Raw genomic sequence first — 115,343 nt, forward strand, 5'->3', positions numbered from 1 at the left:
TCGGCGCTCCCTGGCTCGGAGGGTCGGCTGAAGACCGACCCTACGTTATTTCTTTTTGTTTAGCGCGGCGCTGAACCAGTCGCCGCCGAGGCTGGTGCCGAAGCTTTGGTTGCCGCGGTTGTTGCCGCCGCCACCCGAACGGTGGCCTCCGCCGTCGCGGCGGGGGCCGCCCGGGCCGCGGCGGTCGTTGCCGCCTCGGTTGCTGCCGCGATTGCCGCCGCCGCCGGATTTGCCGCCGAGCTCGGGGTTGCTGCGCATGCTCAGGGCGATGCGGTTGCGGGCGAGGTCGATGTCGGTCACGGTCACCGTGACCTTTTGGCCGGGTTTCACGTGCTCCGACGGGTCCTTCACAAAGGTGTCGGCGAGCTGGCTGACGTGCACGAGGCCGTCCTGATGCACGCCGACGTCCACGAAGGCGCCGAAGGCGGTGACGTTGGTCACGATGCCGGGCAGCTTCATGCCTTGTTTGAGGTCCTCGGGTTTGTTGACGCCTTCGGCAAAGGAGAAGGCTTCGAACTGCTGGCGCGGGTCGCGGCCGGGTTTGGCGAGTTCGGCGAGGATGTCCTTGAGCGTGGGCAGACCGACTTCGTCGGAGACGTAGGTCTCGAGCTTGATGCGGGCGCGGGCTTTGCCGTCGGCGATGAGATCGGCCACGGTCACGCCGAGATCGGCGGCCATGCGTTCGACGAGGGCATAGCGCTCGGGGTGCACGGCGGAGGCGTCGAGCGGGTGGGCGCTGTCGCGGATGCGCAGGAAGCCGGCGGCTTGTTCAAAGGCCTTGGGGCCGAGGCGCGGCACGTCGAGCAACTCGGCGCGGGACTTGAACGGACCGGCGGCGTCGCGGCGCGCGACGATGGCGGCGGCGGTGCTGCTGTTGAGGCCGGAGACGTAGGAGAGGAGTTGTTTGGAGGCGGTGTTGAGCTCCACGCCGACGCCGTTCACGGACGAGACCACGGTGTCGTCGAGGGAGCGTTTGAGGGCGAGTTGATCGACGTCGTGTTGGTATTGGCCGACGCCGATGGATTTGGGGTCGAGTTTCACCAGTTCGGCGAGCGGATCCATGAGGCGGCGACCGATGGAGACGGCGCCGCGCACGGTGATGTCGTGGTCGGGGAACTCCTCGCGGGCGACCTCGGAGGCCGAGTAGATGGAGGCGCCGGATTCGTTGACGAGGACCACGGGAATGGACGGCGGGAGTTTGAGGCCGCGCACGAAGGCTTCGGTCTCGCGGCCGGCGGTGCCGTTGCCGATGGCGATGGCCTGGACGTTGAAGTGTTGGACGAAGCCGCGGATCTTTTCCTCGGCCTCGATGCCGTGGCGGTCGGGGTAGATGACGTCGTGGTGGAGAAGCTTGCCCTGGGCGTCGAGGAGCACGGTTTTGCAACCGGTGCGGAAGCCCGGGTCGATGGCCATGACGGCGCGTTGGCCGAGCGGGGAGGCGAGGAGGAGCTCGCGGAGGTTTTCGGTGAAGACCTTGATGGCGTCGGCGTCGGCGCGCTTTTTGGAGCCGAGGCGCATCTCCGTTTCCATGGCGGGGAAGAGGAGGCGTTTGGCGGCGTCCTCGACGGCGAGGCGCACCTGTTGGGCGGCGGCATTGGCGGCGTCGCCGGTCACGTAGAGGCGGGAGAGTTCGGCGAAGGCGAGGTCCTCGTCGGGGAGCTGCACGCGCATCATGAGGAAGCCCTCTTTCTCGCCGCGGCGCATGGCGAGGATGCGGTGGGAGGGGGCCTTGGCGAGGGGCTCGGACCACTCGAAGTAGTCCTTAAATTTGGCGGCTTCGGCCTCCTTGCCGTAGAGGACCTTGGAGGAAACGGAGGCCTGTTCGGCGTAGAGCGTGCGCAGGGTGGCGCGGGCGTTGGCGTCGTCGGAGACGCGTTCGGCGAGGATGTCGCGGGCGCCGGCGAGCACATCGGCGACGGTCTCGAGGGTGTTGGTCTTGGTCTCGTGGGTGACAGAGGCGCCGACGAAGGGCGCGGCGGCGGCCTCGGGATCGAAGGACGGGTCCTGGGTCCAGAGTTGTTCGGCGAGGGGCTCGAGGCCGAGTTCCTTGGCGATGGTGGCGCGGGTGCGTTTCTTGGGGCGGAACGGCAGGTAGATGTCCTCGAGCTGGGTGAGCGACGTGGCGGCGTTGAGGGCCTTTTCGAGCTCGGCGGTGAGGAGGCCACGTTCCTTGAGGCCGGAGAGGATGGAGGCGCGGCGCTCGTCGATGGAGCGGAGGGCTTCGAGGCGGTCGCGGATGGTGGTGATGACGACCTCGTCGAGGGAGCCGGTGACCTCCTTGCGGTAGCGGGCGATGAAGGGGACGGTGGCGCCCTCGGCCAGGAGTTGGGCGGTGGCGGCTATCTGCGCGACCGGCAGGTTGAGCTCGTCGGAGAGCTGGAGCACGTGCTCGGCGTTGGGGGTGGGAGCGGAGGACGAGGAAGCGACCGGGGAAGAAGACATGTTGGCGAAAAAGCGTCCGAGAACAGACCCTCAGCGCAGCGCCGCAAGGGCGAAATGGGGGCCGAGGGGCAAGGCCGAGGGGCAGGACTTTTTTTTAACCACGGATGAACACGGATGGCTTACTCCTTCGCCAAGGCTTCGGCGCACAAGTCGCCTACCGGCTACTCACTGAAACCCACTCACCCTGAATTTTCTAATAACCAGACCGGGTTGGCTTGGAGGCGGAACGGTAGTGGAGCCCATTGGTGTCCATCCGTGGTTAAAAAAAACGGCGGTGCGTCAGCCCTCGGGTTTCCTGCGTTTCCTTCTGTAAAATTGGCCGTTTCGGGGCAGGGTGGGGGTATGTTTCCACAGCATGTGATTGCGCGTAAGCGGGATGGGGCGGTTTTGAGCGAGGCCGAGATTCAGGCCTTTGTGCGCGGTGCGACCGATGGGTCGTGGGCCGACTACCAGCTGACCGCCATGTTGATGGCGATCTACCTCAATGGCATGACCGCCGAGGAGACCGCGGCCTACACGCGGGCGATGATGAACTCCGGCGTCGTGGCCGACCTCTCCCAGGTGAAGGGCATCAAGGTCGACAAACACTCCACCGGTGGCGTGGGTGACAAGGTCTCCCTGCCGCTCGCCGCCATGGTCGTCGCCTGCGGTGTGCCGGTGCCGATGATCAGCGGACGCGGCCTCGGCCACAGCGGCGGCACGCTCGACAAGCTCGAGTCGATCCCGGGCTTCAATGTGAACCTCTCGCTCGAGGCCTACCGCGAACAGGTCACGCGCATCGGCTGCGCCCTCATCGGGCAGACCGCCGACCTGGCGCCCTCGGACAAAAAACTCTACGCGCTGCGCGACGTCACCGCGACGGTCGAGTGTGTGCCGCTCATCTGCGGTTCCATCATGTGCAAGAAGCTCGCCGAGGGCATCGATGGCCTCGTGCTCGATGTGAAATACGGCCGCGGCGCCTTCATGAAGGAGATCGACCGCGCCCGCGAACTGGCGCACGGCATGGTTGAAATCGGCCGCGAGATGGGCAAGGACGTGCGGGCGCTGATCACTGCCATGGACCAGCCGCTGGGTCGGGCCGTGGGCAACGCTGTCGAAGTCGCCGAGTCCATTGCCTGCCTGAAGGGCGAAGGTCCGGCCGATCTCATGGAAGTCACCTACGCGCTCGGCGTGGAGATGTTGCTCATCGGGGGCGCGGCCAAGGACGCCGACGCCGCCCAAGCCATGCTCGAAGGCGTGGTGCATAGCGGCGCGGCGCTGAACGCGTTTCGCGCGGTGATCGAAGCGCAGGGCGGCAACGCCGAAGTGTGCGACGACCCGGATGGTTTGCTGCCGCGCGCCGCCCAACGCGTGCCGCTGCAGGCGCTCGAAGCCGGCGTGGTGCAGGATGTCGACGCCATGGCGGTGGCCCTGGCTGCGCTCAAACTCGGTGCGGGCCGGGCGCGGGCGGAGGACGCCGTCGATCACGCCGTGGGCATCACCGATCTGGTGAAGATCGGCGAGACCGTGGAGAAGGGGCAACCGCTCTGCGTGGTGCACGCCAACGACGACGACACCTGGGCGGCGGCCGAAGTGATGTTGCGTGACGCGATCGTGGTGGGCGAAGGCGCGGCCAAAGCCCCGCCGCTCATCGTCGAGCGCATCGGCTGAGGCTGAGGTGGAGGAAAGGATCGACGCCAGCACCGACGCGGCGTGGTGCGGCTAGGTTTGGTGCCGACGCTCCGCTCAGGCAGCCATCAGCGGTTGTTCGACCTTGCGTTCGGTCGAGCGGACAGCCGCGTGGCTGGCGGACGGTGAGGGGCCGGCGGCGGCCTGGTCGGACACGCCGCCGAGATCCTGCAACATGCGGGCGTGGCGGGAGAGCACGACGCTCTTGGCGGAGAGTTCCTCGGCGCTGGCGGCGCCGGTTTCGGAGACGGCGGTGATCTGGTGAATGGCGTGATTGTTCTCACGGGAGCGCAGCACTTCCGTGCGCAGGGTTTCGACCTGGCGGGCGCATTCCTCGGCTTGGGAACGGGCGAGATCGGTGAGGCCGCGGGCGTGCTCGTCGATGACCTCAAACACGTCGTGGATTTTTTGGCCGATGGCGGTGCAGCGGCGGGTGGTCTCGATGGAGTGGGTGATCTTGGAGGCGGACTCGGCGGCGGCGGTGGCGCTGCGGCGGGCGAGCTGCCGCACCTCGTCGGCCACGACGGAGAACCCGGCTCCGGCCTCGCCGGCGCGGGCGGCTTCGATGGCGGCGTTGAGGGCGAGGATGTTGGTCTGGAAGGCGATCTCGTCGACGGTCGCGAGGATGCGTTGAATGTCGTCGGAGGCGGTGGACAGCTCGTTCATGCCGGAAACGAGTTCGCCGACATCGCGCTGGGCCTGTTCGGTGCGCTCGTGGGTGGAGCTGGCGGAGTCGGTGATGTCGACGGTGCGTTTCTGGTAGGTCTCGGAAATGCGGCTCACGTCGGTCAGCGCCTGGCTGTTGGCGTCGGCGGCGGCGCTGAGCTGCGTGGCGTAGGAAGCGAGCTCGGACGTGCTCTGGCTGGAGGATTCGGCGTTGTTGCGAATCTCGTCGGCCTCCTGCACGAGTTCGGCGGCGAGGTCGCGCAACGGGTGGACGACATGGCGGCGAATCAGAAAAGCGGATACAAGGCAAAGGGCGCAGCCGAGGCCGGCGGCGGACCAGAGGATCTGGGTGACGCGGGCGAGTTTGGCGTTGGCGTGGGCTTCGAAGAGACCGACGGCGGCGTTGGAGGTTTTGAGCAGCGGCACGTTGTCGGCGAGGATGGTGGTGAGGGCGGCCTCGCGTTGGGTCGTGGTGCTGTTGGGCGCCAGCAACTGGTCGACGGCGGCGCTGAAGGGCGTCCACAGGCTGCGCACCTCGTCGAGGGTGGTCACGATTGCTGGCGACGTGGCGGCGGGCAGGTGAAGCTCGGCATCGCCGTCCCGCAGGCCGAGGAGGCTGCGCTGGAACAGATCGCGGTTGGCGGCGAGGGAGGTGGCGATGGCCTGGTCGGCGTAGGCGTTGTGGGCAAATTGGAGGGCCTCTTTGCTCATGCGTTGGCTGAGCATGCGTTGGCGGCCGGCGACATTGATGACGGTGGCGTCGGCGCGGTTGGCGCGCAGGGAGTATTCCACGGTGCCGGCGCAGGCGAGGAAGCCGACGGCGAGCAGGAGCAGTTGTGGGAAGATGCGTCGTGAGACGGATTTGGTTTTCACGGCGATAGAGGGTGGACGGGAGGGAAGAGGGAGGGACGTGGAGAGCGTTGGTCGGAGGCAGGCTACGGCACGCAGTAGAAATGCTTAAGCGCGGTAGAACCCGGTTGGTTCAAATCGGGGGTTATCCCGGTGGGCCTTTGGGGGGCAGTCCTCACGCGGTTGCGTTGTTTTGGGAAAGTGGCCGCTGGGAGTGGGGGAGCGGTGGCTGGAGGGGGAGGGCGAAGAAAACGAGCTGAAAAGTGGGCTTGATTTGCGCGAATGGCTTGTTCAGCGTGCCCGACCCTCACCAGAGGCTTGCCCGTAGTGGCAGGTCGGATGGAAACGGGCGCATAGTCTCAGTTGGTTAGAGCGCTTCCTTCACACGGAAGAGGTCACAGGTTCGAGTCCTGTTGCGCCCACCATCCTTCGCTCCTGAAGGAGCTACGGCTTGGCCAAGCCACCGATAATCCGAATTATTTCGGTGCCCGCCGAAGCCCAACGGGCTGATGAAGGAGGACTTGGCACGATTCGAGGAGCGTCGAGCTAACGCGCCGTCAGCCAGTAGAGTTGAACCGCGAAGAACGCGAAGAAACGCGAAGGCTTCAACGAGAGTGAGAAATGCAGCTCACCAGCTCCGATGTCGCCGACAGGGCATCCCGACTGTTTCGCGACCGAATGCCGGAATGTAGACAGGTGACGACATGACCCCTTCCGGCTGCCGGTCGACTCGGCTCGTCAAGAGTCAAGACCTGACGTCTTCCGCCGACCTTCAGCCAGAAGAGTTGAAGCGCGAAGAAACGCGAAGGCTTCAATGGGAGTGAGAATTGCAGCTCAGCAGCTCCGATGTCGCCGTCAGGGCATCCCGACTGTATTGCGACTGAATGCCGGAATGTAGACAGGTGACGATATGACCCCTTCCGGCTGCCGACCCCTTCCGGCTGCCTGACCCCTTTAGGCTGCCTATTTGTGGAATCCGTTGAACGCCTTTCCTTGCTTAATTCCCATTCCAAATCGAAATACAAAAGGTATAATATAGGAGCTGCTTCGTGGGCGCTTTTGCAGGAAACCGATGGCCACGAGGTCATCAACAATGATATTCCATTTGGACCCTAGTAGAGACTCAAGAGAGTGTGCATTGTGCTCGGCCTTTGTGTGCTCGAACTTACTCATGTGTGGCCAGAATTCCGGGAATTCGGCTTCGAGGTAAGTTCGCCTCTTTTTGCTCGATAGTTCTCTGAGGCCCTCTTTCAAGGCTTGTGAGCCAAGCAGGCTTTCTTCATTGATTCCGTCTTTGCGTATGTGCTCGATCTGTTTGGTTATGGCGGCGGCTAATAGGTCGATAATGTCGCGAGGTGTTACGACGCCTCTTCCGTCCTCGCAGTGGTGGTAAAGCCAGTCAAGTGTTGTAGACTGGTTCTTTCCCCGGACAACCTGCTTGGGGAACAGCCGATCAAAAACGCGCTTCAAGTGGGGGGCGTCGTTCTCACTTATTAGTTGTTTGTTTCCTCCGCAGAATTGCCGGACTCGTGGGTCTTGGCAAAATCGCTTTATAATTAGTATTTTGAGGTCCTCGGCTGACCAGCGTAATGACGGCGCTCGTCGAGATTCTATGTGTGAGAGCGCTGTGAATCCTTCGCCTTTGAGGAGGACGTTTTCGAATATATCATCGCGAATAAAAAGTTTAATTCGAATGTCTTGAGAAGGGAAGTTTCTCGTGGTTCTCAAGAGGGCTCGTAGAGCCGTTCGTTCGAGTTTTGTGCGACGTGGGAAAACCTCATCTAAGCGATCGAGTAGTATCCAGAGCCTAAGGTTTGCTGCTTTTAGCAGGCGAAGTAAACTTGAGTGTATGTCGTGGAGAAAAATGGGCGAACTCGTAGATTCATTTTTGCTTTTTTCGTTCGGCTGGCAGGGCTCAATTGTAAGTGCGGAAATTGACTCTCCACTTGGCGAATTGGATATACTAAGTATATTTAGCTTTATTGTTTTCAGGGCTAGTTGCGCAATCTCCCTGAATGATCTGCTGTCTGTAAGTTCCGGGATGCATGCTCGTCGACAGCGATCTTGGAAATCTTTGGCTTCGACTCTGGCTTTCGCGAGTTGCTCAGAAAATTCGCTGTTTTTAACAAAGTGTTCGTTGATTAGTGCTACGATGTATACTCTCCAGAAATTTTCGAACTCCAATTCATTTAGGCCCTCAAAATTTTTTCTAAATGCGAGGAATACGGGGTCTCCGGAAGCTTCAACACCTGTGAGAATCGCTGTATTGCTCGTTTTTAGCATTACAGGCTTTAGAAATTCCGAAACGAGCCGGTATAGTGCTGTTTTTCCGGATCCTTTAGGGCCGGAAACCAAGTCGTAGCGGTCGCGAAATAATCCGTTGAATACGGGCGTTTCTACGCGTGCTTCATATAGCATGATGTCGTTTTCGGCAACGCCTGCGCCGAGGTCTATCTTTTCCAGTATTTTGATTATTTCAGCAGGGCTAATCATGGCATTAGGATTCTGGGTGTGCCTGATTTTGGCGTTATTTTGGCGATTTAGGGAGATCGGTTTTAACCTGGTCCAGGTGGCTGTGAGCATTGCTTCCGGACAATGCTGGAGCAGGATTGGACGCGGTCCTATTAACAAAAGGGGGTAGATGTTCGAAACGGAATTGTTCTAGAAATTGCGAGTGTAAATCTTTTCGAGGGAGGTGCAGGGCGTGCTGAAGACGCCAAGTCTCGACTAGCAGGGTGGCCGGAGGCGGTGAACCGCGATCATTTCGTCAGATGTTAATAGGCGTCGGTGGCGACCTAGTTTTCGGACGGCGGGGCGGTGATGCGGTCTGGAGTCGATGGATCGATCGGGAGCGGGCTGAAGGGCAACGGGGTGTCGGGGCGTAAAGCCCCTCCTACAGGTTTTTTGCAGGGGGGGCTTCAGCGTTGGTAGCGCGAATGGCGTCGCGCGAGGGGCGGCTTTGGCCGGGGAGTGCCTATTGGTAGGCGATGATTCGGTAGCGTGAGCTTTGGGCGCAGTGCACGACGTAGTAGATGTTGGCGGATGGGGAGATGTGGTCGAGCAGGGTGATATCGAGCAGGCGGGGTTTGTCGGGATCGGCTGTTGCGTCGCCGATGAACGCGTTGAGGACACCACCCCTCATGGAAAACCGATACTGGCCGATGTCGCCGTTGTAGCCTCCGATGTATTCCACGATCACCGGCTGGCTGCTCTTGCCGTCGAGGTCCTCGATGATGAGGCCGAAGGCGCTGTTCGCCGGAATGCGGTGGGAACGCCCCGTGAAGGTTGCGGTGTAAAGCACGTTGCGCCGGGGCGCTTTCCGCTGGGTGGCGGCCCGCTGGCGGGCTTCGTTTCGTTTGCGGATCTCTTCGTTGCGCCGGTCGATGGCGGCCAGTCGCAGCCGTTCCTTCTCGATCTTCTCGGCCAGCAGCTTCGCGCGCTCCTCGCGTCGGCGCTCGAGATCCTCGACGAGGAATGCGGAATAGAGCTGGCCGCTCTCCGTGTAGCGCACGTCGTCCTGATAGTAGAGGGTCTCCTCCTCTGCCTCGCCGGTTCGCTTGAGGAAGGGGCCCTCGCGTCTGCCGTTTTCGAAGCGCCCGCTGATGGTGATGGGCGGGGCCGTCTGCCCGACAAAGGGGCGCATGGCGCCTTTGCCGTGGAAGCGACCGTTTTTGAAACCACCTTCATAGAGGCCTTCGTAGTCGTATTGGCCGATGCTGAAGTGGTCGGCCGAGCCCATCAGGGCGATGCCTTCGCCGTTGAGGCAGTTGCCTTGGAGGCAGTCGTTGACGGCAAGCTGGAAGGCGCCTCGCTTGGCGGCCGCGACGCGGGAGACACCCGCGGGCAGGACGAGGGTCTTGGTGTAGGCGGGAATGCCGGCGTGGAGCTCGAAGGCCTTGATCTCGCCGTTGGGCAGCGACAGTTCGCCGTAGCCCTGGGCGAGGCCATCGACGAAATGGCCGGCGTAGGTCCCCAGCCCCGGAAGCTCGAGGATGCCGTCGCCGTTCTCACAATCGCCGGAAAGCGGGCGCCCGAAACGGGTCGCGAAGGGGGTCTTGATGACGAAGCCGTCGCCCTGGCCGGGAGGCTGGTGGTGGAGCCAATACTTCTCGATCTCCATCACGAGTTCGCCCGCTTCATATTCCTGGAACAGATAGGGGAGGAGCATGACCTCGTCGGCGGCAGTGAAGTAGGTGTCCTCGGTCCGGATCGAGTCGAGGGTATCCGCGCCGGAAAACTGGTAGGAGATGCCGGGGCCGTGGCGCACGCCGTCCTTGAACCAACCGATGTAGGCGGGGAGGGGATTTTCCGCCGGGTCGCTATGGCGCATGAACTGCCGCCCCCAGCCCTCGGGCCGGGCCTCGCGGAAGTGGCCTTCATACCAAAAGGGAGCCTCCGTATCGAGATAGCGAATACGGGCGTAGCCGTCGACGCAGTCCCCGGTGAGGCAATCCACGTCGACGAGCTGGGGATGGGCTTCGACCCGGGCGCGCCAGGCTTCCTTGACGACCTCGAGGACGAAATACTCCCGCCCGTTGTGCTGTCGCTTGACGAGTCGCTTCGCACGCCCCTGGGGTGGGAGCGCGGACCAGCGGCGGTTATCTTGCTGGATCGTCCATCCTTCGGCGCGCAGGAGGTTCTCGATCTCGGGCAGGGGCAGGTTGTAGGGGGCGAACCCGTATTTGGGGGCGAAGAAGATCTCCAGTTCGTAGCGCATCGGGCTGGTCGAGTGGAGGAGGAGAAAGGGTTCGGCCGCCGCGGGATTGAGGACGGAGGCGGGGAGCCGGAAACGGTCGGGATCGTCGGTCGGAATGCGCAGGTCGCGGAACTCCGAGTCGGCCGCGCGCAGGAGGTCGAGCAGGACCTGTTGGCCTTCCGCGGTGGACCACGCGGGCGTTGCCGTGGCGGGCGGAGCGGGGGCGTCGTCGGCGGTGGCCGGCGCGGTGGTGGGCAGTTGGGCGACCTCGGCCGTTCCGGGGCCGGTGTATTCGATCTGGAGGTGCACCGTGTCGGCGCCGTCGAGGTTCTCCAGCGCGAGGACGACGCGGGTCACGCCGTCGTCCTGCGATCGGGTGAAGGTGTCCGATCCATAGAAGAACGTGCTCTCGGTCTGTTTCTCCCATGCGGGGAGCAGGGCGGAAAGACGGCCGCGGAGTTGCTGGAACGTGTTGTGCAGTGGCCTGCGCCCGGACGCATCGATCACCGCGAGCTTGAACGAAGCGACGTAACGCGCCTTTCCGTTTCGGCTCTCGCCAGCGAACGGCAGGATCTCTTCGCCGTTTGCAGAGCCCGCCATCCCGTGTTTCGCGAAGGCCGAGTGGTAGCCGTTGGGCGCATCGGCGATGTAGTCGGAAATCAACTGATCGAGTCCGTCGGCGAGCAAGCGCAGGGGCAGCAGAAACAGCGCGAGGAGCGTGCAGAAGGAGGAGGGGCGCATCATGGGAGGTCCTGCTTGAGTTCGAGGTAGGCGGCGTAGGCCTCGGCGTCGGCCACGCCGGACTTGGAGGAGAAGATGACCGCGCCCTGCGCGTTGAGGACGACCGTTTCTTCCTTCTCGCTCAAGGCGGAGTTCATGCTGAGCTCCGCCCAGCCGCCACTGGGGGTTACGCGAGCCTCAAAAAATCGTCCGCCGACGAGTTCGACTCCGCTGTATTTTCGCGGCGGAATGACTTGTTTGCCCGCCTCATTGTAGACGGCCAGACCCGGAGCCCGCACCCAGAGAAAACCTCCGTCCACCGTGAAACTGTTGTATTTAAATTCCGGTGACAGAAAGACGGTGCCAGAGGCAAAGGAGAAGACGCCGAAGCTCATCTCGTCCTGGCGCGGAGTGGGACCGAGCTCCTCGAGGGGGTAGTTCAAGCGGCTGACCAAGAGGTAGCGCTCGTCGAGCGGTTCGATGCTGAAATACGTTTCCGGAATGACCTTGTTCAACTGGGTATCCAGAGCCCCCGTTTTTTCGGTGCCGAGGGAAACGGGGTAAAAAGTGCGGATGGTATCCAGCGGGTGGTCCGCGTCGAATTTTCCGGTCCAGGGGCCGATGGACTCATAGATGGCGGGAACCCGTTCGGCGCCCTCGCGATCGACCATGCCCCAGCGGCTGTTTTGTTTCACCCGGGCCAGGCCATTGGCGTCGAACGCCTCGATCTCTTCATAGGCCGGCGGCACGACGAACCGGCCGCTGCGGTCCACGACGCCCCAGTAGAAGTCCTTCGCGACGACGGCGTGGTCTGGGTGGTCCCCCGTAAAGGCGCCGGGTTTGATGGCCTCGTAGTGGACCGGCAGCACCTCGGTCCCATCGGATTGGTAGAGCCCCCAGAGCCCGCCGGCTTGCACCCGAATGGAATTCACGTTGCGGGCATCCACCTCGTCGAAGGCAAAGGGCAGGAGGATCTCGTGGCGCTTGTTGATCAGGCCGACTTTGCCATCGAGCGTCGCCACCATCGCGTCGGTGAAGAAATAGATCGGTCGTTCGTAGATCACGGGGATCACTTCCCGTCCGCTCTCATCGATGAACCCATGGCGACCGTCTTTTTCGGCCGGGGCCACCCCCTTAAAAAAGGCACCGACTCGGTCGAAGGCATCGAGGGCTGCGTTCTGGGCTGAGGCGAAGGGTAGAAAGCTGAGCAGGAAAACCGCGCTCAGGCGAATGAGTCGTGCTGGATGCATGCCGTGATGAGGAATGGGAGTGAAAGTGTTGCGTCGGGGTCCCCCGGCGGAGCCTCAAAACGTTCGCAACGTAAGAAGCGCCCGCGAGATGAAAAGTCCCCGCTGGCTACGACGTGCGACCGGAACAGGCATGAAGATGGGGCAGTCGGGCCGGCCCTAGGAGGTTAGGTCGCGGAGCCAGGTTTTCGCGGCGTGGAAGAGGGGCCAGCCGCGGGGGCCGTCGTAGCTGATCGCTTGGTAGAGCAGCACAATCGCCCAGTAGGTGAAGAGGTAGCTACCCTTGGCGGACTTGTGGCGGAAGAGGCGCTGGGCGATGAAGGCGCCGGGCCAGCCGCCGAGGAGCTCGAGGATATGCAGCACGTTTTCGGGGACACGCCAGAGGCCTTCGCGCGCGCAGCTTTTGTCGTAGTAGTAAGCCGCGAAGCAGACGAGCGACACGGTCGCGGCGACTCCCATCAGCATCCAGAAATGATCCGGCTCCAACCACCCGTGGGCGGCTTGCACGGGGAGGATCAGCAGGGCGGCGAGCACCAGCAGGCTGCCGATACCGAAGCTGCCGCCGAAGCCGTCTTGCACGACATCCACGGCGCAGGTGCGGCCGTGTTTGTCGGTGCCCATGGTGTAGTGAACCTTATCGCCAATGCGTGGGCGTCGCACGCGGTCGGCGAAGTCCCGGATGTGGACGAAGACTTTTCCCTTTGTGCCGGTGAGGTAACCGAAGCCACGTTCGTCGTTCCAGTCCGTGATCCGGCCCAACAGTCGGGGAGGACCTGGGGGCGGTTCGGGATCGGGATCGGGATCGGGTTGCGGGCCGGAGTTCATGCGCGTCGTGAGGGCGTGAGGAAAAGCGTCTGGTGGCGTGAGTGTATCGATACAGATGATACACCCGCAAGGGGGGCCTCGGTGCTGACGGAATTACCACGACGTCGTCTGGCCATGTTCTTGGATCTTAGATGGGGGGAGGCGGTCGCTGGTGGGAGCTGAGGCGTGACGACTTCGGTGAGGAAGGACGTGCACGCTTCGGCGGCAGCGGCCGGGTGAAGGAGGGGCTTCGGATCCAAGGCCAGTTTGGAGCGAAGTGGGCGCTAAGGTAGCGCGTGGGGGAGCGGAGGGAAGCTCGGAGCGAGGAGTTGGGCGCTTTTTGCGGGCGGGTTTGATGGGCCGATGGATCGGTCGGGAGAGGGGTCGAGGGCAATGGGCTTTCGGGGCGTAAAGCCCCTCCTACAGGGGTGATGCCGCCGCGGCTTCGGCGTGAAAGTTTCTGAAAGATTTTTGGGGCGTTGCATTGGGGGAGAGGTGGGGCTGAGGGTGCGGAGTTATGCGCGCTGTTGATGTATCCGCGGTAAAAACCCCGTCCCGGAACCCCGACTCAGAGAAGGCCTTGCAGTGGTGGCGAAAAGCCCGCTTCGGGCTGTTCATTCACTGGAGCCTGTCGTCCATCAAGGCCGGCGAATGGAAGGGCGAGGTGGTGCCGGGGCTCGCGGAGTGGATGATGTTTCAGAAAAAGATCCCGGTGGCGGAGTTTGCGCCGCTGGCGCAGGAGTTTAATCCGCGCAAATTCGACGCGGCGGCCTGGGCGCAACTCGCGGTCGATGCGGGCATGCGTTACGTGGTGATCACGGCGAAGCACCACGAGGGCTTTGCGATGTATCACTCCAAGGCGGATCCCTACAACGTGGTCGACGCGACGCCGTGGGGCCGCGATCCGCTGAAGGAGTTGGCCAAGGAGTGCCGCAAGCGCCGGCTTAAGCTGTGTTTTTATTATTCGCAGGACCTCGACTGGCATCACCCGGATGGCGCCTGGAACACGTGGGACTACGACGAAGCGAAGAAGAAGCCGGAGCGTTACCTGCGCGAGAAGGTGTTTCCGCAGCTGCGCGAGTTGCTCACGCAGTATGGGTCGATCGGTATGATCTGGTTCGATACGCCGCTGACCTTGTCGCGCGCGCAGAGTCGGCGGATTCGCAAGTTTGTGAAGGACCTGCAGCCGCAGTGTCTGGTGTCGGGTCGCATCGGCCACGGGTTGGGCGACTACAGTCTGCCGCGAGACAACTTCCTGCCGGGCGCGCGGCTGGAGGGAGATTGGGAAACGTGTGCGACGATGAACGACACGTGGGGCTACAAGCGCACCGATCACGCGTGGAAGCCGGTGGATAACTTGATCACGACGCTGGTCGATCTCGCCAGCAAGGGCTCCAACTACCTGCTCAACGTCGGTCCCGATGCGGACGGCGTGGTGCCGGCGCCGAGCGTGAAGCGGCTGCACCAGATGGGCGCGTGGATGGCGGTCAACGGCGAGGCGATTCGCGGCACAACCCCGAGCCCGTTTAAGCCGGAGTTTTCGTGGGGGCGCATGACGACGAAGGGACGTTCGCTGTTCCTGCATTTCTTCGGGCGGCCGGAGCGGCGGTTCCGCCTGCATGGGCTGAAGACCAAGGTGCGCTCGGCGGCTTTGTTGGCGGCGCCGGAGGTGAAGTTTGCGGTCACGCAATCGGTCGATCCCGCGACGGGCACGCCCTTGCTCGATATCGACTTCAAGGGATTTAAATCCACGCGGCCGGTGACGGTGGTGAAGCTGCAATTGGCGGCGGCGCCGGAGGTCGAGGAGCGCACGATGCAACAGCCGGATGACTCGATCACCTTGGTCGGCCCGCAGGCGCAGGTGGGCACCGACCGGAGCGAGAGCGGCGCGGCGGCCAAGCCGGCGATGCGCATGGGCGGCAACGGACTCACCGAAAACTGGGCCAACACGGAGGATTGGTTGGAGTGGGATTTTGTGGTGCTGAAGCCCGGCACGTATGACGCGATGGTGGTGACGACGCATCAGCATCTAGAGCCCTGGAGTGGCGGTCACACCGTGGTGGTGAGTTGCGCGGGCAAGCAGTTGCGCCGGCGCACGAAGCAGGCGGTGGCGTTGCCGGGGCTGCGCTCGAAATATTATCCGCAATGGGGCACGCCGTGCGGGAAGCTGCGCTTTGCTGAGGCCGGGGTTTACACGCTGCGATTGCAGATCGAACGCCTGAATGTGAAGGCGGGCGACAAGACGTTGTTCTCGGATGGCGGCATGCAGTTCAGCGAGCTGCGGCTGGCGCCGGCGTGAGGCGGGACAGGCGGCCGCGTCCACCGTTGCGCCATGCTCTGATCTCGCGGTGGGGTGATGTTGCGGGTCCGTAAATTGAACCGCCCCCACGGGCACGGGGCCGGTGGGGGCGGGTTGGGATTAGGAATCGGCCGGGTGCAGGACCCGGCCGCGGATGAAGGAAAGGATCGTGCGGATTCAGCGCCGCGTCCGTCCATCAAGACGCGCCGCGGGCGGCGTCGGAGATGGCGTCGCCCGCGTTCTCGATATCCTCGCCGGCACCTTCGATGGTCTGGCAGCCGGTGAAGGTGAGCGCGGTGGCGGAGAGGGCGAGCAAGGTGAAGACGAGTTTGCGGTAGTGTTTCATCGTGCCACCGCAGTTTGCAGGGGCGGTGCCAAGTCTAGTTGGGCATTCCTAAGGGGATGGTAATGAGGCTTTAGTGGGTTTTATGAGGCTCTGCGAGGCGGGCGAAACCTCGTGGATTCGGGCGAAATGCCCGAATGGCAGACTATCCGGTCGGGTGTTATGCACGACGGTTGGAAGGGGGGCATTTTGATGGGCTGGGCGAAATAATATGAAACTTCGGGCGCTCCTATCGGGTAGTAGGGGAGAGCCTATTTATGATGAAGATACTGTTTGTTCCGGTGCTGATGCTTGGCGCGCTGCTTTTGGCGGCGGGCTGCGGTTTGCAGCGGACTGGTGGCGCGCAGTCGCGGGAGGGGGAGATCTGTTTGGTGGGCGAAGGGGAAGTGCCGACCTTGGCGACGGCCCGGGCGCGGTTGAATGGCGCGGGGGCCGAGGAGTTGCGCGCTTGGCTGGCCCGGCAGCAATCCGGTTGGCGGCGTAGTGGACGTGCGGATACGCAACGCGGGTTGCACTTGGTCCTGCAGCGCGAGGCCGATGTGGAGACGCACGTGGAGCTGGTCGGCAACACGCTCTGGATGCAGGGGCAGCACAAAGCGCTCGATCGCGAGGAGCTGCGTGAGTTGTGGTCGATCATCGGCCCGCAGCGGCGGGTGCCGTATCTGGCCGACGAGATATGGGCGATGTGAGCGCCCGGGCTCGGTCTGCCCGGGAGGGATGGTTTTAAGCCGACGCAGCGGGCAGCTCGAACCAGAAGGAGGCGCCTTCGCCGGGAGGGCTGTCCACGCCGCAACGACCGTGGAGCTGGCTGACGATCCGCCGCACGATCGAGAGTCCGAGACCGTGGCCTTTGTGGCGATGTTGAGGGATCTTGCTGAAGGCGGTGAACATTTTGGTGAGCATGGCGGGCTCAATCCCCGCCCCGTGATCGCGCACGATGAAGCGCACGCAACGCTTGTCGGGGTGCGTTTCGGCGAGCAGGTCGATGTGCGGAGATTCACCGCCGTATTTCGCCGCGTTGCTGATGAAGTTGCTCCACAGGTGAACCACCCACGGCGCGTAACCGAGGGCAACGGGCCAGTCGTCGGCTACGTTCACGGTGGCGTCATTGCGGTGCAAGGTGGTCTCGGTGCGGGCGATCGCCTCCTGCACGATTTCGCCCATGTCGAGCGGCTCCGGTTCGACGGTCTCCTGGCGCAGGCTCGTGAGCATCAGGATCTCATCGATGATGGTGTTGAGGCGGTTGCTCGCCTCTTGGGCTCCTTCCAAGTGGGCCCGCAGGCGCGGGGGGCAGGTGTCGTCGAGCAGGCCTTCGGCAAGCTCCAAGCGGCCGAGGAGCACCGAGATGGGCGAACGCAGATCGTGGGCGACGGTGTGAGCAAAGGCAGACAACTCATCGACGAGGTCCTTGCGCTCCAAACGCACGGCGACGGATTGCAGGAGGTCGTCGGTCTCGAAGGGTTTGTAAATGTAGTCGTCGGCCCCGCGCCGCATGGCCGTGCGCATTGCGGAGTTATCGTTGCGACCGGTCAGCACGATGACCGGGACCGCTTTGAAGTCGGGCATCTCACGCAGCTGGCGCACGAAGGTGTGTCCATCGAGGCGCGGCATGACCAAATCGGTGATCACCAAATCCGGATGGACCTCCCGCGCTCGCTTCAATCCGTCGGCCCCGTCGGCCGCTGAATCGACGGCATAGCCGACTTCCCGCAGGATGCGCTCGAGGAGACCGCGAGTCGGCGAATGGTCTTCAACGACCAGGATGCGATGGCGTTCGCCCGAATTCATAAAAGGAGGTGCGGAGGAGCGGTTTGTGGCACTCGGAGCAACGCGGCCACCGTAGACAGAATCGCTCAATCGTAAACCTTAAGCTGAGGAAAACTAGGTAAATACGGACCTATTTAATATTAGGGTTAATTACCCATTAAATCGGCAGCCGATTTAGGGGAGTCTGCATTAGCTGGTTTGGGGCAGGCGGACTGCCCAACTTTGCACGGCACGGACGCGCGGTGCGCATGTCTGTTGCCCTGGTCGGCGGAACGGCCGATGACTTTCTGGGCATGCGTAAAACGGTTTCTCCTCTTCGGTTGGCGGGTTTGGTCCTGGGGCTGGTGGCAGCCGCGGCCGTGGTTGTGGTGGCGGTTTGGATGGGTCGTCGCGAGGGCGAGCCGGGCAAACCGGAGGCCACTGTCGTCGCGCAAGAGAAGGCGGCGGAGGTTGCGGCGGATTCCGCAACGTCCGGCGAAGCCGGGCTCGATCCGACCACCGTGGTGGCGGCGACGGAGGAGGAGGTGGTGGTGGAGCCACAGGTTTGGCGTTTGGCGACATTGTCGGAGGAAACCCGGTCGCACCTAAGAGTCGTGCGGACGGTCGCGCGGCAAGTGAGTTACGCGCGATTGGATACGACGGTATTGGCAGGCAAGGACTCGCCGTTTGTGCGGCCGGGGCGGGGTCGGGTGACGTGGACTTTGCCGGAAGGCGGGGCCGTCGTCGGGGCGGTGGAACGCACGACGATGCAAGGGCCGGACGCCTGGCTGAGCGAAGGCCGGGTGGAAGGCGTGGCGGGCGCGCGGTGGTTGGCCGCGATGGTGCGCGGGCGGTTGTCCGTTTCGATCGACGGCCTGCCGGGCGGCGAAGTGAAGGCGCGCACGGTGGAGACGGCGGAGGGTCCGGTGGTGCAGCTTTATCGGGTCGATCCGCAGCTGGCGGGGGATTGCGTGACCGTGCGTGTGTCGGCGGCCTTTGATGGGCAGGATTCCGAGGTGGCGGAAACGCCGATCGACCCGGTCGATCCCAGCCTCAGTGGGGGCGATGCGCAGATTGATCTGTTGATGGTCTACACGCAGGCGGTGCGGGCGGCGCTGGGTGGGGCGGCCAACGTCGAGGCGGAGGCGATGCTGGCGGTGGCGCAGGTGAACGCGGATTTTGCCGGCAGTGAGTTGCGGGCGCGCGTGCGGCTGGCTGGCATGCTGGAGGTCAATATGCCGGGGGATGACCAGACCGGCTTCGTGAACGGCTGGCAGCGCACGGCGTTGGAGAACATCGCGGGCGTGACCGACGGCATCATGGACGAAGTGCATGCGGCGCGCGAAGCGGTGGGCGCGGATCTGGTGAGTCTGGTGGTGGCGCGGCCCGACAGTGGCAGTGCGGGCATCGCCTACATCCTCGAGCGGCTGGGGCACTACAGTGAGCCGTTTTACGCGTATTCGGTGGTTAACTACGATGGGCTCAGCGACGCCACTACGCTCACGCATGAGTTGGGGCACAATCTCGGCTGCGCGCATGACCGCGACAACGCCGGCGACCTGCCGGATCGGGGGCATCACGGCGCGTTTCCGGGGGCCTACGGTTTCCGCGTGAGTGCGCCCGATGTGAACGGGCTCTCGCGGCAGGTGCGCACGATCATGGCGTATTCACCGGGCACGCGGGTGCGGTATTTCTCCAGCCCGACGCGGCAGATCCGTCGTTTCATCAGTGGCGGCAACACGGTGGAGTTCGCCCAGCCGGTCACGCTGGGCGTGGCGGTGGACGCGGTGGCAGATGCGCAACAGGCAGCTGACAACGCCAGCGTGATTCAACGCACGGCGTTTCAGGTGGCGGGTTACCGGTTGTCGCCGGAGCGGGCCTTTGTCGGTCAGTTGATCAATGTCTCCACCCGCGCGTATGTAGGAAGTGGATACCAAGCCCTGATCGGTGGGTTTGTGGTCACGGGAGCGGAGCGGGAGGTGTTGCTGCGGGCGCCAGGGCCGATTCTGGGCACGGACTTTGGGGTGCCGGGCGCGCTGGCGGATCCGGTGTTGCGCGTGAGCCGGCTCGACAACGGCACGGTCACGACCGTGGGCACGAACGACGATTGGGAGTTGCCGGCGGCGAATGGCATCGCGGTGGCCCAGGCGGGTCAGCAAGTGGGGGCGTTTGCCTTCAACAACGGCGGCCGTGATGCGGCGACGGTAGTTACGCTGGGACCGGGCAGTTACACGGCCGAAGTCACGGGCGCGGGCGGCGCGGAAGGCGTTGCGCTGATCGAGGCCTACGATGTGAGCGAACGCAGCGGCGAGGGCGGCGCGCGGTTGGTGAACCTGTCGACGCGCGCTTATGCCTCGACGGCGACGCCGATCGTGGCGGGTTTTGTGGTGGAGGCGGATCCGTTGCAGCCGAATGCGCGCAAGACGATGTTTCTGCGGGTGCGTGGCCCCTCGCTGGCCAACTACGGTCTGCCGGGTGAGGTGGTGATGCCGGATCCGGTGATCGAGATCTACGACGATCAGGCGGGGCTGGTGTTCTACAACGACGACTGGGATTCGCGGTCGGCGATTTTGGGTAGCAGTATCCCGGACTTGCAGCGTGGCGTGGTGGATCGTGTCGAAGAGGAAGAGGTGTTTGCCGCGGCGGCGCAAGTGGGCGCGACGGACATGTTGCCAACCGAACCGGCGGCCGTGATCGAACTCCCGCCGGGGCTCTACACCATGACCGTGCGGCCCTTCACGGATGAGACCGACGACGAGGACGTCGGTGAACCCGGCGTGGCGATCGTGGAAGTGTTTGAGTTGGATCGATAGGCTGCAGGGTGGGGTTATTCACACCAAGGCAGCAAAGGGAGCAAAGGGCGGGGAGGACGTAGGCCAAGAGGCATCCGCCGTCGCTCTGCGAGCTATGGCGGACAAGGGGTTAGCGCGAGTAAACTCGCGGCCTACGAAGTGGGGTGCGAGTGGGAAATGTAGGCTGCGAGTTTACTCGCGCTGCGTTGCCTCGCGGAGTGAGACGAGGGATAGCCACAAAAAGGCACGAAGAAGCACAAAAAGGAGGAACGGAGAGCTGCGTGCGGTGGGGTGGTTTTCTTCACACCAAGGTAGCAAAGGGAGCGAAGAGACGGGCGGGGAGATAGGGTAGCTGCATAATGAAGTAGGCTGGTTTTCGTGAATTTTTGTGCCTTTTCGTGGCTTTCTCTTTCCGGTCTCTCCGCGCGGCGTTCTTCTACGTATCTCGCATCTGTTGGTCGTCGATAGTTGTGCCGTTGCGGCGCGGGGTGGGGCGTGGTGGCGCGGTGGTGTCACACCTCGGGCGGGCGCTCACCTCTGACGCGCGGTTGGCTCGGGGCATGCAAGGGAGGAACGCATGGATATGAACTCACTCACTCAGATGTCGCGCCAGGCGGTCACCGACGCACAGGCGGAAGCGCGGCGTCGTAACCACCACGAGGTCGATACGTGGCATCTGCTGCACGCCTTGCTCGGGCAGGAGGATGGCATCGTGCCGGCCTTGGTGGAGAAACTCGACCTCACCACCAGCGCGATGCAACTCGCGGTGCAGCGCGAACTCGATCGCCTGTCGGCCGTGACGGGCAGCGTCGACGCGTCGAAGATTTATGTGACCCAGGCGGTCAACGAGACCCTCGTCCGCGCCGAGAAAGAGGCGAAGTCGCTCAAGGACGAATTTGTGTCCACCGAGCATCTCTTCCTCGCCGCCGTTGAGGTGGCGAAGCCCGACGCGGTGGCGAAGTTTTTCAAGTCGTTCGGGCTCGATCGCGGTCGCGTGCTTAAAGCCCTGCAGGCCCTGCGCGGCGCGCAACGCGTGACGACCGACAATCCCGAGTCGACTTACAACGCCCTCCAGAAATACGGCACCGATCTCGTGGCGCTGGCCAAGGCCGGTAAGATGGATCCGGTCATCGGCCGCGACGACGAAATTCGTCGCGCGGTGCGCATCCTCTCGCGCAAAACCAAGAACAACCCGGTGCTGATCGGCGAACCCGGCGTGGGCAAAACCGCCATCGTCGAAGGTCTCGCTCAGCGCATCGTGCGCGGCGACGTGCCGGAAGGGTTGAAGGACCGCACCCTCTTCGCGCTCGACATGGGCGCGCTGGTCGCGGGCGCCAAATACCGCGGTGAATTTGAAGAGCGCCTCAAGGCCGTGCTCAACGAGGTGAAGCAGAGCGACGGCCGCATCATCCTCTTCATCGACGAACTCCACACCATCGTGGGCGCGGGTAAAACCGAGGGCGCGATGGACGCGGGCAATCTGCTCAAGCCCATGCTGGCGCGCGGGGAGTTGCACTGTATCGGCGCGACCACGCTCGACGAGTATCGCAAGCACATCGAAAAGGACGCCGCTCTCGAGCGTCGCTTCCAGCCCGTGCTGGTGCAGCCGCCGAGCGTCGAGGACGCCATCTCCATCCTGCGCGGTCTGCGCGAGCGTTTTGAGCTGCACCACGGCGTGCGCATTCTCGACGGCGCGTTGGTGGCGGCGGCGACTTTGTCGGACCGCTACATCTCCGATCGTTTCCTGCCCGACAAGGCCATCGACCTGGTCGACGAAGCCTGCGCGATGATCCGCACCGAAATGGACTCCATGCCGCAGGAACTCGACGCGCTCTCGCGGCGCACGCTGCAGCTCGAGATCGAGGAAGCCGCGCTGAAGAAAGAAAAGGACGCGGCCTCGAAGGAGCGTCTGAAGGCCCTGCAAAGCGAACTCGCCGACACGCGTTCGCAGGCCGCCGCGTTGCGCGCCAAGTGGGACAAGGAAAAGGCCGGCGTCGACAAGGTGCGCAAGGTGCGCGAGCAGCTCGAGGAGGTGCGTCGCGAGATGGAACAGGCCGAGCGCGCCTACGACCTGAACAAGCTGGCCGAGCTGCGCCACGGCAAGTTCCCGCAACTCGAAGCCGAGCTGAAGCGCCTCGAAGCGGAGTCGGCCGAAACCGAGTTGTTCAAAGAAGAGGTCACCGACGAGGAGGTCGCCAGCATCGTCGCAAAGTGGAGCGGCATCCCGGTGACGCGTTTGGTCGAGGGGGAAAAGGAAAAGCTCCTGCGCCTCGACGAGACCTTGCACGAGCGCGTGATCGGTCAGGACGAAGCGGTCACGTTGGCGAGCGAGGCCATCCTGCGCGCGCGGGCCGGCATCAAGGATCCGCGGCGACCGGTGGGCTCGTTCCTCTTCCTCGGTCCGACGGGCGTGGGTAAAACCGAGCTGGCCAAGACGCTGGCGGAGACGCTCTTCGACAGCGAGGCCTCGATGATCCGCATCGACATGTCGGAATACATGGAGAAGCACAGCGTGGCCCGGCTTATCGGCGCGCCTCCCGGTTACGTCGGTTACGACGAGGGTGGTCAGTTGACCGAGGCCGTGCGGCGCAAGCCCTACGCGGTGGTGCTATTCGACGAAATCGAAAAGGCGCATCCGGATGTATTCAATGTGTTGTTACAGGTGCTCGACGATGGTCGCATCACCGACAGTCAGGGCCGCACGATCGATTTCAAAAACACGATCATCATCATGACGTCGAATCTCGGCAGTCGGCACCTCTTGGAGCGGGTGACCGGCAGCGAGATTCCGGAGAGTGTGCGTGAGTCGGTCATGACCGAGTTGCGTCAGGCCTTCCGGCCGGAGTTCCTGAATCGCATCGATGAGACGATCCTCTTCAAGCCGCTCACGCTGGAGGAGATCACCTCGATCGTGGACCTCTTGCTGGCCGATCTGAACCGCCGCCTGGCCGACCGTCGGGTGACGGTGGAGCTGGATGCAGCGGCCAAGACCTGGGCGGCCGAGAAGGGTTACGACCCGGTCTTCGGCGCGCGGCCCCTGAAGCGCTTCCTGCAACGCCAACTCGAGACCAAGCTGGCGCGTGCGCTGGTTGCCGGTGAAATCGGCGAAGGCGCCACAGTGAAGTTCACCGTGCGCGACGACGCGCTGGTGATGGCGTAGGCCTACAACGTGCGTCGGACGGGTTCTGTTTTCTTTTTACAGGAGGAAGCAGAGGGAAACAGAGGCTCGTCCGGCGTGGGTTTTGTTCACAGCAAGGAAGCAAAGGGAGCAAAGCCGGGGGGAGGGGCAGTGCTGGGGCCGAGAGGCATCCGCCGTCGCTCTGCGAGCTATGGCGGACAAGGGGTTGGCGCGAGCGGGCTCGCAGCTTACAAGGTAGGAGTCGTTCGGGAAATGTAGGCTGCGAGTTGCCTCGCGGAGCGGAGGGCGTATCAGTTCACCTCATACACTTCGGCCAGGGCCACGCCGGTGGTGCCGGCCTCGCCTTCGATGTGCACGGTGTAGACGCCGGGGGCGAGGGTGAGCAAGAGGGCCGAGTCTGCGGATCCTTCATCCAGCGCGAACGCTCCGAGGCGGGCCGACTCGGTGCGGATTTCATCGACGTTGGGCGCGGTGGTCCAACCGGTGTTGCTCGCGAGCACTTCGGTGTCGCGGAGCACTTTGAGCACCGGCTTTTCCAGCCGGCCGGTGACGTTGAAACGTTCCAGGGACGGTCCGATGCCGCGCACCAGAATCCGTTTGGGCGCTTCCCCGCCGACGACGAAGCCGGTGATCAGGATGTCTTCGCCGGCGCCCACCTGCGTGCGGGTCGAGATGTTCACCAGTTGGCTGGTCGTTCCTTGGATCGCGTAGATTTCAACCAGGGCCACGCCGGTTTCGCCATCCTGACCGGACACTGTGGCGGTGTAGGCTCCGGGCTGCAGGTCCCAGACCATGGCGGCATCGGCCGAACCTTCTTCGAAGGCGAAGGCTCCGGTCACGGCGGTCGCCGCGCGCACGGCGTCGGCTGTTTCGTGGGTGGACCACCCGGCGTTGTAAGAGAGGATCGTGCCGCCGGCGCTGTAGAGTTGCAGCACGGGGCGAGTCAGCGCACCGGCGACGCCGTTCTGGAGGAGGGCCGGTCCCGCCGCGCGGATGAGCATCCGTTGCGGCTCGTCGCCCTGCACGACAAAGCCCGAGATGATCAGGGAGTCGGCTGAGCCCACGCGCGAGCGCACGGAATTGTTGGTGAAGCGGGCCGTGCCCGATTCCCAAATGAGGCCGCCTTCGCCGATCGCGAGCAACTGGTCGTTCGCGTGCACCAGGTTACGCACCATGCCGCGACCGCTGAAGTCTTCCGCTTCCCACTGTTCACCGTCGGTGCTCACGACCACATGGCCGTAGGCGGTCACGCCGACGAATTGATTGCCGACGGCTTTAAAGGCCGCGACGGGTCCGTGGGCAATCAGCGGGTTTGACCCGGCAGGTTGCCAGCCCGCGCCAAAGGTGGAGACGAGGACGCCGCCCGTCTGGTTGGCTGCGACCATGCGGTCGCCGAAGCCAGCGATGGCGGTGATCGGACTGGAGGAGGTGCCCACCAACGTCCAGTCGAGGCCGTCGGCGGATCGAAGGATGACGCCGCTGTCGTCAGACGCCTTGGCCCCGACGGCGTAAAAGAGGCCCTCGATAAACTCGAATCGGCGCGCCCCGTAGGCGCCCACTCCGGAGGCGGGCGTCCATGTGTATCCGTCGGTGGAGACATACCAACCGCTCGCGCTGCCGGGGGCCGAGACGGAGGCCAGAAAGCGGCCGTTGCCGAAGACGAGTTGGTTCAAGGTGCCCTGCAGTCCGCCGGCCACGGCCCAGGATGTGCCGCCGTCCTCTGAGACCATGATTTGTCCCGCAGGTCCTCCGGCGACAAAACGACCGGCGCCGTAGGCGACTGCGCCGCCATGAAAGGCGGAGGCGTTGGTCATCACCGACCAGTCCTTGCCGTTGATGGAGGTCAGCAAACCCAACTCCGCGGCAACCATCCACCGGCCGTCGCCCCATGCGCCGGACAGCAGGCGGTGGGAGGTCGCCGAACGATTCACCTGCGCCCAGGTCTGCCCATCCGTGCTCGATGCGACGTAGCCGAAACGGCCCACGGCGACCAGGCGGTTTCCGTCCGTCGCCAGGTCATTGATGGTCAGTTGGCCGGGGCCCTGCCGGTCGACGCGCGGGTTGGTGCCGTCGACGGAGGACGAGATCAACTGGTCCTGCGAGCCGAGCAGGTAGGCGCGACCATCAAAGACCTCCAAGTCGTAGACCGGAGCGTTGCCGGCGTTGGGGGAGAACGTGCTGGAGCCGAACAGCCAGGTCGCGCCGTTGTCGTCGGAGGTCAGTAGGGTGCGGCTGAATACGGACGCCTGGCTGGCCTGGTCTTCGTAGATGTCGGTCCCGGCGGCAAGCCACCGGCCGTCCTTGTAAATCGGGCCGGCGGAGATGGTGGCCATGTTATTGAACAAACCGGCGTAGCTCCACGTCTCGCCGCCATCAGTGGAGACCACGGAGCGCACCGTCTGGTAGTTCCACGTCGTGCCGTTGGAGCTGCCGAGGCGACTGGTGGATTGGTCGATGCCCAACAGCACGCCGCCGCCTTCGCTGATCCGCGCGACGTTCATGGCCGAAGCCTGTTCGTGTTTGGTCCAGTGGACGCCGTCGGTGGAGTAGGCGGTGAAGTTGAGGCCGTTGGACATGGCCCAAAACCGACCGGCGACGAAGCGGATCTTCGTCACCTTGCCCCATTCGGCCGCGCCGGACCCGGTCACCGTTGTTTGGGTCCAGACGACGGCGTCGGGCGAGATCATGACTCCGCCTAACCTGGAACCAACCGCCACGTAGCGATCGGCGCCGTAGGCGATACCCGCGATCCATTCCTTGGTGTCGGTGAACGAGGGAGTCCAGGTGACACCATCGGTGGAAGTGGCGACGGCCCCGCCGGCTCCGACCAACACAAACTTCCCGCCGCCATGGATCACGGCTGAGATGTCGTTGCCGTGCGGCAGGGGATTGCGCCAGTTCCAATACGGAATCTCCGCGCTCACCAGTCCGGCGGTCCACGTCGCCAAACCGACTGCTACCGCCAAGGTTCTGAAGATCATCCGGTCCCAGCGGGACAGACTAAACCACTGCATAAAACTCTTTCGCGTTGAGGGGTGACGGCCAGTCGCGAAAGACGTCATGGGAAAACGCCGTAAGCGGCAACCGTCGATTCGGTTTCGCGGGCGGGGCAGGGTGGCTGGGCACGGGCTGGGCGTGGGCGGTGGTGGATTCTTTGTTCACACCAAGGAAGCAAAGGGAGCAAAGAGGCGGCGGAGGGCAGGGCTGCGGCCGGGAGGCGGAGGAGGGATAGCCACAAAAAGGCACGAAGAGGCACGAAAAGGAGGCGCGAAGGGGCAGGCGGGAGCGGCCGAGACGGCCGCTGCTACACCAGGACGGGAGATGTAGCCGCGGCCGTGTCGGCCGCGTGGCGGGGCGGTGGTTTAAGGTAGCAAAGGGAGCGAAGAGGTGGGCTGACGCACTGGAACGACGCGGTCGAGACGCCCGCGTCCACCTTCGGAGTGTGTTTGGGGTGGACCGTGGCCTCCTGATACGGTCGGCGGTGGAGAGGCTCTGTTTTCCTCTGTTCTCTCCTGTAAAACTAAACCTTACCGGCGCGTCACCACGTCACCACGTCACCAGGTGTCCACGGGGCCCTTGGGGACGGGGATGGCGTCGCGTTGGTTGACGGGGTCGTCCTCGGCGCGGAGGAAGCTGGCGATCATGGGGTTGGGGGCATACTTGGCCAGGAGCTCGCCATTCTCGTCGCAGAACTGGGCGCGCCAGGCGACGTAGTCGGTCACCGCTTTCTCGAAGTCGGCGCGGTTGGTGATGCGGATGATGTCGCGCTTGAAGGGTTTGGCCGGACCAAAACGTTTGGCATACCACGGCGCGACTTTGCGGAAGAATTTGGCGCCGCGTTCCTCGCCGTAGAACTCGAGGTAGCGATCGAAGTGGCGGCGCATGACGTGGAGGCGTTCGGCGAAGGTGGGCTCGGGCAATAGCTCACCAGTCGCGAAGAGGTGGGCGGTGCGTTTGAAGATCCACGGATCGTAGAAGGCGCCGCGACCGATGCTCACGCCGGCGCAGCCGGTTTCGTTGCGCATGTGGACCGCAGCCTCGGGCGTGGTGACGTCACCGTTGCCGATTACCGGGATGGTTTGGGCGGCCTCGACGACGGCGCGGATACCGGCGAGGTTGACGCGACCGGAGAAACCCTGGGCGCGGGTGCGGCCGTGCACGAAGACCGCCTTCACGCCGGCGTCCTCGAGCGTGCGGGTGAGGTCAGGGGCGGTGAGGTTTTCCTCGTCCCAGCCCAGGCGCATCTTGGCGGTGACGGGGATCTTGACGGCGTTGACCATGCCGCTGACGAGGGCGGCGGTTTTTTTGAGCTCGGTCATCATGGCGGAGCCGCCGCCGACGTTGACGACTTTGCGCACGGGGCAGCCCATGTTGATGTCGACCGAGTGCGCGCCGAGTTCCTGACAAATGACGGCGGCGTCGCGCATCTCCTCGGGCACGGCGCCGAAGAGCTGGATGGCGAGCGGTTCGTCGCCGGGGGCGGTGGCAACGAGTTTGTGGGCGATGCGGTTGCGCTCGATGAGGGAGCGAGCGTTGACGAGATCGGTGGTGGCCCAGCCGAGTCCGCCGAGTTCACGCACGGTGAGGCGCATGGGCAGGTTGGTGTAACCGGCCAAGGGCGACAGGAAGAGCGGCGAGGAGAGTTCGATGGGACCGATGCGCATGCGGGCGAAGAGCGGAAGGCGTGATGGACGTTGGCGGAAGCGAAAAACAGCCGGGAGGGGAGGGAAACCCTGAAACGGGGGCTGGGTGGCTGGGTGCTGGGGGCTGGGTGCTGGGGGCTGGGGGCTGGGTGCTGGGTGGCTGGTGGCTGGGTGCTGGGTTGCTGGGTTGCTGGGTGGAGGGGAGGTTGGAGCGCGAAGGACGCGAAGGGGCGCGAAGCGGAGGGGCAGGTGTGGAGCAGTCCGAAAGGTAGCCGCGCTTGAGCCGGAGGCGAAAGGGTGGTTCCGGGTGGGCTCCGTAGCAGAGCTGGGCAATTTATGCGGTGGGGTGGGCATTGCGGCGGGGGGCGGAGGTGGGCTAGCGTGGCTTAAACCCCCTCTCGCCATGATCACTCCTCTGCGTCTGTGCCTTGTTTTCCTTGTTTCCAGTCTGTCGGTTTGGGCGGACACCGCGATTTCGTCGCTGCTGTCACGGCCGACGACGAGCCTCGATGGGCTGTGGAGCATCGTGGTCGATCCCTACGACAACGGGTTCTACAACTACCGTTACACGCCGTTTGACGCGACGGGCAAACTGACCGGCGGCTACGGTCAGGATCTGCCGCACGACAACAAGAGCGGCTTGATCGAATACAACTTCGACACCGCGCCGAAGATCCAGGTGCCGGGCGACTGGAATTCGCAGGACGAGAAATTGTATCTCTACGAGGGCAGTGTGTGGTATCGGCGCACCTTTGACGCGCCGGCGGTGGCGGACGGCGAGCGAGTGTTTCTGCATTTTGGCGCGGCCAATTATCGGGCCGATGTTTACCTCAACGGCGCGAAACTCGGCATGCACATCGGTGGGTTCACGCCGTTTGATTTTGAGGTGACGGGCAAGCTGCAGCCGACCGGCAATTCACTGGTGGTGCGGGTGAACAACAACCGCCACCTCGAGGCGGTGCCGACGGTGAACACCGATTGGTGGAACTACGGCGGCATCACGCGCAGTGTGCAGTTGGTGACGGTGCCGGCGGTGTTTGTGCGCGACTATGCGCTGGCGCTGGCGCGCGGGGAGGGCGACGTGTTGCGCATGGCGGTGGACGTGGAGGCTCCCGAAGGGGGCGCGGCGTTGCCGGAAACGGTGACGGTGGCGATCCCCGAACTCGGCGTGCGCGAAAACCTCACGGTGGATGCCGACGGACACGCGAAGGGTGAGGTGACGCTGCGCCGACTCGTGCGGTGGACGCCGGAGATTCCGCGTTTGTATGAGGTGCGGATCGAGGCGGGCGACGACGTCGTGACCGAGCGCATGGGCTTCCGCACGATCGAGACGGCGGGCACGGATATTTTGCTCAACGGCGAGTCGGTGTTTTTCCGCGGCATCTGCATGCACGAGGAGAATCCGTTCCGCGGCGGGCGGGCCTGGTCGGAGGATGACGCGCGTTTGATGTTGGGTTGGGCCAAGGAGCTGGGCTGCAACTTCGTGCGGCTGGCGCACTATCCGCACAACGTGAACATGGCCCGCATCGCCGACGAAATGGGGCTGATGTTGTGGGAGGAGATTCCGGTGTATTGGACGATCCAGTGGGAGAATCCCGACACGCTGGCCAATGCGCGGGCGCAGCTCGCCGACCTGATTGTGCGCGACCGCAATCGCGCCAGCGTGATGGTGTGGTCGGTGGCGAATGAGACGCCGTTGAGCGAGCCGCGTATGCAGTTTCTGGGCACGCTGGTGAAGGACGCGCGGGCGCTCGATCCGACGCGCCTCGTGTCGGCGGCGATGGAGGTGCATCGCGATCCGGAGCATCCGGAGATGCGCATCGTGAACGATCCGTTTGGCGAGCTGACGGACCTGGTGAGTTTCAACCAATACGTCGGCTGGTATGACGGCCTGCCGGAGAACTGCGACCGGGTGAAGTGGCGCGTCGATTACCAGAAGCCGGTATTCATCAGCGAATGGGGCGGCGGCGCGAAGGCCGGTTATCACGCGGATGCGCTCACGCGTTGGAGCGAAGAGTTCCAGGCCGACATTTATCGGCGCGGCATTCCGATGCTCGAATCGATCCCGCAGCTGCGCGGTATGTCGCCGTGGATCCTGGTGGACTTCCGTTCGCCGCGGCGTCCGCTGGCGGACATCCAGGACGGCTGGAACCGCAAGGGGCTCATCAGCGATCGCGGCGAGCGCAAGCAGGCCTTTGCGATCCTGCAGGCGTATTATCAACGCAAGGCGCAGGCAGAGATCGATGCGCAGGCCGGCTCGGGCGTGAAGGCCCCTGCGACGGCGACGACGCCGCAAAAGTAAATGCGACGCGACAGTTGCGTTGCGGGCGCGGCGCGACGAAGTGATGGCGCATGAGCGAAGAACGCGACGCGCCGCAGCTTACGTCGACGTCCGCCGTGGGTGGCTGGGCGGGGCCGTTGCTGTTGTTCGACGGCGAGTGCGGCCTGTGCAACGCGGTAGTGCGTTTCCTGTTGCGGCGCGATGCGGCGGCGGTGCTGCGTTTTGCGCCGCTGCAGGGCGCGACCGGTCAGGCGACGCTGCGGCGGCTGGGGCTACCGACGACGGACTTTGATTCGATCGTGTTTTTGCCGAACGCGACGGGGACGGCGTGCCGGTTGAAATCCGACGGCGTCGCGGCGGTGCTGCAGTGCCTGCCGGGCTGGCCGCGGATCGCGGGGCGATGGCTCGAGCGGGTGCCGACGTGGTTGCGCGACGGCGGTTACACGGTGGTGGCGCGCACGCGCTACGCGTTGTTCGGCGCGTTCGTGCCGCGACCGCTGGAACGCCCGGAGTGGGCGGAGCGGTTTTTTGAATGAGGTGTCGGGTGGAGGTGGACCGTGACCTCCGGGCGCGGTCTGCGTTGGAGTGGCGACGGTGGCGGGGGGGGATCGGGCTGACGCACTGGAACGACGCGGCCGGGGACGTCCGCGTCCACCTTGCGAGGAGTGCGGTGGACCGTGACCTCCGGGCGCGGTCTGCGTTGGAGTGGCGACGGTGGAGGGCCGGGGGATCGGGCTGACGCACTGGAACGACGCGGCCGGGGACGTCCGCGTCCACCTTGTGAGGAGAGGTGGGCCGTGACCTCCGGGCGCGGTCTGCGTTGGAGTGGCGACGGTGGAGGGGGGGCGGGCTGACGCACTGGAGCGACGCGGCCCGGAGGTCCGCGTCCACCTTCTTGAGTTGCGGCCTACGTTCTACGGTGGTGCGGTTTCGGCGTGGATGACGTGAGCCAGAATCGCTTTCCGGGGCGGCTTCACCATCAGGTGCCGGGGTGGGTGACAGCGGGGGCGGTGTTCCACATCCGGGTGAGGGCGGTTGGAACTGTGCTCACGGAACCTGAGATCGCGGAGGCGATGCTGGAGTCCGTGCGGTTTTATCACGAAACGGGTCGTTGGCATGCTGTGCTGGTGCTGCTCATGCCAGATCATCTTCACGCCCTGCTCGCGTTTCCGCCTGATCGGGAAATGTCTAAGGGGATAGGCGCGTGGAAGGCGTTTCAGGCAAAAGAGCTCGGGGTGGTTTGGCAGAGCGGTTTTTTTGATCATCGCATTCGGCGCGAGGAAGAGCTGGCGACGACGTGGGACTACATTCGGCGAAATCCGGTGGTGAAGAAGCTATGCAAGACGGAGGAGGATTGGCGCTGGTGCTGGTCGTCGTCTCGGGGCTGACGGACGGGACGGGTTTGAGGTGGACCGTGACCTCCGGGCGCGGTCTGCGGTGGAGTGGGCTGACGGTGGCGGTGGAGTGGGCTGACGCACTGAAACGACGCGGCCCGGAGGTCCGCGTCCACCTTTGAGCAGCGGTTAATGTCGGCGGCTGAAGCCTCCGCTACGTTACGTGGTCAGGCGGTGGGTGAGGCGGGTTTTGACCTCGGGCCATTCCTCGGGGAGGAGGCTGTAGAAGACGGTGTCGCGTTGGTAGGTGCCGTGGACGACCATGTGGCGGCGGAGGGTGCCTTCCTTGGTCGCGCCGAGGCGCTCGATGGCGCGTTGGGAGGTGAGGTTGCGGGCGTCGGTTTTGAACTGCACGCGGCGGCAGCCGAGCGTTTCAAAACAGTGCGTAAGCAACAGCAGCTTCGTCGCTGTATTCACTTCGCTGCGACAGGCGGCCGGGGCCAGCCAGGTGTAGCCGATCTCCAGGGCGCGCTCCGGGCGACGAAAGTCGTAGAGGCAGGTGAAGCCGGCCACGGTGTCGTCGGCAAGGCGACGGATGACGTAGCAGACGCGCGTGCCGGCGAGCACTTCGTTGAGGCGGTCGGCCACCCAGCGGGCGGCGTCGACGTTGTCGGTGAAAGCCGGTCGCGGCATGTAACGCCACGTGGCTTCGTCCTGGCCGATGGCGAAGAGGTCGGGGCCGTGTTCCGGTCGCAACGGCTCAAGGCGCACCTGCGCGTTGGCCAGCTCGATGGGGCGGACACGAAAGGGCGGCAGGTCGTCGGGAGACAGGTGCATGGTGACAGCAGGTTTTACAGGAGGGAACGGAGGGAAACAGAGCTGTCAGCCTGAGTTTTCACAGAAGGTAACGAAGGCGGTGGAGTGGCTTTGTTCTCTTCGTTTCCTTCTGTAAACGACAGCGGAGGAACTGCTCTGTTAATCTCTGTTTCCTCCTGTAATAGGAATCGCGGCTGTCTCAGCCGCGGGTGGCGTGGACTCCGGTGGCGAAGCGGCGGAGGCCTTCGCGGAGGGTGACTTCGGGGCAGCCGAAGTTGAGGCGCACGTAGCTGCCGGGTTTGGCGCCGAAGAAGGCGCATTCGCTGAGGCCGACGCCGTGGGACTCGAAATGGGCAACAGGATCCGCGAGGCCGAGCTCTTCCACGTTGATCCAGGAGAGGTAGGTCGCTTCCTGCGGGCCGACGAGGCGCACGCCGGGGAGGTCGGCGATGGTTTGCTCGATGAGCTTGGCGTTGCCGCGCAGGGTGGTGAGGAGTTCCTGGCGCCACGGTTCGGAGGAGCCGTCGTAGGCGGCTTCGCAAGCGGCGTAAGCGAGGTTGTTGACCTCGGGGAGGAGGCCGAGCGCGATGTGTTGGAAGCGGCGGCGCAGGGACTCGTTGGAAATGATGGCGAGGGTGCAGCCGAGGCCGGCGATGTTGTAGGTCTTGCTCGGCGCCATGAGCGTGATGGTGCGCTCGGCGAGCTCGGGGCTGATGAGCGAGCTCGGAATGTGCGGCAGCGTGTCGTCGAGGATGAGGTCGCAGTGAATCTCGTCGGAGATGAGCAACAGGTCGTGCTCGAGGCAGAAGGCGCCAAGGCGTTCGAGTTCATCGCGGCGCCAGACGCGGCCGATGGGGTTGTGCGGGTTGCAGAGGTAGAAGAGTTTTGTCTGCGGGGTGAGGGCGGCGGTCATGGCCTCCCAATCGAGTTCCCAGCCGGTGTCGGTGAGGCGCCAGGGGGCGCGCACGGCGCGGCGGTCGAAGTTGCGACCGGCGCTGAGGAAGGGCGGATACACCGGTGTGAGGGTGAGGTAGTTGTCGCCGGGATCGGAGAAGGCGAGGGCGCAGAGGTTGAGGCCGCAGACCATGCCGGGCATCCACACAAACCAGGACGGATCGACCTCCCAGCCGTAGTGCTCGGCGTGGTGTTTGACGATGGCGTCGACCGTGGACGGCACCGGGCGGGCGTAGCCGAAGACACCGTGGTCCACGCGCTGATGGAGCGCCTCCAGGATGGGAGCGGAGGAGAGGAAATCCATGTCGGCCACCCACATCGGGATGATGTCGCGGCCGGCATATTTTTGCCATTTCTGAGAGTCGGTTTCGAGGCGTTGAGGAGGCGTGGTGAAGTCCATGCGATAAAGGGAACGGTTACTAAGGGAGGGAGTGAAAGTGGGGTTGGCCAGCGGGTGCGACGGAATTTCACTCTCAAGGTGTCACACTGGCGGACAGAATTTCCCACCGATTGCAACGGGGTTGGAATTCGGGTGCTGATTATCAATGGGTTAGGCGATCGGGGTGCTCGGCATCGCGTATGCAAGAGTCATGGCATCAACCCAATCTCAACCATCCATAGGAGGAACCAAATCATGAGAATCGTTCGTTATGCTTACCCGACCAACCGCTACGCCCCGGCTTCCGTTTTTGGCCGCAGCCCCTGGGCCGGACTCGAAACGGAAATCGATCGGCTGTTCAGCTCTGCGCTGAGCGACTTCGCTGGCACCCCCGCCGGCAACGACCGCTTTCCGGTCGACCTGTATGAGGACGAAAACAACGCCTACGTGCGGGCCGAACTCCCGGGCTTCGATCGCAAGTCGATCAACGTGGAAGTCGTCGACGGTTACCTGACCATCGATGCCACTCGCGAAGAGAAGCGCGGCGAGAAGACCTCGACCGCGAAGTTCAGCCGCTCCGTGGCGCTGCCCGATGAGGTCAAGACCGACGGCGTGAGCGCCGCCTACACCGACGGTGTGCTCACCGTGACGTTGCCGAAGAAGGAGGAAGCCAAGCCGCGCAAGATCTCCGTGCAGGTGAACTGAGCGCCGGCGACAGCAACCCACCGTCGCAAACCTCACGACACGTTAATCCCGCATTTTAATAACCAAGGAGACATCACCATGAATCTGCTCAATTCGATCATCCCCGCCTTTCATCGCAGCCCGGCCGTGCGCCAGGGCCACCGCGACGAGGACCTCGGTGCGACGATCAAGCCGCACTACGAAATCAAAGAAACCGAAGACGCCTACGGGCTTACCGTGCAGTTGCCGGGCGTGAACAAGGCCGGTCTCGAAATCACCGCCGAAGACACGACCCTGCGCCTCGTGGGCAAGCGCGCCTGGACGCGTCCGGCCGGTTGGACCGCGCTCTATCGCGAGACGACCGACGCGACCTACCTGCTCGAGCTCGATCACGACAACGCGATCGACCTCGACAAGATTCGTGCCGAGCTGAACGACGGCGTGCTGCGCGTCAGCCTGCCGAAGGCCGAAGCGATCAAGCCGCGCAAGATTGCGGTCAGCTAACCTGACATGGCTGAGACTGGGCCGGCTGCCTGCAGCCGGGCCCGACCCGCGACGGTGGTGCGACGTGTAGCGTAACCGCCGCGCGGGGAGGGCGTCTCTTTTCCCGGGCACGCCCCTGCCGACTTTCAAACCCACCAAACCAATCCTGTAACCGCGCCGGTGTCCTCAGCCAGAGGGCCCGGCGCGTTTTCGTTTATCTTGGCGGCATGCCGCTGGGTCGCCACGCTGCAGAGCCATGGACGGTTTGCCGATTCCGACGATCTTGGTGGCGCTCTGGGTGACCGTGGCGGTGGTCTTCGTGTTGTTGGCCAAACGCCATGCGCGGAAGAGCAGTGAAAACACGCGCCGGCTGGCGATTGAGCTGGGGCTTTCGATTGCGGAGCAACCGCCGGTTTTTGGTGTGTTCTCGCGGCGGCCCGAGGTGGCGGGAGAGCGGGAAGGTAAACTCACGCGGTTGGAGCGCTTCTCGACCGGCAGCGGTAAAAATCGGCAACAGTGGGTCGCACTGGCGGTGCGGCCACGTTTGCGGGGGCGGCTGGAGTTTCGACTGAGCCCGGAGAGCTTCGGCAACAAGGTGCGTGGGCTTTTCGGCTACAAGGAGATCAAGGTGGGGGATCCGCGTTTTGATCGGGACTGGTATGTGGAGACCAACCTTGAAGCGTTTTTCCGGGACGCGTTGTTGCCGGAGCTGCGGGAACGTTTGCAGCAGTTGCGGCAAGAGGGACTCAAGGGCCGCTTTGAGACTCACGACGGGGACGTGCGCTACGTGGAGCCTGGTTCACTCGGCAGTGACGGTCAGCGGCGGCGACTGGTGCTGGCGGCCGACATGGTGAGCACGCTGGCTGAGGTGGTCGAGGTCGCGGCGGGATGAGGCTGCCGAGAGGCAGGGTTTTTTAACCACCGTCGGATGGTTCAGGGTGGAGGCGCTCACTCGCCGCGTTCGGCGGCCATGTGGGCTTCGTCGTATTGGGCGAGCTTGTTGGAGCGGATCATCGAGCGGATGATGGCGACGTATTCGTAACCTTTTTCTGAATACCGGGTGAGGCCGCCGGCGAGAACGCTGCCGGAAATGGTGCGGTCCTGGCGGCGGAGGTCGCGGCGCAGGTTGCGCAGCTGGCGGTAGGTGCTGCCAGTATTCAACGTTTGAATATAGTCGGCAAGACCTTCGCGCACGGTGTCGTAGGCGGCGACTTCCCAGGTGGCGCCGGCGGCGCGGCGCTTGGGCACGATGCCGGTGCCGGGTTCGTAGGTGCGCATGCCGAAGAGGTTGTTGCCCTGGCGGGCGAAGCGCGAAGTGCCCCAGGCGGACTCGTTGGCGGCCTGCGCCATGATGAGCGAGGGCGGGATGATGTCGACGCGACGCAGCAGTTGGTCGACGAAAGCGAGGGTCGGTTTTTCCGGGATGTCCTCAAACTCGTAGCGCTCGGCGAGGTGGGTGATCCAGCGGCGATCGATCCAACCCGGCGCATCGCCTTCGGCGGCGTCGGCGCGGATGGCTTCGAGGCGACGGCGGTCTTTAAGAATGCCCTGATTCACCGCCTCGATGTGGGGGGCGAGGAAGTCGAAGAAGGCCGTCTTCTTTTCGTTTACGTCGGTGTAGTCGGCGAAGTCGGGCAGGTGTTCCGGCACGAAGGGCAGGAAGGACGGCGCGTGGCGCGAGCACTGGCTCCAGATGAGAATGGCCACGACCACGATGCCGGCGATGCCCAGTTTGCGGGCGGCGGCGCGGCGACGCGGATCGGACACGGGGTCCGAGGGGATCATTCTCGACCGGAGCGTCATGGTTGCAGGCGATGTAAGTGGAGGATGAGGCGGCCGTTCATCCAATACTCCACGTAGTTGGCGGAGGTCTCCACCCAGTCGCTCCAGCCGTTGGGCGCGTGGCCGGCGTGGGCGGGGGAGACGAGGTCGAGCGAGCCGTTGAACCACGGGCGGTAGGCGTCGCGGTAGAGGGTGGAGTTGCGCAGGGTGATGGCCTCGTCGATGTAGGTCACGTGTCGCTTGAGGTAGATGCGGCCGTTCTCGACCTTCACGTCCTGCAGCACGGCGTGGTCGAACACGAGGGCTTCGAATGGACCGAAGCGCGGAGTTTGGGCGGGCCCTTGCGGAGGCGGCGGTGGGGCGGTGTCCCCGTCGGCGAAGAGCGGGGATATCGCCGGGAGACCGGCCAGCAGCAAGCCACTGATCATGCGCCAAGTTTTCATGATGCGCGGACCCTATGCGGATTGCCAAGAATCTGCAAGTGAAGCCGTTGGTTGCGCCATGGGTTGACCTGGAGGGGGGCGCCGGAATGCTGCGGGGATGAAACTGCCCCTTCGATCCGCCCCGCTGCTGGGCGCTCTGCTGGCTCTGGTTTTCGGCAACGCGGCACTGGCCGCCGAGCCGCTCAACCCGCATTGGGAAGAGGAGGTGGCGGGGATTGAAGCGCGGGAGCAAAAGGCGCCGGTGCCGGCGGGCGGGATCCTGTTCACGGGCAGTTCCAGCATCCGCTTGTGGAAAACGCTGGCGGCGGACTATCCGGAGTTGCCGGTCATCAACCGTGGCTTCGGCGGATCGCAGATCTCGGATCTGATCGCTTACTTTGACCGGCTGGTGCTGCCGTGGAAACCGCGCCAGATCGTGGTGTATTCAGGAACCAATGACATCAGTGACGGTGAGGCGGCCGAGCAGGTGTTGGCGGACTGGGCGATGTTATGCGGCATGATCGAGCGGGAGCTGCCCGGCACCAGGATCGCCCTGATCGCGGCGGCGCCGAATCCGGCGCGTTGGGCGCAGCGGGAAACGCAGGAGCGGTTCAATACGCTCGCGGCGGCGTTTTGTGCGCGCAACGGGTATGATTTTATCGACGTCTGGACGCCGATGCTCGGGCCGGATGGTGAGCCCTCGCGCGACATTTACGTCGAGGACAAGCTGCACATGAACGCGGCCGGTTACGCGATGTGGCGCGAGATCGTGGCGCCGTATTTGCAGTAGGCGAGACGGTGGCGGCTTAGTTCCAGCTGGAGCCCCAGCGGGTGTTGATCTCGAGGACCTTGATGTCGGTGGGGGATTTGGCTTCGAGCAGGATCTCGATGCCGCGGCTGCGGCGGTGGAAGGCTCCGCCGACACTTTCGTAGTAGCTGTAGAAGCTGTCGCCTTCGACGCGGTAGCGTTGGGACCAGCCGCGGACGGGTTCGGGGGCGCGCAGATCGAGATCGACGTCGGTCACGGTGGTGTAGCCCGAGCCGAGTTTGAGTTTGTAACGCAGGTGGCGCAGGGCGGCCTCGCGGGCTTTGGTGGCAACGGCGGCGCGGAGGGCTTCCTCGCGGGCGGCGTAGTCGGGGGGCTGGGACTGGGACTGAGGCGCGGACGCGTTGGTGGGCGCGGCGGGCGACGCGGGCGGCACAGATTTGGCGGAGGGCTCGGGATGTTCGGCAGCGCGGGCGTCGATGCGATCGGTCACGAAGCCGGGAAAGAGGGCGACGGGATAGGGTTTGAGTTGGTGGTCTTCGAGGACGTAGATGAGCCCGGCTTCGCGGTTGAAGCTGCGCAGGGTGGCGTCTTTGAGGACGCGGCCGTTGGCGAGGGAGAGGCGGGGGTAGCGCAGGTTGAGCGGCACGAGGTCGGCGAGGGCGCTGCTCGCCGTGAGCAGAACGGCGGCGAGCGAGCAGACCAAGGCGCGGGGCAGGCGAGTCATGATGAAGAGGTGGGACCGGTGGCGGGCGGTGGGGTTCCGGTGGGGGCGGATCCGCGGTCGAAGAGGGCTGAGGGGCAACGTTTACGCGGCCCGGAGGTCCGCGTCCACCTTGAGAATGCGGGGCGGGTGGACCGTGACCTCTGGGCGCGGTCTGCGGTGGAGTGGGCGCGGGCTGACGCATCGACGTGACGTGGCCCGGATCGCCGCGGTCGCGGGACAGGGGTCCGCGTCCACCTTGGGAGCGCGTTTCGTTTATGGACAGGGCGGGGGGAGGTTGTCCATGTTGCGCGCGGCTGCGGCCCTTACCCCTACCTTTATGCACCCCCTCTTGATCGCTTTCCTGGCGGGCGTCGGTTTCGTCGTCGCCTATCACACCTATGGCCGCTGGCTCGGTGGCAAAATTTTCAAACTCTCGGCCAATGCGGTGTGTCCGTCGCGCCGCCTGGCCGATGGCAACGACTACGTGGAGACGCCGAAGAGCGTGGTGTTTGGGCATCACTTTGCGTCGATCGCGGGCACGGGGCCGATCGTGGGGCCGGCGGTGGCGATCATCTGGGGATGGGTGCCGGCGCTGTTGTGGGTGATCTTTGGCTCGATCTTCATCGGGGCGGTGCACGACTTCGGCGCGCTGGTGGTGTCGTTGCGCAACAACGGACAGACGGTGGGCGACATCGCGGGGCGAGTGCTGAATCGGCGAGTGCGGGTGTTGTTCCTGTGCATCCTCTTTCTCGCGCTGATGATCGTGCTGGCGATCTTCGGCCTGGTGATCGCATCGGTGTTTCGGATGTTCCCGAGCGCGATCGTGCCGTGCGTGATTCAGATTCCCATCGCGGTGGCGATCGGGGCGTGGCTCAACCGTCACGGCAAGAGCCTGTTGCTGCCGTCGTTGGTGGCGCTGGGGGTCATGTATGTGACGGTGATCTACGGTGACGTGGGTTTCCTGCACGCGCTGAACGCGGCGATGGCAGACTGGTCGCTGCTGCAGTGGGTCGTGCTCCTGCTGGGCTATTCCTACGTGGCGTCGGTGCTGCCGGTTTGGACGCTGTTGCAGCCGCGGGACTACATCAACTCGCTGCAACTCATCTCGGTGCTGGCGCTCTTGGTGTTGGGCGTGCTGGCGGCGACGTTTGTGGGCGGTGGCGCGGAAGCGGCGGCGGCCGGGGCGGGCTTCGAGATGGTGGCGCCGGCGTTTAACCTGAGTCCGGCGGGGGCGCCGGCGATGTTTCCGTTTTTGTTCATCACCATCGCGTGTGGGGCGATCAGCGGGTTTCACTGCTTGGTTTCGTCGGGCACGAGCAGCAAGCAACTCAAGCAGGAGCCCGATGCGCGGATGGTGGGTTATGGGGCGATGTTGACCGAAGGCTTTTTGGCCACGCTGGTCATCCTCGCGTGTGGCGCGGGCGTGGGGCTCGGGCTGACCGAGGCGGGGGGCGAAGTGTTCACGGGTGCGGCGGCGTGGTCGCATCATTATGCGCAGTGGAGCTCCGGGCTCGGTCCGGCGCTGGGCGCGTTTGTGGGTGGCTCGGCCAACTTCCTCGAAGCGCTCGGTATTCCGGCGGCGGTCGCGGTGGCGCTGATGGGCGTGTTTGTGGCGTCCTTTGCGGGGACGACCTTGGATACGGCCTGTCGCTTGCAGCGCTACATCGTGCAGGAGTTGGCGAATGCGGTGGTGCCGAAACCGGCGGAGGGCGCGGGCGGTGTTGATTGGCTGGGGGCGCTGCGCGGCAAACATGGCGCGACGATCTTTGCGGTGGTCACGGCGGTGGTGATGGCGGCGATTCCGCCGGCGGGGGCGGAGTGGACCTGGGCCAATGCCGGGCGGGGTGGTTTGATCCTGTGGCCGATCTTTGGCGCGACCAATCAGTTGTTGGGCGGCCTGTCGTTTCTGGTGATCGCATTCTATCTCTGGCGGCGATCGGTGCCGGTGTGGTTTTTGATTGTGCCGATGATCCTGATGCTGGTGTTGCCGGCTTGGGCGATGACGCTGAATGCCTTCGTGGGCGAGGCGAGTTGGTGGGCGCAGGGCAACTGGCTGCTGGTGGGCGTGGCGGTGATCACCATGGGGCTCGAAGCGTGGATGGTGGTCGAGGCGGTGCAGCTCTTCCCGCGCGTGAAAGGCGTGGTCGAGGCTGGCGCGTTGGACGCAGCAGGGAACGCGGTCGATCCGGCGCGTTGAGGCCTCCGGCCGGCCTGAGTCGAATCAGTTGAGCGACGCGACGAGCGTCGCACCGACGAGGGTGCGGGAGCGGTCCTGCCAGCGGTCGAGTTTGGCGACCTGTTCGTCGGTGAGCTGGGCGCGCAGGCGACGCTCAAGCAGGTTCTGGGCGTGGCGTAGTTGCACTTCGGCGAGGGCGGCCTCGCGATCGCGGCGCAGCGCAGCGCGATCGTCGTCGCGGGAGAACTGAGCGGCCATGCGGGCGGACAAAGCTTGATCGGAGAGTTCGTCGAGCTCGGGAGCGCTGGCCTCGATCATAGCGCGGCAGGCCAGTTCCTGAGCCTCGCTGAGGTCGAGCGACCACTGCAGGGCGTGCAGCGGCGGCGGAAGTTTTTCATGCTGCAGCGCGAGCAGCGGGGCTTCGCTGAGCGCCACCACCGACTCGCGGGCGGAGTGCACCCAGAACGGCAGGGCGGCAGCGGCGATGAGGGTGATGAATTTGAGACGCAGGCGGGACATCAGAGTCGTGCAATCGACCCTCGTGCGAATTCCTTGAGCCCAACGGGACAGAATGAGGGATCCACCGGATGCGCTTCCCAGGATTAGCCTCGGCTAATTGTGTCACCTAATAGGTGACAAGGGCGCATATCCGTATGATGGGTAGGGGGATGGGGAGTGGGTTTTGGGGGTGGGGGAGGGTGGGTTTGGGTGGGGGGAGAGGTGGTGGGGGATTGACCTGGGGGGGGCGGTGCGGGATGCAAGGGGGGTGCGTTTTGCGATTCGATTTATTCGGCGTAGTCGGCGGTCCCAGCGGCAGGTGTCGGTGAATATTGCGGATGAGTTGGCCAAGCAGGGGCGGTGGATTGCGTGGCTGAGTCAGGAGACCGGGCAGGGGGTGCGGCGGCGGTTGTATATCGATGCGCGGAAGTGGTTGGTCCTGTTCGGGGTGTTGGCGGTGCTGGGCTACGTGGCGGCCGGGGTGGGGCTGCAGTGGTGGCTGGATCGGCGGCCGCACAACCAGGTGGAGGTGACGGATCTGCTGTTGCCGTGGCGGTGGAGCGGAGTGCCGGAGAAGCGGGCGGAGGGGTATGCGCTGCGCGGTCAGGACGAGTTGGCGGTGGGCAACGTGCAGGCGGGGTTGTTTTTGTTGCGGCGGGCGCTGGCGGGGAAGCCGGACTTCGATGCGGCGCGGGTGACGCTGGCGAAGGTGTATTCGGAAGGTGGTTACTATGAGGGGGTGCGGCGCACGGTGGAGCCGCAGTTGGCATTCGGGGCTTCGCGGGAGTTGCTGGAGCTGTGGTGGCGGGCGGCAATGGCGGCGGACGATCCGGCGGCGGTGTTGACGGGCGTGGAAGATCAGCTGGCGCGCGCCGACCTGGATGCGGAACGGCGTTGGTGGTTGCAGCGTTGGCAGGTGCGGGCGCTGGCGGCGACGGAGGCGTGGCCGGAGGTATGGGCGGTGATGGATCAGGCGGAGATGCGGGATGATCGGGAGTTGGCGCCGTTGGCGTTGAGGGCGTTGGTGGAGATGGGGCGCGTGGAGGAGGCGCAGGGCTGGGCGGAGCGGTTTCCGACGTCGGATTTGGAGGCGGCGCCGTTGCCGCGGGTCTTGGCGGCGCGGGCGGCGATCGCGGCGGAGGATGCGGTGAAACTGCGGGAGGTCCTGGCGGCGTTGCTGGCCGAGCGAGCGACCGCGCCGGCGGCGTGGGTGACGGCATTGCGCTTGGCGACCGAGGGCGAGCAACGCGATTTGGCGGTGCAATACGGGCGTGGTTTTCTGGCGCGGTGGGGCGGCAAGCAGTCGTCGGTGCGGTTTCTGTTGAGGGAGGTGGTGGCGACGGAGGACGTGGTGTTGGCGAGGGCGTTGTTTGACGAGGCAGAGCTGTATCAGTCCTTGGGCGGCGAGGATCTGTTGGGTCTCGCGTTGGTGCAGGTGAAGGCGGCGGCGTGGACGGAGGTCGCGGCGACTTTGGCGAAGGTGGAACGTTGGCACGAAAGCTCCGGCGCGGCCTGGCCGGACTGGGTGCGGTGGCTGGCGCGGGTGGGGGACACCGCGATGGAGCCGACCCGGCGGAGTGAGTTGGAGGCGGTGGTGGCGGCCGGGCGTCTGCATCTGAATTTGTTTGAGGTGATGCTTACCGGATTCGAGCGCAGTGGTGATTGGGAGACGGTGGCGATGATCACCGCAGTGGGACAGCGGCAGCATCCGCACAGCCGGACGCTGCGGCAGTGGGCGGAGCGGGTGGCGGCGTGGCGCGAGAGCGAGCGTATTCAGAATCCGGATGCAGAGGTGGCCGTGGGGTCCGCGCCGGCGAGGACGCTGCCGAAGAATGCCGCGGCGCTGGACGCCGAGGTGGCGGCGCTGGCGGACGCGGAGCGTTACGAGGAGTTGGGACGGTTGGCGCGCCACGTGCGGCGAGCGGCGCCCGACTGGGTCGGTGAGGCGAAAGGCACTTTGGCGGCGGCGGAGATTTGGGCCGCCGCAGGGGTGGACGACTGGCTGCTGGTGCGGCGGTTGTTGGCACCGCAACTGCAGGAGGAGGCGAAGACGTGGTTACCGTGGACCTGGGGTCGCGTGGAGCGACTGACGCAGGAAGGCCGTTGGGCGGCCGCCCGGCAGTTGGTGGACCTGTTGATGGTCGTGGATCCGGAAGCGGCGGCGGCGTGGACTGCCGAACATCCGGAGGGTTGATGGTCAGTGCACGGTGGTTTCGCGCTGGAGCAGTTCCAGGGTGCGGGGGTCGGGTTCGCTGTCGAAGTAGCGGGTGAGGAGTTGGTGGAACGGGGAGTCGGGCGGGCTGACCTGGGCGAAAAGCGTGGCGCTGGAGTGGAGCTTGAGGTCGTCGGGTTCGCCCATGATTTCCCGGGCGGATTTGTTTTCGTGGGTGAGCAAGGCGGCGGCACAGGCGTGCAGGCGGGCGCCGAGGGTCTTGTGGGCGAGGTAGGCGGCGGCTTCGTCGCGGGATTGGATGGCAAAACGTTCGGCCATGGGGCTGGTGCCGAGACCGGCGAGCTGGGGGAAGATGAACCACATCCAGTGGCTGGTTTTCTTGCCGGCGCGCAGTTCGCGCAGAGCGATTTTGTAGGGGCCTTCCTGGGCGTAGAGGAAGCGTTGCAGGTCGAAGGGATCCGCGGCGGAGGAGGGTTGGTTGTCGTCGGAGGCCATGGGAGAAGGTAATCGTTTTTGAGAGAAACCAAAACCTCGGGGGCAATTGGCAGGGAATGCGGCGCAAAACCGAGCCGAGGTCCGGTAGCTTGGCGAAGCCGAACTGGCTCAGCGCACAACCCTTACCCCCCCTTACCCCGCCATGAACCGAGGACTGTTTCTGAAACTCGCCCGAGAAGGACACTGCATGCCGATTGGCACCCATCTGGTGCTGCATGAACGTCCGGATGCGGAGGACGTGATGTTGGATGGAACGGCGCTTGGCGAAGTGGTGGTGGAGTCGGCCCGGCGTTTTGGCACGCCGTTGGCGGTTCCGCTGATGGACCTCACTTTGGAAAAGGAGGCGATGTTGCGGGCCATGGGCGTCGAGGCGGAGGAGTTGGCCAAGTTTCATTTCGAGTCGTTGCCCGAACGGGAAATGGGGCGGGTGGAGCTCACGCCGCGGATGCGGGCGACCTGTGATGCGATCGCGCATGTGACGCAGTTGCCGGAGTTGCTGCCGATGGGAATGGCGATCGGGCCGTATTCGTTGCTGACGAAGCTGGTGCGGGATCCGATTACGCCGGTGTATATGACGGGCATGGGCATGACGGCAGAACAGGAGCCGGACATAGCCCTGATGGAGACGCTGCTGGAGCTCGGGGAGCGAGTGATCCTGCGCTACGTGAATGCGCAGATCGATGCAGGGGCCAAGGCGATCGTGATCTGTGAGCCGGCGGCCAACCTGGTGTATTTCTCGCCGCTGCAGATGGAGGACAATCCGGGTCCGTTTGAGCATTTTGTGATGGAGCCGATGCAGCGGCTGGCGGCGGTGTTGGAGGCGCGGGACGTGGATCTGGTGTTCCATGATTGCGGCGAATTGACCGATGACATGGTCGAGCGGTTTGGTCAGCTCGGTGCGGCGATGCTGAGTTTTGGCAGCTCGCGTGACATGGTGGAGGATGCCGATCTGGTGCCGGACGACGTGGTGCTCTATGGCAATCTGCCGTCGAAGAATTTTTATGCGACGGAGCTGACGACGGATGAAGTCGAAGCCCGCGGGCGTGAGTTGGTGGAGCGGATGGCGAAGACGAAGCATCCGTTCATTCTGGGCACGGAGTGCGACGTGTTGAGCGTGCCGGGCAAGGAAGGTGAGATCACCAGCAAGGTCACCGCGCTGATGCGCTGCGGCTGTAAGGTCGCAGTGGATACGGCACCGAACGGGCCGCGGTGTGAAGGGGTGTGAGCGGTGGGAGCAGGGGCGTGTCGGGCGTAAAGCCCGACCCACATACGCTAGTCAGCGGCGGCCGTCATACCAGAGGTGGCAGTGGTCGCGGTTGCGCATGACCTTGAATGGTTGGGTGAAGGTGCGCAGGGCGAAGGTGAGGTTCTCGCGCAGGCTGTAGAGTTCCACCTTACGCGGTGAGGTGAGCAGGGGGTGGCGGGTGAGGATGCGGATGTGTTGGGCGGGGTAGCGGTCGCGGCCGAGGTGTTGGAGGCGGCGGGAGAGCTCGAGTTCTTCGCCGACGTAGAGGTCGGTGGGAAAGCCGCCGACTTCGCGAAAGGCCTGGGTTTCCACGGCGACGAAGGAGCCAGCCATGTGGCGCAGGAGTCGGCTCCAGGTTTGCCAGGCGGCGGCGCCGAGCCGGAGCAGCGGGTGGCTGGTGGGGAAGCGCAGGGTGGAGCCGCAGGCGATGACGGTGTCGGTCGCGATGGCGGCGGCGAGATCGGTCAGGAGCGCGGCCGAGGGGCGGGAATCGGCGTCGATGAAGAGGAGCCAACGACCGCGGGCGACGGACGTGCCGGTGTTGCGGGCGCGGGCGATTTGGTTGATGGGCTCGAAGACGACGTGGGCGCCGTGGTCGGCCGCGATGGCGGCAGTGCGATCGGTGGAGTTGTTGTCGCAGACGATGAGTTCGTGGTCCCAGCCGAGTGGGGTCCACGCGGTGGTGGCCGCGGTCTGGATGGCGGCGAGGTTGGGGCCGAGAAGTTTTTCTTCGTTGAAGGCGGGGACGACGATGGAGACGAGCATGGAGGGCGACGGGCCCTTTCAGGAAGCGTCGGCGCGGGTGGTTTTCAAGCGGGTCGGGCGTTCCGGGTGGCGCGCAGCGGGTGCGAAGGAGGCGAAGAAATGGGCGAGGCCGGTGTAGTGCAGGCGCAGGTCGAGGGCGGTGTCGGTTCCGGCGGTTTCGGCGTCGGCGGCAGTGGTGTCGTCGAGCTGAGGCAGGTGGGTGGATTGGAAGAGGGTGGTTTCCATGACGGAGGAGAGTGTAGCCGAAAGTCGTCGCCGTTGGATGGGCCGGAGGTCATGGCCGATGGTCATGGTGGCCGACGGAGGAGAACGGTTGGTTAGGTGGAGACACACGGTGAGCTGGATGATGGTTACACTTTTTTGGGGAAAAGTTAGGCAAAGGACGGTTGGAGAGTGGCGACTTGAGCTGGAGTTGGAGGAGATTTGGCCGATCTTAGCCGTTCATGGGGTCCACTTTGATTCACTGCTTGCGACGTTGTCGGGTGATCCGGCGGTGGGGAGCGTGGGTGGGTGGTGCGGTTGTGCTGGCGATCGCGGGGCAGAGCGAAGGACGGGCGCAGGAGGACTTGGCGGGGGAGACCGCTCCGCTGCGTTTTGCGTTTTCGCGGGAGATGTTCTGGGGCGTGAACGTGAACGATGCGCAGGCGGCGATTCGGGTCTGGGCGAATTCCTTTCTGGAGAATCAGCAGTTCCAGCTCTCCACCGACATCTCGATTCTGGACGGAGTGCCGAAGGTGCTGGAGGCGCTGCGGGCGCGCGAAATCGATGCGATCTCGGTCACGACAAGGGAGTTTTGGGAGCTGCGCCCGCAGATCGAGATCGGACAAATCCTGCTGGGCACGACGGAGGGAATCGACCGGCAGACGTTTGCGGTCTGGGTGCGGCGTGACCGGGGAATTGAAAACTTGGCGGACCTGCGGGGAGGGCATCTGAAGGTATGGCGTTCTTCGCGCACGGGTCTGGCAGAGCCGTGGCTGGAGGTGGAGCTGGAGACGGCAGGGCTGGGCGGGGGGGCGGGTTTTTGGGGGCACCGCAGTGAAACGGCCAAACTCTCGCAGGCGGTTTTGCCGGTGTTTTTTGGTCAGGCGGAGGCGTGTTTGGTGACGCGGCGCGGGATGGAATTGATGACCGAGTTGAATCCGCAATTGGGGCGCGATCTGGTGGAGGTGGTGGTCTCAGAACCGATGGTGGCGTCGCTGATGTTCTTCCGGGCTTCGTTTGAGCGGGAAGATTTTCCGGCTATGGTCGAGGCGCTCAACCGGGTGGCGGATACGCCGGAGGGAGCGCAATTGTTTATGCTATTTCAGCAGACGGGTTTGACTGAAGGGGAGGAGTCGGATCTGGCGACGGGTCTCGATCTGTTGGATCGTTATGAGGCGTTGCGAACGAAGCGGGAAGCGGCTGCCGCGGCACCGATGATGACGGGGGAGGACAATTCGTAAGCGGTTGAGCTGGAGTTTGTAGCCATCGTGACGATGCTACTGGTCTTCGTGATTCGAAATCGGCTCCAATGCGCTTGGTTGGGTTGTGGTGAAGCGGTGGGCTGGTGCCTGACGGGACGACGTCTCCGGTTGATCGGGTTGGGCCTTTGCGTGGCGTTGGTGGGTGTGCGGGGTGAGGGCGAGGAGGCGGGAGAGGGCGAGAAAGACTTGGTGCGGTTTGGGTTTTCGCAGCGGCTGTTTCGCACGGTGAATTCCAATGATGCGCATGCGGCGGTGCGGGTGTGGTCGAATGCGATTTTGGATGGGTGGGGGTTCCAGGTTTCGACGAATATCTACCTGTTCGATACCTTGGACGACTTGGTGGGGCGGGTGCGGAACGGGCAGGTGGAAGGCATTGCGGTGACGTTGGAGGAGTTTTGGGAAGTGCGGGACCAGATCGAGGTGGGGCCGGTGTTGTTGGGCACGGACGGGGAGGTGGAGTGGCAGGAGTTTGTGGTGGTGGCGCGGCGGGACCGCGGGTGGACGGAGCTCGCGGATCTGCGCGGGCGGACGTTGCGGGGGTGGGATGCGCCGCGCACGGGCTTGGCGGTGCGCTGGTTGACCCTGGAGTTGGACGCGATGGGGGTGGAGGGAGGGCCGGAGGCGTTTTTTGAGGGGGAGCCTTCGATGCAGCCGAAGGTGTCGCAGGTGCTATTGCCGGTGTTCTTCGGGCAGGTGGACGTGGGACTGGTGACGCGGCGTTCGCTGGAGTTGATGGCGGAACTCAACCCCCAGATCGGGCGCGATTTGGTGGTGCTGGCGTCGTCGGAGCCCTACATCGCGACGCTGTGTTTTCTGCGGAAGGACTTTGATCGGCCGTATTTGCCGAAGCTCTTGGAGGCGCTGGAGTCGATCGGCGATACGGTGGCGGGGGAGCAGATCGTGACGCTTTTTCAGCAATCGGGTCTGACCGTGGTGGATGCGTCGGAGCTGGATAGCAGTCTCGCGTTGATGGACCGCTACGAGGCTTGGCGAGAGCGCGAGGCTAAGCGTCGAGCGTCTGCCGAATCGTTTTAAGCAAGCGCTGCGACGTGACGGGTTTGGGGAGCAGGAGGGACACGCCGGCGTCGATGATGACCTGAGGGGGGAGGGTGCCGATAAGCCCACTGGTGAGCACAATGGGGAGGTCGGCGCGGATGGCTTTGACCCGGCGGGTGAGTTCCAAGCCGTCGAGTTCCGGCATGGCGTAGTCCGTGAGCATGAGGTCGAAGCGGTCGGGAGCGTCTTGGAAGATGTCCAGCGCGGCACTGGGGTTGAGGCAGACGACGACGTGGTAGTGAGCCATCTCCAGCAGGTGTTGCACGGGGCGGGCGACGGAGGATTCGTCTTCGACGAGGAGGATGGTTTCGCCGCGGCCGGCGTGGGACTCGAGGGCGTCGGTGGCGGGGTCGGTGTCGGAGATGGCGAGGTCGGCGTGGCCGCCGCCGGAGGCCGTGCCCGGGGGGGAGGAGGAGGCTGGGAGGTGGAGGTGGAAAGTGGTGCCGAGGCCGGGTTCGGATTCCACGGCGATGGAGCCGCCGTGGCTGCGGATAATGGAGTGGGTGACGGCGAGGCCGAGGCCGGTGCCTTCCTGGCGCTTTTTGGTGGTGAAGAACGGTTCGAAGATGCGCGCGCGGGTGGTTTCGTCCATGCCGTGACCGGTGTCGGAGACCTGGATGTGGAGGTAGGTGCCGGCGGAGAGGACGGATTGGGCGTCGGGGGGCGGGGTCAAGTCTACGGTGTCGGCGGAGTAGGTGAGGGTGCCGGGCTCCGCGCCCATGGCGTGGATGGCGTTGGTGCCGAGGTTGAGCAGGACTTGTTGGAGTTGGGTGGGGTCGGCGAGGGTGGCGGGGAGTTCCGGGGGCAGCTGGATATCGAGGCGGATATTGTGCGGGATGGAGGCGCGGAGGAAGGCGCTGGTCTCGGTGATGATCTGGTGGAGATCGACGGGGATGCGTTGGGCGGGCGTCTCTTCGTCGGCGCGGCGGGAGAAGTCGAGGAGTTGGCGGACCAGTTGAGAGGCGCGCTTGGTGGCCTTTTTGACTTGGGTGAGGTTTTCCTCGGCTTCGGCGCGGTCGTCGAGGCAGTAGGCGGCGAGTTCGGTGTGGCCGACGATGGCGGAGAGGAGGTTGTTGAAGTCGTGGGCGATGCCGCCGGAGAGGGTGCCCATGGCTTCCATTTTCTGGGCTTGGAGGACGGACTCGCTGAGTTGGGTGCGTTCGATGAAGAAGCCAAACTGGGTGCCGAGGCCGGCGAGGAAGTTAAGCAAGTCGGTGCGGGCGGCGGGGGGCTGTTGGCTATAGAACTCGAAGACGCCGAGGGTCTTGCCGCGGAGGTTGACCGGCACGGCGAGGCGGGCGCGAAGTTTGAGCTGGGAGACGAGTTCGGGAGGGATGTCGTCGTCGGCGAGGTCTACGGTGCAATCGTCCCAGCGGCTGCGGCCCTCGTCCCAGATGCAGCCGGCGAAACCCTGGCCGCGAGTGAGCGGGGCCTGGCGGTGGTGATCGGCGAGGTCGCAATAATCGGAACTCCCGGGATACCAATGGGCGGTGTAGTGGAGGTGGGTGCCGGGGCCGTTGACGCGCCAGAATACGCCGTAGTCCCAGTCGAGGTATTCGCAGAACAGTTCGATGACGCGTTCGGCACTTTCGCCGACGTGGTGGGCGTGGGCGAGGGCTTCGGTGACGGCGACGTGGAGGGCGGAGCGGCGTTCGGCTTGGCGGCGGCGGGTGAGGTCGCGCACGATGCAGACGAGGCGGTCGTTGGTGAGGCGACGGATACCGATTTCGGAGTCCACGGCGTGGCCGTCGGCGTGTTGGAGTTGAACTTCCAGCAGGTCGGTGGCGCCGGTGTCGATGGCGAGGAGACGGCGGCGAACGCTTTCGCGGTCGGCCGGCAAAATGATGGCGTCCAGCGGGGTGTTGATGAGGTTTTCGCCGTCCTGGCCGAGCAGATCGAGCAGGTGCTGGTTGGCCTTGTTCATCCGGTGGTCCTTGGTGAGGAGGATGATACCGTCGGCGGCTTCTTCGAAGAGGAGGCGGAACTGGGCTTCGCTGGTGGCGATGCGTTGGTGGGCCAGTTTGCGTTCGGTGATGTCCTGAATCGTGCCGCGGAGGCGGACAACATCGCCGTCTTCGAGCACGGGGAAGCCGAGGGCACGCACCCATTTTTTGTTGCCGGCGGGGGTGACCATGAAGAGGTCGAGTTCGTAGGGGCGGGCGTGTTCGATGGCGTCGCGAATGGCGGCTTGGATGCGGGAGAGCCAGGGCTCGGGGTAGACGCTCAGGCCGATTCGCCGGGAGGTGTATTCATCGGGGGCAAGATCGTGAATACGGGCGACTTCGTCGCTCCAGTAGCCATCGCCGGTGGCGGGGTCGAAGGACCAAGTGCCGATATGGGCGAGTTCACTGACGGCTTTGAGGTCGGCGTCGATCTGGAGGTGGGCGAGTTCATGCTGGCGCTGTTCGGTGATGTCGGCGCAGATGCCGTCCCATTGGTAGACCCCATCGGCGAGGCGTTGGGGGCGGGCGCGGAGGATGAGTTGACGGTGGGCACCGTCGGCCCGGCGGAAGGACAATTCGATCTCGAGGGGGGAGAGGCTTTGGGCGTGGGTGTCCTCGGCTTCGAGGAGGCGTTGGCGCACATTTCCTTCGAGTTGGCTGAGGACGAGATTGGCATCGGCGAGGGCCTCGGCGCGGGGGACACCGTGCACGTTTTCGACGCCGCGAGAGAGGTAGGTGAAGCGAGGGGGGGCATCGTGGGCCCGGTGCCATTGGTAGACGTAGGCTTGGGGCAGGTTGTCGCCGATGCTGGCGAGCAGGAGTTCACTTTGGCGAAGCTCGTTGGCGTCGGCTTTGAAACGGCGCAGCAGCAAAAAGGCCCCGCCGAGGACGCTGCAGAGCATGGCGACGATGATGGAGGCGGTGGCGAGGATCCCCCGTTCCCAGCCGCGGCCGGATTCCAGCAGTTGATGATGGTGAAGGTTCTCGGCCTCGACCAGAAAGTCGGACAGCCGCCGGAAGGATTCCTCCAACTCGCGGCGGAGGGTGTTGGATAAGTCGTGACGGTCCCGCGGGAGGTCTTCGACCAGGCTGCGGAAGAGTTCGAGGTCGGCGGTGAAGGCGCGGTAATCGTCGGGGTGAAGGGATTCGCCGTCGGCGAGGAGTTCCGGCTGCAAGGAGTCCAGAAGTTCCAAGCATTGGGAAAAGTGGGTCAAACCGGCGGCGCGGTCGAAACCGGTGGCGTCTGACGCCGCGAGAGTGACATGGAGCATGCCTTGCCCGAGATGGACGTGAGCGCTGCGGATCCTGTTCAGGTGCTGCTGGTGAGTGATGACTTCCTCGCGCAGCTGGATTTCGGAATAGAGCAGGAAGGCACAGGCGATGATGAGGGTGGGCACCGCCAGCCACACCGTGCGGGACGACGTGAGGAAGGAAATGAACGACGGGGAGCGGGGAGAGAGGGAGCGCATGCCGACAAGTCACGCCGGTGGGGGCGGGAGAGGGGTCGCGGAGGGGCGGGGGGCAAAGGAGCCGGGTGTTCTCACCAGTGGGGAAACCAGAAAGACTTGGTAGTGGGGATAGACCCTGAGGTGCCTGGCCAGGCGGCGACCGCAGGAATTCCGTCCCGGAAAATGGGGCGTAGAACCAGCGTTCACGAGGGGCTTCTTTTACGTTAAATGGGGGGCAAACCTCAAGGACCGTTAGCATCCTTAATGTAAATAGTTGCCATTACCCTTTTCCCTCGGGGGTAACCCCAGGGCCTACACGGGTCCATTTGGGGGTGGGTGGCGGAGGGTGTCCCCAGTCTACGCCCTCGGTGGGGTTAGGTGCTGGTGCGACGGGCGAGCACCATGAGCCAGGGGAAGGGGTTGAGCCAGCGTTCAACGGTGAAACCTTGGGTGGCGAGCAGGCGGCCGAAGGCGGCGCCGGTCCAGTGGTTGAGGTGACCGGGGGTGTTGCCGAGGTCGCCCCAGTATTTGCCGCGCGCCATGTTGAGAACGCGCCAGATGGGTTCGTGGGGGACGGACAGCACGTAGTAGCGCGCGCCGAGGGCATGCATGCGGGCGAGGCCGATGGCGGGCTCTTCGAGGTGTTCGAGGACTTCGCAGCAGACCACCACGTCGCGGGCGTGGGCGGTGCGGCTCAGCTCGTAGGCGCTGGCTTGGGCGAAGTGGAGGCGCTCGGTGGCGAGGGGAGCGTTGCCGGCGATGAGCGCGGTGGAAAAATCGGTGGCGAGGATATCGACGGGGTGTTGCTCGGCCATGAGGGTGGCGAGGCGACCTTCGCCGCAACCGACCTCGAGGATGGAGCGGGGGGCAGCGGCGGCGAGGGCGGCGAGGAAGGCGCGGTCGAAACCTTGCACGAGGGCGCGCGAGATCGGGTTGGACAGGTTGGCCTTGTCCTCCTGGTTGCCGATGTAGATGCCGGCTTCCTGTTCCCGGACGTGATTGCGCGCTGTCGACATAGTAGGTCTGACAGGTCGGCGGCGGGCTGGGTTGAAGTCAAATCTTCAGGGGGCGCGGCAGTGGGTTAACCCGGGCGCGGGGAACATTGGGAAATTCCGGCGGACTCATCCCCTTTGGGCGTAGTGCTGGCCTGCTTTCGCCATACCCCTCCCCCTCATCGCCAACCCCTCGTTCCGTTTGTATCATGAAACGCACTACATCCCTCCTGCTGGGCAGCCTGACCCTGTGTCTGGGCGCCAGCCTGCTCACGGCTGAAACGGCCAAACTTGTCACCTATGCCAAGACGCATGGCAGTTATCAACGAACGCCGGTCGAGGCGGGTCCGGAGTATGCGGAGTCGTTTGTGATCAACATGGGCCAATACAACCTGAGCGGGACCGATGATGAGGCCCTCGAGGCGGTGAGCTTTGCCGACATCGAGGAGGAGCTCGGGGCGGTCTTGGAAAACGAAGGGTTCAAGCCGGCCGAAAACCGCGAGGCGGCGGATTTGCTGATCGTGGTGCATCGCGGACGCACGGCGCCGGAGCGCGGGCGGAACGCGGCGCCGGTGTATCTGGATCAAAACCATCGCGGTTCGGTGTCGAAGGTGAATTCGCCGGCCGGCAACCTGATCGAGGTGGCCAAGGTGTTGGGCTACTACGAGGAGCTGGCGGGGCTGATGATTGAGAACCGGGTGAGTTCGACGGATTTTAAGTTGGCCGATCTCCGGACCGAGCTGGAGCAGGAGCGGTATTATCTGGTCATCGCGGCTTATGATTATCCGACGATGCAGCGCTCGGGGCGGCGGGTATTGTTGTGGGAGACGCGGTTGAGTTTTGCGGCTGAGAACAAATCCTTCGCGGATCGGTTTGCGGCGATGCTGCAGGCGAGCGCGTCCTACTTCGGGCGCAACACGCCTTACGGTCTCCAGCGGGAGTTCGTGCGGCTCGATGCCGCGGGTGAGGGGCCGGACGCTCGGCGGCTGGCGCTGGGGCAGTATTGACGCCAGTGCTCAGTCGGTGGTCTTGAAGCCGACGAGGCGCCAGGGCGTGAGTTCGAGGATGTTCTGGCGCCAGTTGTCGATGCGCGGATCCACCAGGCGCGTGACGGCGTAGTAGGCGTAGGGGATGACCGGCATCTCTTCGGCGAGGATGGCGTCCATCTGGTGGTAGAGCGCTTCGCGGGCGGCGGGGTCGACGGTGCGGCGGGCCTCTTCGTAGAGGGCGTCGTAGTCGGCGTGGACCCAGCCGGAATTGTTGGTGCCGCTGTCGCCCTTCATGAGTTCGTAGAGCTCGATGGGTTCGGGGGTCCACGGCAGCCAGGAACCGCGGGCGAGGTCGAAGGCCTGTTGCTGGCGGGAGTCGAGGAAGACCTTCCACTCCTGGTTGTGCAGGGTGACGTCGACGCCGAGGTTTACCTTCCACATTTGCTGAATGGCTTCGCCGATCTGTCGGTTGCGCTCGTTGGTGTTGTAGAGGTATTCGACGGAGGGAAAACCGGCCCCGTCGGGGTAGCCAGCCTCGGCGAGAAGACGGCGGGCCTCGGTCACGGATTCGGTGAGCACGGTGCCCGGGGTGTGACCGGGGACGGGACCGACGAAAGCGTAGGACGGCGGGGCGCCGGTGCGGATGACGGCGTCGGCGAGTTGGCGGCGATCGAGGGCGAGGGAAAAGGCCTGACGCACGCGCACATCGTCGAAGGGTGGGCGGGTGGTGTTGAAGGAAATGTAACTGGTGGCGACACGCGGCGTGATGCGCAGGGCGGGATCGTTGGCCTCGCGATAGATGGCGATCTTGTGGCTGGGCACGCCGTTGGTGAGGTGGAGTTGGCCGGTGCGGAAGGCGCGCTCCTCGGCGTCGAGGCTGTCGATGGCGAAGAAGCGAATCGAGTCGGCTTCCACCTCGCGCGGGTAGTGCGGGTTGCGCGTGACTTCGACGTATTGGTTGGGCCGCCAATCGGTGAGTTTGTAGGGGCCGTTGGTGACGAGTTCGCCGGGGCGGGTGAAGTTGGTGCTCAGGCTGTAGGGATCGCCGGCGGCGCGCACGCTGGGAAAGTGCACGGGCAACCACGGGTAGGCGGTGAGCATGCCGAGGAATCCGGCGGTGGGTTCGCGCAGGGTGAGCACGAGCGTGTGGTCGTCGGGCGCGTGGATGCCGAGGGTGGAAGGGTCGGTGGTGCGACCGTTGAAATAGTCCTCCACGCCGACGATGGGGTAAGCTTTGACGGCGAGTTCGGCGGCGAGGGATGGGGTGACAAAACGGATGAGCGACTCGACCCACTGTTGGGCGGTGACGGGATCGCCGTTGGACCAGCGGTTGCGCGGGTCGAGGTGGAAGGTGTAGGTGCGGCCGTCGGGCGAGATCTCCCAACTCTGGGCGGCGGCGGGCTCGACGGCGGAGATGTCGGCGTTCCAATCGACGAGCGGATCCCAAAGCGCGCTGATGATGGAGGATTCGGACGAGCCGGTGTTGCGATGCGGATCGAGCGAGGATGGTTCGAGGCCAACGCTGATGAGAATTTGATTTTCGGCGCGGGCGGTGTCGGCGGGCGCGGTGCGGGAACAAGCGGTGAGGGCGCAGGCCACTGCGAGCAGGCCGAGTCCGGTGAGAAGCCCGCGAGTGGGCAGCGACGGCGAAGGCATGCGGGGGACGCTGCAGAGTCGTCCCGCGCTGGCAAGAAATCAGCCGTGGATGCGGCTGGCCTGGCGCGCGGTGTCGAGGGCCTTGCGCAGCTCGGCGACTTTGACGGGTTTGGCCACGTAGTCATTCATGCCGGCGGCGAGGCAACGCTCGCGGTCGCCGTGGAGGGCGTGCGCGGTCATGGCGATGATGTGCAACGGGGTGGGCCAGGTGGCGCTGCCGTCGGCTTCGCGGCGGCGGATTTCGCGGGCGGCTTCGTAGCCGTCCATTTCGGGCATCTGGCAATCGAGAAACACGATCTCGTGGCGGCTGCCGGCGAGCAGACGGAGCAGCTCCCGGCCGTCTTCGGCGACGGACACGCGGTGACCGAGGCGGCGTAGTTGTGCGACCGCTACACGGCGGTTGACGGGGTTGTCTTCGGCGAGGGCGAGGTGGAGGCTGCCGGTGGGGCCGGTGGGGTCGGTGTCGAGCGAGGAGGGGCGGCGCGCGTCGGCGCTGGCGGAGTCGTCGTCGGGCGCATCGGCGGCGGGTTGCGAGAGGTCGCCGAGCACGGACACGAGGGTGTCGAGCAGTTGCGCCTGTTTGACGGGTTTAACGAGGTGGGCGCTGATCTGGGCCTCGGCCTCGGCGTCGGGATCGTAGTCGTGGTTGAGCGACGAAAGGATGATGAGGCGCAGGTCGGCGAGGGCGGGGTCGCGGCGGATGTGATGGGCGAGCTCGAGTCCGTCCATATTGGGCATCTGCATGTCGAGCAGCGCGAGATGGTAGGGACGGTTTTGGGCGGCGGCCTGGCGCAGTTGGTAGAGGGCCTCCTCGCCGTTCTCGGCGCAGTCGCGGTGGATCTTCCAGGCGTGCAGTTGATGGCGGAGGATCTGGCGGTTGGTGGCGTTGTCGTCGACGATGAGGACGCGCAGATCGAAGAGGTGGCGGTGATAGAGCGCGGGGGGCGTTTTGGCGGGGCCCTGCTGTTTCTCGAAGCGGGCGGTGAAGCCAAAGGTGGAGCCTTCGCCGACGCGGCTGCGGAGGGAAACGGCGCCGCCCATCATTTCGACCAATTGGCGCACGATGGCGAGGCCGAGGCCGGTGCCGCCGAAGCGGCGGGTGGTGGAACTGTCGGCCTGCACGAAGGGTTGGAACAACACGGCCTGTTGTTCGGGGCTGATGCCCAGGCCGGTGTCGCTCACCATGCAGCCGAGAGTGACGTGGGTGTCGTCTGCGGACTCGGCGGTGAAGCGCACGACGACCTCGCCCTGGGCGGTGAACTTGATGGCGTTGTTGATGAGGTTGGAGAGGATCTGGCGCAGGCGCACGGGGTCGCCGCGGAGGGCGCGCGGAACGTCGGCCGGGACCTCGCAGGCGAGTTCGATGCCCTTGCGGGAGGCGGCCTCGATAAACATGTCGATGGTGGACTCGGCGGTCTCCACGAGGTCGAAGTCGATGGTCTCGAAACGAAGTTTGCCGGACTCGATTTTGGAGAAATCGAGGATCTCGTTGATGACGTGCAGCAGGGCGTCGGCGGAGGATTGGATGGTCTCGGCGAACTCGCGTTGGCGGGGTTGCAGGTCGGTATCGAGGAGGAGCTCGCTCATGCCGATGACGCCGTTCATGGGCGTGCGTAGCTCGTGGCTCATGTTGGCGAGGAATTCGCTCTTGGCCTTGCTGGCTTTGAGGGCTTCGTCGCGGGCCTGGCCGAGTTGTTCCTCGGTTTTCTTGAGTTGGGTGACGTCCTTGGTGATGCCGCAGGTGCCGATGACGTTGCCCACGTCGTCGTAGAGGGGGATCTTGGTGGTGAGGCCCCAGGTGGGTTCGCCGCCGGTCCAGGTTTCTTTCTCGATCTGCCCGCGCACGGCTTCGCCGGTTTCCATGATGCGGCGTTCGTCGTCGAAGGCGCGTTGGGCGTGATCGGTGTCGAAGAAATCGAAGTCGGTTTTGCCGATGGCGGCGAAGGACGATTTGAGGCCGAAGGCGCGGGCGAGGGAGCGGCTGACGAGGACGAAGCGCGAGTCGCGGTCTTTGAAGTAGATGCGATCGTCGACGTGTTGGAGCAGGCCGAGGAGCATGTCGCGCTCGCGGGTGGTGAGCGTGGTGGGTTGCTCGGAAACGTTGTCGGTGGTGGCGGTGGTTGTATGGCGATCACGCCGCACGGCCCAGACCACGGCGGCGGCGGTGACGGCGGCGCTGCCGAGCGCGGTGAGCACGATGCCGACGGCGGACGTCTGGTTTAGGCCACTGAGGACTGCACCCACGGCACCGCCAACGCCGGCCGCGATGAGGGCAGACGCGAGGAGTGAGGACCGCGCACGGTCGGCGGCAGGAGGGGTTGCAGACATGTCGTTCGGGGTAAGGGTGCTACAGCGATAGTGCTATCGGCACCGGATGCAAAAACGTAAATCGGAACGGTGCGGCTGCGCTGGCCGAAATCAATCGGTGGGCAGGGCGGCTCGGACGCGGAAAAAGAGCTGCGTCTCGACGTTCATCGCGTAGGCGCGCGTGGTGGTGTAGTCTTGGGCGATGAAGGTGCCGAGGGACTGCCACTCGCCGGTGAGGTCGGTGGTGAACTGTGTTTCGTAAGTGTGGGCCGGAATGGTGGGCACGGTGAAACGCGCGATGCCGTCGATGTAGGTGAAGTCTTGGATTTCGAACTCCTCCGGCAGATCCGGCCAAGGCGGAGTGGCATCGGTGATGGTGAACTCGCGGGAGGAGACCGTGCCGTGCTCGGTGGTGATCTCGAAGCGGTAGGTGCCGCCGATGTAGGGCTGCGCAGAGTCCACCGAAAGCCCATACGCACCGCGGATTTTTTGACCGTTGTAATACCACGCGTAGGCGATCGCGCCGGTGCCGACCCCGGGATCGAAGGGGACTTGAATCACGAACTGCGAGCCAGCCAGGCGGATTTGGTCGGCCGGTTCGGCGAGCAGTCGCGGTGGGGATGACGGAGCGTCGAGCCAACTGAGGGTCGCGGTGTCGCTGGTGGCCTCTCCGAATGTATTGGTCGCGACGACGGAGTAGTTGCCGAGGTCGGCGGCGGTGATGTTCGTGATCGGCAGAGCGTTCGCGGTGGGAGAGTCGATGGGCTGTCCGTCTTTGAACCATTGCCAGGTGAGGCCGCCGCCGGAGGCAAAGGCGGACAGCACGATGGATTTACCGGGTTCGACCCATTGGCTGACCGGTGAATGGGTCATGAGGGGTGTGGCGCTTGCGGGGACAGGACGGATGATCCCGATGAGGTATTCGGGTCGTTCGAAGGACGGCTGTTGCAGTAGGAGCGCGACTTCGCCGTCCTGGGCATCGGCGTCGGTCGCGATCACTTCGCCGGTCGCGCCTAAGTAAGAGCCACCGCGGGACACCACCGGAACGGAGGCCGAGCCCGCGTGAAGCTCGATGTTGCGGGAGCCGATGCGCAGGTAGCGGCCGGGCGAGAGGATGGCGAGCCGTTGGGTGTCGTTGTAGAGTGGCCCATCGGTTACACCGAGGAGTTCGCCGGCGGCGTTAAAGCGAAAGTCCGGGCGGCCATTCCACCACGTGCTGGCGATCACTTCATCGCCTTCGACGTCCGTCATGCTGAGCACGCTGCCGTAGTCGGTTGAGGTGAAGTCGAGAAAGGTCTGAATCTGGCCGAACGAGCTGAGGGCGAATAGACCGCCGTTGCCGGCCGCGTCCTGCATCCACGCGACAAAGTGTTCGCCGTCGAAGCTCGGCGGGTAATCCCAAAGAATCGTGGCGAAAGGGCCGGTCGGGCCCGGCAGCTCGGTGCCGGCGGCGAGCAGCGTATGGACGGGGCCGCCGTTGATCTGCCGGAATACATGGGTGGAGTTACCGTTCGGACCGGAGGTCTCACCGACAAACAGAAGGGTGCCATCGCGGGCGGCCACGTGGCTGAAGGAAGCGTAGGTCTCACCGTTGGGCGCGAGGTCGCCGGTGCGAGCAATCGTGTCGACCGCGCCGGCCCGCCAGCGATGGACCGCCATGACGGACGCGCTCGGGTTGGCGATGAAATAGACGTCGCCGTTGTCTGGTTCCGACCAAGCGTGCAGGTCTTCCACGGCGAGGCCGGCAGGGTCAGCGTCGTAGCGGGTGGCGAGGACGGAGAGCTGATCGTTCGACCACATCATCAAGCTCGGACCGGCTTGGAAAACGAGCGACCTATCGCGCAAGCGGAGCGGGCCATTCAGGTCGCCGATCGACTGCTCCGGATAGATTGGGTGGGGCATCTCGCTGTGCACCACCAAGGTGGCGGGGTGCCCCAGCACGTTGAGTGGAATGGCTGGAACGACGGTGATGTTGCAGAGGTTTAGGAGGGCGCTGCCGTGGGCGTTGGTGGCGCGAACCTGATAGAGTCCCTGATCGGAGCGCGTCACGCTGCTTTTGCTGTAACTGGAACTGGTGGCGCCGGGGATCTCTGTCCCGTTTTTCAACCACTGGTAGGTGAAGGGCGGTTCACCGCGGGCGCCGCCGACGAGGGAGAGTCGGCCACCTTCGCGAAGTTCGATCGAGTAGGAGGGGGAGATGGTGTAGGGCAGGACTCCCGTCAGCACATCGACGTGGGCGGCGGGGTGATGGAGTTCCTCGCCGTCACTCGTGGTGACCACACAATCGTAGCTGCCGGCATCGGTCGGCTGGATCGCGGAGACGGTGAGGCTGGAGCGGGTCGCGCCTTCGATCGCGATGCCGTCTTTGCGCCATTGGTAGCCACTGGCGTAGACAAAGGGCGGCAGCGATACGGACAGACGGAGGCTGGTGCCGGCGATGACCGATTGGTTGGCCGGGTAGGCGACGATCCGAGGGACGATGGGGTCCTCCTGGGCGATGGCGACTTGGGGCGCAGCCAAGCCGATGCACAGGAGCAGCAGGGGGAGCAGGCCGGAGGCCTTGGTGGGGAACATGGGTGCACGCGAGCATGCCTTTGCGGATCGACCGTCCAATCCAAAACAAAGGCCACCCTGCGGAAGGGTGGCCTCTTGGTGGTTTGACCGTGGGAAACGGGGGCGGTTGAGCGCGATCAGTTCCCGTGGTTCTGGCGTCGACCGGTCTCGCGGTCGCGGGGCTTGGCTTTGCGATAGCCGAGGTCCCTGAGCAGTGCTTTGCGTTGGCCGCGGTTGAGGTCGGCGAGGGCTTCGGCGAGGACCGCGAGTTTCTCATCGGCGGTGTCGCCGGGGATGACGAAGTCGGCGGCGATGCGATATGACAGCGCCTCCTCGATCGAGGTGACGGCGGCGGCCACGGCGGCGGCGTCGTCCTCCATGTCGCTGATGCGGGTCTGGGCGGTGGCGAGGGCGGATTGGAGGTCGGCGATTTCCGCGAGGGCAGTGTTGTGAGTGGCGACGAGCGCGGCGTGCGTGTCGTTGAGCGACTGCAACCGTTGGTCGAGCTGCGTGAGATTGGTATTGGCGGAGGCGAGCTCGGCGAGGGTGTCGGTATGGTTGGCCTGCAATGCGGTGTGGTCGGCGTTAAGAGCGTCGAGTTCGGCGGTGACTTGGGCGAGGGTGCTCTGGGCGGCGGCGAGTTGGGCGGTGAGGTCCGTGTTGTCGGCATCCGCCGCGGCGAGCTGCTGGTTGAGCGCGGCGATTTGATCGGTGGCGAGGGTGAGCATCGCGTCGAGATCGGTGAGCTCGGCCATGAGTTCTTCGACGAGGTCTTCGCAGCGCACCGGCGGCTCGACCAGGTTGTCGCCGAAGAAAATCGCGGTGTAGCTGCCGTAGCCGAAGTAGTCGAGTTGGCCGTCGTCATCGAGGTCGACGAGGTATTGCGAACGCATGACCGGCACGAGGCTCACGCCGTCGATCGGAGCGGTCGATTCCCACACTTTGGTGAAGTTGCCCTGGCCGTCGTTGACGAAGGCGTCGGAGGGGGTGTTGTCGCCGCTGGCGACGAAGTCGATGTCGCCGTCGCCGTCGAGGTCGCCCGCGGCGACATACCAGTAGGGGCGGGTTTCGCCGGGAATGAAACCTTCGCGAGCCCGGCCGGTGGTGGCCAGGTGGCGGGTGAAGGTGTTGAGGTCCCCGGTGTTTTCATACCACGCAATGCCCACCGGTTGGAGCGGGTCGTTGGCGTAGTTGTCTTCGGCGACGATCAAGTCCAACCGGCCGTCGCCATTGAGGTCGGCGATGTCGAGCGACCCTTGGGTGATTCCCGGGAACCACGTGGTAGTGGTGCCGTTGATGGCGTAGCCGGGGTCGAAGGTGCCGTCGCCGTTGTTGATCCAGACGTTGGCGTAACGGTTGCCGCCGACGGCGACGAAGTCGGGGTCGCCGTCGTTGTCGAGGTCGGCAAACTTCACGGCATTGGCCTGCTCACCCGGAATGAAGTAGGACTGCCAACCGACGGTGAAGTTGCCGGTGCCGTCGTTGAGGAGCAGGTGGTATCGCTGATTGTAGCGATAGCTGGTGATCATCAGGTCGAGATCACCGTCGCCATCGACGTCGGCCGCGGCGCCGCGTTGGGAACGAATCTCCGGGGTGAACGCGGTGTTGGGCAGCGTCTGGGTTTTGGTGAAGGTGCCGTTGCCGTTGTTGGCATGCACCTCCACGCCGGTGGTGCGGCCAATGGCAATCACATCAGGTGAGCCGTCGCCGGTGACATCGGCGAGGAGACCGAGGCGGTCGAAGCCGAAGCTTTGCGCGCTCCACTTCTCGGGGCTGGTCTGGCGGTTGAGGCGGAGTTCATTGCCAGCGATGATGGTGCCGAGGGTATCGAAGTCGCCGTCGCCATCGACGTCGGCCACGGTGGTGTCGTAGCCGGCCCACGGAATGGACGCGGGCGTAGCAAACTCCACCGGGGAGCTACTCTGGGCGAGGAGGGGGCGGGCGAGGATTACGAGCAAGGCGGCGGCGCCGAGGCGGACCGCAAGCGGGGTGGCGCGTCGCTGGGGCGCCGAGGTGACGAGGGAGGGCATGGGATCAGGGGCATTAAGGTTGCGAGCGCGCGACCGCAGCAGGCGGGGGCGTTCGGCCTCCAATGCGAAACCGACGTTTCGCAGGTGCCATGCAGTTACAGAAAAACCTATCCGCCCTCGCGGAGGCTACGGTGGGCCGGGGTCGGCGACCCCGACTACAGTGGGGGAGGAACGCGCTGGCTCAGAAGCGCAGGGTGAGTTCGCCGAAGATGCTGCGGGGGGCGCCGGGGGTGCCGTGGAAGGTGCCGGGGGTGATGGCGCTGTAGTAATCCTCGTCACCGAGGTTGGTGCCCACAATCTGAATACGGTAGCGGGCGGTGGCGTAGCCGAGGCGCGCGCCGATGAGGGTGTAGCGGTCCTGGGCGAAGGTGGGATCTTCGGCCTCGGTGTAGTAGGTCTTGCCGGTGGCGGTGAGGCTGGCGCCGACGAAGACGCCGCTGGCGTGACGGTAGTCGAGGCGCAGGGAGGCGTCGTAGGTGGGCACGTAGGGCACGCGGTTGTCGTCGTAGACGTCGCCGGCGTAGGGATCGGTAAAGCCGGTGAGGGTGGCGTCGGTGCGGCCGTAGGCGGCGGTCAGGTCGAGGCCCTCGAGCGGGTGCCAGGCGAGTTCGATTTCGCCGCCGATGGATCGGGCGGTGTCGGCGTTGACCACGAGGTAGTCGTCGGCCTGGTTGGTGCCGGTGGCGAAGGAGCGTTCGATCTGGTAATCGTCGATGTCGTAGAGGTAGGCGCGGAGGGTGGCGGAAAATTTGCCGTCGGCGGTGGTGGTGGTGAGGCCGGCTTCGTAGGCGGTGGTGTATTCGGCGTCGTAGGGGGCGAGCACGGCGTTGCCGGTGAAGGCGGAGAAGCCGCCGGTCTTGTAGCCCATGGCGACGTTGGCGAAGGCGGTGGTGTTGGCGCCGAGGTCGTAGCGCAGGTCGAGGTGGGGCAGGATGGCGTCGGACTTGTGTTCGGCCGGGGTGACCTGCGGCACGGGGATGACTTCGGTGCGGACGCTGTCCATCTCGGTCTTCACGAGGCGCAGGCCGACGGTGATGGCGAGGGCGTCGCTGGTTTGGAAGGTGGCTTCGCCAAAGGCGGCGAGGTCGAGGGTGTCGAATTGGTAGCTGGACTCTTCAAAAATCTGCGGGCCGAAGGCGCGGATGAAGGAGCCGTTGGTGCGACCGTCGTTGGCGAAGAGACCGACGCGCCAGGCGGCAGGGCTGTCGGCGCCGGCGGTGTAGATGATCTCCTCGGAGAGGTTACGCTGTTTGAGGGTGGAGCCGTTGCCGAGCTCGGCGAAACCGAAGTCGAGGGTGTTGTTGTAGGGGCCCATGTCCCAGTGGCTGAAGCCGGTGGTGGCGGTGAGGCGACCGGTGGGCAGCTCGAAGGCGGCGGTGAGGGCGGTGTTGAAGGTGTCGACCTCGGTCACGCCCTCGGCGGAGCGTTGCACGGTGTCGAAGGGGCCGAAGAGCGGCACGAGCGGCTGGGCGCCGTCGCGGGCGCGCAAGGCGTTGAGAAAGAGGGTGAGTTCGGTGGTGTCGGTCGGACGGTAGCGGAAGCGGGCGAGGGCGCTGAGGGTTTCCTGCGGATCGACGTCCTGGTCGATGGTGGTGTTGCGCACGTAGCCGTCGCGTTCGCTCCAGGTGGCGGCGGCGTAGGCGTCGGTCGTGCCGCCAGCGGCGGAAGCGCCGGTGAGGGTGGCGGTGCGGCGGCCGTGTTCACCGGCGGCGAGGGTGAGGCTGCCGGTGGCGGTGGCGGGCGAGGCCGGGGTGGAGAGGAGCAGGATGCCGCCGGGACCGGAGCGGCCGAAGCGGGTGCCGGCGCCGGGGCCGCGGAGGAGTTCGGCGCGGGCGAAGCCGGTGAGGTCGGACGGGAAGGTGAAGCCTGCGCCGAGGGGCAGGTCGTCGAGGTAGACGGTGACTGCGGGGGCGCCGAAGATGGGGGTGTTGGTGAGGCCGCGGATGGAGAAATTGTCGGTGAAGGAACGGGCCTGGTTGGACGCGACGGAGAAGCCGGCGAATTGCTCGGCGAGGGCCGGGAGGGCGAACTCGGCGGGCGCAGCGGTGGCGTCGAGGAAGACGTCGGTCGTGGGACTGGCGTTGGTGGTGGTGAGCCGGGTGGTGACCACTTCGTAGGCCGGCACCTCGATGACGGGCTCGGTCGTCTGCCCGGACAGGAGCGCGGGCGAGGCGAGGATCGCAACTAAGGGGAAGATGCGGGAGAGGGTTTTCATGGGCGCAAAGGAACCCATTGAAAGGGAATGAAGGGTGGCGCAAACGTGGAGCGTTAGTTGCCAAGGATTTGCGCGGGGAATGTGGCGGGATGCCGGATGGGGGGCGGGGATGCGGGATGCGAGATGCGGGATACGGGATGCGGGATGCGGGATGCGGGATGCGGGATACGGGATGCGGGTTGGGGGATGGGGATGGGGATCTTTCTCTTTATTCTTTATCTTTCTCTTTCTCCTCGCCGACCGAAACCCGCCCACTGCCCCGCCCAACCGCAGGGAGAAAGAGAAAGATAAAGAGAAAGAGGAAAGAGGGTTTCGGCGGGGCATGAAAAAGGCCGCCCTGAATTCGGGCGGCCTGAGCGGGTTTGGGGGAGCTTGTTTAAGCTCAGAGCTCGTAGGTCTCGAGGAGGCGCTGGACGCGGACCTTGTCGAGCTTGGCGAAGGTCGGGAGACCGTTGTCGTGGGGGACCTTGGTTTCGCCTTGGATGAGCGGGGTGGCGTAGCGCACGAACTGGTAGTTCATGCTGATGCCGTCCTCGTTGATCCACTCCTTGGGGAGCTTCTTCACGCCGTTGGCGATGTCGGCGAGGGGAGCCAGGCCGGTTTCACAGGTGTAGTGGTCGGCGTCGCCACGGAGCAGGGTCACCATCTTGTCGGTCTCGCCGTCGATGGCGGCCTCGACGGCGGCCTGACCGGCGAGGAAGGCCTCGTCGGCGTCGGCTTGGGAACCGTTGGTGACGGCGGCGCGCTGCGGGATGCCGAGCTTGGCGGTGCGGGCCTTGATGCCGGGGAGGTTGGCCTCGACGAGGCGCTGGAGGAAGTCGGCAGCGCCACCGAGTTGGGCGTGACCGAAGGCGTCGGTGGCCTCGGCGGCGGCGACGTAGTTGCCGTCGGCGTCGACCAGACCTTCACCCACGACGATGAGGCAGAACTTGTCCCGTTTGAGGGCGCGCTGGACATCGGCGATGAACTTCTCGGCGGAGAAGGCGACCTCGGGGAGGAGAATGATGTGGGGGGGATCGTGCGGGTGGTCGCGGCGTTTGGCGAGGGAGGCGCCAGCGGCGATCCAGCCGGCGTTGCGGCCCATGACCTCGAGGATGGAGACGAGGTCGCTCTGGCCCATGGCGGCGTGGTCGCAGGCCATCTGGCGCACGGTGGTGGCGACGTGCTTGATCACGGAACCGTAGCCGGGGCAGTGGTCGGTGACGGGCAGATCGTTGTCGATGGTCTTCGGAATGCCGATGACGCGCAGCGCGTAACCCTGCTCCTGGGCGAGCTTGGAGATCTTGTCGGCAGTGTCCTGGGAGTCGTTGCCGCCGGCGTAGAAGAAGTAACGGATGTTGTGGGCCTTGAAGACCTCGAGCACGCGCTCGAAATCGGCCTGCTTCTTGAGCTTGTAGCGGCAGGTGCCGAGGGCGGCGCCGGGGGTGTGGCGCAGGCCGCGGATGGTCTGCTGGGACTCCGAGGCGAGGTCGATGAAGTCCTCATTGAGGATGCCGAGCACGCCATTGAGGGTGCCGTAGATCTCCTCGATGCAGTCGTGGTTCAGCGCTTCGGAGACGACGCCTTCGATGCTGGCATTGATGACGGCGGTGGGGCCACCGGATTGGCCCACCAAAATATTACCTACGAGTTCTTCGGCCATGGTGTTGGGTCTATAAAGATCGGGAAAGGGATTTGCGTATGAGAACGGTGAAGGTGGCGGGGCGGCTGACCGGCTGGCAAATGTAATTTTAGAGATAGCGGGAGCGCTGGGACGGGGTGTTGGGGAGGGGAAGGTTCCCTACAGGGGAAGGTTGGGCTAAATGCAATGCCACCTGTGGCGATAAGGGGGGGAGATGCGAACCACCTCTTCTGTTTCCAGCAAGGAAGCTGCCCGTGCGGCAGAGGGGCGGCGCGTGCTCGTGGTCGACGACCATGTCTTCATCGCCGAGTTGTTGCGCAACTTTCTTAAAGTCATGCCGGGTTTCACCTGTGTGGGCATCGCCGGCGACGGGAAGGAAGCAATCGAGCTGATTTCGGCGGAGCGACCCGACATCGTGGTGCTGGACTTGGACCTGCCGGGTTGTGGCGGGTTGGAGGTCGTGCAGGCCTTGTCCAAGGCGTCGGTCGAGACGCGGATCATCATTTTCAGCGGTCTGAGCAACGCCGAGGCGGTGCGTCACGCGCTGCAATACGGGGTGCAGGGGTTTCTGGAGAAGAACATCCAGCTGGAGGATTTTTCGGCGGCGGTGAATGCCGTGGCCCAGGGCGATTTTTACGTGAGCCCGGCGATCAATCGGTCGCTGCGCACGATCGTGCAGCGCTCGCTGCGTGACCCGGTGCTGGACGGGACGGACCTGCACATCCTGCGCTTGTTTGTGGACGGCGTGCCGCCCAAGGCGATCGCCGAGGAAGTGGGCATGTCCCAATCGGGCGTCTACAAAGTCGTGACCCGTCTGCGCGCCAAGAGCGGCGCGGGCGACGACCATGAGTTGCGCCGTTATGCGGTGAAGCTCGGCCTGGTGCGCCGCGCTGAGGATTGACCTGAGCGCGGCGGCGGTTGGCCGACGCGTGCCGGACCCGTGCGACTGCTCAGAGCAGTTTGCCCGGCTTGATCTGGCTGGCGCCTTTGACGCGTCGGGCGGTGGCGCGGGCGGTTTCGACGAAGGTATCGACCTGGGCCGGAGCGGCGCCGACGAAGCGTTCGGTGTCCTGGAGGATGTTGTAGATCGTGGCTTCCTTGAGGCCGAGGCGTTCATCGGCGGCGAGGCGCTCGACCATGCCGGGCTCGCGGCCCTCGCGGATGGCGGCGGCGGCGGCGAGGGCGTGCTCTTTGATGGCAGCGTGGGCGGTCTCGCGTCCGGCGCCCTGTTTCACGGCGGCCATCATGATGGTGGTGGTGGCGAGGAAGGGCAGGTTGCGGGCGGACTCGGCGGCGATGACCTTGGGGAACACGGTCATCTGGTTGAGCACGTTGAGCAGGGTCTCGAGCAGACCGTCGATGGCGTAGAACGCATCGGGCAGCGCGACGCGGCGCACGACGGAACAGGACACGTCGCCCTCGTTCCACTGATCGCCGGCGAGCGCGCCGGTCATGGCCACGTAGCCGGAGAGGATGGTGGAGAAACCGCAGATGCGCTCGCAGTTGCGGGCGTTCATCTTGTGCGGCATGGCGGAGGAACCGACTTGGCCCTTTTGGAAACCCTCGGTGAGCAGGCCTTGGCCGGCCATGAGGCGCAGCGTGGTGGCAAAGCTGGCGGCGGCGGCACCGACCTGGTGGAGGGCGGAGACGACCTCGAAGTCGAGTGAGCGCGGGTAAACCTGGCCGACGGCGTTGAGGGCGGCGCTGAAGCCGAGGTGTTTGAGGACCTTGGCCTCGAGGCGGGCGACTTTTTTGGCGTCGCCGCCGAGCAAAGTGAATTGGTCGAGCTGGGTGCCGACGGCGCCCTTGAGGCCGCGGGCCGGGTAGCGGGCGGCGAGCTCGTCGAGGTGGGTGAAGGCCGCGAGCATTTCACCGCCGAACATGGCGATGCGTTTGCCGAGCGTGGTGGGCTGGGCCGGCACGTTGTGAGTGCGGCCGGTGAGGAGCAGGTTGCGGAATTGTTTGGCGCGTTTGGCGTAGCCGAGCAGGGCGGCGGCGGCCTTTTGGCGGATGACGGCGAGCGAGCGGTGGATCTGGAGCTGCTCGACGTTTTCGGTGAGGTCGCGGGAAGTGAGGCCGAGGTGGATGGTCTCGTAGCCAGCGAGGCCGTTAAACTCCTCGATGCGGGCCTTCACGTCGTGGAGGGTGACGCGCTCGCGGGCGTCGATGGAGGCGAGGTCGATCTGATCCTTCACCTTTTCGTAGGACGCGATCGCCTTGGCCGGGATGTCGATGCCGAGGTCGCGCTGCGCCTTCATGATCGCGATCCAATAATCGCGTTCGATGCCCACGCGGCCGGTGGGCGACCAGATCGCCTTGATGGCGGACGAGGCGTAACGCTCGGCCAACACGTTGGTGATGGCCGGGGCGGACGAGGAGGAGGAGGCCGGAGCGGACTTTTTGGCTTGGGACTTCGACATGGCGGGACCGGCGAGCGTGAAGCGACGGCGCGCCGGGTGCCAAGGTCGAAAGCGCTCTGGTCACACGGCGGTGGGCGCGGCGGCACGGCGACGGCGCCAGAGCACGAAGCCGAACATCAGTCCGCCCGCGATGGCCGCATAGGTGGAGGGCTCGGGGACCGCGGAGAGTCCCTGCGCGCCGTAGTTTCCGGAAATGGTCACGGGGAAGCCCGCCGGCTCCAGGAGGTAAGTGACGTAGCCGCCGGTGGGACCGGTGTAGAACGACGATCCGGCACTGTTGGTCCATTGGGAGCTCGCGCCGAATTCGAGCACGGGATCGCCAGCGAAATAGAAGGAGCCTTCGTATACCCCGACCAGAAAGTTGGTCGTGGGCGTGACGATATCGGCCTCGGTGAAGAGCAAGGATGGCTCGTCGACAAAGTTGATGGTGACGCTCAGATCAGAGAAATCGCCCCAACTGTAGAGTCCGTCGTCGAGCGCCGGGCCGCTGAACGAGAGGGTGCCGGTGCCGAAAATCTCGTCGGCGTCGGCCTCAGGGATGAAGCGTTCATCGAAGTGATTATCGAAGTAGCTGGTGAGGGTGGTGGTGCCGTTGGCGCGGAGCGGATTGGCGCTGGTCGCGAGCAGGACGAGGGCGAGGGAGGAGAGGGCGAGAAGGCGGTTGGCAGATTTCATGAGCTGGCAGGGCGTTGCATAAAGGTGTGGGTGGCAGGCCCGTCATCGGTCCGATGGTGGGCTGGAGCGGGCTTGCGCGGAGTCGGTCGAAACGGGGCCAAACTTTTTTTGGCGGGCGGCGAATGCAGTGCGGTCGAATCGGGTTTGACCGGTCCGGACTCTCCGGCCTGCCTGTGTGCCAGCGTGCGCGCCCGATGATGAATGAGAGTGAGCTGACTTTGCTTTTCCGCCGGATTGAGGCGGGCGACCGTGCGGCCACCGAGGAGCTGCTGCCGCTGGTCTATCAGGAACTGCGGCGTTTGGCGGCGCGGCACCTGACCCACGAACGCGATGCGCGCACCTTGCAGGCGACCGCCCTGGTGCATGAGGCATGGCTGCGGCTGGGGGGCGACGAGCAACCGGATTGGAAGGGGCGCGGGCATTTTTTCTCGGCGGCGGGTGAGGCGATGCGGCGTATCCTGGTCGATCGGGCGCGCCGCAAACAGGCGGCGCGGCGCGGTGCCCGGGCGGTGCATGTCTCGTGGGAGAAGACCGGCTTCGAGATGGGCGCGGAGGAAACGCCGGACGAAGAATTGTTGCAGCTCAACGAAGCGTTGGAGGCGCTGGCCGAGGCGGATCCGCGCCGTGCCGATTTGGTGAAGCAGCGCTTTTTTGTCGGGCTCACGGTGGAGCAGACGGCGGAGGTCATGGGCGTGTCGGTGCGCACGGTGAAACGCGACTGGGCCTACGCGCGGGCGTGGCTGATGGAAAAGATTCGCGAGATGCGCGAGGCGGGCGATTGAGCGGCGTGCCCCGCATTTGGTTTGGCCCCCTTTGCGGCGGGGCCGCGCAAGCAGAACGACACCGGCTTTACCCTTCACGATGAAATCCGAAGACGAAATCTTTCTGCATGCGCTCGACCTGCCCCCGGCGGAGCGGACGGCCTACCTCGATGAAGCGTGCGCCGATTCACCGGCACTGCGGCAGCGCATCGAACGCCTGCTCACGGCGAGCGAAAGCACGGCCGGGCTCATCGACCGGGGGCTGGATGAAGTGCGTGCGGCCGCGGCGGCGGAGGGCGAGGCGGGGCCGGGCGACGTGATTGGTGGTTACACCCTGGTGCGGCGTTTGGGCGATGGCGGTTGCGGGGTGGTGTGGCTGGCCGAGCAAACTCAACCCATGCGCCGGCAGGTGGCGTTGAAAGTCATCCGGCTGGGCATGGACACGACGGAAGTCATTCGCCGCTTTGAAGCCGAGCGGCAGGCGCTGGCGTTGATGGATCACGCCGATATCGCGCGGGTGTTTGATGCAGGCACGACGCCCACCGGGCGGCCGTTTTTCGTGATGGAGTTCGTGGATGGTCGGCCGATCACGACCTATTGCGATGAGCACCGGCTGAGCGTGGCGGAGCGTTTGAGTCTCTTTTGCCGCGTCTGCGACGCGATCCAGCATGCGCATCACAAGGGCATCATTCACCGCGACGTAAAACCGTCCAACGTGCTCGTGGCGCCGCCGGCGGGTGGGAGCGGTGCGCCGGTGCTCAAGGTCATCGATTTCGGCATCGCGAAGGCGATCGAGCAGCGCCTGACGGATACGACTCTGGTCACGCAGATCGGTCAGTTCATGGGCACGCCGGCCTACATGAGCCCGGAGCAACTCGATCAGGCCGGCAGCGACGTCGATACCCGCACCGATGTCTACAGTCTGGGGGTGTTGCTTTATGAAATGTTGGCCGGGGCGCCGCCCTTTGAGCCGAAGGCGTTGATGGCTGCGGGGCTGGAAGCGATGTGGAAACAGATCCGCGAGATCGATCCGCCGCGGCCGTCGACGCGCCTGCAAACATTGTCGCCGGAGCAGCTGCAGACCACCGCCACCAGTCGGGTGATGGATCCGGTCAAGTTGGTGCATCGTATCACGGGCGACTTGGACTGGATCGTGATGCGCTGTCTGGAAAAGCAACGCACTCGACGCTACGCCACGCCGGCGGGTTTGGCGGCGGACATCGGCCGTTATCTGGCCAACGAACCGATCGAGGCGCGACCGGCGGGTGCGGGCTACCGGTTCGCAAAATTGGTGCGGCGCAACCGTTTGGTGTTTGGCGCGGCGGCGGCGGTGAGCGTGGCGGCGTTGACCGGCACGGCGGTCAGCACCTGGCAGGCGGTTCGCGCGAATCGCGCCGAAGTCGCGGCGCGCGCGGCCGAAGCGACGGCGCGTGAAGAGGCGGCCATTGCCGGCGCGGTGCGCGATTTTTTGCAGACGGATCTGTTGCGGCAGGCCGATCCCAATTGGCAGGCCGACAGTCTGGAGACGGTCGATCCCGACCTGAAGGTGCGCGACGCGCTGGAGCGGGCGGCGGCGCAGGTGGGTGAACGTTTTGCCGCGCAACCCCTGCTTGAGGCGGAGGTTCGGCAAAGCATCGGCGAGGCGTATCAGGGCTTGGGGCTCACCGCCGAAGCGGCGGTGCAGTTGGAACGGGCGCTGGAATTGCGGCGGACGCACCTCGGTCACCAACATGTGGATACGCTGCGCACGCAGCGGGATCTCGGTCGCGCCTGGATGGACATCAATCGCGCGGCCGACGCGGTGACTTTGTTGCGTGAGTTGGGCGAGCTGGTGACGCCGGAGATGCCGGCTGCGCTGCGCATCGATGCCCAGACGGGTCTGGGTTTGGCGCTGCAAAAGACGGGCGATTTTGTCGCCGCCGAGCCGCTGCTGGTGGCGGCCTTGGCCGACTGGGAAGCGTTGGCGGGGCCCGAGGATCCACGGACGTTGATGGCGGTGCGCAACCTCGGGGCGCTCTACCATGAGCAGGGCCGTTTGGCGGAGGCCGAGCAGATGCAGCGGCGGGCCTTGGCGGTGTATCGTCGCGACCTGGGCATCGAGCATCCGGCCACCCTCGCGATGCTCAACAACGTGGCCACGGTGACGAAGGACCGGGGCGATGTGGCCGCGGCGGTGGGGTTGTTGGAGGAGATGCTGGAGGGTTACCGGCGCGTGCTGGGCGCCGAGCACCAGGACACGATCGTGGCGATGATCAATCTCGCCGGTGCCTACCACGACCAGAGCCGGCTGGAGGATGCGTTGGCGCTGGAGACGGAGGCGCTGGACATCGCGCGGCGCGTGCTGGGCGGCGACCATCAACTCTCGCTCACGCTGATGAACAACATGGCGAGTCAGCTCAACCGTCTGGGGCGGGTCGATGAGTCCATCGCCATGCGGGAGCAGATGCAGGAGGGCTTGGAGAAGGCCTTCGGGCCCGATCATCCCAATACGATGATGGCGATGGCCAATTTGGGTTCGGACTACACGCGGGCGGGTCGTCTGGCTGAGGCGGGGCCGGTGTTGCGCGAGTCGTCTCGCCGACTGAACGCGAAGCTGGGCGAGGAGCATCCGGCCGCCATTTCGGTGCTGGCGCTGGTGGCGATGAACACCCTGCAGGAAGGGAATCTGCCCGAGGCGCTGACCTTGTGGCAGCACGTGCGCGACCTGCGTCTGCGCACGGCTGGTCCTTCTCATCGTCAGACCTTCATCGCGACCGAACGGCTGAGTCAGACGCTGCTGAGCATGGAGCGTGCGGCCGAGGCAGAACCTCTGTTGCAAGAACTGGTGGCGGCGCGGGCGGAAGCGGAGCCGGGCAAGGGCGCGACCTTCGTGTCGCAGGCGATGTTGGGGGACGCGCTGTTGCGGATGGAGCGGGCGGTCGAGGCGGAACCGTGGTTACTTTCTGGATACGAAGGGCTGTCGGCGTTGGCCGCGCCGGTGCCGCCGGAATTTGGGCGCACGCGTCGCGAGGTGATGCAGAACCTCGTGCGGTGCTATGCCGCGTTGGGGCGGCCCGAAGAAGCGGCCGTTTGGCAGGCGCGGTTGGACGCCGAGCCGGTCAGCCCCTGATGGTGTAGTGGTGTGTTCCCGTCGCGGCGACGGCGGGAGCGTCGGGCAAGTGCAGGGTGGCGGTGATTCCGGCCGGGACGTTGAGTTCGCCGCGGATGGTGTCGCCGTCGCGTTGCCATTGGCTGCGGATGGGGCCGTGGGGCGTGGGCACGGTGACGTCGACGCCGTCGCCGTGGAAAGTCGGGGTGATGTCGACCTCGCGCCACGCCGGGGCGGTTTGGCGGACGCCGCCGAGGATCTGCATGAGATGAAAGAGCGGATGGGCGGACCACGCGTGGGAGAAACTGAACTCGCCGCGCGGTGGATCGAAGGTCTCCCAAGTGGAGCCGTGCTCGGCCATCGCGGCCCAGCGCTGGCGAATGTCATCGACGACGGCAGCGCCGTGGCCGCGCTGGCCGAGTTCGCTGTAAACGTAGGTGAGCCAATAGGCCGAGGGTTGCACGACGTCGGGCGTGCCGCCGGACGCGGCGGGCAGGAGGCGTTGAGCGAGCATCACGGCGGTGTGTTCCGGCGCGAGGCCGGTGATGAGCGCGAGGGTTTGAGCGTGGACGGAGGTGGTGGTGAGGGCGGAGCCGTCGGGGGCGAAACCATCGGTGAGCAGGCCGTCGGTGTTGAGCCGCGCGCGCAGGGCTGCACGCAGGGCGGTGGCCCAGTCGCGGCAGGTTTGGGCGGCGGCAGCATCGGCGGTGGCTTCGTGCAGGGCGGTGAGGCGATCGAGGGTGTGCAGCAGCCAGAGCGAATACACGACGGGTTGGCCGTTTTTCGGTAGGTCGGCCCAATCGAGGAACAGCCAGTGGCGTTCGTCGTAGCGCAGCAGGCCGGTCGTCGGATCGGTCCACGTGCGGAAGTAGTGGAGCGCACGATCGATGGCGGGACGTTGTTCGCGGAAAAGGTCGAGGTCGCCGGTCTGCCAATAGTGGTCCCAGATCGTCAGGATCCAGATCAGGGTGAAGTCCGGCAGGATGCAGTGGTGGGCGATGGTGGGTGCGTGGCCGTAGGTGACGCCGTCGGGGGTGGTCTGGCTGGCGATGAGGCGAATACCGTGGGCGAGCAGGCGAGGGTCGCCGTCGAGGTGAAACGTGTTCCAAGCCTGCACGCGGGCGTCGCCCCACCATTGCGCCTGTTCGCGGCTGGGGGTGTCGACGTAGGTATCCATGCTGCAGATACGCTGGGTCCAGGCGCAGGCCTGCCAGATGGCTTCGAGGGTCGGCTCGGTGGGGCAGGCGAAGGACCCGTGCGCGGCGAGCGGGTAGAGGGTGGAGCGCAGTTGGAAACGGAGCTCGATCGGGGCGAGGTTGTCGCGCACGACCAGCACGACGTAGCGTGCGCCGTAGGGATGGTAGAAGGCGTGGTGGTTGCTGCCGGGGCGGCAGGTCAGGCGATGGGCAAAAGTGAGGCGACCGTGGGAGTCGGGTTTGAAGTCGGGCGTGATCGAGGAGTCGGTCGCGGTGCAGGTTTCGAAGTGGTGCACCTCGATGATTTCGCCGCCGGCGGCGCCGGTGAGTTCGAGGACGGCGGCGCCGAGGTGGGGTTTGCCGAGATCGATGAGCACGCTGCGCCAATGGCCGGCGGGAGAGGGCGCGAAGGTGAGGCGGTCGGGGGAGGCGTCGGTGGGTTGGTGGGCCAGGCCCTCACGGTGGCGTAGGTGACCGAGCTGACGTTCGGTCGCGTAGTCGGGGGCGGCTGGACCGGTGGCGGTGCCGATCACGTGATGAAAGGTGGCGATGGGCTCCTCCAGCCGAGCGGTGCCGCGGGGGCGCAGGTGATGCCAGGGCGGGGCGTTCCACGGCACGGACATGATGCGCACGGGCGGCCAGACTGAGTCGTCGAATTCGGGCGTCATCCAGTCGGGGGCCTCGACGCGCAGGTCGATGTGCTCCTGGCGAAAGAGCTGCAGGCTGGCGGTGACGGTGTCGCGGCGCACGCCGGACTGGCGGCGGCAGCGCCAGTGTTCGCCGGTGGCGATCTGCACCTCGCCCCAATCGGCGGCGACGAGCAGGCCGGCGTAGTCCTCGCAGTGGTATTGGTAGTTGCCGGTGCCGGGGTGGTGGGCGCGCACGGCGATCGCGTTGCGGCCGGGACGCAGCCAGGAGGCGACATCGATTTCATCGCAGGGCCAGTCGGATTGAAAACCGCGTCCGGGGCCGCGGCCGACGTATTGGCCGTTTACATACAGTTGGTAGGACTGATCGGCGGTGATGAAAAGGGGGGCGGACGACGGGGGCGTCGGCAGGTCGAAGGCGTGGCGGAACAGCGCGTAGCAATTGACCAGGTCCCAGTGCAGGCTCTCGGGCCAGATCCAGCGGGCGCGGGTGAGGCAAGGGGCCAGAGGCGAGGGCGAGGGCGGAGGCGTGACGGAGGGGCGGCGGTCGGCGGCGGTCATGGAGGCAGACGGCCACCGTGGGGGCGGGGGGGAGGCGCTGCCAACCCGTTTCGAGCAACAGGACGTTTCTGAAAAAGAGTTAAGGGGGGAGAGTGGACCAATACTCTCCCCCCTTCGGGTCTCCTATCCTATTTTTGCTGCCTGCAAAAAGTCGGTGAATGATGGGGCGGCGACCGAGGATGCGAACTCGGCCGCCGCCGGTATTCATGCGCTTGCTAGCGAGCGCACAAAGGGTTGTTCGAGCGAGGCGCTCACATCGCGGCGAAGTAGGTGCTGCGGATTTCCTTGGCGGAGAGTTCGATCTCCTCGCCGGTCTGCGGCTCGATGAAAATGCGACCGCGCTCGGTGACGGCTTGGACGAGGGCATGGCGGGTGCCGGTGCTGTCGCGGACATACCAGATGGAGCCGATGGCGATGGCCTCCGCGTTCACGCTGGAGTGGAAGTTGGAGCGGTAGTAATCGGCCTGGGCGAGCGAGCGGTAGAGGTCGGTGAAGCGGTTGCAGTCGAACTTGCGGTCCCACTTGGTGATGCCGAGGCGGTTGAGCTCGCTGCGGAAGCGCTTGTTGAACTGGGCGAGCCAGGCGCTGTTGACTTGGGCGTAGCTGTTGTCGCCGAGGACGATCTTGCGATCGAAGGCCCGCAGGTCGTCGGAGGTCAGGACCCGACCGGTGACGGTTTGCGTGGCGGAGATAGTCCTGTTCACAGACGCCGCCGGAGGCGCGATCGTGTTACAGCCCGTGGTGCCAAGCGCGATGAGTCCCATCGTGGCAGCGACAAGAGCGCGCAGGCCAGTGGCGGCGCGGAACAGGGGTTTAAAGTGGAGGGGTCGCATCAATTTCATGGCATCCACCTTAGCGAGCGACCCGGTTTTAAGGTATCGGGCGGCACCTTCATTCTGCAGCCCTTAGATCGGACGGCCTCGGGTAAAACGCGGTCGACGGGCGCGTGGATTTGGCGGGCTGATACGCCCCCGAAAAGAAGGGGGTTTCAGAGGTAAAACGCCGTTTTTCGCGGGGCTGAAATCCGTAGGGGGAATTCCCGGGGCGAAAATGGTAACGCCCTTTTGGGCGCAAAAAAAACGCGGCGAAGGCGCCACGTTTTTTGCGAAAGAAAAGAGGGTGTTTTCGGGGGCTGTTACCGCTGCTCGAGCGGTTTCACCTTTTCCATCTGGTAAAGCAGACTCACGAGGGCCTGATGCACGAGGCGCTCGCCGGCACCAAACTCGAGGAAGGTGCCCCAGGTCGCACCGTAGCCGCCTTGGCAGGCGGCGTGCATGGTGGGGATGTAGCCGGAGGAGCCGTAGGCGTTGGCCATGACCCAAGTGGAGGCGGCCGGGCTGCGCTCACGGAGGTCCATGCCGAGCTCGACGAAGAGTTCGCCGGGGATGGTCACGATGGCGTGGCGCTGGCCGAGGAGGAAGGTGGCGAGTTCGACCTCATGGGACTTTTCGCCGTGCGGACCGTCGCGGCGCAGGCCGAGCGGCAGGGTGTAGGAATCGTAGGCGAGGGTGGCGTCGGCGGAGAGATCGGCCGGCTCGAGGGAGGCGTGGGTGCGGACCACTTCGGCGGCGACGCGCGAGGCGACCTCCTCAATTTTGGCAAAGGTTTCGGCCGGGGTGGCGTAGCGGAACATGTCGGCCTCGTAGGGGTTGATGTCGCCGGCGGCGCCGAGGAGGAAGATGCAATGGCCGCCGAGCTCGGCCTCGACCTTGCGGGCCATCGCGCCGGGCCAATCGGCCGAGATGATGAGCTCCTCGAAGTTCATGCTGATGACCGGATGCACGGCGTAGTTGACCAGCGTGGCGATGGGTTGGCCGTCGGCGGCACGGCGGATGGAGAGCACGCCGAGGGTGTCGTCGACCGGGTGCGAGGGGATGTGGTCCTTGTTGTTCCACATCATCTCGACGGTGCCGTCGGGTTGCACGATGCGGCGGTTGTAGCCCTCGTTGAGCTCGCCATTGGCGTGGCCGACAATGGCGGGTTCGAGGGCGGCGATGGCGTCGGCGGCGGCCTGCAGGGTGAGTGAAACGAGGCGCTCGTGTTGGCCGTCGGTGGGGCGGCCCGAGCCGTGAGTGTGGGTCACGGCGCAGAGGGTTTGGGTGATGCCGTGATCGCGCTCGAGGCCGGCGCGAATGTCATCGAAGACGGCGGGGTTGACGGCGATGAGGTCGAGCGAAACGAGCGCGACGCGGGCGTCGGCCTGTTCAAACACCACCACGTTGGCGGTGAGCGGATCGTGGATGTTTTCGACCACGACCTCCTTGCCGCCCATGGCGATGGCGCGGTCGATACCGGCGCGCGGGGTGATGTCGGCGCGGCCCACGCCGACGCGCAGCGATGAGGATGTGGTGGCGGAGGCAGCGGAGAGGGTGGCCGCCAAGAAGACGGCGCACAGCGAGAGCAGAAGGGGGCGTTTCATGATCCGGGGGTAAGGCGGCGATCATGCAACGACCCTCCGGGGGCCGGCCAGCGCGAACACGGGGAGGCGTAGTGACCGTTCAGGGCGCGGTGTAGAACTCGATTTCAAAGACGCCGAATTCGCCGTCGCCCACGCCCTCTTCGCCGGTGGTGGCGTTGCCTTGATCGACGAGCTCGGTGAGTTCGCCGAAGGCCTCGCGGGCTTCACTGCCGGAGAGCGGGGTAAGGGTGACGGTTTGGCCGTGCACCGCAGCGGTGAGATCGAGGGTGATGTAGCCGAGGCTGCGTGCGGTGGCGCCGCGCCAGACTTCCTGACCATCGACGGTGATGCTGAGCGGGTAGCTGCGGGCGCGGAAACCGGCGACCTTCATCACGATCTGGGTGAGCGTGGCGGGGTCCGCGAGTTGGAAGGTAAGCGGCTCGCGGCTGGACCAGGCAGTGGTCTCGTCGTCGTCGATGGCCAAGCCCGGGTCGCCGGCGCCGGTCGAGGTGACCTGGGCGACGGGCACGGCGACGCGGGAGACGGTGTAGGCCGGGCCGGAGGGCGTGGGGCCGCGGTCGAGTTGACTGGCGAGGTGGTCGCTGGCGAAGTCGCGACTCCAGCCGTCGGTGACGGGCACGGCGTGGGAAGTGAGCTCAACCTTGGCGGGGGAGAGGCCCTCGGCGGTGGCGGTGAGCACGATGGGGCCGGGCGTGGTGGTGGAGCGGACGAGCACGCGGTTGACGCCGCCTTCGACGGGGAGGGTGGTGGCGAGGATGTAGTTGTCGGGACCCTGGGCGATGCCGCCGCGCCATTCAGCGGGGCCGTCGAGGGTGAAGCTGATGTCGTTGAGGGCGGTGGGGCAGCGGCGGCCGGCGGCGTCGACCACCTCGATCTGGGCGAGAACGACATCGGCGCCGTCGGCGCGGAGTCCGCCGGGGCCGGTGCGGGTGGTGAGTTTGAGGGCGGCGGGTGGACCGGCGGTGACGTGGCGGGCTTCGCAGACGGGCTCGCCCATGGCGTCGTAGCCGACGGCGCGCAGGGTGCCGGGCTCCCAGGCCACGGCGGGGAAGGTGAAGCGGAAGCGGTCGTGTTGTTCACCGAAGCCGAGGGAACGGTCGTTGAGGAAGAGTTCCACGCGGTCGGCGCTGGAGATGACGTGGACGGGTTTTGTGACGTCGGGCGCGTAGTTCCAGTGGCCGAGGATGTGGGCGGAGGGTTGGGCGATGTCGACCCAGCCGTCCCACATCACCTGGTGGGTGAAAAAGCCGTCCTTGGGGATGCGCATGGGATCGACCTCGCCGCTGCGGCGGTAGTTCTCGGCGCCGCGGTGGTGGGTGTTGGTGTCGGAGAAAATGATGTTGAGGGCGCCGGCGTTGACGCGGGTGCCGGTGCCGGGGCGTTCGCGCCAGAACTCGACCCAGCGGGTCACGTTTTCGATGGCGTGGGAGTCCTGGTTGCGGTTGTAGGAACGGGCGGGGAAGCCTTTGTAGAGCGGGCCGTCTCCATCTTTATGATACGGCGGGGAGAATTCGTCCCAGTATTTCCGCAGGCCCTCGTCGCGGGAGTATTCGTTTTGGAAGAGCGGTTGGTCGGCGCTCTTGTTGACGTAGAGCATCTCGCCGCCCCATTCGGCGAGGTCGCTGCCGAGCATTTCGCGGGAGCCCATGGCGCGGCCGCCGTGGGGGTCGTAGAAGTCGCGCAAGCGGACGAGTTCGCGCATGTGTTCCTCGTCGATGCCCTTGTTGCCGCCCTCGTAGAAGACGACGCTGGGGCTGTTGCGGTTGTAGATGATGGCGTCGCGCATGAGTTCGACGCGGGCGGCCCAGGTGCGGCCTTGGGCGTCGTTTTCGGCGTCGCCGGCGGGCATGAGCTGCATGAGGCCAACGCGGTCGGCGGATTCGACGTCCTGCTTCCACGGGGTGACATGCATCCAGCGCACGGTGTTGGCTCCGCTGGTGACCATGAGGCCGTTGCTGTAGTCGCTGAGCCAGGGCGGCACGGAGAGGCCGAGGGCGGGCCACTCGTTGGAGGTGCGCTGGGCATAGCCCTTGAGGTGGATGGGGCGGTCGTTGAGGCGGAGCATGCCGTCGGCGAACTCCGTTTTGCGGAAGCCGGTGCGGGTCTGCACGGAGTCGACAACTTCGCCGTCGATTTTGAGGGTGGTGGTGACGGTGTAGAGGTAGCCGTAGCCCCAGCTCCAGAATTTGAGGCCATCGACGCGGGCGGAGGCGCGAGCGAAGACGCGGCCGCGGGGCGGGGCGGTGAACTCGCCGCCGGAGAAGTGTTTCACGACCTGGCCGTCGGCGTCGGCGATGGTGACCTCGTAGGTAAAGGGGCGATGCTCGCGGGGTTCGAAACGGACCTCGGACTCGGCGTGGATGGTGGCGCTGCCGGCGGCGATATCGAAGTCGGTGGCGTAGATATAGACGCCGAGGCCGCCGAGGTGGGAGTAGAGCGGGAGCGTCTGGTAGAGCTGGCCGGTGAGGTGCAGCTTCACGTTCTTGGGGATGCCGCCGTAGTTGGCGTTGAAGTTGCGGTCGGCCCACTGGAAGCGGTTGCCCGAGAGGGCTTCGCGCACGTCCCAAGCGTTGTTGGTGCGCACGGCGAGCACATTGACGGCGGGGGCAGGTTTGACGAGACGGGTGAGATCGAAACCGAAGGCCATGACGCCGTTTTCGTGGCGACCCACGCGCTCGCCGTTGAGCCAGACCTCGCCGGTGTGGCGGATGCCCTCAAACTCGATGAACACCTTGCCGGCCGGATCGCGGGGCGGGAGCACGAAGTGTTTGCGATACCACGCGATGCCGGTCGAGTGATCGCGGATGTCCTGGCGAAAGGCGTCGTCCTCGTTCCAGGCGTGGGGCAGGGTGACGGCTGCCCACGCGGAGTCGTCGAAGTCCGGGGCGGCGGCATCGGCAGGATCGCCCACGAACAGGTGCCAGTCGGGGTTAAAATTGAGGGTCTCGCGGTGGGGCGGTGCGGCGGTCAACCACGAGCAGGCAACGCAGACGACGAGCGCGAGCGCGCTCAGAGGGCGGAGTTTAAGGGGCATCCCACCACGTTGCAGCAATGGCGAGGCGGTGGTCCACCGGATCCGCGGGAGGACAGTTTGACGGCGGGACCCTGGGGGGTGCGGGTCAGGCCGCGAGGCAGTTCACCGCCATCTCGCGCAGGACGTCCTCCTGCTCGTTGGGGCGGCGGATGATTTCCTCGAAGGCGGTGATGAAGGCCTGCTGGTTGTCGATGAGGCGGCGGGTGGAGGGCAACTGGCCGCTGCGGGCGAGTTTGCCGACATACCAAGCGTTCTGGGTGAAGAGGTTGTATCCGCTTTTGCCTGACACGCCGGTGAAGTGGTGGCCGTAGGTGGACTCGGCGCTCTTGAGGCCGTCGAGACCGCGGGCGCCGAGGCGGGCGTCACCGGCGTCGACGAGGGCCCGCACCTGCAGGAGGATGCGGTTGCGGTTTTGCAGGGCGCTGATGATGGGGCGGGCGTCGCCGCCGTTGAAGAAATGGCGATGGAGCGCGGCGAGGGTCCACTTGATGTCGCCGCTGAAGAAGGCCTCGGCGGCTTCGAAGAAATCTCCCTCGGCCACGTTGGGGGTGAGTTCGGCGACGAGTTCCTCGGTGATGGTGGCCCCTTCGTCGATGGCGGTGGCGAGCTTGCGGGTTTCCTCGATGAGCAGGCGGGTGTTGGCGCCGATCTTGGTGAGGAGCAGCTCGATGGCGCCGGGATCGAAGGACGTTTCGAGCTTCTGGGCTTCGGCCAGCACGATGCTGGCGAGGGCGGAGGCATCGCCGTCGCCGCCGATGAGGGCGAAGTCGGCGGTCTTTTCGCACCACTTGGGGAAGGCACGGCGGCGGTCGACCGGAGCGGCGGTGATGAGCACGGCGACGTTGGCGGGGTCGTTGGCCTCGAGCAGGCGCTGGATCTCCTCGACCTGTTTGAGGGTGCTCTCGGCGCGACCGGTGACGGAGTCGGCGAGGAAATTGACGTCTTTGAACCAGACGAGGCGGCGGCCGCCGAACATGGAGATGGTCTGCAGGGCCTCGCGGAACTGGTTCACGGCGGTCTCAACCTCGGCGACGTTGTTGGCGAAGCCGCTGATGGTTTCGCGGGAAAACTCGTCGTCGATCTCCTTGGCGAGCTCGTCGTAACGCTCACGGCCGAGGCGGCCGACGAGGAAATCGTCGGGACCACAGACAAAAATGAACGGTTTGGGATCGGCCATCGGAAGGAAAACGGAGCGGGAAAGGGGATAGGAGAAGGAGCGCGGGGATGACGAGAACGGAATGGGGGGCGGGATGCGGGATACGGGATACGGGATGCGGGATATGGGATGCGGGGATACGGGATGGGGTGGGGGGCTCGGATTACAGAGAATTCATGTTTCGTTCACCTTGCGCTCATTTGTGGGGCGTAGGCTGGGCGCCGATTTGATGAAAACTCCGGCTTGGTTCTCCCGCTGCATCACCCATCGCTTCGGCGGTTTGGTGCTTTTTGTGATCCTCTTTGTCGCGGTGGCGACGTTCACCCGCATTGGGCTGCTGCTGCACGAGATGTGGGCGGTGGACTGGAATGCCTCGCTCTTGGCCAGTTTCGCCTGGGGGCTGGTCTTCGACGTGGGCGCGGCGCTGCTCTTCTCGCTGCCGGGTTGGCTGGTGCTGACCCTCTTGCCGAAGCGTTTCTTCGAGCGACGCTGGGCCCGGGCGCTGGGGCACCTCGCGCTCATGGGCGGGCTGGCGGTGCTGCTGTTCACGGCGGTGTCGGAGCGGGTGTTCTGGGATGAGTTCAGCGTGCGCTTCAACTTCATCGCGGTGGATTACCTCGTCTACACGACCGAGGTGCTGGCCAACATCAATGAGTCCTACCCGATGCCGGCCATCTTCGCGGGGCTGGCGATCGCGACCGTGGGGCTCTACCTGCTCTTCGTGCGCACGGGCTGGGTGGACCAGTGGCTGGAGCATGCCGCCGACGGTTGGCAAAAGCGTTACGCGGCGGGCGCCGCGTGGCTGGCGCTGACGGTGCTGGCGGGTTGGGGGCTCAACCAGGGGCAGCTGCCGTCCTACCAGAACAACTACAACCGCGAGCTGGCCAAGGACGGCGTATGGTCGCTCTTCGCGGCCTTCCGCAACAACGAACTGGCCTACGACGAATTCTACGCGACCTTGCCGCTGGACGAAGCCTTTGCCGAAGCGCGCAAGGAAGTCGCTTTTGACGGCAGTCGTTTCCTCACCGACAATCCGCGCGACCTGTTGCGCTGGATCGACAACCCGGGGGAGGAGCAGCGCCTCAATGTGATTCAGATAACGGTGGAGAGTCTCAGCGCGGACTTCCTCGGGGTGTTTAACTCCGAGTCGACGCTCACGCCGGAGCTCGACGCCTTGGCGGAGAAGAGCCTCCTCTTCACCAACTTCTACGCGACCGGCACGCGCACGACGCGCGGCATGGAGGCGCTCTCGCTGAGCCTGCCGCCGACGCCCGGGCGTTCGCTCATCAAACGTCCGCGTAACGACGGGTTGTTCACCCTCGGCTCGGTCTTCCAGAGCCGCGATTACGACACGGCCTTCATCTACGGCGGTTACGGGTATTTCGATAACATGAACGCCTTCTTCAGCGGCAACGGTTACCGCATCGTCGACCGCGGTTCGGTGGGCGATGACGACGTGACCTTTGCCAATGCCTGGGGCGCCTGCGACGGCGATCTCTATCGCTGGACGATGCGCGAAGCCGACGCCGATTACGCGGCGGGCAAACCGTTTCACTACTTCGTCATGACGACGTCGAATCACAGGCCCTACACCTTTCCCGACGGCAAGATCGACCTGCCCTCCAAGGAATCCGGTCGCGCCGGTGCGGTGAAATACACCGACCAGGCCATCGGCGAATTCATCCGCGAAGCGTCGAGCAAACCCTGGTTCAAAAACACCGTGTTTGTCGTCGTGGCCGACCATTGCGCTTCGGTCGCCGGTCGCAGTGAATTGCCGGTGAAGTCGTATCACATTCCGCTCATGGTCTACGCGCCGGGCGGTCAGATTGAGGCGGGCCGGATCGACGATCTCATGAGTCAGGTGGATTATGCGCCGACCCTGTTGGGACTGCTGAATTGGAGCTACGCCTCCCGGTTTTACGGTTGGGACGTGCGCCGCGCGGTGGGTGACCGCCGGGCGTTGGTGGGCAACTACCAAAAGCTGGGCCTCTTCGAAGAAGGTCGCCTCGACATCCTTTCGCCGCGCAGCGAGTGCTCCAGCTACAAGGTGGATCACACCACGCTGGTCCAGACCCGACGAGGCGAACCCTCGCCGGAACCCAACGAAGTGGTGGGTTATTACCAGACGGCCGCCTGGCTGTATCAGAATGATGGTTACAAGGCGCTGACCCCGGCGGAGCAGCGACGCTATGCCGAGCAGGCGAACGCAGCGTCGGGCGACGGGATGGCCGCCAACTACTGATCGCGCCTCAGCGCGAAGACCCCTTGCTGTCATGACCCCACCCCGCCTCCTCCGTCATCGCGGTTGTTATCTGAGTCTGTTGGCGCTGGTGCCGGGATTGGCGCTGGCGGGATCCGGCCCCGATGGCGCGAACGGCGGCGCGGTGGCGGATGAGGAGGTGCAGATCAAAGGCGTGTTCGACACCGAGTTGCCGCGCACGGAGCGCAAACACTACCTGCGGCTCATCGTGCACCCGCATTTCGGTGATTTGCACCGCAAGGACCACCTGCGGGCGCCGGTTGGCGTGCGTTACGGATTGACTGAAAACTGGGAAGTCTCGGCGGCGGTGGAGGGTTACTTCTCCCACGGTCTGGGCGGCATCGATCCCTTTGCCGAAGCGGGCCTGAGTGAGTTGCAGTTTGGCACCAAATACCGGCCGGACTGGACCTTGCTGGCAGGGTGGGAGATGGCGCTCGGTCTGGACTATAGCCACCCGTTGGATCATCCGCCGGTGGAGCTCACGGACGGGCTGGAGCACATGAAGCCCTACGTGACCTTTGCCCGGGACTTTCCGGATTGGCACGGCGTGCGGTGGTTCTGGGGCACCGGCGTGGATTACGTGAGCACCACCTCCGTGGCGGGGCGGCTGGAGAAAAATGAGTTTGGGCAGAGCGCCAACACTTTCACCACGGGCTTCGTTCTGCCGCGCGAGGGCCACGCTTACACCTTTGAAACGACGTGGGCGACCAACGCGCTGATGGGCGACGGAGACCGCAACCTTAACCGGATCACGGCCCGTCCCGGTTTTGTGTTGGAGTTGCCCGATTCCTGGACCTTCGGATCGAAGGGCAACTGGGTGATGGGCGTGGCGACTCCCGTCACGTGGGGGCCCGATGGCTGGGAGTTCGGCCTATCGGTAAAATTCCGCGGCAACTTCGATCTGAAGAAGATGCTGCGACGTTAGCGGAGACTTGATTTTATTATGCCGGACGCGACCCGCTCCTCCTGGAACCTGCAACGCACGCTCTGGCCGGCGCTCGTCGCGCTGGCGGGGGTGATTCTCCTCTTCGAATTCACGAACCTGGACCTGTGGGTGCAGGATCACTTTTTCGACTTCGCCACCGGGCAATGGTGGGTGGACCGACGCGCGCCGTTGCCGAGGGCGTTTTTCTACAACGGGCCGAAGTATGTGATCATTCTGTTGGCCGTGACCTTGCTCACGCTGCTGGTCGGTCCGGCCCGCTGGCGGGCGCGCTGGGGCCTCGAACGCAAACGGATCGGCGCGGTGCTGCTCACGTTGGCGTTGGTGCCGATCCTGATCGGGCAACTCAAGGCGCACACCAACGTGTTTTGTCCCTACGAAATCACCCGCTACGGCGGTGACGTCGCTTATGTGAAAGCCTGGGCGCCGCATCCGCCGGAACTGCAGCCGGAGCGCTGCGGGAGGTGTTATCCGGCCGGGCATGCGAGTGGCGGTTTCGCGCTCTTCGCCTTGGCCGGACTGGGGGCGACTGCCGGTTGGCGACGCTGGGGCATCGGGCTGGGCCTCGGCCTCGGCTGGATGATGGGCGGTTACCAGATGCTCAAAGGCGCGCACTACCTGAGCCACACGCTGGTGACGATGTTGGTGGCGTGGGTCATGTTCCTGCTCATCCAACGCGCGTTTCGTTTGGCGCCAGCGAATGGCGAAAATGAATAAATGTTCACGGCGGGTTCACCTTTGATTCATGCGCCTCGGTTAGGGTGGTCCTGATGAAACGCACCTTTCTTGTCGCCCTGAGTCTTTGGTTGGTCGGTGTCGCGAGCGTCTCGGCCGCGACCAAATCACTGAGCGTCGACCACAAACAGTCCCGTATCGAAGTGGATGTGAAGGCGACCATGGGGTCCTTTGTTGGTCATCTCGCCGATTACGATGCGACCATCGCAGTCGACGAAAGCGGCTCCGCGGTGAAATCGGCCGTCATCGCCTTCAAATTTGCCGATGTGAAGACCGGCGAGGACAAGCGCGATCACCACATGCACGACTGGCAGGAGACGGAGAAATATCCGGACGCGCGCTTTGAGTTGGTGAAGCTGGCCCCCGCGGAGGGCGGTGCGTTCGACGCGACGGGCAAACTGACCCTGCACGGCCAGACGCAGGAACTGAGCTTTCCGGTGCAGATCACCACGGAGGGCGACACGCTGGTGATCGACGGTGAAGCCGTCGTGAACACCGAGCGCTTCGGCCTGCCGATCATCCGCAAGTTTCTCGCGCTTAAAGTGAACCCGGATGTGACCGTGCGTTTTCACCTGCAGGGCAAACTTGCCCCGGCGGCGGACTGATCCGCGCCCTGACCCTCTCCTTGCCGAAACCCACCCTCAACCCTGTCCCAAACCATGGTTGCTCCTGTCCTGTCTCTGCCCTCTGCCGATCCCATCGTAGTCGCCATGCGTGAACACACGCCGGCGGGCGCGATGACCGAGCCGCGTCTCGCGGCTGCGCTGGATCAGGCGATTGGCAATCCCGGTAAACTTGTCCGCGCCCGCCTCGTTCACGCCGCCGCCATGACCCATGGCCTCGACGAGGACCTGGCGCTGCAACTGGCCTGCGCGGTCGAGTTCTACCACATCGCCTCCCTGCTGCTCGACGACCTGCCCTGCATGGACGACGCGCAGGAGCGGCGCGGTCTGCCGTGTGTCCATCTCGTCCATGGCGAGTCCACCACGGTGTTGGCGTCGCTGGCTCTCATCAATCGCGCCTATGCGCTGGCCGGTTTTGCCCTGGCCGGGCAACCGATGCAGGTGCGTCTCGCGGCCATGGGTTGTCTCGATGCCTGTCTCGGCGTGCCGGGGCTGGTGGGCGGACAGGCCCGCGATCTGGCCTTCGCCGACAGCGACCGCAGTGCCCGCGAAATCGGCCGCATCGCCGCGGCGAAGACGGGCGCGCTCTTCTGGCTCGCGATCTATTTTCCGGCGCTGCTGGCGCAGCCCGATGCCGAGGAAGGCCGCCGCCTCAAGGCGCTGTGCCTTTATTGGGGCCTCGCGTTCCAGGCCATCGATGACCTGGGCGACGTGGGCGTGGCCGGAGCGGCCGATGCGTTGGGCAAGACGGCGGGGCGCGACGAAGCACTCACCCGGCCCAATCTCGCGCACGTGCTCGGCGTGCCCGCGACCGTGCGTCGTATCACCCGTCTGATCGGCCAGGCCGACCGGGCGCTGGAGGAACTGGTCGAGCGTCGCCCGGCGTGGCGCTATCTTGAAACGTTTCACCGCGAATATTTCGTGGCGAACGCCAGCCGCATCGTCCGTTATACGGGGATGGTCAAGGTCCCGGCTCCGCAGGCCGTGGCGGTCTGATCTTCCCCTTTCATGCGCTTCCTGAGTCTTGTATTCGTAAACCTGTTACGCCATCGCCTGCGGGCGCTCATCGGCGTGGCGGGCATCAGTTTCGGCGTCGCCGCGATGCTCACGATCCTCGCGATCGTGACCGGGGCGATCGGCATGTTCCAACGCATCCTGTCGTCGGACAGCCACTACCTGGTGTTTGAGAAAAACGTGTCGGACCTGTTCTTCAGCTCGGTGACGACGGAGCAGGTCGAGGCGATCCGCGCGCGTCCCGAGGTCGAGGCGGCGCACCCGATGCTGTTTGGCATCGTGTCGGCGCCCGATCATCCGGTGATCACCTGCTTTGGCATCGAGGCGAGCGATCCGCGGCTGGCCAAGGGCGACTGGCTCTCCGGCGAGGCGACGGAGTTTGGCCGACACGACGACGAGGTGTATCTCGGCGCGCGGGCGGCGGAGTTTTTGGAGGTGAGTTACGGTGACGAAATCGAAGTCGGTCGTGGCACCTTCAAAGTCGGCGGCGTGTTCAAAAACGAAAACGGTTTCGAAGACGGCGGCGTGTTCATGCCGCTGGCGACGGCACAGGAGTTTTTCCATCGCGGCAGTGCATCGTCGGTCGTGGCGGTGAAGCTGCGCGACAAGGATGAAGGTGATGCCTTCAAGGCCGGACTGGAGACGGCGCATCCGGGCATCATCGCGCTGGAGAACCGCGAGTTCAGCCAGAGTTACAACAGCTTCAAAATCCTCAATTTCACGGCCTGGGCGGTGGGCATCTGCGCCTTCTGTTTGGGCGGGCTCGGCGTGGCCAACACCATGTTGTTGTCGGTCTTTTCCCGCATTCGCGAAATCGCGGTGCTGCGGGTGTGTGGTTTCTCCGACAAGCAGGTCGCGGTGTTGATCTTCGGCGAAGCGTCGATGATCGCGGTGGCGGGCGTGGCGATCGGTTTTGCGATCGGTTTCACGGTGCTGGCGATCATGGAAGCGACGCCGCAGTTCCAAGGTTATGTGCAGGCCACGATCTCGGCGCCCGTGTTGGGTGGCATCGTGGCGACGGCGATCGTGACCGCGGTGGCCGGAGCGATTTATCCCGCGCGATATGCTTCGCGCATCCAACCGGCGGAGGCGTTGCGTTATGAGTGAGAGCCGTGGAGAAGTCATCGCGATGGCGCGCGAGGTGGTGAAGTCCTACGACAAGGGCCGCATCACGGTGCTGCGCGGCGTGAGCCTCGAGGTGCGGGCGGGCGAGCTCGTGTCGTTGTGGGGCGCGTCGGGCTCGGGCAAGAGCACGCTGTTGCATTTGCTGGGCGGACTCGATCTGCCGGACTCGGGCGACCTGAAGGTCTGTGGACTCGATCCGCGGCTGGAGGCCGACCGGCTGGAGCTGCGGCGGCGTCACCTCGGTTATGTGTTTCAGCTGCACAACCTCATCCCCGATCTCACGGTGGAGGAGAACGTGCGGGTGCCGGCCTTGGCGGTGGGGCGTTCGCCCAAAGAAACCGCGGCGCGGGTGCGTCAGCTGGCCGAGGAGGTGGGCATCGCGCATCGGCTCGATCACCGCATCCAGGACCTTTCCGGTGGCGAGCGGCAACGCACGGCGATCTGTCGCGCGCTGTTGAACGCTCCGCGCCTGTTGTTGGCCGACGAACCGACCGGTTCGTTGGACGAGCAGACAGGCGAGACGGTGTTTGGCCTGCTCAAAACCCTGGCCGAACGCGAAAAGATCGCGGTGGTGCTGGCGACGCACGAACGGCGTTTCGCCGAGCAATGTCACCGCATCGTGCGCGTGCGCAACGGGCTGTTGAGCGAAGTCTGAGACGGCGCGGGTGCGTCGAAATCCCAATGGTGAAAATCCCAAATCCCAACGGGGCGGTCGCGCGCGTGGTGCGAGGGCATGCGTTGGGTTGGCTGGTGGCGGCGAACGCGGTCGGCCTGTGGCTGGCGGCGCTGCTGTTGTGGCCGACGCTGGGGGATGTGATCGCGCCGCTGAGTTATGGGCGGTGGATGCCGGTGCACATGAACTGGCAGCTCTACGGCTGGTGTGCGCTGCCGCTGGTGGGGCTGTTGTTCCGCTGGATACTCGTCGCGGAGCATCCCGGCGTGGTGCGGCACGTGCATGTCGCCCTGTGCGCGTGGTCGCTGGCGTTGGGGTTGGGCGGCGTGTCGTGGTTGGGCGGCACGGTGAGCGGGAAACTGTTTTTGGACTGGCATGGCTGGGCGCGACCGGTGTTGGCGCTGGCGATGTTGGTCTTGTGGACCGTGCTGGCGGCGCACCTCTGGTGGGGCTGGCGGAGCGAGGCGGGGTGGCAACGCTGGGCGAAGTTGGCGGTGCTGGGCGGACTCGTGGCCGTGCCGCCGCTCATGTGGTGGGTGGCGGGGCGTGACGTGTATCCGGCGGTGAATCGGGACAGCGGCGGCGCGACCGGCGCGGCGCTGCTGGGGTCGACCCTCGGCATCGTGGGCATCTTCGGCTTCATGCCACGCCTGCTGGGCGTCTCACAACGCGCTGCGAGCAAACAGGATGGGAGCACTTGTCACGTATTACGTGACAAGTGGTGGCGGGGGGGCGAGGGGTGGTTTTGGGGGGCGTATGGGGTTTCGATCGGGGCGTGGCTGGCGATCGAGCGGGGGGATTCGAGTCATCACGACGTCGAGCAGATCGTGGGGCTGGGGGTATTGTTGGCGTGGATACCCTTGTTGATCTGGTGGTGGCGGCGGCAGGCGTGGTGCGCAGGCGCACGGCCGTGGATTCTGGCGGCGCTGGCGTGGTGGGCGCTGCTGGTGTTGACCGGCTGGCTGACCTTTTTGCCGGAACTTTCGGAGCGGTTGAAGTTCACCAACGGGCTGGTGGCGCATGCGCATCTGGCGATGGCGGGGCTGGTGACGAGTGTGAATGCCGCGATTTTGAATCAACTGGATCCGGCGCGACCGCTGCGGCGGGGCTTCGGGCTATGGCAGGGCGGTGCGGCCGTGATGGTGGTGGTGTTGCTGGTGATGGGCTGGTTTGAGCGCGATCACGCGGCGGCCTTTTTCTACGGTGACGCCTGGTGGGTGGACGCCGGCTACGGGGTGAGGTTGGCGGCGGGGGTGGCGATGGCCCTTGCCTCAGTGCAATTGCTCAGAGAGACCACCCGGCGATGATGACTTCCGCTCAAACCCTGCAACGTGCCCGGGTGCTCGCCGTGTTGGCGGGCGCGATGGATTTTGGCACGGGTCTCGGGATGGTGTTTCTGCCGAGCTTCACGTTGAAGCTGATGATGGTGCCGGTGCCGGAGGGCGACGGGCTGCTGTATGCGCGCTTCGTGGGGGCGTTTGTGGGTGCGGTGGGGTTCTCGTATTTGTGGGCGCTGCTGAGCGGGGTGGGAGCGGAGCGCGGGCGGGCGTTGCGGGCGGTGTTGCGCTTTACGATTCCGTTCCGGGTGGCGGCCGGGTCGTTTTGTCTGGCGGCGGTGATCGGTGGGGCGTTGGCGCCGATGTGGCTGAGCGTGACCTTGGCGGACTACGGGCTGGTGGCGTTGCAGACCTGGTTGCTGCGCGGTAGCTGGGAGGAGGGCGCGGTATGAAGTATGTGGCACAAGTGCGGCCCGGTCCGAAGTCGGGCGTGACGGAGTTTACGCCGGAGAAGTCGGCCCTGATCGCGGCGGGGGCGGTGATCGCGGCGACGTATTTCTATTTCCTGATCTATGCGGAGTTCGCGTTGTTGGAGTTGGCCAAACCGGTGGTGGGCGACGAAGCGTGGCGTTTGCGCGGGCTGATGTTTGCGCTGGGGGCGGGTGGCTTGATCGGCAGCATTTGGGCGGCGAAGCGTTTTAATGTGCTGAGTCTGCAGGCGCGGTTGAGCTGGTCGTTGCGCGGCTGTGCGGTGGGCGCGGCGCTGGCGCTGGGGAGTCAGAACTGGGCGCTGTTGCTCGTCTCGGCGTTGGTGAGTGGCGGAGCGCTGGGGGCGCTGACAGTGAACCTGGCGACGAGTCTGCGACCGGTGATCGGGACGAGTAAACTCGGCTGGGTGATCGGCTGGGGCACGGGCCTGGCTTACCTGCTGTGCAACGTGCCGTGGGTGTTTGAAGCGAGTCCGCGGTTGCAGACGATCATGGCGGCGGTGGTGGCGGCTTCGGCTTCGGTGTTTTCCCCGTTTTTGGCGCCACAGGAACCGTCGGTGTCACCGGAACGTGAATACGCGCCCAGCGGTTTGCTGCGTTGGGTGGGCGTGCTGCTGATGCTGGTGTGGCTGGATTCGGCGGCGTTTTTTGTGATTCAGCACGAAGCCGGTTTGAAGGAGCAGACCTGGGTGGGAGCGGCTCAGCTGTGGGGCAATGGCGTGGTGCATCTGGGGCTGGCTTTGCTGGCCGGGCGCTTGCTGGACCGCGGCGTGCGGGTGGCGTTGCCGGTGGTGGCGTTTGCGCTGCTGGCGGCGGGGTGTCTGCTGTTGGGCGATGGCGGCAGCGGACTGGCGGCGTGGTTTTATGCGGCGGGGGTGTCGCTGTATTCGGTGGTGCTGGTATATTATCCGGCGCGCGGTGGCCGGGCGTGGCAGGCGGCGGTGGTGTATGGTCTGGCCGGCTGGGTGGGATCGGCACTGGGCATCGGTATGGCGCAGGATTTGGCGCGGGTGCCGGGGGCGTTTCTGGTGGTCGCCGGGGTGGTGATCGCGGTGATGGTGGGCTGGCGGTGGAAGGCGCTGCGCGCGGCGGCGATGGTGGCGGTGATTGTGGTGGGGATGGGCGTGGTGGGGGCGGAGGTGCGGGCGGAGGTGATCGGGGATAAAGAGAAAGAAGTGGCGGTGGCGTTGGGGCGGGAGGTGTATATCGCGGAGGGGTGCATTCATTGTCATTCGCAGTATTTGCGGCCGAGTGTGCCGGCGGAGCGGGCGGAGGCGGCGGGGCTCACGGTGGAACCGGGCGAGCCGCCGTTGTTTGGGAATCGGCGGCAGGGGCCGGACCTGATGGCGATCGGGCGCCGGCTGCCGAGTGCGGACTGGCACCGGGAGCATTTGCGGGATCCGCGCAAGGTGCGTCCGGGCTCGCGTATGCCGGCTTATGCCTACTTGTTTGCGGAAGGTGATGAACGTGGCCCTGCGTTGGTCGCTTATCTGATGAGCCTGGGCAGCCCTGTTACCCCATGAAAATTTTGGTCGTCGAAGATGAGCGCAAGGTGGGTCAGTTCGTGGCTCAGGCGCTGAGCGAGCAGTCCTACACGAGTCGGTTGGTGGGCACGGCGGCGGCGGCGCGGGATGCGTTGGCGGACTCGCCGTATGACGCGGTGGTGCTCGATCTGGGACTGCCGGATGGTGATGGGCTGGAGCTGTTGCGGGAGTGGCGGATGAGTGGGTTCAACGAGCCGGTGTTGATCCTGAGTGCGCGGGATGCGGTGAGTGATCGGATTCAGGGGCTCAATCTGGGGGCGGACGATTACCTGCCGAAACCGTTCAGTGTGGATGAGCTGGTGGCGCGGGTGCGGTCGTTGTTGCGGCGGCATAGCAGTGCGCCGCGGGCGACGGTGCTGGAGCGCAATGGGGTGCGGATGGATTTGCTGGGGCGCAACGTGACCCTGGAAGGGGCGGCGGTGGAATTCACCAATCGCGAGTATGCTTTGCTGGAGCTGTTCATGCAGAACGCGGGTCGGGTGCTCACGCGCACGCTCATCGCGGAGAAGGTGTGGGAGGCGTCCTACGACATGGAGACCAATTTGATCGACGTGTATGTGCGGCGGCTGCGGCGGAAGCTGGAGCCGGACGGGAGCGCGCCGCGTTTCAAGACGGTGCGCGGGTCGGGGTATCAGATGTTATGATACGCACCTTCACCTTTCGCACGACGCTATGGTTTGCGGGCTTGGTGACGGGCATCCTCGTGGCGGTGCTGGCGGTGGGCGGCTGGTTGCTGAACCGGCAGATGATTGCGGGGTTGGAGTTGTTGCACGAAGTGGAGGCGGAGGAGCTGGGCGAGCTCTTGGGCAGTGATGGCGCGCTGAGTGCGGCGGAGATTCAGGATCGCATCGCGCATGATGCGGACAGCGATGCCGAATTGTTTTTCATCCAAGTGCGGGGGCGCGACGGGGTGGTGCGGTTTCGTTCCGACAATTTGGAGGAGGCCGTGCTGCCGGATTGGTCGCAGCGCGGAGTGCACTGGACGTATCAATTGCCGGGGGTGGGGCCGGTGCGGGTGACCAGTATGACGGAAGGCCCGTGGCACCTGCAGCTCGCGAGTCGCCTGGAGCCCAATCGGCGGGTGTTGAACGACTATTTGCGAGTGGCGGGATTGTTGGTGTTGGGCGGTGCGTTGGTGTCGGTCGGCTTGGGCTGGGGATTCACGCGGGTGACGCTGGCGCCGATCCGTTCGATCGAACGCACGGCGCGACGGATCGGGGCGGACAACTTGAGCGAACGCATTCCGGTGCCGGCGGGGCGGGACGAGTTGGCGGCGCTGTCGCGGTTGTTGAACGAAACCTTTGCGCGCATCGAGGCGGCGTTTGGGCAGGTGCGGCGGTTTACGGCGGATGCCTCGCACGAGCTGAAGACGCCGTTGGCGTTGATCAAGTTGAACGCGGAGAAGCTGCGACCGCATCTGGCCGACGACGAGGAAGGCGAGGCGACGCTGAACAACGTGCTCGAGGAGATCGAGCGGCTGCATCAGATCATCGAGCACCTGTTGTTTCTATCGAAGGCGGAGAGCGGCGTGTTGCGGCTCGAATACGAAGCGCTGCGCATGCCGGATTGGCTGAGGGATTGGGAGGAGGACGCCGGCGTTTTGGCGGAGGATGTCGGCGTGCGTTTTGAGTTGGTGGAGGAGGGGGCGGCGACGGTGCGCGGGGTGCCGAGTTTGTTGCGGCAGTTGCTGTTTAATCTGCTGAGCAACGCGTTGAAATTTAGCGAGGCGGGTGGCCGGGTGACGCTGCGGGTGCAGGTGCGCGGGGGACGTTGCTGGTGGTCGCTGGAAGATGAGGGGCCGGGTCTCCCGGAGGATCAACTGGCGCGCGTATTTGATCGTTTTGCGCGGTATGTGCCGAGTGCCGGCAACGGGCGCGCGGACAGTGACGTAGAGGCGAAACCTGGTCACGGTCTCGGGCTGGCGATCTGCAAGAGCATCGTCGAGCTGCACGGTGGGGTGATCCGCGCGGAGAACCGGCGGGAGCGCAAGGGGCTGCGCGTGGTGGTGGAGCTGCCGGTGGTGGGGTGAGCCGGGCAGTGCGAGGGGAGGGAGTGGCGGGGAGCCACTCGCTCACGCTCGTAGCCACGGGGGCGGCCGGGCGGAGTGGCTGTGCTTACTTCGCGAAGAGCTGGTCGAGCTCGTCGTCGGGATCGAGGAAGCGGATGGCGGCGATGGTGCCGTCGGCGTTGAAGTCGAAGACGGTGAGTTTGCCCTTCTGCTCGGGGTAGCGATCGAGGAGGTGTTCGTCGTCACCGAGGAGGATGCGGTGGGGATACTTTTTCATCTTGGGCAGGGCGAACATGCGGCCGATGCCGGGCATGCCGTAGATGTTGGCGAGGAAGACGGCGTCGTGTTTCTCGAGCCAGGTGGCGCCCTGCTTTTCGAAGTAGCGGTTGGCGTCTTTGCCGGTGCCCATGACGAAGCTGACGATGAGGTGGCGCGTGTCGCCGCCGGGGGCGACGGTCACGTCCTTCTCGTGCTGGTCTTTGACGGCGATGGTTTCGAACTTGTCGCCGACCTCATAGGTGTCGGTCGGGGTGTCGGCGGCGCCGAGGGCGGCGGCGAACAGGGGCAGGAAAACGAGGGTAAGCAGATTGCGAGCGACGTGGGTAATCATGGGAGGAGATGCAAACGAAGTTGCGGGTAAGAAGCGCAAGGTGGCGTTTCAGGCAAGCTGGGGGGACGAAGTCAGTTCCAGCAAGCGGTCGCTGTTTTGGGCGATGAGATCGGCCGCCTCCCAGCGCGACCACGGCGAATAGTCGGCAAACTCACCGAGGTGAGGCAGTTGCGTGTCGATACAGGCGTCGGCGAAGAGGTGCCAGTCGACCCAGCGGGTGGCGGCGACTTCGGCGGGGTTGGGCGCGACGGGACCGGCGTAGCGACCGATGAAGACCGGGCAGATCTCGTTTTCCCAGAGCTCGGCCCATTGGGCGCGGTAGCGGAAATGGGGCAGGGCGAGAGTGAGCTCGATGCGGGCGGTGATGCCGAGCTCGTAGGCGAGGCGGCGATGGGCGGCGGCCTCGAAGGACTCGCCGGGCAGCGGGTGACCGCAACAGGCGTTGGACCAGACGCCGGGCCAGGTGGGCTTGTGCAGGGCGCGTTGTTGGAAGAGGGCGCGGCCTTGGTCGTCGAAGAGGAAGACGGAAAAGGCGAGGTGCAGGGGCGTGTGGGCGTGATGCACGGTGGCCTTGGGCGCGGTGCCGATGGGCTGGCCGGCGTCATCGACGAGAATGACCTGTTCGGGAAGGGGATTCACGCGGCGCAGCCTAGGCGGCGTGCGTGAACTTGGGGTGAATGGCGGATGAATTTTTGTTCATGCGCTGCCGGGATGCGGGATGCGGGATGCGGGGTGGCGGGGTGGCGGAGAGGCAGGGAGGTTTTAACGCAAAGTCGCAAAGACCGCAAAGCAGGGCGGGACGAGGTGGAATTGGGGGCCACGGATCACGCGGAAAGACACGGATGGGGGGGCGTCGGCGGTCCCAGGCGGGGATAAAGAGAAAGATAAAGAGAAAGAGGAAAGATTGAGGTTAGAGTCCTAGGTCGAATTGGGCGCCGGGGGATTGGCCGCGGGGGGTGAGGCAGGCGGGGTCGTCGCGGGCGGGGGAGTTGACGTAGGGGTCGAGGGCGGTGGCGCTCATGCGGTCGGCGTCAAAGGGGCGCAGGAGCGTGGCGGCGGCGTTGTCGTCGAGTTGAGCGTCGAGCCAGGTGGCGGCGCTGGTTTCGTCGAGGAGGACCGGCATGCGATCGTGGATGCGGTTGAGCAGCCGGTTCGGCACGGTGGTGAGCACGGTGCAACTTTCGATGACGGTGCCGTCGATGGGATCGGTCCAGCGGTCCCAGAGTCCGGCGAAGGCGAGCGGACCGCGGTCGGCACGGGCGAAGAGCCACGGCAGGCGCTCGCGGCCCTGTTTTTCCCATTCGTAAAACCCGCTGCAGGGCAGGACGCAGCGTTGACGGTCGCGCCAGGCGGTGCGGAAGGACGGTTTTTGAGCGACGGTTTCGGCGCGGGCGTTGATCAGGGGGGCGGAAGGGGCGGATCCCTCGCGGGCCCAGTGGGGAATGAGGCCCCAACGCAGGGTGGTGGCTTCGGTGAGGTCGAGTCCGCCGGCGTTGGGCGCGCGGCGCAGCGCGGTGACGGGTGTGGCCGGGGCGATGTTGTAGCGGTCGCGGCCATCGGCCATCTGACCGAGCGGAATGCCGAGGCGTTTGGAAAGGTTGATGGCGTCGCCGAGCTTAAGGGTGAAGCGGGAGCACATGAGGGCGAATGGTGAAAAATGAAGGGAGAGTGGTGAAATGCTACAGCAGGTCGAGCTGGGTGCCGCCGGGGGGGCGGAAGGCGGTGGTGTTGAGCTCGGGGAGGTCGGGGGCGAGGCCGGCGCGGCGGCGGGAGACTTCGAAGAGGTGGTGAATGCTCTCGGCGTGGGGGCCTTCGCCGCGCATGCGGGTGCGCCATTGGGTGACGTTGAGTTCGCCGCCGCGGATTTCGCGGATGCGTGAGAGCACGCGGTCTTTTTTACCCGGATAGTGGGTGTCGAGCCAGTCGGTGAAGAGGGTTTTTACGTCGTGGGGCAGGCGCAGGACGATGCGGCTGGCGGAGCGGGCGCCGGCATTGGCGGCGGCTTGGAGGATCGCCGGAATTTCGTGGTCGGTGAGGCCGGGCACGATGGGGGCGATCATGACACCCACGGGCACGCCGGCGCCGGCGAGTCGGGAAATGGCGTCGAGTCGAGCGGAGGGGCGGGCGGCGCGGGGTTCGAGGCGGCCAGCGAGGTCGGGGTCGAGGCTCGTCATGGTGATGAGCACGGCGGCGCCGTTCCAGGCGGCGAAGTCGGTGAAGAGGTCGAGGTCGCGGGTGATCAGGCGGTTTTTGGTGATGAGGGCGACGGGGTTGCGCAGCTCGAGGGCGACCTCGAGGCATTGGCGGGTGAGGCGGAAGTGGCGCTCGCAGGGTTGGTAGCAGTCGGTCGCACCGCTGAAGGCGACGGGCTCGGGTTGCCAGGAGGGTTTGCTGAGGGCGTCGCGGAGCAGGGCGGGGGCGCGGCGTTTGACGAGAATTTTGGTCTCAAAATCCAGTCCGCTGCTCCAGCCGAGGTAGTTGTGGTAGGGGCGGGCGAAGCAGTAGGCGCAGCCGTGTTCGCAGCCGCGGTAGGGGTTGAGACCAAAGGTGTAGGGGACGTCGGGGCTGTCGTTGCGGGAGAGGATGGAGGCCGAGTCGTCGAAGAAAAACTGGGTGCTGGGGGCGGGGCGTTCGGTGGGATCGTCGCCCCAGTCGGTGGCGGAGGCGGCGGGGTCGAGCTCGACGTGCACGCGCTCAAAGCGACTGGGTGGATTGATCGCGGTGCCGCGGCCGCGCGTGGTGTGGCGCGGGAGGTGGGCGGCGGACGGATCGGACATGGGGTAAGTTGGAAGTAAGACGTAGGAAGTAAGAAGTAAGAAATCCCAGACACGTCCTAAGGTGAGAAGCGGGGTTGCGATGGCACTTGGGGCGGGGCACGGTGTCGGCTTTGTCGTGATGCCGAAACGTTTATTGGGTTGTTTTATCCTGGTGCTGGGGCTGCTGCCGTGCGGAGCGCGGGCGCAGGGGCGTGATGCCGAGGCGGAGCTCAATGAGCTGGTGGCGCTGCAACAAGAGTTGCTGGGGCGGGCAGCGATGGCGGCTTACCAGGAGGAAGTGGAGTCGCTGCGGCCGCGGTTGCAGTCGCTGGTGTTCGACTACGAGCAATACCTGCGGCGCTATCCGAAGAAGGCCGAGGGCTATATCGCCTACTCGATGCTGCTGGGCAGCTCGTTGGTGGATGAGCGCGAACGGGCGAAGGCTTTGTTGTTGAAGGCCAACAACCTCGATCCGGATCTCGCCATCGTGAAGAACCAGCTGGGGAAGTATCTGGCGGAAGAGGGCAAACCGCTGGAGGCATTGAACTATTTTCTGTCGGCGGTGCAGTTGGAGCCGGAGCAGGCGCTGTATCATTTCCAGATTGGGCAGCTGCTGGGCGCGGCGCGCGGGGACTTCCTCGCCAGTGGCGAGTGGACGGCGGAGCAGGTCGACGCGGCGCTGGTGCATGCCTTGCAGGAGGCGGTGCGGCTGGATCCGGACAATTTCGCGTATGCCTACCGCTTGGCGGAGTCGCACTACGACGTGGCGGAGCCGGACTGGCCGGAGGCACTGGCGGCGTGGCAGGCCTTGGCGGCGCGAGCGACGGATCCGCTGCAGCAGCAGATGGTGCAACTGCACGAGGCCAACGTGCTGCTGGCGATGGAGCGGCTGGACGACGCCGAGACGGTTTTGGCGGGAGACTTTGATGCGCCCATGCAGGAGCAGCGGGCGGCGCTGTCGGCGAAGTTGGAGCGGCTGCGCAATCCGCCGCCGGCCCCGGCCGAAGTGACCGCAGCCGAAGCCGGGGCGGTCGCATCGATGAGCGGCAAACCGGCGGCTAAGACGCCCGCGCGGCCGCGGGTGGAGGTGCCGACCTTCCAAGCCGGGGAGCTGCAGGGCGTGGAGACGGTGAACAGCGAGGCGGTGGTGGAGCTGGCCCGCGAGCTGCCGGCTGAGCTGCCGATCGCGCCGCTGGTGGATGACAGTGTGCAGGAGAAGGCGCGGGATGCGAACGCCGCCCTGCGCCCGACGCTCCGGCCGGAAGAGCAGCCCACTCCGCTCGCGCCGCCCGCTCCAGCTCCGCAACCCCAGCCCTGATGCGTGGGTCTTTGATGTTTCCTCACCGCGGGATGCCCGCCTAATTTTGCCGATTCATGCCGTCTCCCTTGAACAAGCTTGAGCGTTGGTTGGAGCCCTTCGCGATCCGCAACATCACGCTCTATCTGGTCATCGCGCAGACCTTCATCTTCCTGTCGCTGGTTTTGCAGCGTTTGGACATGGTCCAGATCGGCTTCATGCCGGCGCTGTTTTTCCAAGGTGAGTGGTGGCGAATCTTCACCTTTGCGGTGATGCCGGCGGGCGACGGGATTTTTACGGTTTTCGCGATCTACCTGTTCTACCTCTACGGCAACGCGCTGGAGCACTACTTCGGGCCGCTGCGCTACAACCTCTTCCTGCTGGTGGGTTACCTGCTGACGGTGGGGCTGGCGTTTCTATCCCCGATGTCGTGGTCGAACAACCTGTTCCTGGGCGGCTCGGTGTTCCTGGCCTTTGCATTCCTGAATCCGGATTTTGTGCTGCACCTGTTCTTCATTCTGCCGGTGAAAATCAAGTGGTTGGCGTGGTTCACCTGGGGGCTTTACGGCATGCAGGTGGTGGCGGGTGACATGGGGTCGCGTTTGGCGGTGTTGGCGGCGACAGGGAACTTCTTCCTCTTTTTTGGCCGCGACATCATTGAGCGCATCCGCACGGGGCGACGTCAGTCGGTGCAGCAGGCCAAGCGCGCCAAACGGAAGGCCGAACTGGCCGCGCCGATGCACACGTGCTCGGTGTGTGGGCGCAACAGCAACGACGATGTCGACCTCGGGTTCCGCTACCGCACCGAAGGCGACAAGGAAGTGTGCTACTGCGAAGATCACCTACCGCCGCGGGAGTGAGATTTTATTAACACCAAGGCAGCAAAGATCGCCAAGCATGAGGGCATCCCAAAGCAGAACATGTTGGGCTCTGACACGCCGTTTCCCCTGTGAATAAGAACGCCGCCAAATTGATCGCTGAGACGGCTTCCCTGCGCACGCCGGGGGACTGGCTGCGCTGGGCCGAAAAGGCGTATGCGCGGCACGATATCGTGACGGCGCAGGTGGCGGACAATGCGCATGACGAGGCGTTGTATCTGATCCTGCGCACGCTGGGGCTGTCGCTGGACAGCAAACCCAAGGTGATGAAGCGGCCGGTGTCGCCGCTGCAGGCGAAGGCGCTGCAGGAGGTGTTTGTCCGGCGGATTCTGGAGCGGGTGCCGGCGGGCTACCTGACGCAGGAAGCCTGGCTGGGACCGTATCGGTTTTTCTGTGACGAGCGCGTGCTGATTCCGCGGAGCTATTTTCTGGAGCTCATTCCGACCCTGGCCGAGCACCTGCCGCCCGGCACGCCGGTGCGCGAGGTGGTGGATGTGTGCACCGGGTCGGCCTGTCTGGCGATCCTGCTGGCGCACGAGTTTCCCGAGGCGCGGGTGGATGGCGTGGACCTTTCGCCGGAGGCGCTGGAGGTGGCGAAGATCAACGTGCGCGATCACGGGGTGGGCGACCGGCTCACGCTGTGGCAGAGCGACGTCTTCGATGCGGTGCCGGTGCGCCAATACGATATCCTGCTGAGCAATCCGCCGTATGAACCGAGCGACCTCTGCGACGACCTGCCGCCGGAGTTTGAGCATGAGCCGCGGCTCGCACTCGATGGAGGGGCGGATGGCTTGGTGATCATCCGCAAACTGCTGCGGCAGGCGGTGGAGCGGCTGCAGCCGCACGGCATCGTGGTGCTGGAAGTCGGCGAGCTGCGGGAGGCGATGGAGCGGACGTGGCCGAAGCTGCGCATGGAGTGGCTCGAGACTTTTGATGGCAGTGATTGTTGCTGCCTGATCCATGCACGGGATCTGGCGCGGGGGCTTTGACGCGTAGTCGCGTGGGGGGACGTAGTGATCGTGCGTCCGTGGGGTGACTGCCCGCAGGCGGGGCCACGCTTTCGCTTTGCTCAAGCGCAGCTACGTCGGGCGGCGGATCTTCATTTTCTCCAATTGGGTAACTCGTGGAGACTCGGCGCATTCGCGGTTTGAATTACGGGATTTGACCCGCTCTGATCGCGGCCATGCACACCACTCCGGAGGATGAGGCCATTCTGGCGATCGAGCGTCCGCATCGCGACCTGCAGAAGTATTATGTCGTAGCGTCCTTCGTGTTGGGACCGCTGTTTTTCATCCCGCTCATCTACGGGCTGATCCGGTTTCAGACCATGCGTTACCGGTTCACCAGCGAGGGCATCTCGATGAGCTGGGGCATCCTCTTTCGGCGCGAGATCATCATCCAGTATTCAAGAATTCAGGACATTCACCTGCGGTCCAATGTGGTCGAGCGTTGGCTGGGTCTGGCGCGGGTGTTGGTGCAGACCGCGAGTGGCAGTGCCAGCGCGGAGATGACGCTGGAGGGGCTCAAGGAATTTGAGGCGGTGCGGGACTTTCTCTACAGCCGCATGCGCGGGGTGAAGGACGACGTGAAGCCGGCGTCGACGCGGCAACCGCCGCCGATGCCGGGAGACGCGACGGTCGGCGCCGGCGCGAGGGTTGGCGGCGCGGGGGGGAGCGCGGAGCTCACGTTGGCGCTGCAGGACGTGGCGGCGGAATTGCGCGGGTTGCGGGCCGATCTGGCGCGGGCGCGCGGTGAGGAGGAGCCGTCATGATGGCGCGGCTCGAAGCGCTGTTGATGCGCATCCTGAAGGTGCCGCACGAACCGGCGCCGCCGGCGGGCGCACCGGGATCGTTGCGCGTCTTTCGCGCGGGCAAAAACTACGTGCGGCTGAAGTTTTTAGGCTGGATGGGCACGCAGGCGGCGGCGGTCTGGGGTATCCTGGTGTCGATCTATTTTATCCGCGAAGTGGAGTATCAGATGCAGCTCGAGCAGGTGGCGGCCGAGCAGGCGGACGTCATTGGCGATAGCCTCGAGCCCGTGTTGGAAGAAGTGGAGCCGGGGGTCTACGTGACCAAGCAGGCGGGCGAGGAGCTGAGTCGGGAGGAGGTATTGCGCAAGTTGGCGGGCGATGAAGTGGAGCGCCGGGATATGATCCACCGCCTGTTGGAGCGTTTTGTGCCGGAGGGGGTGTATCAACTCGCGCGGCGGACGCCGCCGAAGGTGCTGTTTTGGATCAAGATTGGTGAAGCGATCGGTATCGTGGTGTTTGTGGTGCAGTTCTTCTGGTCGCTCGGCTCGCTGTGGCTCGAATACACGCAGCGCTGGTATATGGTGACGGATCGCAGTCTGCGGCTGCGGTGGGGCATCATGAAGATCAACGAAACCACCATGAGTTTTGCCAACCTGCAGCAGGTGACGGTGAAGCAAGGTCCGTTGCAGCGGCTGTTGCGGCTGGCCGATGTGGAGGTGCGTTCGGCGGGGGGGGGCGGCAGCGCGGAGGAGCAGCAGCAATGGGGCGGTGAATCGATGCACCGCAGTGTCTTTCACGCAGTGGAGAATGCCTCGGAGATTCGCGACCTGATCCTGGAGCGCCTGAAGCGGTTTCGACAGGCCGGGCTCGGTGAGCCGGATGACCACAATCAGAATGAGGACGACGAACCGGCGGTGGCGGTGGTGGCGACCGAGCATGTCGGCGGCGATGGCGCGGTGGATGCGGCGACGCTGGTGGCGGCCCGGAGTGTTTTGGCCGAAGTGCGTGCGCTGCGGGAGGCCTTGCGCTAGGTTTCGCGCCGAATGGAAACAGCGGCGTCGACCCGGTTGTTTGGGAGCATCGAGCGGTTTGGCGCGCGGTTGGCGTTGCTGCGGCCGGGCGGGGAGGCGTGGACGCATGCGGAGTTGGCGGTCGCGGCGGATCGTTGGGCGGCGTTGCATCTGAGCGGCCCGGACTGCGGGCGGCGTGGTTTGGTGGCGATCGAGATGGCGCCGGAGTTTGAAGCGATCGTCGCGCTGGTGGGCGCGTGTCGGGCGGGGTGGCCGGTGCTCTTGCTGGGCGAGGGCAAGCTCGCGAGTGAACAGCGCCTGCGGCGGCAGTTTAAACCGGAGGTGGAGTGGACGCGGGAGGCGACCGGATGGCGGGTGCGGCGGGACGCTTGGCAGGCGTTGCCACCCGAGCCGGTGAGCCTGCCGGTGGAGCCGCCGCCGTTGCCGGGGGAGTTGCCGGCGATGGAGCTGGAGTTGGCGGTGAGGGAAGAGGCGCCGGCAGAGCCGCACGAGGAGCTGGCGATGTTGCTCACGACCTCGGGCTCGACCGGGGAGCCGAAGCTGGTGCGGCTGTCGACGCGCAATCTGGTGAGCAACGCGATGTCGATCGCGTGGTATTTGGGCATCGAACCGGACGAGCGGGCGATCACCTCGCTGCCGCTGCATTACTCGTATGGGCTGTCGGTGTTGACCTCGCACCTGTTGCATGGGGCGGCGCTGGTGCTGTCAGCGCACAGCGTGAGTGAGCGGGCGTTTTGGGAGGACTTTGAGCTGGGCGGGGCAACGAGTTTCGCCGGCGTGCCGCTGATGTATGAAACGCTGGCGCATCTCGGCATGCTGGAGCGGCCGTTATCGGGATTGCGCACGCTGACGCAGGCGGGCGGGCGGCTGGAGCCGGTGTTGGTGAAACGTTTCGCGGACTGGGCGGCGGCGCAGGGCACGCGGTTTTATGTGATGTATGGGCAGACGGAGGCGGCGCCGCGCATGGCGTTTTTGCCGCCGGAGCAGGTGGCGGCACATCCCGACTGCATCGGGCAGGCGGTTCCGGGTGGGGAGCTGAGGGTCGAGAATGAGGCGGGCGAGGTGATCGACGAGGATGGCGTGGCGGGAGAGCTGGTTTATCGCGGGCCCAATGTGATGATGGGTTACGCGACGGCGCGGGCGGATCTGGCGCGGGGAGCGGAGGTGGCCGAGCTGCGCACGGGGGACATCGCGGAGCGCACGCGGGACGGACTGTGGCGGATCGTGGGGCGGTCGAGTCGGTTTGTGAAAATCGCGGGGTTGCGGGTGTCGTTGGACGGCATTGAAAGCGACCTGCGCGAGGTCGGCGTGCGGGCGAAGGTGGCGGGCGATGATCGGCGCATCGTGATCGGCGTGGTGGAGCCGGGGGTGCCGCCGGCAGGTTTGGCGGGGGTGTGGTCGCGGCGGTTGGGGGTGCCGGCGCGGGCGGTGCGGGTGGTGGCCTTGCGCGAGGTGCCGGTGTTGGCCAATGGCAAGACGGACCATGCGGCAATTTTGGCGCGCGGTGGGCCGGTGGAACAGCCGGGGGCGGATTCGGCGCTGCGGCGGGAGTTGGCGTCGATTCTGGGTCGGGAGCGGCTGGATGATGAGGAGAGTTTTGTGAGTGCCGGCGGGGACTCGCTGAATCTGGTGGAAGGGGCGATCGCGGTGGAGCGTTTTTACGGGGAGCGGGTGCCGGGCTGGGAGTGTCTGCCGATGGCGGAGTTGTGTCGGGAAAATCCGGATACGCTGCCGGAACGCGGACGGGATGATCCGTTGCTGGTGGCGCGGTCGATCGCGCTGTGGCTGGCGATGAGCGCGCACGTGGTGTTCAAGTTCGACCTGTGGCAGTGGATTCCGAAGACGCTGGTGGCGACGGCGTTTGCGACGCCGTTGCTGTTGGTGGTGTTTGGGTGGGGACTGGCGCGGAAGTTTGCGCGAGACGGCGTGCGGCTGTGGCCGTGGACGGCGGCGGCGAAGCGTCACGCGGCGGTCGGGGGGCGGTTGCGTTTTCGGGAGGTGAGCCGTTGGTGCTGGCCGTTGGCGGGCACGTATTACGGGGCGATTGTGATCACGATGTTGGCGCAGGGAGTGGGCGGTGAGATGACGTGGGAGCAGGTCGGGCGGGCGTTGTATTTTAACGAGGAAGGCATCTACGCGGGCATCTGGATGACGTATTTCTGGATGGTGTTGGTGGCGCCGTTTTTGGTCTGGCCGGTGAAGCGGTGGGGCGTGTTGGGGGTCTTGGTGGTGACGGTGCCGCCGTGGTGGGTGTGGCAGGACCTGACGAGGGCCCCGGAGGTGAATTATTTCTGGGGGCACGTGTTTGGCTGGGGCGGGGTGACCGGGCCGAGCGTGCTGCACGCGACCAGCTTTGTGGTGTTTGGCTTTTTACTGGGCGGGCTGCTGAGCCGCTGGTGGAAGGCGCTACTGGTCGTGGGCGTGTTGGTTTGGACGGGTTGGCTGTTTAACCAGCATCTGAATCGGCTGGGCTTGGAGACGGTGTGGCAGTTGCTGGCTTACCAGGAATACCGGCGGCTCACGCATCCGGTTTACATGGCCTTTGGCGCGACCGGGGCGCTGTTGTTCACCAGCATTGGTTGGGTGATGGCGCGGGTGCCGCGCTCGCCGGCGTCGTTGCGCGACATCTTCTACAGCTTTGGGCGGAGCTCGGTGTTCGCCTACGTATTCGGAAACATAATACTGGTGTTCACGCCGCAGCGGTTCACCGACGCGGCGGTCCGTCTCGTCGCCACGATGGTCCCGCCGGGGTGGTCGCCGGAGCTCGTCTTCGGGTTGGTTTACGGCGTGGTGTTTCTGCTGGGACTGGCGCTGATCACGGACGACGTGACGCGGTGGCGGCCGCGGATGTTTGGGCGGCTGGCGCGGGGCTTGCGGGCGGGCAACCTGTGGCTGATGCGAGTGATCCGTCCGCGACGGCGGGCGGCGGTGCGAGGTTAACCGCGCACTGGGAGGATCACGGCGAGAATCAGGATGATGGCCGCGGCGGAGCCGAGGCCGAGCCCGAGGAGCCACGGACGGCGCATCGCGGCGATGCGTTTGAGCCAAGCGGTGTGCAGCGCCAGGTGGGCGAGCACCATGGCGCCCATGGCGTAACCGACCCAGGTGTGGATCCCGCCCCAACCGTGGCGGCTGAGACCGAGAATGGTGAGGTCGTGGTAGGCGCGCCCTTGGGGCAGGCGTTCGGCCATGATCCAGCCGGAGCCCATCATGAAAGCGCCCGCCAGCAGCAGCGCGAGGTTGAGGGTGCGATTGAGGAGGGTGCGGGTAGGGGCAGTCACAACCGTAAGATGACGGTGGTGAACCGGCGGGTGACGTGCGAAGGGGCGGAGTGGTGGGGAGCGGGGGCGAGCGGGGGACCACTCGCTCACGCTTGTAGCCACGGGGGGCGGGACGAAATCAGGCGGAGGGGCGTTGGCCGTGGAGTTGGAGGACGGCGGCGCGGCCGGTGTGGCCGGTGCCTTCGACGACGTCGCGCTCGATTTCCTGGGCGGTGAGCCAGGTGAGGCCGGGGAACTCAGTCACGATCTCGGCCCGGCGCATGAGCAGGGGCGGGTTGTTGATGGGGCCGCCGGTGCGGTGGTTCAGCTGCTCCGGGGTGTAGGCTTCGAGAATGAGGTGGCCCCCGGGGCGCAGGCCGGCGGCGGCGCGGGCGTGAACCTGGCGGCGCAGGTCGGGCGGCAGGTGGCAGAAGATGGAGACCACGGCGTCCCAAGCGCCGGGGGCGATGGTGAAGGTGGCGAGGTCGGCGGTGAGGGTGGTGATGCTCACACCATGTTGGGCGGCGAGTTCGCGGGCCTTGGCGAGGCCGGTGGCGCTTTGGTCGACGGCGGTGACAGTGTGGCCGAGGCGGGCGAGGTGGACGGCGTTGCGACCTTCGCCCTCAGCCAAGCAGAGCACCTTGGATTGGGGCGGCAGTGACGACGCGCAGGCAGCGAGGAAATCGTTGGGGGCGGTGCCAAACACGTAGTCGGTGCCGGCGGTGCCGTAGCGGTTGTCCCAAAAGTCGGAGCCGTAGGACGGAGGAGGCGTGGAATCGGAGTCGGACATTAAGGAGTGGATTTAGCGGGTGGTTCGTCGGCGGCGCGGGTGGGGAGATCGGCGGCTTGCCAGTCGCGGAAACCGCCGACGTTGGCGACGGTGAAGCCCTCGGCGGCGAGCGCGGCGGCGGCCTGGCCGGAGCGGTTGCCAGAGCGGCAGTAGAGGAGCAGCGGGGTGTGGTGGGCCTTGGCGTCGGCGAGGGTTTCGGCCCAGGCGGAGCGGTCGCCGCGGAGATTGCTGAGGGCGTGCAGGCGGGCGGGGGCGGCGACGCCGGTGTCGGCCCATTCGGCGGCTTCGCGGACGTCGATGAGGATGGCTTCACCGGCGGCGACTTGGGCGGCAGCTTCAGTCGGGGAGATGCGCGGGATGTTGGATTGGGCGCAGGCGGTGAGGGCGAGGCAGCAGAGGCCGAGCAGGGCGGTGAAAAGGGAGTGACGGCGTGGGTGTGGGGTCATGCTCGCACGGTGGGCCACGCTTTCGCTTTGCTCAAGCGCAGCTACGAATTGCGGGGCGTGGTGGGGAAACCGCAGCTACGGGGTGGTGGGCTCGGGGAGGGGGACGGTTTGGGGGCCGTGGGTATCGGTGCCGAGGTTTTGCAGGGCGAGGTCCACGAGCACGGGAAAAGGCGTGGGCGGATCGCCGGCGGGTTGGTCGCTCATGGCTTCCACGAGCCAGAGTTCGCCGTCGTCGTCGGCGTGGGCGGGGGAGGTCGTGCGGGTGGCCCAGAGGGCGAGCACGTTGCGTTGGCGGAGGACGGTGCGCTGAGGGATGTTGGAATCGAAGCGGGCTTCGTCGGTCACGTTGTCACCGAGGTTGCCGGTCATGATGACTTCGCCTTCCGGCCCGAGGATCATCTCGCCGGAACCGTGGCGGTCGTCGTGCATGAGACGGTTGTAGCGGCCGATCATGCCAGCGGCGTTTTTGTAGCGCAGGGAGTCGGGGTTGTCGGCGGCGGGTGGACCTTCGAGGGAGCCGACTTGTTGTTCCTGGTGCAGGTCGGTAATGGCGGCGATCCAAACGATGGCATCCGGGGACGCGTCGGCGACGGCGGGGGTGAAGCCTTGGCGGGCGAGGGTGGCGAAGAGCGCGGAGAGGTCGGGCTGGATGAGGTCGCGGCTCTTGGCGTTGACGTAGCGCAGGGTGTAGGTGCGCGGCTCGGTCGCGGCTGGCGTCGGTGTATCCGTGGTAGCCATACGCGGGGCGCGGGCGGCTTGGACGGTGAGGGAGGACGCGGTGTGGGAGGTTGTCGTCTCGCAGCCGGCGAGCAGGAAGGCGATGCCGGTCAGGGCGAGGAGGAGGGGCTGGACGCGCGGGGTGGGGTGTGGCATGGCGGCGGGGCGACCGGGGTCGACGACCCCGGCTACAGCGGTGGAGTGGCTTTGGGGGAGGGAGCGGAGCGGAAGGGGGTGAGGGCGCTGCGGGCGATGTTGGCGGCGTAGTTGCGCAGGTCGTCGAGCAGGAGGTAGAAGAGCGGCACCACGACGAGGGTGAGCACGGTCGACATGATGAGCCCGCCGATCATGGCGCGGCCCATGGGGGAGTAGGGCATGCCGATCATCTGGGAGTTGCCGAGGGCCATGGGGATGAGGCCGCAGACAGTCGTGCAGGTCGTCATGAGGATGGGACGCAGGCGTTGCTGGCCGGCTTGGACGAGGGCATCGAGGCGGGAGACACCTTCTTCGCGGAGGCGGTTGGTGAGATCGACGAGCACGATGGCGTTGTTCACAACGACGCCGATGAGGATGACCATGCCGATCATGGCCATCATGTTCATTTCGGTGCCGGTGATGAAGAGGGCCCAGTAGACGCCGAGGAAGGAGAAGGGCACGGCGATGATGACGGCGAGTGGCAGGATGAAGGACTCAAAGAGCACGCCCATGAGCAGGAAGACGAAGGTGATCGAAAGCAGCATGGCGAACTGCTGGGCCTGGTTGCTTTCCTGCAGGCGGACCCAGCGCAGGCCCTTGTCCCAGCGGTAGCCGCGGGGCATGGGGAAGTCTGCCATGACCTCGTCGACCTGGGCCATGACCTTTTGGTATTGGGGCATGGTGGTGCGGGCGGTGACGTTGAGGGTGGTGAGGCGGTTTTGGCGGGAGATTTGGCCGAGGGTTTTTTCGACGGTGAGATCGGCGACGGATTCGAGCGGCACCTCGCGTCCGTTTTCGGTGAAGAAGGTCATGGATTTGAGGTCGTCGATGCGCTGGTTTTCGGCGTCTTCGAGCTGCACCTGGATGCGCACATCGCGGCCGTCGGGGGCGTAGTAGCGGCCGACCTCCATGCCGCGCATGGAGTAGGAAATGGAACCGGAGACCTGGCGCGGGTCGACGCCGAGTTCGCGGGAGCGATCGCGGTTGATTTGGACCTGCAGCTCGTTGCCGCCGCGTTCCATGGAGGTCTCGACGCCGAGGACGCCGTCGATGGAGCGGAGGCGGTCGGCGGCTTGTTCGGCGAGGCCCATGAGGGTGGAGGTGTCGTCGCCGTAGAGGGTGATGGTGATGCGGCCCACGCCGCCGGAGTCGCCCCAGCGGCGGGTGCGGAACTCCACGCCGGGCGGGGTCTCGAAGTTGTCGCGGAAGTGTTTTTCAATCTCCGGCTTGGTCATTTGGGGTTTTCGCAGGCCGAGGCCGACGAGGGAGTTGTGCCAGACGACCTCATACCACTCGGACGGTTCGTTGTCCTGGAAGCGGGCTTGGACGCGGCCGTTGGAGCGACCGAAGCGGGTTTCGATGCTGGAGAAGTTGTAGGTGTCCTTGTTGGCCTGGAGGTAGTCCTCGACCGTTTTCATGAAGGCGTCGGATTCGGCGAACTCGTTGCCGGAGGGCAGTTCGAAGAAGAAACGCATGTTGTTCTCTTCGTCGCCGCCCTGGTCGCGGGCCTGTTTCACCTGGCTGATGGGAATCGCGATGGTGCAGAAGGTGGCGAGCACGATGAGGCTGGCTTCGATGCGGTGGTGAAGGGTCCAACGCAGCACCGAGGTGTAGTGACGGCGCATCCAACCGATGGTCTTGGGCTCGTGGTGGCGGTGACCGCGGGACAGGCGTTTGGACGCGAGCGGCACGAAGACGAGCGCGATGAAAAGGGATGCGAGGAGCGAGGCGATGACCGGCATGCCGATGCGCAGCATCCAGAAGGAAAACTCGGCGTCGTCGCTCATGAGGATGAGCGGCAGGAACACGACAACGGTGGTGAGCGTGGCCATGGTCACGGCGAGACCGACCTCGCCGGCGCCGCTGATGGCGGCCTGGGTGGCTTCGCCGCCGAGCTGCCGTTTGCGGTAGATGTTTTCGGTGATGACGATGGCGTTATCGACCACGAGGCCGACGCTGAGGAGCAGGCCCATCATGGTGGCGAGGTTGAGCGTCCAACCCATGAAGTAGACCACCACGAGCGTGCACAGCAGGGAGAGCGGGATGGCGAGGGTGAGGATGCCGGTCATGCGCGGGGCGCGCAGGAAGGCATAGATGACGAGGGCGGCGAAGAATCCGCCCCACAGGCCGGTGGATTTGAGATTGTCGATGGACTCACGCACGTGCGTGCCCTGATCCCAGAAAACCTCGTAGCGCAGGCCGGCGAGTTGGGGGTCGGCGGTGAGTTCGTCGAGGGCGGCGCGGACACCGCGGGAGATGGCCTCGATGTTGCCGGTGGATTCGCGGGTGACCTCCATGCCGATGGCGGGGCGGCCGTCGATGCGGTAGGCCCAGTCGCGTTCGCTGGAGCGGTAGCGCACGTCGGCGATGTCGCCGAGGGTGAGGCGGTGGGCGGGGTCGACGATAAGGGCGCGCATCTCTTCGACGGTGCGCAGGCGGCCGAGGGAGCGCACGTAGACCTTGCTGCCGCCCTCCATGATCCAGCCGCTGGAGAGGTCGAAGTTCTGATTGCGGAGGAGTTGGATGAGGGTGTTGGGATCGATGCGGTGGGAGCGGAGGCGCTCGTCGATGAGGTCGATGCGGATCTCCTTGTTTTCGACGCCCCAGGTATCGACGTTGCCCACGCCATCGACGCGTTGCACGGCGGGTTCGATGACGGTTTCAAGGACGTAGGCCTTGTCGACGATCTGCTCGGGCAGATCGAGGATGAGATACATGATGGGAATGTCGTTCTCGTCCCAGCGGCGCAGGCGGATGCGGTCGACGTCCTCGGGCATCTCGGGCATGAGGCGGTCCATGCGGTCCTGCAGGTCGGCGTAGGCGAGCTGCATATCGACGTCGTTTTGGAAGGTGATGCGGCTGAAGGTGCGGCCGGAGTTAACGAAGCTGTTGATCTCGCGAACGCCGCTGATGGTGCCGATGGCTTCCTCGATGGGGCGGGTGATCTTCTCTTCGATGTCGCGGGCGGAGGCGTTGCCGTAGCTCACATGCACGCCGAGGCTCTTGCCCTCCATGCCGGCGGGGAAGAGTTCGACGGGGATGCGTTGGTTGGCGATGAAGCCGACCACGAGGATGGCGCAGAGGATCATCAACACCGTCACCGGGCGGGTGACGGAGAAGCGCGGCAGGGAATAGGCGATGGGTTCGCGGGGGCGCATCTCGATGTAAGATGTTGGATGTTCGAGGTAAGAGGTGGACCTAGCTGTTTACCTTCCGGTGGCCGCCGAATTGGGCGTAGAGGGTGGGGACGATGACGAGGGTGAGCACGGTGGAGAGGGCCAGACCGGCGATGACGGTGATGGCCATGGGCGTGCGGATCTCGGAGCCCTCACCGAGACCGAGGGCCATGGGCGCGAGGCCGAGCACGGTGGTGAGGGTGGTCATGAGGATGGGGCGGAGGCGGGCGCGACCGGCTTCGATGATGGCTTCGGTGCGCTCGATGCCGCGGTCCTGCAGGGTGTTGATGTAGTCGATGAGCACGATGGCGTTGTTGACCACGATGCCGGCGAGGATGATGAGGCCGATGAAGACCATGATGCTCACGGAGGTGCCGGTGAGGTAGAGCGCGCCGATGACGCCGATGAGGGCGAGGGGCACGGTCATCATGATGAGGAAGGGCTGGATGAGCGACTCGAACTGGCTCGCCATGACGATGTAGACGAGGAACAGGGCGAGGGCGAAGGCGAGGAGCAGGCTGTTGATGGAGGTCTGCATTTCCTCGTTCTGGCCGGAGACGGCGTAGTCAAAGCCGGTGGGGAAATCGATGCTCTCCATCACGGACACGATTTCGCGCGAGACGGTGGCGAGGTCGGCGCCGGAGAGGTTGGCGTAGATGACGGCGGTGCGGGTCTGATCGATGCGGCGGATCTCGCTGGGACCTTCGGACACGCGCAGGTCGGCAACGGCGGAGAGCGGGATAGGGATCTCGCCGCCGGGATTGACGATGAGTTGGGAGAGTTCGGCGAGACCGAGACGGTCGTCTTCCTGGAGGCGCACGAGGATGTCGATGAGGCGCTCGGCCTGGCGGTATTCGGTGGCGACGTCGCCCTGAACCTTGTTGCGCACGAGTTCGGCGACGGTGCGCAGGGAGAGGCCGTATTCGGCGAGGCGGTCGCGGTGGTAGATGATGCGAATCTCGGGGTTGCCGGATTGGAGCGAGGAACGCACGTCGACGAGGCCGGGGATTTCGGCGAGGCGGGCCTCGGCGGTGCGGGAGAGGTTTTTGAGGGTCTCCAACTCGTGTCCGCGCACTTCGACTTCGACCGGGCTCTTGAAAGAGAAGAGCGCGGGGTAGGTGACCTCGAGTTTGAGTTCGGGGAAGTCGCGGAACTTTTGGCGAATGCGTTCGATGACGGCCTCCTCGGCGGAGAGGGGCGTGCCGGTCTTGAGACGCACGGTGAGGCGGGCGGTGTGTTCGCCGGCTTCGGAGGCGCGGGTGGCGTTGTCTTCGGCGCCGGCGGTGAGGGCGGTGAGGGCGACCTCGGGTTCCACGCGGACGGCCTCGTCGATCAGGTTGGTGACCTCGTAAGTGCGTTCGAGCGGCGTGCCGACGGGCAGGGTGATATCGAGGTTAAACTCGCCCTGGTGGACTTGGGGAATGAGTTCGCGGCCGAGGCGCGGTAGGAGGAGCAACCAGCAGGCGGCGAAGAGCGCGGCGGCGGTGCCCATGACAGCCCAGCGTTGATCGAGGGCGCGGCGGAGGATGCGCGGGTAGGTGTTTTGCAGGAGGTCGAAGCCGCGGTTGAAGGTGGCGAGACCGGGGGCGACGAGCGGCTGGAGGACGAGCGCACCGAGGCGGATGATGAGCAGGACGGTGGCGGCGATCCAGAGGGCGATGGCCTGCAGAACGGTGCTGGCGGTGCGGATGAAGAGGGTGAAGACGAAACGCAGCAGCAAGAAGGGCAGCACGAACACAACGAAGAGCGCGCGGATAGCTTTGAAGAACAGGTTGCGCCCGCGACTGATCCACGCGGCGAAGGTTGCGCAGCCGGAGCCGAACGCGGTGGCGGCGGTGAAGCGCAACAAGCCGGGCCAGATGACCTCACCCGCAAACGGACCGCAGCTGTCGTCGGCCAGCCAGCTGGTCAGGCGAGTCCAGAGCGAAGTGCCGGGGGCGGCTTTGCGGCCGAGGAGCCAGAGCAGGGGACTGAGGACGACGGCCAGCAGCGATATCAGAATTTTGGATACGAGGGCGACGGGCAGCAGGAGCACCCAGAGGGTGCGCACGAGGTAGAGGCCGATGCCGGTGACGGTGTCGCGCAGACGTTGGCCCCAGGACTCGTTGGCGGTGGCGCGGGGGAATTGGAGGAACTGCCCCTGGGCGAGTTTTTCGCCGACGGCCTGGCTGTTGCCGGTGAAGTCGCGCGAGGCGAGCATGGGGATGAAGAACAGCGCGGCGAAGAGGGAGGCCAGCAGGGAGAAGACGACGGTGAGGGCCATGTCGCCGAAGACCTGGCCGGCGACCCCTTCGACGAACACGATCGGGAAAAAGACGGCGACGGTGGTGGCGGTGGACGCGGTGACGGCCATGCCGACCTCGCTGACGCCGCGGACGACGGCGGTCTGCAGGTCGTCGCCCTCCTCGCGACAACGGTAGATGCTCTCGAGGACGACGATGGCGTTGTCGACAAGCATGCCGACGCCGAGGGCGAGACCGCCGAGCGAGATGATGTTGAGGGAAACCCCGGTCATGAACATCGGCGCGAAGGTGGCGACGATGGAAATGGGGATGCAGATACCGATGATGAGGGTCTGGCCGAGGTTGCGCAGGAAGACGAAGAGCACGCCGACGGCGATGATGGCGCCGAAGATGGCGTTGTTCTTCACCTCATCGATGGAGTTGCGGATGAAGATGGATTGGTCGGCGAGGGTCTGGATGCTCGAGTCGGCCGGGAGCTGGAAGGCCACGAAGTCGGTGTTGGCGCGGTGGCGGAGGACGCGCTGGGCCTCGGCTTGGCGGGCGGCGAAACCGGCGCCGCCGGGGCCACCCCGACCGCCGGGGGCGCGGGCGGAAGCGGCGGCGGCCTGCATCTGTTTGCGCTCTTCGGCGGTGGGCGGGGGCAAGGAACCGTCGGGCGGGAGCGTGGCGACGTAGGCCTGTTGGGCGGGGGTGCCGTAGATGGCTTCGGTCACGCGGCGGGCGACCTCGACGATGTTGGCGTCGGCTTCCTTGTAGATCTCGATCTCGATGCTCTCGTGGCCATCGACGGCGGTGATGACCTCGCGGTCCTTGTGGTAGCGGGAGACCTCGGCGATGTCGCGCAGGCGGATATCGACGCCGTTTTGGCGGGTGACGATGAGGGCCTCGACCTCGGCGAGGGACTGGAACTCGTTCATCGTGCGGATGAGGTATTCCGTCTGGCCCTCGCGCAGGTTGCCGCCGGGGAGGTTCACGTTGCCCTGGGAAAGGCGTTGGCTGACCTGGTTGATGTTGAGGTTGAGGGTGGAGAGACGGGATTCGTCGATGGCGACGAGGTAGAGTTCCTCGAGACCGCCCTTGATCTTGGCGGCGGCGACGCCGTCGAGGGCTTCGAGGCGGCGCTTGATGTCATACTCGGCGAGGTAGCGCAGGTCGTAGAGGTCCTGCGGGCCGGCGAGGCCGAGGCGCATGATGGGATCGAGGGTGGGATCGTAGCGCAGGAGGAGGGGGCGCTCGGCGTCGTCGGGGAGGCGGACCTGG

The 115,343-nt window shown here is 65.2% G+C and carries 83 protein-coding genes and 1 tRNA gene (1 of these 84 cut by a window edge); 40 read left to right on the forward strand and 44 right to left on the reverse strand.

What is annotated here, in order from left to right; all coding sequences use genetic code 11:
* Nucleotides 1–45: 45 nt before the first annotated feature.
* Nucleotides 46–2,442, reverse strand: coding sequence for a Tex family protein (locus K1X11_RS16465; protein ID WP_221031333.1), 2,397 nt, complete (start codon nt 2,440–2,442; stop codon nt 46–48).
* Between the two features lie 342 nt (nt 2,443–2,784).
* On the opposite strand from K1X11_RS16465, the gene K1X11_RS16470 reads away from it, so the two are divergent.
* Nucleotides 2,785–4,092: a thymidine phosphorylase gene (locus K1X11_RS16470; RefSeq protein ID WP_221031334.1), complete on the forward strand. Its 1,308-nt coding sequence runs from the start codon at nt 2,785–2,787 to the stop codon at nt 4,090–4,092.
* A 75-nt stretch (nt 4,093–4,167) separates the two neighbouring features.
* Here K1X11_RS16470 and K1X11_RS16475 read toward each other — a convergent pair whose 3' ends face one another.
* Entirely contained in the window at nt 4,168–5,649 is a 1,482-nt protein-coding gene (locus K1X11_RS16475) for a methyl-accepting chemotaxis protein (protein ID WP_221031335.1), read from the reverse strand.
* A gap of 323 nt (nt 5,650–5,972) precedes the next feature.
* On the opposite strand from K1X11_RS16475, the gene K1X11_RS16480 reads away from it, so the two are divergent.
* Nucleotides 5,973–6,050, forward strand: a tRNA-Val gene (locus K1X11_RS16480).
* A 538-nt stretch (nt 6,051–6,588) separates the two neighbouring features.
* Here K1X11_RS16480 and K1X11_RS16485 read toward each other — a convergent pair.
* The 4 genes from K1X11_RS16485 to K1X11_RS16500 all read right to left on the reverse strand — a co-directional run bounded on the left by K1X11_RS16485 (nt 6,589) and on the right by K1X11_RS16500 (nt 13,113).
* The gene (locus tag K1X11_RS16485; RefSeq protein WP_221031336.1) at nt 6,589–8,118 is read right to left on the reverse strand and encodes a P-loop ATPase, Sll1717 family; all 1,530 of its coding nucleotides are present in this window, start codon (nt 8,116–8,118) and stop codon (nt 6,589–6,591) included.
* Between the two features lie 481 nt (nt 8,119–8,599).
* On the reverse strand, nt 8,600–11,065 hold the full coding sequence (locus K1X11_RS16490; protein WP_221031337.1) for an MORN repeat-containing protein: 2,466 nt from the start codon (nt 11,063–11,065) through the stop codon (nt 8,600–8,602).
* A complete protein-coding gene (locus tag K1X11_RS16495; protein ID WP_221031338.1) occupies nt 11,062–12,291 on the reverse strand; it encodes a WG repeat-containing protein in 1,230 nt (409 codons plus the stop codon). Before K1X11_RS16495 ends, K1X11_RS16490 begins: the two co-directional genes overlap by 4 nt.
* Before the next feature lie 156 nt (nt 12,292–12,447).
* Nucleotides 12,448–13,113 (reverse strand): DUF1294 domain-containing protein, encoded by a 666-nt coding sequence (locus K1X11_RS16500; RefSeq protein WP_221031339.1) that lies wholly within the window; start codon nt 13,111–13,113, stop codon nt 12,448–12,450.
* Nucleotides 13,114–13,609: 496 nt separating this feature from the next.
* On the opposite strand from K1X11_RS16500, the gene K1X11_RS16505 reads away from it, so the two are divergent.
* Nucleotides 13,610–15,391 carry an alpha-L-fucosidase gene (locus K1X11_RS16505; RefSeq protein ID WP_225919463.1) on the forward strand — a complete coding sequence of 594 codons (1,782 nt, stop codon included), beginning with the start codon at nt 13,610–13,612 and terminating at the stop codon, nt 15,389–15,391.
* 196 nt (nt 15,392–15,587) lie between these two features.
* On the opposite strand, the gene K1X11_RS16510 is transcribed toward K1X11_RS16505, so the two are convergent.
* Nucleotides 15,588–15,737 carry an entericidin A/B family lipoprotein gene (locus tag K1X11_RS16510; RefSeq protein ID WP_221031341.1) on the reverse strand — a complete coding sequence of 50 codons (150 nt, stop codon included), beginning with the start codon at nt 15,735–15,737 and terminating at the stop codon, nt 15,588–15,590.
* A 254-nt stretch (nt 15,738–15,991) separates the two neighbouring features.
* Between K1X11_RS16510 and K1X11_RS16515 the strand changes: the two genes are divergently transcribed.
* Complete coding sequence (locus K1X11_RS16515) at nt 15,992–16,423, forward strand: hypothetical protein (protein ID WP_221031342.1); 432 nt, start codon at nt 15,992–15,994, stop codon at nt 16,421–16,423.
* 34 nt (nt 16,424–16,457) lie between these two features.
* Here K1X11_RS16515 and K1X11_RS16520 read toward each other — a convergent pair whose 3' ends face one another.
* Entirely contained in the window at nt 16,458–17,522 is a 1,065-nt protein-coding gene (locus K1X11_RS16520) for a hybrid sensor histidine kinase/response regulator (RefSeq protein WP_221031343.1), read from the reverse strand.
* A 227-nt stretch (nt 17,523–17,749) separates the two neighbouring features.
* Between K1X11_RS16520 and K1X11_RS16525 the strand changes: the two genes are divergently transcribed.
* Together K1X11_RS16525 and clpB are read left to right on the forward strand one after the other, a co-directional pair.
* On the forward strand, nt 17,750–20,293 hold the full coding sequence (locus tag K1X11_RS16525) for a M12 family metallo-peptidase (protein ID WP_221031344.1): 2,544 nt from the start codon (nt 17,750–17,752) through the stop codon (nt 20,291–20,293).
* 556 nt (nt 20,294–20,849) lie between these two features.
* On the forward strand, nt 20,850–23,432 hold the full coding sequence (clpB, locus tag K1X11_RS16530) for an ATP-dependent chaperone ClpB (RefSeq protein ID WP_221031345.1): 2,583 nt from the start codon (nt 20,850–20,852) through the stop codon (nt 23,430–23,432).
* A gap of 269 nt (nt 23,433–23,701) precedes the next feature.
* Here the strand turns inward: clpB and K1X11_RS16535 are convergent, their stop codons facing one another.
* Nucleotides 23,702–26,392 carry a WD40/YVTN/BNR-like repeat-containing protein gene (locus K1X11_RS16535; RefSeq protein ID WP_221031346.1) on the reverse strand — a complete coding sequence of 897 codons (2,691 nt, stop codon included), beginning with the start codon at nt 26,390–26,392 and terminating at the stop codon, nt 23,702–23,704.
* Between the two features lie 573 nt (nt 26,393–26,965).
* Nucleotides 26,966–28,075, reverse strand: coding sequence for a tRNA dihydrouridine synthase DusB (gene dusB, locus K1X11_RS16540; RefSeq protein WP_221031347.1), 1,110 nt, complete (start codon nt 28,073–28,075; stop codon nt 26,966–26,968).
* A gap of 382 nt (nt 28,076–28,457) precedes the next feature.
* Here dusB and K1X11_RS16545 point away from each other — a divergent pair, with 382 nt between their 5' ends.
* The 3 genes from K1X11_RS16545 to K1X11_RS16555 all read left to right on the forward strand — a co-directional run bounded on the left by K1X11_RS16545 (nt 28,458) and on the right by K1X11_RS16555 (nt 31,723).
* Nucleotides 28,458–30,356 (forward strand): glycoside hydrolase family 2 protein, encoded by a 1,899-nt coding sequence (locus K1X11_RS16545; protein ID WP_221031348.1) that lies wholly within the window; start codon nt 28,458–28,460, stop codon nt 30,354–30,356.
* Between the two features lie 50 nt (nt 30,357–30,406).
* Nucleotides 30,407–30,871, forward strand: a complete 465-nt coding sequence (locus tag K1X11_RS16550) for a thiol-disulfide oxidoreductase DCC family protein (RefSeq protein WP_221031349.1) — start codon at nt 30,407–30,409, stop codon at nt 30,869–30,871.
* A 399-nt stretch (nt 30,872–31,270) separates the two neighbouring features.
* A complete protein-coding gene (locus tag K1X11_RS16555) occupies nt 31,271–31,723 on the forward strand; it encodes a transposase (protein WP_221031350.1) in 453 nt (150 codons plus the stop codon).
* 165 nt (nt 31,724–31,888) lie between these two features.
* Here K1X11_RS16555 and K1X11_RS16560 read toward each other — a convergent pair whose 3' ends face one another.
* Together K1X11_RS16560 and K1X11_RS16565 are read right to left on the reverse strand one after the other, a co-directional pair.
* Complete coding sequence (locus K1X11_RS16560) at nt 31,889–32,506, reverse strand: GNAT family N-acetyltransferase (protein WP_221031351.1); 618 nt, start codon at nt 32,504–32,506, stop codon at nt 31,889–31,891.
* A 178-nt stretch (nt 32,507–32,684) separates the two neighbouring features.
* Nucleotides 32,685–33,839, reverse strand: coding sequence for a MalY/PatB family protein (locus K1X11_RS16565; RefSeq protein ID WP_221031352.1), 1,155 nt, complete (start codon nt 33,837–33,839; stop codon nt 32,685–32,687).
* Between the two features lie 234 nt (nt 33,840–34,073).
* Here K1X11_RS16565 and K1X11_RS16570 point away from each other — a divergent pair, with 234 nt between their 5' ends.
* The 3 genes from K1X11_RS16570 to K1X11_RS16580 all read left to right on the forward strand — a co-directional run bounded on the left by K1X11_RS16570 (nt 34,074) and on the right by K1X11_RS16580 (nt 35,877).
* Nucleotides 34,074–34,523, forward strand: coding sequence for an Hsp20/alpha crystallin family protein (locus tag K1X11_RS16570; RefSeq protein WP_221031353.1), 450 nt, complete (start codon nt 34,074–34,076; stop codon nt 34,521–34,523).
* A 78-nt stretch (nt 34,524–34,601) separates the two neighbouring features.
* A complete protein-coding gene (locus tag K1X11_RS16575; protein WP_221031354.1) occupies nt 34,602–35,006 on the forward strand; it encodes an Hsp20/alpha crystallin family protein in 405 nt (134 codons plus the stop codon).
* A 235-nt stretch (nt 35,007–35,241) separates the two neighbouring features.
* Complete coding sequence (locus tag K1X11_RS16580; RefSeq protein ID WP_221031355.1) at nt 35,242–35,877, forward strand: hypothetical protein; 636 nt, start codon at nt 35,242–35,244, stop codon at nt 35,875–35,877.
* A 56-nt stretch (nt 35,878–35,933) separates the two neighbouring features.
* Here K1X11_RS16580 and K1X11_RS16585 read toward each other — a convergent pair whose 3' ends face one another.
* Both K1X11_RS16585 and K1X11_RS16590 read right to left on the reverse strand, forming a co-directional pair.
* On the reverse strand, nt 35,934–36,752 hold the full coding sequence (locus tag K1X11_RS16585) for a glucosaminidase domain-containing protein (RefSeq protein ID WP_221031356.1): 819 nt from the start codon (nt 36,750–36,752) through the stop codon (nt 35,934–35,936).
* A 32-nt stretch (nt 36,753–36,784) separates the two neighbouring features.
* Nucleotides 36,785–37,210: a hypothetical protein gene (locus K1X11_RS16590; RefSeq protein WP_221031357.1), complete on the reverse strand. Its 426-nt coding sequence runs from the start codon at nt 37,208–37,210 to the stop codon at nt 36,785–36,787.
* A 97-nt stretch (nt 37,211–37,307) separates the two neighbouring features.
* Between K1X11_RS16590 and K1X11_RS16595 the strand changes: the two genes are divergently transcribed.
* Nucleotides 37,308–37,979, forward strand: a complete 672-nt coding sequence (locus K1X11_RS16595; RefSeq protein ID WP_221031358.1) for an SGNH/GDSL hydrolase family protein — start codon at nt 37,308–37,310, stop codon at nt 37,977–37,979.
* A 16-nt stretch (nt 37,980–37,995) separates the two neighbouring features.
* Here K1X11_RS16595 and K1X11_RS16600 read toward each other — a convergent pair whose 3' ends face one another.
* Nucleotides 37,996–38,682: a hypothetical protein gene (locus K1X11_RS16600; RefSeq protein WP_221031359.1), complete on the reverse strand. Its 687-nt coding sequence runs from the start codon at nt 38,680–38,682 to the stop codon at nt 37,996–37,998.
* 316 nt (nt 38,683–38,998) lie between these two features.
* Here K1X11_RS16600 and K1X11_RS16605 point away from each other — a divergent pair, with 316 nt between their 5' ends.
* On the forward strand, nt 38,999–40,858 hold the full coding sequence (locus K1X11_RS16605; protein ID WP_221031360.1) for a carbon starvation CstA family protein: 1,860 nt from the start codon (nt 38,999–39,001) through the stop codon (nt 40,856–40,858).
* A gap of 24 nt (nt 40,859–40,882) precedes the next feature.
* On the opposite strand, the gene K1X11_RS16610 is transcribed toward K1X11_RS16605, so the two are convergent.
* Nucleotides 40,883–41,356 carry a hypothetical protein gene (locus tag K1X11_RS16610; RefSeq protein ID WP_221031361.1) on the reverse strand — a complete coding sequence of 158 codons (474 nt, stop codon included), beginning with the start codon at nt 41,354–41,356 and terminating at the stop codon, nt 40,883–40,885.
* A gap of 304 nt (nt 41,357–41,660) precedes the next feature.
* Between K1X11_RS16610 and K1X11_RS16615 the strand changes: the two genes are divergently transcribed.
* On the forward strand, nt 41,661–43,529 hold the full coding sequence (locus tag K1X11_RS16615) for a hypothetical protein (RefSeq protein WP_221031362.1): 1,869 nt from the start codon (nt 41,661–41,663) through the stop codon (nt 43,527–43,529).
* A 3-nt stretch (nt 43,530–43,532) separates the two neighbouring features.
* Here the strand turns inward: K1X11_RS16615 and K1X11_RS16620 are convergent, their stop codons facing one another.
* A complete protein-coding gene (locus tag K1X11_RS16620; protein WP_221031363.1) occupies nt 43,533–44,003 on the reverse strand; it encodes a DUF1810 domain-containing protein in 471 nt (156 codons plus the stop codon).
* A 142-nt stretch (nt 44,004–44,145) separates the two neighbouring features.
* On the opposite strand from K1X11_RS16620, the gene K1X11_RS16625 reads away from it, so the two are divergent.
* Nucleotides 44,146–45,228: a uroporphyrinogen decarboxylase family protein gene (locus tag K1X11_RS16625; RefSeq protein WP_221031364.1), complete on the forward strand. Its 1,083-nt coding sequence runs from the start codon at nt 44,146–44,148 to the stop codon at nt 45,226–45,228.
* Nucleotides 45,229–45,279: 51 nt separating this feature from the next.
* Here K1X11_RS16625 and K1X11_RS16630 read toward each other — a convergent pair whose 3' ends face one another.
* Together K1X11_RS16630 and K1X11_RS16635 are read right to left on the reverse strand one after the other, a co-directional pair.
* Nucleotides 45,280–46,014 carry a glycosyltransferase gene (locus K1X11_RS16630; RefSeq protein ID WP_221031365.1) on the reverse strand — a complete coding sequence of 245 codons (735 nt, stop codon included), beginning with the start codon at nt 46,012–46,014 and terminating at the stop codon, nt 45,280–45,282.
* Nucleotides 46,015–46,032: 18 nt separating this feature from the next.
* Nucleotides 46,033–46,305: a hypothetical protein gene (locus K1X11_RS16635; protein ID WP_221031366.1), complete on the reverse strand. Its 273-nt coding sequence runs from the start codon at nt 46,303–46,305 to the stop codon at nt 46,033–46,035.
* A gap of 332 nt (nt 46,306–46,637) precedes the next feature.
* Between K1X11_RS16635 and K1X11_RS16640 the strand changes: the two genes are divergently transcribed.
* Nucleotides 46,638–47,456, forward strand: a complete 819-nt coding sequence (locus tag K1X11_RS16640; RefSeq protein WP_221031367.1) for a PhnD/SsuA/transferrin family substrate-binding protein — start codon at nt 46,638–46,640, stop codon at nt 47,454–47,456.
* A 33-nt stretch (nt 47,457–47,489) separates the two neighbouring features.
* Complete coding sequence (locus K1X11_RS16645; protein WP_221031368.1) at nt 47,490–48,512, forward strand: phosphate/phosphite/phosphonate ABC transporter substrate-binding protein; 1,023 nt, start codon at nt 47,490–47,492, stop codon at nt 48,510–48,512.
* Here K1X11_RS16645 and K1X11_RS16650 read toward each other — a convergent pair.
* Together K1X11_RS16650 and K1X11_RS16655 are read right to left on the reverse strand one after the other, a co-directional pair.
* Nucleotides 48,481–51,945: a PAS domain S-box protein gene (locus tag K1X11_RS16650; RefSeq protein WP_221031369.1), complete on the reverse strand. Its 3,465-nt coding sequence runs from the start codon at nt 51,943–51,945 to the stop codon at nt 48,481–48,483. The two genes, K1X11_RS16645 and K1X11_RS16650, sit on opposite strands and share 32 nt — an antisense overlap.
* 353 nt (nt 51,946–52,298) lie before the next feature.
* The gene (locus K1X11_RS16655) at nt 52,299–52,940 is read right to left on the reverse strand and encodes a class I SAM-dependent methyltransferase (RefSeq protein WP_221031370.1); all 642 of its coding nucleotides are present in this window, start codon (nt 52,938–52,940) and stop codon (nt 52,299–52,301) included.
* A 185-nt stretch (nt 52,941–53,125) separates the two neighbouring features.
* On the opposite strand from K1X11_RS16655, the gene K1X11_RS16660 reads away from it, so the two are divergent.
* Nucleotides 53,126–53,923, forward strand: coding sequence for a hypothetical protein (locus tag K1X11_RS16660; RefSeq protein ID WP_221031371.1), 798 nt, complete (start codon nt 53,126–53,128; stop codon nt 53,921–53,923).
* A gap of 9 nt (nt 53,924–53,932) precedes the next feature.
* Here the strand turns inward: K1X11_RS16660 and K1X11_RS16665 are convergent, their stop codons facing one another.
* From K1X11_RS16665 to K1X11_RS16690, 6 genes are all read right to left on the reverse strand, one after another.
* Nucleotides 53,933–55,561 (reverse strand): peptide ABC transporter substrate-binding protein, encoded by a 1,629-nt coding sequence (locus K1X11_RS16665; protein WP_221031372.1) that lies wholly within the window; start codon nt 55,559–55,561, stop codon nt 53,933–53,935.
* A gap of 39 nt (nt 55,562–55,600) precedes the next feature.
* On the reverse strand, nt 55,601–57,889 hold the full coding sequence (locus tag K1X11_RS16670) for a PAS domain-containing hybrid sensor histidine kinase/response regulator (RefSeq protein WP_221031373.1): 2,289 nt from the start codon (nt 57,887–57,889) through the stop codon (nt 55,601–55,603).
* A 90-nt stretch (nt 57,890–57,979) separates the two neighbouring features.
* On the reverse strand, nt 57,980–60,442 hold the full coding sequence (locus K1X11_RS16675) for an immunoglobulin domain-containing protein (RefSeq protein ID WP_221031374.1): 2,463 nt from the start codon (nt 60,440–60,442) through the stop codon (nt 57,980–57,982).
* Between the two features lie 116 nt (nt 60,443–60,558).
* Entirely contained in the window at nt 60,559–62,451 is a 1,893-nt protein-coding gene (locus K1X11_RS16680; protein WP_221031375.1) for an FG-GAP repeat domain-containing protein, read from the reverse strand.
* A 181-nt stretch (nt 62,452–62,632) separates the two neighbouring features.
* Complete coding sequence (locus K1X11_RS16685; protein WP_221031376.1) at nt 62,633–64,666, reverse strand: TonB-dependent receptor; 2,034 nt, start codon at nt 64,664–64,666, stop codon at nt 62,633–62,635.
* A 382-nt stretch (nt 64,667–65,048) separates the two neighbouring features.
* Complete coding sequence (locus tag K1X11_RS16690; protein ID WP_221031377.1) at nt 65,049–66,308, reverse strand: 6-phosphofructokinase; 1,260 nt, start codon at nt 66,306–66,308, stop codon at nt 65,049–65,051.
* A 193-nt stretch (nt 66,309–66,501) separates the two neighbouring features.
* Between K1X11_RS16690 and K1X11_RS16695 the strand changes: the two genes are divergently transcribed.
* Nucleotides 66,502–67,188, forward strand: a complete 687-nt coding sequence (locus K1X11_RS16695; protein ID WP_221031378.1) for a response regulator transcription factor — start codon at nt 66,502–66,504, stop codon at nt 67,186–67,188.
* Nucleotides 67,189–67,237: 49 nt separating this feature from the next.
* Here the strand turns inward: K1X11_RS16695 and purB are convergent, their stop codons facing one another.
* Both purB and K1X11_RS16705 read right to left on the reverse strand, forming a co-directional pair.
* Nucleotides 67,238–68,707: an adenylosuccinate lyase gene (gene purB, locus K1X11_RS16700; RefSeq protein ID WP_221031379.1), complete on the reverse strand. Its 1,470-nt coding sequence runs from the start codon at nt 68,705–68,707 to the stop codon at nt 67,238–67,240.
* Nucleotides 68,708–68,767: 60 nt separating this feature from the next.
* Nucleotides 68,768–69,382, reverse strand: a complete 615-nt coding sequence (locus tag K1X11_RS16705; RefSeq protein WP_221031380.1) for a PEP-CTERM sorting domain-containing protein — start codon at nt 69,380–69,382, stop codon at nt 68,768–68,770.
* 194 nt (nt 69,383–69,576) lie between these two features.
* Between K1X11_RS16705 and K1X11_RS16710 the strand changes: the two genes are divergently transcribed.
* Complete coding sequence (locus tag K1X11_RS16710; protein WP_225919467.1) at nt 69,577–70,164, forward strand: ECF-type sigma factor; 588 nt, start codon at nt 69,577–69,579, stop codon at nt 70,162–70,164.
* Nucleotides 70,165–70,243: 79 nt separating this feature from the next.
* The gene (locus K1X11_RS16715) at nt 70,244–73,252 is read left to right on the forward strand and encodes a serine/threonine-protein kinase (RefSeq protein ID WP_221031381.1); all 3,009 of its coding nucleotides are present in this window, start codon (nt 70,244–70,246) and stop codon (nt 73,250–73,252) included.
* Here K1X11_RS16715 and K1X11_RS16720 read toward each other — a convergent pair.
* The 5 genes from K1X11_RS16720 to holA all read right to left on the reverse strand — a co-directional run bounded on the left by K1X11_RS16720 (nt 73,242) and on the right by holA (nt 82,265).
* Entirely contained in the window at nt 73,242–75,635 is a 2,394-nt protein-coding gene (locus K1X11_RS16720) for an alpha-L-rhamnosidase-related protein (protein ID WP_221031382.1), read from the reverse strand. The two genes, K1X11_RS16715 and K1X11_RS16720, sit on opposite strands and share 11 nt — an antisense overlap.
* 251 nt (nt 75,636–75,886) lie before the next feature.
* Nucleotides 75,887–76,477, reverse strand: coding sequence for a hypothetical protein (locus K1X11_RS16725; protein WP_221031383.1), 591 nt, complete (start codon nt 76,475–76,477; stop codon nt 75,887–75,889).
* Nucleotides 76,478–76,770: 293 nt separating this feature from the next.
* The gene (locus K1X11_RS16730) at nt 76,771–78,054 is read right to left on the reverse strand and encodes a hypothetical protein (RefSeq protein ID WP_221031384.1); all 1,284 of its coding nucleotides are present in this window, start codon (nt 78,052–78,054) and stop codon (nt 76,771–76,773) included.
* A gap of 79 nt (nt 78,055–78,133) precedes the next feature.
* The gene (locus K1X11_RS16735; RefSeq protein ID WP_221031385.1) at nt 78,134–81,088 is read right to left on the reverse strand and encodes a glycoside hydrolase family 2 protein; all 2,955 of its coding nucleotides are present in this window, start codon (nt 81,086–81,088) and stop codon (nt 78,134–78,136) included.
* Between the two features lie 85 nt (nt 81,089–81,173).
* Nucleotides 81,174–82,265, reverse strand: a complete 1,092-nt coding sequence (gene holA / locus K1X11_RS16740) for a DNA polymerase III subunit delta (RefSeq protein WP_221031386.1) — start codon at nt 82,263–82,265, stop codon at nt 81,174–81,176.
* A gap of 208 nt (nt 82,266–82,473) precedes the next feature.
* Between holA and K1X11_RS16745 the strand changes: the two genes are divergently transcribed.
* Genes K1X11_RS16745 through K1X11_RS16800 form a run of 12 tightly spaced genes read left to right on the forward strand, consistent with a single transcriptional unit; the run spans nt 82,474 to nt 94,955 of the window.
* Nucleotides 82,474–84,486: an LTA synthase family protein gene (locus K1X11_RS16745; RefSeq protein ID WP_225919468.1), complete on the forward strand. Its 2,013-nt coding sequence runs from the start codon at nt 82,474–82,476 to the stop codon at nt 84,484–84,486.
* Between the two features lie 31 nt (nt 84,487–84,517).
* Nucleotides 84,518–85,429 (forward strand): hypothetical protein, encoded by a 912-nt coding sequence (locus tag K1X11_RS16750; protein ID WP_221031388.1) that lies wholly within the window; start codon nt 84,518–84,520, stop codon nt 85,427–85,429.
* A gap of 18 nt (nt 85,430–85,447) precedes the next feature.
* On the forward strand, nt 85,448–86,164 hold the full coding sequence (locus tag K1X11_RS16755; protein ID WP_221031389.1) for a phosphatase PAP2 family protein: 717 nt from the start codon (nt 85,448–85,450) through the stop codon (nt 86,162–86,164).
* A gap of 53 nt (nt 86,165–86,217) precedes the next feature.
* On the forward strand, nt 86,218–86,787 hold the full coding sequence (locus tag K1X11_RS16760) for a YceI family protein (protein WP_221031390.1): 570 nt from the start codon (nt 86,218–86,220) through the stop codon (nt 86,785–86,787).
* Nucleotides 86,788–86,841: 54 nt separating this feature from the next.
* The gene (locus K1X11_RS16765) at nt 86,842–87,801 is read left to right on the forward strand and encodes a polyprenyl synthetase family protein (RefSeq protein ID WP_221031391.1); all 960 of its coding nucleotides are present in this window, start codon (nt 86,842–86,844) and stop codon (nt 87,799–87,801) included.
* A gap of 12 nt (nt 87,802–87,813) precedes the next feature.
* Complete coding sequence (locus K1X11_RS16770; RefSeq protein ID WP_221031392.1) at nt 87,814–88,926, forward strand: ABC transporter permease; 1,113 nt, start codon at nt 87,814–87,816, stop codon at nt 88,924–88,926.
* Entirely contained in the window at nt 88,919–89,599 is a 681-nt protein-coding gene (locus tag K1X11_RS16775; RefSeq protein WP_221031393.1) for an ABC transporter ATP-binding protein, read from the forward strand. Before K1X11_RS16770 ends, K1X11_RS16775 begins: the two co-directional genes overlap by 8 nt.
* 26 nt (nt 89,600–89,625) lie before the next feature.
* On the forward strand, nt 89,626–90,924 hold the full coding sequence (locus K1X11_RS16780) for a hypothetical protein (RefSeq protein ID WP_221031394.1): 1,299 nt from the start codon (nt 89,626–89,628) through the stop codon (nt 90,922–90,924).
* The gene (locus K1X11_RS16785) at nt 90,921–91,346 is read left to right on the forward strand and encodes a hypothetical protein (RefSeq protein WP_221031395.1); all 426 of its coding nucleotides are present in this window, start codon (nt 90,921–90,923) and stop codon (nt 91,344–91,346) included. Before K1X11_RS16780 ends, K1X11_RS16785 begins: the two co-directional genes overlap by 4 nt.
* Nucleotides 91,343–92,905, forward strand: a complete 1,563-nt coding sequence (locus tag K1X11_RS16790; protein WP_221031396.1) for a cbb3-type cytochrome c oxidase subunit II — start codon at nt 91,343–91,345, stop codon at nt 92,903–92,905. Before K1X11_RS16785 ends, K1X11_RS16790 begins: the two co-directional genes overlap by 4 nt.
* Entirely contained in the window at nt 92,902–93,570 is a 669-nt protein-coding gene (locus K1X11_RS16795) for a response regulator transcription factor (protein WP_221031397.1), read from the forward strand. Before K1X11_RS16790 ends, K1X11_RS16795 begins: the two co-directional genes overlap by 4 nt.
* Nucleotides 93,567–94,955, forward strand: a complete 1,389-nt coding sequence (locus K1X11_RS16800) for a sensor histidine kinase (protein WP_221031398.1) — start codon at nt 93,567–93,569, stop codon at nt 94,953–94,955. Before K1X11_RS16795 ends, K1X11_RS16800 begins: the two co-directional genes overlap by 4 nt.
* Before the next feature lie 85 nt (nt 94,956–95,040).
* On the opposite strand, the gene K1X11_RS16805 is transcribed toward K1X11_RS16800, so the two are convergent.
* From K1X11_RS16805 to K1X11_RS16820, 4 genes are all read right to left on the reverse strand, one after another.
* Nucleotides 95,041–95,544, reverse strand: a complete 504-nt coding sequence (locus K1X11_RS16805) for a hypothetical protein (protein WP_221031399.1) — start codon at nt 95,542–95,544, stop codon at nt 95,041–95,043.
* 48 nt (nt 95,545–95,592) lie between these two features.
* On the reverse strand, nt 95,593–96,183 hold the full coding sequence (gene idi / locus K1X11_RS16810; protein ID WP_221031400.1) for an isopentenyl-diphosphate Delta-isomerase: 591 nt from the start codon (nt 96,181–96,183) through the stop codon (nt 95,593–95,595).
* A 271-nt stretch (nt 96,184–96,454) separates the two neighbouring features.
* Nucleotides 96,455–97,183, reverse strand: a complete 729-nt coding sequence (locus K1X11_RS16815; RefSeq protein WP_221031401.1) for an SOS response-associated peptidase — start codon at nt 97,181–97,183, stop codon at nt 96,455–96,457.
* A gap of 40 nt (nt 97,184–97,223) precedes the next feature.
* A complete protein-coding gene (locus K1X11_RS16820) occupies nt 97,224–98,321 on the reverse strand; it encodes a PA0069 family radical SAM protein (RefSeq protein WP_221031402.1) in 1,098 nt (365 codons plus the stop codon).
* Between the two features lie 118 nt (nt 98,322–98,439).
* On the opposite strand from K1X11_RS16820, the gene K1X11_RS16825 reads away from it, so the two are divergent.
* The 6 genes from K1X11_RS16825 (at nt 98,440) to K1X11_RS16850 (ending at nt 106,196) form a co-directional block, all read left to right on the forward strand.
* The gene (locus tag K1X11_RS16825; protein ID WP_221031403.1) at nt 98,440–99,618 is read left to right on the forward strand and encodes a tetratricopeptide repeat protein; all 1,179 of its coding nucleotides are present in this window, start codon (nt 98,440–98,442) and stop codon (nt 99,616–99,618) included.
* Between the two features lie 56 nt (nt 99,619–99,674).
* Complete coding sequence (locus K1X11_RS16830) at nt 99,675–100,457, forward strand: rhomboid family protein (protein ID WP_221031404.1); 783 nt, start codon at nt 99,675–99,677, stop codon at nt 100,455–100,457.
* An 89-nt stretch (nt 100,458–100,546) separates the two neighbouring features.
* On the forward strand, nt 100,547–101,464 hold the full coding sequence (gene prmB, locus K1X11_RS16835) for a 50S ribosomal protein L3 N(5)-glutamine methyltransferase (protein WP_221031405.1): 918 nt from the start codon (nt 100,547–100,549) through the stop codon (nt 101,462–101,464).
* Nucleotides 101,465–101,658: 194 nt separating this feature from the next.
* Nucleotides 101,659–102,246, forward strand: coding sequence for a PH domain-containing protein (locus K1X11_RS16840; RefSeq protein WP_221031406.1), 588 nt, complete (start codon nt 101,659–101,661; stop codon nt 102,244–102,246).
* Nucleotides 102,243–103,256 (forward strand): PH domain-containing protein, encoded by a 1,014-nt coding sequence (locus tag K1X11_RS16845; RefSeq protein ID WP_221031407.1) that lies wholly within the window; start codon nt 102,243–102,245, stop codon nt 103,254–103,256. Before K1X11_RS16840 ends, K1X11_RS16845 begins: the two co-directional genes overlap by 4 nt.
* A gap of 12 nt (nt 103,257–103,268) precedes the next feature.
* Nucleotides 103,269–106,196 carry a non-ribosomal peptide synthetase gene (locus tag K1X11_RS16850; protein ID WP_221031408.1) on the forward strand — a complete coding sequence of 976 codons (2,928 nt, stop codon included), beginning with the start codon at nt 103,269–103,271 and terminating at the stop codon, nt 106,194–106,196.
* On the opposite strand, the gene K1X11_RS16855 is transcribed toward K1X11_RS16850, so the two are convergent.
* The 6 genes from K1X11_RS16855 to K1X11_RS16880 form a co-directional block, all read right to left on the reverse strand.
* Nucleotides 106,193–106,537, reverse strand: a complete 345-nt coding sequence (locus K1X11_RS16855) for a DUF4405 domain-containing protein (protein ID WP_221031409.1) — start codon at nt 106,535–106,537, stop codon at nt 106,193–106,195. The genes K1X11_RS16850 and K1X11_RS16855 overlap by 4 nt on opposite strands.
* A 118-nt stretch (nt 106,538–106,655) precedes the next feature.
* Nucleotides 106,656–107,306, reverse strand: coding sequence for an SAM-dependent methyltransferase (locus tag K1X11_RS16860; RefSeq protein WP_221031410.1), 651 nt, complete (start codon nt 107,304–107,306; stop codon nt 106,656–106,658).
* Nucleotides 107,306–107,752 (reverse strand): rhodanese-like domain-containing protein, encoded by a 447-nt coding sequence (locus tag K1X11_RS16865; RefSeq protein WP_221031411.1) that lies wholly within the window; start codon nt 107,750–107,752, stop codon nt 107,306–107,308. Before K1X11_RS16865 ends, K1X11_RS16860 begins: the two co-directional genes overlap by 1 nt.
* A 75-nt stretch (nt 107,753–107,827) precedes the next feature.
* Nucleotides 107,828–108,625 carry a hypothetical protein gene (locus K1X11_RS16870; RefSeq protein WP_221031412.1) on the reverse strand — a complete coding sequence of 266 codons (798 nt, stop codon included), beginning with the start codon at nt 108,623–108,625 and terminating at the stop codon, nt 107,828–107,830.
* Nucleotides 108,626–108,657: 32 nt separating this feature from the next.
* Nucleotides 108,658–111,822, reverse strand: coding sequence for an efflux RND transporter permease subunit (locus tag K1X11_RS16875; RefSeq protein WP_221031413.1), 3,165 nt, complete (start codon nt 111,820–111,822; stop codon nt 108,658–108,660).
* Between the two features lie 40 nt (nt 111,823–111,862).
* A protein-coding gene (locus K1X11_RS16880; RefSeq protein WP_221031414.1) for an efflux RND transporter permease subunit crosses the window boundary here: on the reverse strand, nt 111,863–115,343 show its 3' portion. 356 nt of this gene lie beyond the right edge of the window; only the last 3,481 of its 3,837 coding nucleotides appear in the window; the start codon falls outside the window, past its right edge; the stop codon is at nt 111,863–111,865.

The sequence above is a fragment of the Actomonas aquatica genome, from assembly GCF_019679435.2.
Classification (GTDB): Bacteria; Verrucomicrobiota; Verrucomicrobiia; order Opitutales; family Opitutaceae; genus Actomonas; species Actomonas aquatica.

Excerpts from the sequence above, each read along its gene's own strand:
- K1X11_RS16465 (WP_221031333.1), bottom strand. The coding sequence starts at position 2,442 with ATGTCTTCTTCCCCGGTCGCTTCCTCGTCCTCCGCTCCCACCCCCAAC.
- K1X11_RS16470 (WP_221031334.1), top strand. The coding sequence starts at position 2,785 with ATGTTTCCACAGCATGTGATTGCGCGTAAGCGGGATGGGGCGGTTTTG.
- K1X11_RS16485 (WP_221031336.1), bottom strand. The coding sequence starts at position 8,118 with ATGATTAGCCCTGCTGAAATAATCAAAATACTGGAAAAGATAGACCTC.
- K1X11_RS16490 (WP_221031337.1), bottom strand. The coding sequence starts at position 11,065 with ATGATGCGCCCCTCCTCCTTCTGCACGCTCCTCGCGCTGTTTCTGCTG.
- K1X11_RS16495 (WP_221031338.1), bottom strand. The coding sequence starts at position 12,291 with ATGCATCCAGCACGACTCATTCGCCTGAGCGCGGTTTTCCTGCTCAGC.
- K1X11_RS16500 (WP_221031339.1), bottom strand. The coding sequence starts at position 13,113 with ATGAACTCCGGCCCGCAACCCGATCCCGATCCCGATCCCGAACCGCCC.
- K1X11_RS16505 (WP_225919463.1), top strand. The coding sequence starts at position 13,610 with ATGCGCGCTGTTGATGTATCCGCGGTAAAAACCCCGTCCCGGAACCCC.
- K1X11_RS16510 (WP_221031341.1), bottom strand. The coding sequence starts at position 15,737 with ATGAAACACTACCGCAAACTCGTCTTCACCTTGCTCGCCCTCTCCGCC.
- K1X11_RS16515 (WP_221031342.1), top strand. The coding sequence starts at position 15,992 with ATGATGAAGATACTGTTTGTTCCGGTGCTGATGCTTGGCGCGCTGCTT.
- K1X11_RS16520 (WP_221031343.1), bottom strand. The coding sequence starts at position 17,522 with ATGAATTCGGGCGAACGCCATCGCATCCTGGTCGTTGAAGACCATTCG.
- K1X11_RS16525 (WP_221031344.1), top strand. The coding sequence starts at position 17,750 with ATGTCTGTTGCCCTGGTCGGCGGAACGGCCGATGACTTTCTGGGCATG.
- clpB (WP_221031345.1), top strand. The coding sequence starts at position 20,850 with ATGGATATGAACTCACTCACTCAGATGTCGCGCCAGGCGGTCACCGAC.
- K1X11_RS16535 (WP_221031346.1), bottom strand. The coding sequence starts at position 26,392 with ATGATCTTCAGAACCTTGGCGGTAGCAGTCGGTTTGGCGACGTGGACC.
- dusB (WP_221031347.1), bottom strand. The coding sequence starts at position 28,075 with ATGCGCATCGGTCCCATCGAACTCTCCTCGCCGCTCTTCCTGTCGCCC.
- K1X11_RS16545 (WP_221031348.1), top strand. The coding sequence starts at position 28,458 with ATGATCACTCCTCTGCGTCTGTGCCTTGTTTTCCTTGTTTCCAGTCTG.
- K1X11_RS16550 (WP_221031349.1), top strand. The coding sequence starts at position 30,407 with ATGAGCGAAGAACGCGACGCGCCGCAGCTTACGTCGACGTCCGCCGTG.
- K1X11_RS16560 (WP_221031351.1), bottom strand. The coding sequence starts at position 32,506 with ATGCACCTGTCTCCCGACGACCTGCCGCCCTTTCGTGTCCGCCCCATC.
- K1X11_RS16565 (WP_221031352.1), bottom strand. The coding sequence starts at position 33,839 with ATGGACTTCACCACGCCTCCTCAACGCCTCGAAACCGACTCTCAGAAA.
- K1X11_RS16570 (WP_221031353.1), top strand. The coding sequence starts at position 34,074 with ATGAGAATCGTTCGTTATGCTTACCCGACCAACCGCTACGCCCCGGCT.
- K1X11_RS16575 (WP_221031354.1), top strand. The coding sequence starts at position 34,602 with ATGAATCTGCTCAATTCGATCATCCCCGCCTTTCATCGCAGCCCGGCC.
- K1X11_RS16580 (WP_221031355.1), top strand. The coding sequence starts at position 35,242 with ATGGACGGTTTGCCGATTCCGACGATCTTGGTGGCGCTCTGGGTGACC.
- K1X11_RS16590 (WP_221031357.1), bottom strand. The coding sequence starts at position 37,210 with ATGAAAACTTGGCGCATGATCAGTGGCTTGCTGCTGGCCGGTCTCCCG.
- K1X11_RS16595 (WP_221031358.1), top strand. The coding sequence starts at position 37,308 with ATGAAACTGCCCCTTCGATCCGCCCCGCTGCTGGGCGCTCTGCTGGCT.
- K1X11_RS16600 (WP_221031359.1), bottom strand. The coding sequence starts at position 38,682 with ATGACTCGCCTGCCCCGCGCCTTGGTCTGCTCGCTCGCCGCCGTTCTG.
- K1X11_RS16605 (WP_221031360.1), top strand. The coding sequence starts at position 38,999 with ATGCACCCCCTCTTGATCGCTTTCCTGGCGGGCGTCGGTTTCGTCGTC.
- K1X11_RS16610 (WP_221031361.1), bottom strand. The coding sequence starts at position 41,356 with ATGTCCCGCCTGCGTCTCAAATTCATCACCCTCATCGCCGCTGCCGCC.
- K1X11_RS16620 (WP_221031363.1), bottom strand. The coding sequence starts at position 44,003 with ATGGCCTCCGACGACAACCAACCCTCCTCCGCCGCGGATCCCTTCGAC.
- K1X11_RS16625 (WP_221031364.1), top strand. The coding sequence starts at position 44,146 with ATGAACCGAGGACTGTTTCTGAAACTCGCCCGAGAAGGACACTGCATG.
- K1X11_RS16630 (WP_221031365.1), bottom strand. The coding sequence starts at position 46,014 with ATGCTCGTCTCCATCGTCGTCCCCGCCTTCAACGAAGAAAAACTTCTC.
- K1X11_RS16635 (WP_221031366.1), bottom strand. The coding sequence starts at position 46,305 with ATGACCATCGGCCATGACCTCCGGCCCATCCAACGGCGACGACTTTCG.
- K1X11_RS16645 (WP_221031368.1), top strand. The coding sequence starts at position 47,490 with ATGCTACTGGTCTTCGTGATTCGAAATCGGCTCCAATGCGCTTGGTTG.
- K1X11_RS16650 (WP_221031369.1), bottom strand. The coding sequence starts at position 51,945 with ATGCGCTCCCTCTCTCCCCGCTCCCCGTCGTTCATTTCCTTCCTCACG.
- K1X11_RS16655 (WP_221031370.1), bottom strand. The coding sequence starts at position 52,940 with ATGTCGACAGCGCGCAATCACGTCCGGGAACAGGAAGCCGGCATCTAC.
- K1X11_RS16660 (WP_221031371.1), top strand. The coding sequence starts at position 53,126 with ATGAAACGCACTACATCCCTCCTGCTGGGCAGCCTGACCCTGTGTCTG.
- K1X11_RS16665 (WP_221031372.1), bottom strand. The coding sequence starts at position 55,561 with ATGCCTTCGCCGTCGCTGCCCACTCGCGGGCTTCTCACCGGACTCGGC.
- K1X11_RS16670 (WP_221031373.1), bottom strand. The coding sequence starts at position 57,889 with ATGTCTGCAACCCCTCCTGCCGCCGACCGTGCGCGGTCCTCACTCCTC.
- K1X11_RS16675 (WP_221031374.1), bottom strand. The coding sequence starts at position 60,442 with ATGTTCCCCACCAAGGCCTCCGGCCTGCTCCCCCTGCTGCTCCTGTGC.
- K1X11_RS16680 (WP_221031375.1), bottom strand. The coding sequence starts at position 62,451 with ATGCCCTCCCTCGTCACCTCGGCGCCCCAGCGACGCGCCACCCCGCTT.
- K1X11_RS16685 (WP_221031376.1), bottom strand. The coding sequence starts at position 64,666 with ATGAAAACCCTCTCCCGCATCTTCCCCTTAGTTGCGATCCTCGCCTCG.
- K1X11_RS16690 (WP_221031377.1), bottom strand. The coding sequence starts at position 66,308 with ATGGCCGAAGAACTCGTAGGTAATATTTTGGTGGGCCAATCCGGTGGC.
- K1X11_RS16695 (WP_221031378.1), top strand. The coding sequence starts at position 66,502 with ATGCGAACCACCTCTTCTGTTTCCAGCAAGGAAGCTGCCCGTGCGGCA.
- purB (WP_221031379.1), bottom strand. The coding sequence starts at position 68,707 with ATGTCGAAGTCCCAAGCCAAAAAGTCCGCTCCGGCCTCCTCCTCCTCG.
- K1X11_RS16705 (WP_221031380.1), bottom strand. The coding sequence starts at position 69,382 with ATGAAATCTGCCAACCGCCTTCTCGCCCTCTCCTCCCTCGCCCTCGTC.
- K1X11_RS16710 (WP_225919467.1), top strand. The coding sequence starts at position 69,577 with ATGATGAATGAGAGTGAGCTGACTTTGCTTTTCCGCCGGATTGAGGCG.
- K1X11_RS16715 (WP_221031381.1), top strand. The coding sequence starts at position 70,244 with ATGAAATCCGAAGACGAAATCTTTCTGCATGCGCTCGACCTGCCCCCG.
- K1X11_RS16720 (WP_221031382.1), bottom strand. The coding sequence starts at position 75,635 with ATGACCGCCGCCGACCGCCGCCCCTCCGTCACGCCTCCGCCCTCGCCC.
- K1X11_RS16725 (WP_221031383.1), bottom strand. The coding sequence starts at position 76,477 with ATGAAATTGATGCGACCCCTCCACTTTAAACCCCTGTTCCGCGCCGCC.
- K1X11_RS16730 (WP_221031384.1), bottom strand. The coding sequence starts at position 78,054 with ATGAAACGCCCCCTTCTGCTCTCGCTGTGCGCCGTCTTCTTGGCGGCC.
- K1X11_RS16735 (WP_221031385.1), bottom strand. The coding sequence starts at position 81,088 with ATGCCCCTTAAACTCCGCCCTCTGAGCGCGCTCGCGCTCGTCGTCTGC.
- holA (WP_221031386.1), bottom strand. The coding sequence starts at position 82,265 with ATGGCCGATCCCAAACCGTTCATTTTTGTCTGTGGTCCCGACGATTTC.
- K1X11_RS16745 (WP_225919468.1), top strand. The coding sequence starts at position 82,474 with ATGAAAACTCCGGCTTGGTTCTCCCGCTGCATCACCCATCGCTTCGGC.
- K1X11_RS16750 (WP_221031388.1), top strand. The coding sequence starts at position 84,518 with ATGACCCCACCCCGCCTCCTCCGTCATCGCGGTTGTTATCTGAGTCTG.
- K1X11_RS16755 (WP_221031389.1), top strand. The coding sequence starts at position 85,448 with ATGCCGGACGCGACCCGCTCCTCCTGGAACCTGCAACGCACGCTCTGG.
- K1X11_RS16760 (WP_221031390.1), top strand. The coding sequence starts at position 86,218 with ATGAAACGCACCTTTCTTGTCGCCCTGAGTCTTTGGTTGGTCGGTGTC.
- K1X11_RS16765 (WP_221031391.1), top strand. The coding sequence starts at position 86,842 with ATGGTTGCTCCTGTCCTGTCTCTGCCCTCTGCCGATCCCATCGTAGTC.
- K1X11_RS16770 (WP_221031392.1), top strand. The coding sequence starts at position 87,814 with ATGCGCTTCCTGAGTCTTGTATTCGTAAACCTGTTACGCCATCGCCTG.
- K1X11_RS16775 (WP_221031393.1), top strand. The coding sequence starts at position 88,919 with ATGAGTGAGAGCCGTGGAGAAGTCATCGCGATGGCGCGCGAGGTGGTG.
- K1X11_RS16780 (WP_221031394.1), top strand. The coding sequence starts at position 89,626 with ATGGTGAAAATCCCAAATCCCAACGGGGCGGTCGCGCGCGTGGTGCGA.
- K1X11_RS16785 (WP_221031395.1), top strand. The coding sequence starts at position 90,921 with ATGATGACTTCCGCTCAAACCCTGCAACGTGCCCGGGTGCTCGCCGTG.
- K1X11_RS16790 (WP_221031396.1), top strand. The coding sequence starts at position 91,343 with ATGAAGTATGTGGCACAAGTGCGGCCCGGTCCGAAGTCGGGCGTGACG.
- K1X11_RS16795 (WP_221031397.1), top strand. The coding sequence starts at position 92,902 with ATGAAAATTTTGGTCGTCGAAGATGAGCGCAAGGTGGGTCAGTTCGTG.
- K1X11_RS16800 (WP_221031398.1), top strand. The coding sequence starts at position 93,567 with ATGATACGCACCTTCACCTTTCGCACGACGCTATGGTTTGCGGGCTTG.
- K1X11_RS16805 (WP_221031399.1), bottom strand. The coding sequence starts at position 95,544 with ATGATTACCCACGTCGCTCGCAATCTGCTTACCCTCGTTTTCCTGCCC.
- K1X11_RS16815 (WP_221031401.1), bottom strand. The coding sequence starts at position 97,183 with ATGTGCTCCCGCTTCACCCTTAAGCTCGGCGACGCCATCAACCTTTCC.
- K1X11_RS16820 (WP_221031402.1), bottom strand. The coding sequence starts at position 98,321 with ATGTCCGATCCGTCCGCCGCCCACCTCCCGCGCCACACCACGCGCGGC.
- K1X11_RS16825 (WP_221031403.1), top strand. The coding sequence starts at position 98,440 with ATGCCGAAACGTTTATTGGGTTGTTTTATCCTGGTGCTGGGGCTGCTG.
- K1X11_RS16830 (WP_221031404.1), top strand. The coding sequence starts at position 99,675 with ATGCCGTCTCCCTTGAACAAGCTTGAGCGTTGGTTGGAGCCCTTCGCG.
- K1X11_RS16840 (WP_221031406.1), top strand. The coding sequence starts at position 101,659 with ATGCACACCACTCCGGAGGATGAGGCCATTCTGGCGATCGAGCGTCCG.
- K1X11_RS16845 (WP_221031407.1), top strand. The coding sequence starts at position 102,243 with ATGATGGCGCGGCTCGAAGCGCTGTTGATGCGCATCCTGAAGGTGCCG.
- K1X11_RS16850 (WP_221031408.1), top strand. The coding sequence starts at position 103,269 with ATGGAAACAGCGGCGTCGACCCGGTTGTTTGGGAGCATCGAGCGGTTT.
- K1X11_RS16860 (WP_221031410.1), bottom strand. The coding sequence starts at position 107,306 with ATGTCCGACTCCGATTCCACGCCTCCTCCGTCCTACGGCTCCGACTTT.
- K1X11_RS16865 (WP_221031411.1), bottom strand. The coding sequence starts at position 107,752 with ATGACCCCACACCCACGCCGTCACTCCCTTTTCACCGCCCTGCTCGGC.
- K1X11_RS16870 (WP_221031412.1), bottom strand. The coding sequence starts at position 108,625 with ATGCCACACCCCACCCCGCGCGTCCAGCCCCTCCTCCTCGCCCTGACC.
- K1X11_RS16875 (WP_221031413.1), bottom strand. The coding sequence starts at position 111,822 with ATGCGCCCCCGCGAACCCATCGCCTATTCCCTGCCGCGCTTCTCCGTC.